This is a genomic window from Acinetobacter sp. ABJ_C1_1 (genome assembly GCF_044684115.1).
GTDB classification, from domain to species: domain Bacteria; phylum Pseudomonadota; class Gammaproteobacteria; order Pseudomonadales; family Moraxellaceae; genus Acinetobacter; species Acinetobacter nosocomialis_A.
This window is the reverse complement of sequence record NZ_JBITPU010000001.1, coordinates 634,387-749,729: the sequence shown is the minus strand read 5'-3', so window position 1 is coordinate 749,729 and position 115,343 is coordinate 634,387. Positions and strand designations below refer to the sequence as shown.

Genomic DNA, 115,343 nt, shown 5'->3' with positions numbered 1-115,343 from the left:
ATCTAAATAGGAGAAGATAAGGGTAATTTGTTGAGCTTATTCATTAAATTGTTCTAATTCGTAGCTAAATGCATGATCAAATTGATCTCATATCTTAAGTAGTAGAAAATAGCGCAGCAATATAATATTAGGATTGTTAAGGATAGGTCAGAACTTACTGATTTTTAAACCTTAATACAGCATCTAACGATATGGCCAAATAAGAAGTGTAGATCACACTTCTCTATTTTCCATCAATCACCTTGGATTTAGAAGGTATGTTTAAACCAATCTCACTGTATATAGGGTTGAGATATACTCGCGCACGACGCAGTAATCATTTTATTTCTTTTATTGCATTGGTTTCGATGGTCGGTTTGACACTTGGTGTCGCTGTACTGATTACGGTACTTTCTGTAATGAACGGTTTTGACCGCGAATTGAAAAATCGTGTTTTGGGAATGGTACCGCAAGCGACAGTCTCATCGACGCAAATTCTTACGGATTGGCCTGAGCTGGTTAAACGAGTTGAAAATCATCCCCATGTGACTGGAGTTGCACCTTTTACCCAATTGCAAGGTATGTTAACTGCTCAAGGGCAAGTGGCTGGTATTATGGTAACGGGTATTGACCCTAAATATGAAAAGAATGTCTCTATCATTCAAAATCATATTGTTGCCGGTAGCCTCGACTCACTTAAAAAGGGTGAATTTGGTATCGTGCTTGGTAAAGACATGGCCGATTCACTTGGTTTACGTCTAAATGACAGCGTGACATTGGTATTACCTGAAGCAACTCCATCTCCAGCAGGTGTTGTACCTCGTTTTAAGCGCTTTAAACTGGTTGGTATTTTCAGCGTAGGTGCTGAAGTGGACTCAATGGTTGGGTACATTGCTTTATATGATGCATCGACTTTATTGCGTTTACCTGATGGTGCTCAAGGCGTCCGTTTGAAAATGGATGATATCTTTGCTGCTCCTCAAGTTGCCGATGATATTGTGAAAAGCTTACCAAGCAATTTCTACGCAACGAACTGGACCTATACACACGGTAATTTGTTTAATGCCATTCAAATGGAAAAAACATTAGTTGGTTTATTACTCGTACTGATTATTGTGGTTGCTGCATTTAACATTGTCTCGTCTTTGGTCATGGTTGTAACCGACAAAAAATCCGACATTGCAATTTTGCGTACCTTAGGCGCGTCACCATCCATGATTACTAAAATCTTTATGGTACAAGGTACTGTGATTGGTGTGATTGGTACAGTTGCGGGTACGGTTTTAGGTGTAGTTTTGGCACTTACGATCAGCGATATTATTTCTTGGTTTAATAATGTGCTCGGACTTAATTTGTTCGATGCCTATTTTGTACATTACTTACCTTCTTACTTAAGATGGCAAGACGTCACAATTATCGTAATTGTTTCTTTACTCTTAAGTTTCTTGGCAACTATTTATCCGGCGCTTCGTGCAGCCAAAGTTCAACCTGCCGAGGCATTGCGTTATGAGTAAAGTCGTTTTAGAAGCAAAAGATATTTATAAGCATTTTGATGATGGTAAATCTAAGGTTGAAGTCATTAAAGGTCTTTCTTTACAGGTTGAAGCAGGGCAGTTTGTATCTATTGTAGGGGCGAGTGGTTCAGGTAAAAGTACTTTGCTACATGTACTTGGTGGCTTAGATCAGCCTACACAAGGACAAGTATTTTTAAATGGTCAACGCTTTGATAACTTAGGTGAAGCGGAACGTGGTTTTCAACGTAACCAGTATTTAGGTTTCGTTTATCAGTTTCACCACTTGTTGCCAGAGTTCAGTGCGCTTGAAAATGTAGCGATGCCTTTAATGCTTCGATCAGACAGCCAATATAAGCCGGTCAAGGCACAAGCTGAATATTTGCTAGATCGCGTTGGGCTATCTCATCGTATGGACCATAAACCAGGTGAGCTTTCAGGTGGTGAACGTCAACGTGTTGCTCTTGCTCGAGCATTGGTGACTAAGCCTGCGGTCGTTCTAGCTGATGAACCAACGGGTAATTTGGACCGTAAAACAGCTGTGGGTATTTTCGAGTTACTTACTGATCTTAAGAAAGAACTAAACATGGCAATGCTGATTGTGACTCATGATGAGCAATTAGCTCAAGCAGCAGACTCTATCTTGCATATGGAAGATGGTTTGTGGGTGAATGGTTCTTAAAAAATTGTCATTAAATCACATTGTTAAAGCCCACTCAGTTGGGCTTTAATTTTGCCCCTAAAATGATAATGACAAGATTTTGAATGTTTAAAATTATTCTATTGGGGTGGATCGGCGGTATTGCATTAATGGGTATTAATTTACCTTTAATTATGCAATATGGAGAAGTAGCTAAAGTTCTACTTTTACTTGCCTTTATTTTTTATCTTTTTAGACGCTCAGTATTCGTTGGCCGACCACTTTTAAAGGCTATTTATTGCCTGCTATGTACAACAAGTCTGTTTATTGTCGGGTATCAATATGCCGAGAATACGCTGATCGAACGCTTACAACAAAGAGAAACGGATTCAAAAAATTTAGATATTATTGTTTATATAAAGCAAATCAGTGAAGAAAAAGACAATAAAGTTCAACAAACTGCACAAGTATTAAACTTATCAAAAGAACCAGTAAATTGGCTATTGTATTTAAAAAATAATAATCAGGGTGTGTTGAAGGGCAGTCAAGAACTTGAATTAGGCCATTACTATCGACTATCTGGAAAAACAAAACCTGCTCATAGTTATGCCACAGCAGGAGCTTTTGATCAGGAAAGGTGGTTTGTTCAGCGAAATATCATGTCTGGTTTTATTGTTCAGCATATTGAGCTTTTAAGCCTTGATGAAATATATCGATTGGGATATCAACAGCATTTAAGAGAACAGCAGTCCTTTTTTAATAGATTTCATTTAAATATAGAAAAGCTTCGCTTAACTTTTAGGCACCTATTACACAATTCTTCATTACAGCAAAAGGGCCTACTTTTAGCTTTGCTGACTGGTGATGAAAGTCTTTTATCAGATGAAACTCAACTACAATTTAAACAATTAGGAATTGCTCACTTATTGGCAATTTCGGGTCCACATGTACTTATTTTTGCCATTATGTTGTCTTGGGTATGTCATCAACTCATTTGTCGTTATTACCCTCAAATTTATTTATGGAAACCGAAACAGGTTTTGATGGCTGTGCCATGCTGCTTCGGTGTTTTAATTTATACAGCTTTTGTGGGGTTTGAAATTCCTGCACTACGGACATTGTTGTCAGTCTTTATATTTATTTCTTTCCTAGTATTAAAACAACCCCTTAAACCATTTGCATTACTGGTATATAGCGCAAGTCTACTGTTGCTAATGGACCCGTTTAGTGTCCTTTCTGCAGGTTTTTGGCTGTCTTATGGGGCATGCTTTATTTTATTAAGAATTTACCAAACTATAGTGCAATTACCTGAGCAACATTTTTTAAGTCTGAGTTCAAAACTGATTTTTATGAGTAAGGTGTTAATTGAGTCTCAAGGCAAAATATTTATTGCATTGAGTCCTTTAACCTTACTGTTCTTTCAACAAATTTCTTGGGTTGCTCCATTAACCAATATTATTGCTGTGCCTATTATTGGTGGTGTTATTGTCCCTTTAAATATCATGGCTGCTTGCGCATGGTTTGTAGTAAAACCATTTGGAAATATGCTTTTTCATTTCAATGATATTTTACTCAGTATCTTACTGAGTTGTTTGGACTTATTAGAAAAACTCTCTTTACCATTACAGGGTATAAGCTTGACGCCACTGGCTCTATTTGCAGTTAGTTTAGGTATTCTTATTTTATTTTTGCCTAAAGGAGCCTTGCCAAAAACGTGGGGATTACTCTGTTGCTTACCTCTCATTATAGTGAATAAAACGAACCAGCAAACTCAGCTTCATATTTTAGATGTTGGACAGGGACAGGCTATTTTCTTACAACATCCTGAACAAAACTGGCTAATTGATACAGGCGGCTCTTACGATGAAAAGATATTTAGTATTGGTCAAAATGTTGTAGTCCCATTTTTACGCCAACAAGGTGTAAAACAGTTAGATCGTGTTGTGTTGTCTCATCTTGACCAAGATCATAGTGGGGCTTTTCCTGCCATTCAGCAGGAGATTCCTGTAAAGCAGGTTCTCTCAAATGAGCAATCTTCAAATACTCTCAAGCAGTCATTTCAATATTGCTATCAAGGTCAACAATGGCAATATCCTGAGTTAGACATTCAAGTTTTATGGCCTAAAGAAAAAGATTTAGTTTTTGTACCTTCTCAACAGAATCAATATTCTTGCGTTGTCTATATCCACTTTAAAGGAGTCAGTGGTTACCAAAATTTTCTGATTATGGGAGACGCGGGATGGGAGGCAGAATACGAATTGTTAAAAGACTATCCAAGCTTAAAAGTAGATGTTTTGGTATTAGGGCATCATGGAAGCAAACACAGTTCGGCTTATGATTTTCTAGCAACCCTAAAACCAAAACTGGCAATTGCATCGGCAGGGTTTGATAACCGTTATGGCCATCCTAGCCAAGAGGTTATCAATCGTTTAAAAGCCCTTCATATCCCACTTAAAAGTACAGTAGAGCAAGGGGAGTTAAGTTTTGTTCTGGAAAACCACAAAATGGTTTTACATGACCGACGTTTTGAGCGGATCTGGTTGCGTAGAGTTCCCTAAAGCTTCAGCTTTGAGTCTATTCACAGTTTTAATCGCTTCCGAAGGGTCAACATTATAAATATTATCTAAAGCTGGGTTTGCTTTAAAGCGTTTATAGCTCCAGTGATAGTGTTCTGGATATTTTTGGATGAGCTGCTCAATTGCTTGATGGATGACATAAGTGCCATCGTCAGCAGAGCCTTCATAGATTTTCTCATCCATAGGTTCAATATGCATGGTAAACCCGTCATTTTCATTACGGATCGCATACAGAAATAAAGCTTTTGCTTTAGTTTTTTGGATGAGCTTGGCACTTAAATTACTTGAAGCAAGTGGAACACCAAAATAATTCACCATATCTCCACCTACATTCGGAGTATGATCCGGCAAAATTACTGTAGTTTCACCTTGTTTAAGTGCTTTAAAAATTTGTCTTACGCCAGTTTCATCGGTCGGGACGAGATTCGCCTGTTCACGGCTGCGAGCTTCTCGTACAAAACGGTCAGCATCGTCATTTTTGACTGGTTTATATAAAATGGTCATTGATGTGAATTGGGCACACCATGCATTCATCACTTCCCATGTACCAAAATGAGGAACAATGAGTACAACACCTTTCTTCGCTGCTAAAGCATCATGAAAGTATTGTTCGCCTTCTATACAATGAATTCGAGCAATATTTTCTTGGTTCGATGAACCCCAAATACTTAAAAACTCAAAATATGAGGTTAATTCATTACGTATAGCCTTTTCTGTAATTGCTATACGTTGTTGTGGTGTTAAGTGAGGTAGGGCAATTCTTAAGTTAAGTTCTATACTTTTTGAGGTTTTAGTAATTTTTAAAGTATTTACAAGACCAGCCAATAGACGAGCAATAGAGCGCCCAAATTGAATAGGTAGTCGGCTAAATGTTTTGAGTAATTGATAGTTCATGCTTTTTGAATCTGGTCTAGTCATCTATAGCAGTAAGGTAAGGAGGGAACAACAAATAAAAAAGACAAAAATATTATAAATGAAATCATATTATTTAGACAGTTTTTATCAAATCAACGTATATAATGACATCATTTCGATTGATTTGGATTGGAATTTTATGTCCGATTGGCCACCAAAACCACAAAATGAACCTATAACCCCTAAACAGAACGGACCAGAATGGCAAATCCTTGAGAAAGCTGTAATGGCTTCTGTAGAAGAACAACGCCGTAGTCGTCGCTGGGGTATATTCTTTAAAACACTTACTTTTATTTATCTATTATTTATTGTTGTGTTAATGGGCAAGGGTTGCTCAACCAGCAAAGAAGGCTCAGCAGCAAGTAGTAGCAGTGCTCATCTGGCTGTAGTTGATATTGTTGGAACCATTGATGCTTCAAGTAATCAAGCAGTAAATAGTGAAGATACGAATAAAGCGCTTAAACGTGCTTTTGAAGCTTCAAATAGTAAAGCAATTGCACTTAATATTAATTCTCCTGGCGGTTCTCCTGTTCAGTCGGATGAAATTTGGCAAGAAATTCGCTATTTGAAAAAAGAACATCCTGACAAGAAAGTCTATGCAGTAATTGGTGATATGGGTGCTTCTGGTGCTTATTATATTGCTTCTGCTGCTGATGAAATTATTGTGAATCCATCAAGTTTGGTCGGTTCAATTGGTGTCATTATGCCGAACTATGGCATTACTGGTTTAGCTCAAAAACTCGGAATTGAAGACCGTACTTTGACAGCGGGCACCAATAAAGACATTTTAAGTATGACAAAACCGATTAATCCTGTACAAAGAGAACATATTCAGTCTGTACTCGATAATGTCCATACTCATTTTATTAATGCAGTTAAAGAAGGACGCGGGAAACGCTTAAAATCGAATGACCCTGCTATTTTCTCTGGTCTTTTCTGGACTGGTGAACAAGCAATTCAGTTAGGTGTTGCTGACCGTTCAGGTAACATTACGAGCTTGATGCGTGAACTGAAGCTTGATAATAAAGTTGACTACACGATTGAACGTAACCCACTACAATCTATTCTCGGTCGAATGGGAGCAGAAATGGGTAAAGGTTTGAGTGAGTCAGTTGCTCAACGTTTAGAAATGAGCCAAGACGCCAAGCTACAATAATTTAAATCAGGATAACGGTATGTCAGTAAAACCGGTTATACACTTTGCGCATGCCAACGGTGTGCCATCTATGGTGTATCAAAAATTGTTTGATCAATTAAAAGATGAGTATGACATCATTTATGTTCCACTCATTGGTCCTGACAAACGTTATCCAATTACCGATCATTGGCCTTTTTTAGTTGATCAGGTGATTGATAGTATTGTACGTCAAGCTAAAGGGAGAAAGGTGATTGGACTTGGGCATTCGCTGGGATCAGTTTTAACCTTAATGGCATCTTTTAAACGCCCTGAGCTTTTTTCACAAGTGATAATGTTAGATCCACCTCTTATTTTGGGTAGATACTCTTTTGCTTTTCATATGGCAAAACTGTTTAAACCCAAGATAGTTGATGACATGACACCTGCAGGTTTATCTGCACGTCGTCGTGAACATTGGGAGTCACGTGAGCAAGCGGCTTCTTTGTTACGTCCAAAAGGTTTTTATAAAGACTTTGATGAAGACTGCTTTCAAGCTTATATTGATTATGCTTTGAAAGAAGATTCGGTACGTGGCGGCGTAACTCTCACTATTTCTCGTGAAGATGAAGTTGCGATTTTCCGTAAAAATCCTTCTTGGTGGTGGCTACCTATGCCAAAACCAAAAATGCCTGTACATTTAGTTGTAGGAAAAGAAAGTGCCTTCTTAAAAAGAGGTTTCCCTCAAATGGCAAAGCGTAAAATGGGAATTCCATTTAGTGTCGTTGAAGGAGGGCATATGTTCCCTCTAGAGCATCCGATTGAGACAGTGAATTATATTAAGAAGCTTATTCATAGCAATTCACACTAATAAGACTTTCATTAAAAAAGGACATGCATGCATGTCCTTTTTTAATTGACGTTGAGCAAAGCTTTTACCAAGATGCAAAACGTATAGGGTGTTCAAGAATTTGATTACGGAAATAGGCTTGTCCATCTTTCCATGTCAGTTGGCCATTACATAACCACTCTGCAACTTGAGGATAAATGAAATGCTCAAGTTTATGTACACGTTCTGCCAAAGAGGCAACATTGTCATGTTCTTTGACTTCAATCGCAGATTGAGCAATTGCTTGACCAGCATCAAGTTCAGAAGTTACAAAGTGAACTGTACAACCATGCAATCGATCACCTGTATTTAATACACGCTGATGTGTATTAACACCTTTATAAGCAGGTAATAATGAAGGGTGGATGTTGAGCATTTTACCTTGCCATTTATCGACAAAGTTTGCAGTTAAAATACGCATGAAGCCAGCTAAGATAACGATGTCAGCTTGCCACGTCATAAGTTGCTGATGCATCGCTTCATCAAAATCGGCACGACTAGGAAAGTCTTTATGCGAGATTACCGCTGTTGCGATATTGGCATTTTGAGCACGCTCTAGAGCATAAGCATCGGCTTTATTGGACAATACACCTACAATTTGCCCTGATAGATTTGCATCTATCAAGGCCTGTAAGTTACTGCCGTTCCCAGAGACTAGAACAGCAATTTTCATCATTCAAAGATCACACGAATTTTTTCGTCTGCACCTTCCACTGATTCAGCATTTTCTTGGATATGTCCGATTTTCCAAGCTTTTTCACCTTGAGCATTAAGCACTTCAATTGCTTTTTCTGCATCATTTGCGTCAACTGCAATCACCATACCTACACCACAGTTAAAGGTGCGGTACATTTCAAAACGTTCTACATTGCCTTCACGTTGTAGAAGTTTGAATAATTCTGGCCATTCCCAAGAAGCTTCATTAATTACAGCTTGAGCACCATTTGGTAATACACGTGGTAAGTTACCTGGTAAACCGCCACCAGTGATGTGTGCCATAGCATGTACATCAACTTGTTTGCAAAGCTCAAGAACTGGTTTTACATAAATACGTGTTGGTTCCATTGCAACATCTGCAAGAGGGCGACCATCAACCACTTGAGTTAAGTCTACATTCTTAACATCTAAGATTTTACGAAGTAATGAATAACCATTTGAGTGAGCACCGCTTGATGCAACACCAATAAGTACATCACCAGATTTTACTTTAGAGCCATCAATAATTTTGCTTTGCTCAACAACACCTACGGCAAAACCAGCAAGATCGTAATCTTCGCCTTCATACATGCCAGGCATTTCAGCTGTTTCACCACCTACAAGTGCACAACCTGCAAGTTCACAACCTTTACCGATACCAGTAACTACATTAGCAGCTACGTCTACGTTTAAGTGACCAGTAGCATAGTAATCGAGGAAGAATAATGGTTCTGCACCACAAACCAAAAGATCGTTAACACACATCGCGACAAGGTCTTGGCCGATTGTGTCATGACGATTAAGGTTAAGAGCTAAACGTAATTTAGTACCTACGCCGTCAGTTCCAGAAACCAAAACAGGTTCTTCGTAACCTTTAGGGATTTTGCATAGTGCACCAAAGCCACCAAGTCCGCCCATTACTTCTGGACGAGTTGTACGTTTAGCGACTGACTTGATACGATCGACCAGTGCGTCGCCCGCTTCAATGTCAACACCCGCATCTTTGTAGCTTAAACCGGTATTTGGGGTAGAAGTTGAGTTGCTCATAAATGAAGTCTCCGCATTGGCGGCAGATTATAACCTGAATATACGAAACTCTTATGTTATTTATGCTCGAAAATGCTATCTTTAATAAAAATATTTTTCCATTTATAACGATTAAATCAAAAAAGGCTATATTTTATGCAAGATCGTATACTGCGCCGTATTTTCTTACTCGCAGGTATTGTATTGCTGGTATGGGTATTATACTTGCTCAAGCCTGTGGTCATTCCATTTCTTGGTGCTTTTTTCCTGGCTTATTTATTTAGTCCACTGGTCGATGTTCTAGTAAAAATTAAGCTACCTCGGTGGTTGGCAATTAGCATTGTTTTTATCGGTATCGGTGTAACTTTAACTGTTGCGTTATGGTATTTGGTTCCACTTATCTGGAAACAACTTGTTTATGCACGAGATAGTATACCGGCGGGAATTCATTGGATTAATGCAGAGCTATTACCGTGGATTTCTTCAACATTCCATGTTCAGCAAATGGAAATTGATACCGATCAAATGTCCAAAGCGGTCATGGATTATGTTCAGACCAATTACAGTGCCGATAGTATTCAAGCTGTTTTATTAAAGCTTGCACAATCAGGTCTGAATTTTATTCAGATTGGTGGAACAATCGTTTTAATTCCGATTATTGCTTTCTATTTCTTGCTCGATTGGGACCGTATGTTACTGAACTTACGTCGTCTCATTCCACGACCATATGAAGAGACTACTTTACAAATCGTTCGTGAGTGCCATAGCGTTTTAGGAGCATTTGTTAAAGGTCAGTTCCTCGTTATGCTTTTGCTCGGCGTAGTCTATGCCGTAGGTTTACAGTTAATTGGGCTAGAGGTCGGGCTTATTATTGGGATGGTGGCTGGCCTTGCCAGTATTATTCCTTATTTAGGATTTGCTGTTGGTATTATTGCAGCTGTTATTGCGAGTTTATTCCAGTTTGGACTGGACTGGACCCACTTACTACTCGTTGGTGTGGTTTTTATGATTGGTCAAGCAGTAGAAGGCTATATTCTACAACCCTTCCTACTCGGTGATAAAATTGGTCTTTCGCCTGTTGCGGTTGTATTTGCTGTATTGGCAGGCGCACAACTTGCTGGTTTCTTAGGAATGCTCATCGCATTACCAGTGGCTGCCGTCATTGTTGTACTCTTAAAACATCTAAGAGATAACTACGAAAAAAGTAGTCTTTATGGCGCGTATTCGGAATTATTTGTACAAGAGGGTAATATTCAGCAAATTCATGTAAAAACTGGAAATACTAAACTTGATCTTGAAGTTAAAACACAGCAAGATACAGATACACCGAATCTTTCAGATCAGAAATAATTTCAAGGCCAATTCATTATATGCGTCAACTCCAACTGGATATAGAACCTCAACTTGATGCCCGAATCAGTGATTTTTCGGGACCAGGTTGGGGGCATGTAGTCGATGCAGTGCGTCAACTACATGCAGGTCTAGTAAATAGATTTTATATCTATGGAGGTGCAGGAACAGGTAAGAGTCATTTGCTTTCGGCAATTTGTGATTCTTATTTGGAAGTGGGTAAGTCTGCAATTAAAGTTTCTTTGCTAGAACTTCTTGATGCTCCCATAGAGGCAATTACCTGTTTAGAGCACTATGACTTAGTTGCTTTAGATGACATTGAATCTATTAGTGGTGTGCCGCACTGGCAAAAAGCGGTGTTTCATTTAATGAATAACCATGAAGGGCAACTTGTATTTTCTTCACGTGTTGCACCGATTGAATTGAAACTGGAGCTGCCAGACTTACAGTCACGTCTTACTCAAGCAGTCAGTGTAAAAGTGCCAAGTGGAAGTTTATATGCGGACCGCTATGCTCTAGTCACTTCTGTTATGGCGCGACGTGGTATCCATTTCGATCAGCAGATTGTAGATTATTTACTTTTACATGGACCTCATCAGGCTTCTGTATTGTTGCAGACCGTAGCTCAACTAGAGAAACTTCTTAAAGGTGAGAAGACTAAGCTTTCAAATGCAACTTTAAGACAGATCTATGCTTTGATTGATGAATACCAACAATAAATACTTTTTATATTTTGTCTTTTTTGTTGGTTAGGCTAAGTTCGATTTTCTAATGTAAAAATAAAATAAGAACTATTAAATACTTATTCTTTAAGCCTTAGAGTGAAATGTTAAATTTTTTCATAAGTAAAATTTCCATATATCAATAGATGTTTAATTGTCCAAATATTTATAAAGCTACTTATCTAAAATGACGCTATAGACCGATCAAAACATCTTGAGAAATTCTGATTCCTGTGACAAAGTACGCACAAAGGATGCGTTTGCAAAAGTGGAAACTTTGCAATATTGACAAAGAAAAATGAAAAAAATAGGTAAGGAGAAGGGTATGCTCAAACGGAGCATTGCTTTTGCATTATTGGCTGCTGCTGGGCACGCTTATTCTGCTGATATTCAAGTCACAAGCTTAGTTGATGAAGATAAAGATGATACGGTATGTACGCTACGAGAAGCTGTACAGTTTCTAAATTATCGTGGTTCATCTAATGCAGCTGATGTAGAAAAATATGCAAATGGTTACCATGGCTGTGGAAATAAAGATGCTTCATCAAATATTATTTTACAGCGTGATAAAGAATATGCATTAAATACCCGAATAACGATTACAGCTCCTCTTACAATTAGTACAGCAAAAAATGATTCTACTTTAGTAGACGATCAACCAGGTTCGCATAACGCGACAATAAAAATGGTGGGTACAGATCAGCTATTTAAGATTGATGATGAGAATGTTGAAAAAGCATCTTTTTCTGTTTCTTTAAGCGATCTTAATTTACAAGGTGCAGGTCCTAACACGACAGCATTAGAAGGCGGGTTGATTTATAACCATGAACAATTAATTATTCGAAATTCACGTTTGATAAATGGTTATGCAACACGAGGTGGTGCAATTTATAACGCAGGTAATTTATCTAATACGACAAATACTGCTGGTGCAGTTACGCTTATCAATAATTTAATTCAGAATAATAAAGCAGCTCAAGGTGGCGTTCTATATAGTGAAATGCCGCTCTATTTTATTACTCAATCTGTAATACGTGATAATGAAGTTACAACGGCAGATAATGCTTTACTTTATACACAAACTAAATTTGCCGATGAAAGTACGGGAGGATATTTAACTTCCAGAGCAATTGGTATAAGTAATAGTACAATTTTTCATAATAAAGGTGGTTTTATTGCGAACATCCGAGACGGAATGTTTGTTAATAACATTACAATGATTAAAAATGATAAAGGGCTATTTCTTGATGCTCCACAAAGTAATGCCTCAGTTTCAAATAGTATATTAGTAGGAAATACTGTTAATTGTCAGGTAAGTACGACTGACAAGGCCGTCATACAAAGTAATTTAGTTACAGCAGAATGTAATCGTAATGCTACTGCAAAGCTCCCTAATATTCTTTATCCCGCGAGTGAGAAGCTGATTGCGGGTGATAGTGATGAAGGTGTATGTGATGTAACCTCTCTGACTGGATTATTATGCCCTTACAATACGCCAAAAGATAGTTTTCTCGGTTTCTTTAGACCACGTTTACTTGAAAGTTATCAAAGTTTATCTGATTCATTAATCATAAATAAAGGACGTCTTTATAGTGATGGTTCTTCAATAGGTTTAGCAAGCTGTGAAAGATATGATCAACGTGGTAAAAATCGTAGTGGTTACGATGAACTTTGTGATTTAGGTGCAATTGAATATATTTTAGATAACCAAATTGCTCCAGTTGGCCAAGATATTAAATATGGTCAAGTTGCAAAATTTAGTATTTTAGGCTCTTTGAGTGAAGCAGATTTGGTCACTCCTGCTACATGTAAACGTTTATTTGGTGACCGTCCTGATGGTAAAGAATGGCAACCTGGATGTCTTAAAGTTATACAAAGTACTGATACACCAATTTCTAAAGGTACTGTTACTTTAGATCAGAATGGAAATGTTGTTTACACACCAAATGGAAATTGGCATGGTGCAGACATTTTTAAAATTCAAGTTGTTACGAGTGTATCAAGATTTAATGATGGTTCAGATTTCCAATATATTACTATTCCTGCAACTGTAGTCCAAGAACCTGTATCTGGCATCGAAGATAAGTCTGTGAGCACAGGTGGAGGGGGAAGTGTTGGTAGTGGATTAATTTTAGGGTTATTTGGATTAATTGCATTACGCCGTTTCAAGTCATAATCAGGGATGAGGACTATGAAGAATTATAAAAAAGCACTAGGTGTGATTGCTGTTATCGCAGCAATGCCTTTAATGGCTCAAACCACAATAAAAGTTACAACATTTGATGATGAAGATAATGAGAACATGAATGCATGTTCTTTACGTGAAGCTATTACAGCAGCAGAAATGCGAAAATCTTATGGAGGATGTGAAGTTCCCGCAATTGATAAGAATTATACAATTCAACTCGAAGCTGGTACTTATACTTTAAATAAAGAGTTAACTCCTAAAGTTGCTTTAAATATCATTGGTAAAGAGGCAACAGATTGGGAGCGAAAAGGGGTCTTAACTAATGACTATCCAGCTCAAAAACCGCTTCAAACCCATATAAATGCTGGTGGAAAATCACGTATCTTTAATACAGCTGTTTCCCAACAACCTTTAGCGTTGACTAATATCATTTTAGAAAATGGCAAAAGTACTGAACAAGGTGGTGCAATTTATGCTGGTGCGGATATAACTCTAAAAAATAGCCAGATTCTAAATTCGCAAGCTCCTAAAGGCGGAGCAATTTATCTTGGAGGAAGTAATTCTAGTTTAACGATGAATCACTCCTTGATCCAAGGCAATGGTAAGTCTTCTATTGAAGGTAGTATTCTTGCAATGAGTTGTATGTTTAATAACACATACAGCGCACGTACTTTATCGCTTGACTCAAATAGCTTTATAGATAATGGGGGAACAGATTCTATAAGTACTTTTGACTTTTGTGGTAGCCCTACAGCGACTTTTACAAATAATACAATTGCGAAAAATATAGCCAGCCTTACTAATGGTAGTATTCTTAAATTTACTGGAGATGCTGATCCATCACAGAATCAAACTAGTAATTTAAGCTCATCTAGTAGTTTAGCATTGCAAAACAATACAATAGTTGAGAACTCTGCAAATACAACTTTCCTATATGATAAATTAGGAAAAAAAGACTTAGATTTTAATATATTAGCATTTAATACTGGTACTTACGCATGTCGATACTTATTAGGAGCGGCGACAGCAGAAAAAGATACTGGATTAAATTTGAAATTTAATGCATTAAACTTAACAGGTAATAGTCCAAAATGTGATGTACCTACAGAATTAATTCCTACAGGCAATACAAATATTGATATAAAAAATGAAGTCTTTAGTACTTTATTAGAGCCTTTAAAAGAAGCTAATGAGAATAATGGTTTTTTACCAATTTATTACCCTAAAAATAATTTCTCAGCAACAGATTTGATCGATGTAGATACGGAAAATAAGGGTACATGTCAAAATCAAGACCAACGTGGATTATCTAGATTAGTAAGTAATACGTATTATTATCAATCGCTAGGAAATATTAAAAATAGTTGTGATATTGGTTCAATTGAATTAATGAAGCTTACAGCAGGTGACTTAGAAGGTTTAGGCAATATCTCATTTACGACTTTATTAGATACTTTTCAGAAAAGTTACGATTTGTATGATGGTTTGCTAAAAGATCCAACTACACCATCAAATTTTATTGTTTATTATAAAGTTCGTTTAGCTGAATTTAAGGATTTACTTGATAAATTTAAGAATGATACTGCTCATGTAAATACAAAATATCGAGCTATCTATATAGATTTAAAAAACTATGGTTTTCCACTGCCAAGTGAAGACGCGAATCATGTATTAAAGTTTTTTAATACGACTGATTATAGTGTTAAAGCAGAACCGCTAGGCGTTGGACAGAAAGTAGAAGATTTAACATCTGATACTGAGACTAAGAAAAATCAGCGGTGTGAGTGGAATCCGACAGTACAGCAAATTCTCTTTTATCGTGTTGATGATGATGTTACTTCAAATACAACATATGAATTTTGTAAATATACAATTACCACTAAGACTGGGGAGGAACTGAGTAGCGGGTTGATTAAAGCGAAATTTGCAAATATTGCCCCTGTTTCAGGAGATGGTACGATAAGCTTTAAATACTTAGCTAATGAAATTATTCCACTAAATTTACTTAAATATGCAAATGATGATGGTGATGGACCCGTTAATACACTTAGTACTAAACCTAATAAACCTTCATTTTGGGTAAATGATCAAGGTGCTGAGCTACCAATTTACTTACCGAGTAAAACATCAAAAGATGGAATTTTTACGGTAATCAAAGCTGATCGGGAAGGTCCATGTCCAGGCAAAGATAGTAAAAATACGTGTTATGGTGGCAACATCTATATTCAAGCAAAAAATGTATTTAATACTTTCAATGATACATTGACTTACTATGTTTATGACGCAGATGGAACCATTTCAGCCAAAGCGGGAACAATTAACTTAGTAAGCACAGCAACTACAACCGATGATTCTAGAAGTGGTGGCGGTGGAGGAAGTATCGGAATCTTCTCTCTTACATCACTGCTAGGTTTGATTGCTTATAGACGTTATCGTAAGTAAAAGCAAAATAAAAAAGCCTCCATCGGAGGCTTTTTTATTTGTTATTAGATGTTTAAATAGCACATTGTTAAAAAGTGATTTTTTAGTGCTCTAAATATTTATTGATATATTCTTCGCGTATAGCAGTTCTTTCATCAGCACTTGCTTTTAACATACGCTGACGTAAATCATTACGCTCTTGTGTACTCATTTTTTGCCAAGCTTCGCGCATTTTTTGCTTTTCTGCATCTGGAAGTTGGTTGAACCAATCCATGCGTTGTTGCAAGTTAGCGCTTTGGTTTGGTGGCAATTCTTTTAAACTTTGATAACGTTTAATTACTGCTCGTTGCTCTTCTTCAGATAGAGCATTCCAAGTATCGTCTACTTGAGTATTGGCATCTTTAGAAAAAATCCAAAAGCGTTCAAAACCCGCAAAACTGGTTTGCAGGAAACTTAATGAACAAAGGATAAGTGCTAACTTTTTAGCTACCATGTTGAACTTTATCCTCACCCAACACCATCAGCATTTCTAAATCTTCCACCATTTGTGGAGATAATTTAGGATTTACAACAACTTGATTTTGTGGCTTATCCATCATATCTACCGAATTTGGTAAAATAACAAAACCAGTAATCGCTGCAGCAAGTGCAAAACCAGTCATTTTCCAGACACTATAAAAAGAGGCTGGTTTTTGTTGGATATGGTCAAGCACATGATTCATCACCACTGTTTTATTTTTATGGTGATGGGCTAAACTATCGAGTTTAGACGTCACCTTTTTAGTGAAATCATCATGATTCATTAGAACCTCCCATGGGATTTAAATGCGCTAAGTACTCTCTAAGTCCCTGAATTGCTCGATGATAATGGGTTTTTACACTACCTTCAGTGCAGTTCATAATTTGTGCTGTAGTATGGGTGTCGAAACCTTCCCACGCACGTAACATGAAAGCTTGTTGTTGACGAACAGGTAGTTTTGCAATCGCTTCCTGAATCTCTTCTATGGTCACTGCTTGATCTAGAAAATCTGCTGGATTGATTGCTTTTTCATCGACAATATCAATGATTTCTTCATCATCATTGTCTAGACTAACTTTTTTGAAGAATGAAAATGGGTTTGCTCGACGTGCTTCTTTGCGGCGCCAATCCTGAAGTTTGTTGTTTAGAATCGTATAAAACAGCGGATACCATTCTTCAGTACTTCGATCGGCGTAAGACTTGTGTAAAGCAATAAATGCTTCTTGAACCAAGTCCATGGCAATGCCTTGTTGACCTTGGGTAGCACTCTCCATCATCACCAAAGCACGACCAGTAACATCTTGCATAAAAACCTTTAGGCGTTGCTCAGCCGTGCTGGCATGAACACTAGATGCTTCCGATCGAGACTTTTTCGGTGCTAAATCCATGGAGATGGAAAATCCTGTCATTGGACGTACCCACCTTATCTTCAATATATCTCTTATATAACGTTGAAAAGAGGTGGGAGGTTGACAACAATCGGCTATTTTTTAGTAGTGTAAATGATTTTTTTCACAAATATGAGCGATGTAAAATAAATTAACGTTTTATTGGCGCTGGCGAACCATCTCAAAAAAACAAATAGATCCTGCAATGGCTACATTTAATGACTCTTGACCACCTGGTTGCGGTATTGTCACGGATTGTGCGTGTTCTAAAGCATAATCACTTGCGCCTTGTCCTTCATTACCTAAAATCCAAACACATGGCTTTGAAAGGTCTTTTGAATAAAGACTGGTCGAGCGATGAGAACTTGTAACGAAAACAGGAATATCGAATTTAGGAAGAATATCGGTCAATTGGAAGTTTTCAAAACAATGTAAGCTGAAATGAGCCCCCATACCTGCTCTTAAAACGCGTGGCGACCAAAGAGAAGCAGAGCCTTGCGTACAAATAATTTGTTTAATATTTGCCGCGGCTGCTGAACGTAATAATGTACCTACGTTACCTGGGTCTTGTACATTCTCTAGAATTAACGTATCTACGTTATAGTCAATCGTTAACGTAGTTTTAGGCAGATCAATAATAGCTAAGCAAGGAAGGGTATTACCTAAAGTACTTAAGTCTTTATATAAAACTTCACTGATAATAAAGACATGACCCTGATGGAGCTCAATTATTTTCTTTAAATCGGGATGTTCTAAGGCTTGTTCAGTTGTAAACAAAGAAAAGAGTTTTTTCTGTTGTTGTAACCAAGCTAGGCAAAGGTGAGTACCTTCAAGAACTGTTTGCTGATGCTTTTTTCGGGCGCTATTGAGTTCAATTAAACCACGCAAATGTTTAATTTTTGCATTGTCTTTTGATTCTAAAAAAATAACCGCCATAAGGATATATCCAAAAGGGCGTCATCATACTATATGACGCCCTCTATAATTTAATTATTAATGATAGCTTGTTACGCGTTCAACTTCGTTTTTAGAACCGATAATTACCGGAACACGTTGGTGAAGCTCTGTTGGTTCAATATCTAAAATACGAACACGGCCTGTAGTTGATGCGCCGCCTGCTTGTTCAATGAGCATACTCATTGGATTAGCTTCATACATTAAACGTAAACGACCAGCTTTTTTCGGGTCTTTTAGATCATATGGATAAAGGAAAATACCACCACGGCATAAAATACGGTGAATATCGCCCACCATACATGCAACCCAACGCATATTGAAATCTTTTTCACGTACAGATGTTTTACCTGCAAGTAACTCTTCAATATATTGTTTTACTGGTTGTTCCCAATGACGCTGGTTAGATGCGTTAATAGCAAACTCTTGAGTATCTGCTGATACTTGAACATTCTCTGTAGTAAGTAAGAATGTTTGAGTTTCTGGGTCTAAAGTAAAGAACGCTACACCATTTCCAACGGTTAAAGCCATCATTGTTGATGGGCCATATAACACATAACCAGCAGCAACCTGTTGAGTACCTGCTTGCATGAAATCTTGTGCTTGTGTTACTGCATTTTTTGCAGGAAGAATCGAGAAGATTGTTCCTACGCACATGTTGATATCAATGTTACTTGAACCATCTAATGGGTCGAATAATACTAAGTATTCGCCGTTTTCTTGCGCAGGTGTAAAGTCATCAAGTTCCTCAGATGCAAGACCACCAACATGAGGATGAACTTTTAACGCATCAATTAAATAATCATTAGAAATCACATCAAGTTTTTTCTGTGTTTCACCTTGAACATTTTCATTACCTGCACTACCTAAAATTCCAGCCAAAGCACCTTTTTGTAGGGCTTGGTCAATGGTTTTACAAGTCGTAGCAATCGTGTCGATGACTTGGGCCAACTCAGGTGTAAGGTTCCCTTTTTCTTGTTGTAAAAATTGGGACAATGTGAGGTTGGACATAAAAAAACGCTCCTGTGCGCAAGCATCAAAATGAGTCAAATAAATACGTGGCATATTCTAGATGAGAATGCCGGAAAATAAAAATTATCTTACTTTATTTGTGTTGCATTTATGCTTACAAGCCTCATTTTACATGGTATGTTGTTTGCATAGCAAAGGAATGTATATTTAGGAGAATCGAAATGACAACTAAGAAGTTTGATGCGACCCCCACGGCAGGCGAACCAATCAATTTAGAAGAAATTTCGAAAGAAAGTGTTCAGGAAGCTTGGAAAGACTATGAAGCAAAACCTGAATATAAAGCTTTTAATAAGCATGATTTGATTGAGTCGATGCAACATTCAGAAGAAGAGGAAAACAAATCCTCTTAAATTAAGAATCAAAAAATAAACGCCCATATGTGGGCGTTTATTTTTTGGAGTGTCTTATTTTAATAGAGGAGGAACCGCTTCATAGTTAATTTCAACACGGCGGTTTTCTTTCCAAGCTGATTCGTCATGGCCTGGGTTAACAGGAGCTTCTTTACCATAACTTACAGCTTCAAGTTGCTGTGGATTTACACCATTTGTGATGAGATAACTTTGAACTGCTTTTGCACGACGTTCACCTAAAGCCATGTTGTACTCACGTGTACCACGTTCATCTGTATGACCTGTCAATGCAACTTTTGAATTTGCATTTGCCATGAGGAACTGAGCATGGGCTTGAAGTGTTTGATAATCTTCAGCAGATAAATCACTACTGTCGTAATCGAAGTGAACAACACGTTTAGCTAAAGCAGCTTTATTTGCTTCAGTTACACCTTTTGATGAAGCACCTGCCAAATTTTGGGCATTTAATGCAGCATCTTCACTTAAACCGGTTGTGTTTACTGTACTTGGGTTTGTAGTACCAGTAGTTGCCGTTGTTGCAGGCTTACGGCTCGCACAACCTGTCATGACAAGCGCTACACTAAGTAGAGGAAGGGCCAAATATTTGATTGATTTCATCATCATCTCCATCAATGGAATAAAAAGTTATTTAGGTGCCCAGGCTGGTTCACGTACTTCACCTTGTTCACTCGGTAAATTCATACGGAAACGACCATCAGTGGACATGATAGACAGTAAACCACGGTTCCCTTCACGAGTTGCGTAAACCACCATTTGCCCATTTGGTGAGAAACTTGGTGATTCATCTAAACTCGTTGGAGTAAGAATATTGACAATGCCTGTATTAATATCTTGGATAGCAACTTTATAGTTACTGCCACTTGGTCGATGCACTAGTGCAATTTTTTTGCCATCTGCACTTAAAGTACCACGAGCATTAAATGACCCTTTAAATGTTAAGCGTTTTACTGAGCCATCTCCAAAATCATAGCGATAAATTTGAGGAGAGCCTCCACGGTCAGATGTAAAAATAAAAGCTTTCCCATCTGGTGTGTAACGTGCTTCTGTATCAATGCCAGAGTCATTTGTCATACGTTTGACTTGGCGAGTTGATAAATCCATTTGATAAATTTCAGGGTTACCATTCATCGATGCTGTAAATAGCATTGATTTGCCATCTGGTGAAAAGCTTGGCGCACCATTTAAGCCTTTAAAGCTGGTAAGTACTTCACGTGTTCCAGTAGATAGATCTTGTAAGTAAATTGCTGGGCGTTTAGTTTCGAAAGAAACATAAGCAATTTTTTTAGCGTCAGGAGTCCATGCTGGAGACAGAATTGGGTCGCGTGAAGAGAGAACAGTTTTGGGTTGCTCACCATCTGTATCGGCAATCTGTAAAGTATAACGTTCCGCAGGAGTTGCCGGGTTACGTAATACATAAGCGATACGACCGCTAAAATCGCCTGCAATACCAGTTAATGCTTGATAAATAGCGTCACTAACCATATGTCCAGCTTGACGGATGCGTGAAGCAGGAACATTCAACAACTCATTGAGAAGATATTGCTGTTTTTGTACATCATAAAGTTGGTAATGGACTTCAAACCCATCAGCTGTTTGCTTAATTTGCCCAGTAACAACATATGGAATACCAGCTGCTTGCCAATCAGATGCTTGAATTTGATTAATGGCAGCATTTGCAGGTAAGTTTTTCGATGAACTTGTAAAACGTCCTGAACGGTTTAAGTCAGTTTCAACAATTGGATAAAGTCCATTGTCATTATTAAAAGGAACAATAGCGATTTTAGGCGCCTGATCAGGTGCTTTTGCAATTTCTAAATGTAGTTGAGCAAAGGCAGCTGTCGGTGCAAGAGGACTTAATGCTGTAAGCAGCGTTAAGGCTAAAAGGTGTTTGCGGCTCGTTTTCATAGGTTTAAAGTCATTGAAGGCATTTTTGTGACTGTGGATTTTGTAACATAGTTACATGCCTTAAACTATTTAAAGCATGTAACAAGATACTTATTTTGCAGTAAATGTTGAACTGAATGATCTTGCTTCGCGTCGAGCATCAGGATCAGATGGCATAGGGTAAGGTGCAGCAGAACGAATCGCTGCTTCGACACTGGCTTTAACATCTGGGTTGCTAGAGCTAACAATAACTGATAATACAGCTCCACTATCGCTAAGAGTGACACGCGCAGTTGCTTTTTGACCTGATGTTCCTGCTGGAATATCCCAAGCATTTCTAATTTTCTGCTCAAAATCACGCTTCGCTGAAGATGCAATTTTTTTGGCTTCACCCTTTTTCTGAGCAGCTTCTTCCTGTGCTTTTTTAGCAGATGCAGCTTTTGCTTCGGCCTCTGCTTCAGCTTTACGTCTTGCATCTTCAGCAGCTTTTTGCTGTTTCGCTTTTGCGTCAGCATCAGCTTTACGCTTAACATCCTCAGCCGCTTTCTGCTTTTGGGCCTTTGCATCAGCTTCAGCTTTACGCTTGGCATCCTCAGCTGCTTTTTGATGTTTGGCTTTTGCATCAGCCTCAGCTTTACGCTTAGCATCCTCAGTCGCTTTCTGCTTTTGAGCCTTTGCATCAGCTTCAGCTTTACGCTTGGTATCTTCAGCTGCTTTTTGATGTTTAGCTTTTGCATCAGCCTCAGCTTTACGCTTAGCATCTTCAGCTGCTTTCAGCTGTTTAACTTTCGCATCCTCAGCAGCTTTGCGTTTAGCATCTTCGTTTGCTTTACGAGCTTCATGTTTGGCTTTTGCTTCAGCTTCAGCTTTACGTTTTGCTTCTTGCTGTGCCTGAAGTTTTGCATTTTCAGCTTCACGTTTCAGTTTTGCATCAGCCTCAGCTTTACGTTTAGCAGCTTCTTCAGCTTTGCGAGCCTCACTTTGTTCATGTTTGTTTTTTGCTTCAGCTTCAACTTTTGCAGCTTTTGCCTCAGCTTGACGCTTAGCCTCAGTCTGTTGTTTTTGAGCTTCCTCCAAACGTTGCTGTTCCGCAGCTTGTTTCGCTTTAGCAGCTTCTTCAGCTTTACGTTTTTCCTCAGCTAATTTTGCTTGCTGTGCCTGCTCAGCTTTTTGCTTTTGGGCAACCAGATGTTGTGCTGTTGGCGGAGGAGGTGATGGTATTGCTGGAAGATTTTGAGGAACATTTTCATCCACAATCGGGCTTAGAACTTCTTCTGCCTGATTTTCTGCAGTAGTTTGTTGCTCAACTTCTTTTGCTAAAGGTGGTGGTAAATCTTCTGGCTTAACTAAAATAGTAGTCAGCTTTTTTGGCTGTTCAGGTGGTTTACTCAAGCCTAAAAAAAGCAAGCCGACAATGGCAATTGCATGAACTCCAAGTGTGAAGCCCAATGCAATCGCATTTTGTTTAAAAGGAGGCTTTTGATTTTTGTTCATAGCTTATTTTAAAGGCTCTGTCAGAAGGCCAACTTGAGTTAAACCTGCTTCTTGTAAACTTGCCATCAATGATACGACTTCACCGTAAGGGCGCGACTTATCACCATTCACTAAAACCGTAAGTTGTTTGTTTTCCTGCTCAGCTTGTTTTTGTGCTTCACTTAAAATAGATTCAAGCTTTTCACGAGAAAGTGGCTCGTTGTCTTTATAATCTTGATATTGAAGATAAATATTGCCATCTTTACCAATCGTTACCATGGCTGGCATATCTTTGGATTCAATTGGACGATTATTTGCCTGAGGTAAATCGACTTTGATACCGCTAGTAATCATGGGCGCAGTCACCATGAAAATAACCAAAAGTACTAGCATTACATCGATATAAGGCACGACGTTCATGTCACTTTTTAATGGTTTTTTTATGCGCTCAAAGCGCCCTGAACGTTGAATGGCCATTATGCATCTTCCTGTGATGAACCCACAGATTGACGTTGCAATAAAGCAATCATCTCTTCGGCAAATAGTGCGCGGTCAGAGTAGACGCTTTCGCTTTTAGCCGTAAAGTGGTTAAAAGCTAATACCGCAGGAATTGCAGCAAATAAACCAATTGCAGTTGCAATAAGTGCTTCAGCAATACCTGGTGCAACCGTCGCTAATGTGACTTGATCAACGGCAGCCAAGCCAATAAAAGCATTCATGATTCCCCAAACAGTACCGAATAAACCGATATATGGGGCAACAGAACCAATACTTGCTAGAGTGCCTAGACCATATTCAAGAGTACCCTGATCACGACTTAAACCGACACGTAAAATACGCTCGGTGCCTTCAATCGTTTGAGAAGTAGATGCTTGACGTTTTTTAAGTTTAAAGAACTCACTCAATCCTTGATAAAAAATATCTTCAAGGCCTGAACGTTTTGAGTTGAGTTGTGCATTGTTATAGAGGGTATTAAGTTCAGCACCAGACCAGAACATTTTTTGGAAATGTTCATCGCCTTGACGTGCTTTTTTATAACCCATATGTAACTTGGCAATGAGGTACCAACTAAAGATTGATGCTAACAATAAAATCAGCATGACCAATTGGACGACTGGACTTGCTTGTAAGATAAGGTCAGAAATATGTAGGGTTGATTCAATGTTTGTTGCCATAGTTACATATGCCGGTTGTTTTTTTAGTCTTGTTCCAATTCTTTACGAATAAGATCACGTATTTCTTCTGGAAGACGACGAGCTACCAGTTCTTTACTTAAACATGCCAACTCAACCTCGCCAGAAGCAAGCAAGATTTCACCACGATAAATATTTTGTTGCAACACAAATGACGCAGCTTTACATGAAACTACACGTGCTGTAACAGTAATTAGGTCATCCATTAAGATAGGGCGCATGTATTTTACGTCGATTTTGTGGACAACAAAGTTGTAGTCTTTTTGATGCCAGTAATGATCAACGCCAGAAGCACGGAGCCATTCTGTACGGGTACGTTCCATATAGCGAATGTGGTTGGCGTGGTAAACGATACCGCCTGCGTCCGTATCTTCGATATAAACACGAATATTGAATTCAAAATGATTCGCCATGAGAGTATTCCGTTTTAGTTCACTATAGAGCTTTATATTTAAAATATGACTGCTGAATAAAACATCAGTTCTAATCAAAGTCATACATCTGCTTTTAAATACGGGGCAGTTTAGCAGATTGCATACTAAGTCCTATGGCACAACCTTTCAATTGCGATTGCTCTATTTATAATCTAAAAACGGTACATCTTATGGCTAGCATGCTTTTGACTTAAGAGGGCTTCCATGAGGTTTGAACTTGTTTTGATATATTCGGATAATCTAATACGAATCTTACATGCAGCTCGGTTCCTGTTTTTAAGGCCTTGTCGTCTACAATAAAATAAGGACTATGATTTGGTGCAGCTTGAGTTAAGTCCTGATTTTCTGGTGTTGTGCCTAAGAAGACAAAGAATGACGGCATTAATTTTCCATAATAGGCAAAATCTTCACTTGCGCTTGCATTATGATCTAAAACATGAAGTTTTGAGTCTCCAACAACCTTGGCTAAAGTTGGCTGAATAAGCTGAGTCAGTGCTTTGTCATTCATGGTCACTGGAGCATAAGGTGCAATTTCAACTTTAGCAGTCACATCATTGGCTTGAGCATCGTGCTCTATCATGACTGGTAAACTTTTTAAAATATTTGCTCGTATTTGTTCGTTATTAGAGCGAATAGTCCCAACCATATTGACCTGTTCAGGGATAACATTTCCTGCTGTACCACCTTGAATATTACCAATACTCACTACGCCCATGCCTTGGGTAAGGTCGGTTCTCCGGCTAATAAGGCTCTGTAAATTATTAATCATTTGTGCCGATGCATAAATCGGATCTCTACCTAACCAAGGGGTAGAACCATGTACCTGCTTGCCGTTGACCTGAATACGTAAGTGGTCTGCACTATTTAAAATAGCGCCATCTTTATAATAAAGGTGGCCACTTTGCATACCAGAGATGACATGTATTCCAAAAATGGCTTCAGGTTTATAGTCTTTAAATGCTCCATCTGCGATCATTTTTCTGGAGCCGATTTGATCACCTTGTGTGAAGTTGTCTATATCTGCTCCACCTTCTTCCGCAGGTTGAAAAACAAAGACAACCGTACCTGATATTTTATCTTTATTGGCAGCTAGAATTTTTGCTGCACCTAATAACATTGCAGTGTGTGCATCATGTCCACATGCATGCATCACATAGGTTTCTTTACCTTGGTAAATTGCTTTTTGTTTACTCGCAAACGGAACACCACTTTTTTCCTCCATAGGTAGCGCATCCATATCTGCTCTAAGTGCAATAATAGGGCCGGGTTTATTACCTTTTAAAATACCTACAACACCTGTTTTTGCATAACCTGTTTTGACTTGAATGCCATAAGACTTTAATTCTTTTTGAACAAGCGCAGATGTCTTAACTTCCATATTGCCCAGTTCAGGATTTTGATGAATATGTTGTCTTAATTGAATGACCTGATTTTCATTTTGTTGTGCGGCATCTTTGACCCAATCTGCTAGGCTCAGTTGACTCATTAAGGCGAGTGGAAAAACTAAAGCGGCTTTCTTATACATGTCCTTATCCTAAAAATATTATTGTTCATAAGATTTAATATCTAGATTTCTTATAATTCAGTTTTTAAAAATATTAAAAAATCAATAAGGTATAAAGAAAGACTTAAAAGGTATGGAGTGGCTAAATTATTGATAAAGCAATTTTTATTTGAGTTGAGAAGAACAGTTAAATTAAAAAAAGGAAGAGAAAATTCTCTTCCTTTGATTAGTTTTTAGGCTCAGGTGGCGTCATGCCAAACTGTAAGTAAGACTGGTTGGTTGCAATGCGACCTCGTGCAGTACGCATAACATAACCTTGCTGAATTAAATAAGGTTCAATCACATCTTCAAGTGTTCCGCTATCTTCAGCCATAGCTGCTGCAAGCGCTTCAACTCCAGCAGGACCGCCATCAAAACGTTCGAGTAACATGCTCAAATAACGACGGTCTAGGGTATCTAAGCCAGCTTTATCAACATTGAGCATATCAAGCGCACGTTGTGCCATTTCATGAGTCACTTCACCTGTACCTTTCACTTGCGCATAGTCACGAACTCGACGTAATAAACGATTGGCAATACGCGGTGTACCACGTGAGCGACGAGCAACTTCCTCTGCACCTTCAACTGTAATCGGTACATCCATAAGGTTTGCAGAGCGCGACACAATATGAGTTAAGTCTTCTACAGAATAGAATTCAAGACGCTGCACAATACCAAAACGGTCACGTAGAGGGGAGGTGAGTAAGCCCGCACGTGTAGTTGCAGCTACAAGTGTAAAAGGTGGCAAATCGAGTTTAATTGAACGAGCAGCAGGGCCTTCACCAATCATGATGTCTAATTGGTAATCTTCCATAGCTGGATACAGAATTTCTTCAATTACTGGTGAAAGACGATGGATTTCATCAATAAATAAAACATCACCTTCTTCAAGGTTGGTGAGCATCGCTGCTAAATCACCAGCACGTTCTAAAACAGGCCCTGAAGTCGATTTGAGGTTACCACCCATTTCACGTGCAATAATGTTAGCAAGTGTGGTTTTACCTAAACCCGGTGGACCAAAAATCAGTGTGTGGTCGAGTGCTTCACCACGGCCACGAGCAGCGCCAATGAAAATTTCCATTTGCTCGCGTACAACTGGCTGCCCAATGTAATCGGCAAGTGAAGTTGGTCGGATAGCCCGATCAAAATGATCTTCAGGCTTTTCTGTTCCACTGATTAGACGGTCTTGCATAGGTGTGTTTACTTCATCATTGATTTAAGAGCAGCACGAATAATATCGACTGATTCAGTGTAGTCGGCTTTAACCGCAGCTACAGCTTTTTGTGCTTCAAGTGGCTTATAACCTAAAGATTGCAGCGCAGCTTCTGCTTCTGCAACAGGAGAGTTTGCAGCAAATTGAATTTGAGGCATGGTAGCCGCAGTTGAAGTGCCTTGAGCCAAGGTTTTAAAACGGTCACGAAGTTCGATCATTAAGCGCTCAGCTGTTTTTTTACCTACACCCGGAACTTTGACCAGCGTATTAATATCATCATGTTCAATAGTGTGAACCAATAACTCAACGCTTAACGTTGATAAAATACCTAATGCCATTTTCGGACCGACACCATTTACTTTTAATAAGGTGCGGAAAATAGTTTTTTCTTGAGCATCGCTAAAACCGTAGAGCTGCTGTGCATCTTCACGCACAACCAAATGCGTCCATAGCGTAACTTTCTGGCCTTTTTGTAATTGGCAAAATGTTGAAAGTGGCGTATCAATTTCATAGCCCACACCATTTACATTGAGTAAGACAGTAGGGGCTTCTAGGGCAAACACTTCGCCAATTAAACATCCGATCATGAAATTATCTTCTCAAATAAAATGAGTTAAAAATTAGGGTGCAATGTTATGCGCAATGCTTTTCATTGTCATAAACAATTTGTTTGGGTATTGGCCTAATGGCTGAAATCCATATTGTTGATAAAATTCTGCGACACCATCTTTTGCGTCAACAAGAACAAGAGGAAATCCTACTGTGGCACTGGCTTGGTATAAACGATGTAAGGCATCTAATAATAAAATTGCCCCTAAACCTTGTTTCTGAAAGTAAAGGTTATGATGTGCCATTGTGGCACATCATAACCAAAAGATAAATTAAGTCGTGAGATGATATATGTAGAGAAACATACTCAAATAAAAGAAAAAGTTTCAGTTTCCCAGCCTAAGAAATCTTCCCAGGTTTTTGTAACTTTATTCTGAGAATTTCCCTGAGTGATGACTTGATAATCGAATTTTTTAGCATTTTCCTGTGCAAAAATAATGATTGAATTTTGAGAACTTGAATCTTTAATTTCAAATTTTCCTGAAATAGGAAAATGAACATCCATTGTAAAAGGCTGTTCTTGATTATTAAAAGTCACTTCATAAGTGCCAATGGGACTATTTTTAACATGAAGTTTTCCTTTAGTCGATAACCACTTTATTTTATTTTCATCCTGATCTAATGTGATGTAATTTGCTGATTCAAAATCAGTTAAGGTATAGACAATAGTTGCAAAGCGATTTTCTCTGGTTTGAGAATAAACCACCAATTGATCTGTTTTATGTACAAATCTAATTTGGCTTGCTTGTTGTGCTGTAATTAAACGTTGACTGGTATGTGGTCGTACTGTAGTGGTGGTTATTCGTCCCATCCATGTTGTCTTATTACCTTCAATATATTCATTACCTTGTAGATATTGGATGCTTAGATTTAACTCAAGAGTTGATAGGCTGATATTTAAATTCTCCCTAATTATTGGTTCTGCTGGAATAATTTTAATATAACCATGTATCATTGCCTCTACTCCACCAAAATGATCCAGTTTACAGTTCTCAAATATAAAGCCATTCTTTTTTTGAGTAAAAGTACCTGATATTGGCGAGTTTTGTTGACAAAATTGAATTGCTCTTTCAGCAGCAGAGCGTGCTTGACCGACTAAAGAATCATCTGAATTGTCGATGGCAAGATTTAATGGTGCAGATAAAATTTCGTGGATAGTTTTATCATTGTTCCAGTTAAGCATTTAGTTGTTCTACCTATATGATATTTAAGATTTTATAGTCAAATATTTTATATTCTTGCCTATTTTTGTACAAGACTCTTAAATTGATTCATTTAAAAAAATCCTATTTTATTACCTTGTAGCTCTTGCGCCAAGCTATAAGCCTGATGATCTGAAAACTTACTAATAATATCGAGTACCTGCATGATATTGTTGTAGTGGTTGTTACTAAAGCGAGCACCGTATAAATGGAGAATAGACATTAAACGTTGCTCTTTAAAGCTTAAAGATTTATGCGGCATGGTTAATGGTACAAATGCGTCAAGAATAGTTTGCAAACTTTGATGAGCAATAATTTCTAAACCAGACTTCTGTGGGTGTTCAAATATTTTTTCACGAGCCAGATTTTTAGCTGTTTCAATCCCTTTAGCAATATCTGGCGAGCAGTATTGTAAAAGGCTTCCTTGAAGCTGACCTGTAATAATTTCATACTGATGCTTGGCAAAAGCTGTTGTGACTTCATCGACCAAACGTTTCATAACACGGCCACGTAATGCCGAGATTTTTTGTTGCCATGTACTGCTCGGCTGTGACAACTCTTCAGGTTGACCATAATCTGCAATTAAATTGAGAAAAATCGGCTCAACCTCTTGATAGTTCAGCATATTTAAAATAATGCCATCTTCTAAATCAATGAGGGCATAACAAATATCATCTGCTGCTTCTAATAAATAGGTGAGTGGATGGCGGCAGTAATGATATTCACCTAATTGAATGAGACCAAGCTGCTCAGCAATTTGCTTTAAAATTTCTTTTTCAGACTGATAACAACCAAATTTCGCCCGTTGGTGAGAGGGACGATCGCCTTGGGCAGCAATTGTTTTTGAAAGCCAAGGATACTTTAAATATGCGCCTAAGGTCGCATAAGTTAAACGCATACCACCATCGTCTGGATGGTAGTCAATACGAGTTAATAGGCGTAAACCTTGAGCATTGCCTTCAAACTGCCGAACATCGGCTTCTTCTTCGGGCGTTAATTTTTTTAGAAAATCATTATGTGATGCATCGTCAAACCATTCACGAATCGCATATTCACCAGCATGACCGAAGGGTGGGTTACCAATATCATGCGCAAGGCAGGCTGCTTGAATGATTGCGCCGACATCGGCAGGTGAAATCCAAACGGGCAATTCATCTTTTATTTTTTCGGCTGCAAGCATACCCATGGAACGGCCAATACAGGAAACCTCAAGGGAGTGAGTTAAACGGGTATGGATACCGTCATGCTGTGCTAGAGGGTGAACTTGAGTTTTACGGTTTAACTGACGAAAACTTTGAGAGAATATAATGCGGTCATAATCTTTATGAAATGGGCTACGAGCCAACTCTGTACTGCTTTTTTTACTGCCTAAACGAACCGCAGAAAGCAGTTCTAACCAACGCATTTGTTCCATTTATCATTATTCAAAACTATAAAGCCTGATCATGCCAAAAAAAACTTAAAAGCACTAGCGTGGTGCGACATAGTTTGTCTTAGTTCAGGTTTTATTATGTTATTGAATAAACATGAAACAATTTATTTTTACCTATAATGCTTAAAAAAATGATTTTGAACAAAAAACACATCACTTCTTGCAGAATTAGGTTACAGAATACTGATTCTACATCTAGCTGATTTTAGTAAGACGCAGTAGAATATGCGCTCTCTCTAAAGTCACATTGCGGTAAGGTTCACAAGACCTGCCCGTGGAGCCAAAATCAACATGTTTATCGTGGCCGGTGCAGCAGCACATTCTTCTTTTAAGAAAGCTCAACTATTAACACGTTTATCGTCAATTAGTTCTGTTCAATCTTTTGACAGCCAATGGGTCTATTTGTTTGATCAAGCGCTCAACGAGCAGCAACATCAATCTGCTTTGCAATTATTAAATGACGGTGAGTCTTTTGAACTTCGTCAACCTGCAAGTGATGAGATTCAGATTTTAGTAACACCACGTGTGGGTACTATTTCACCTTGGTCTTCTAAAGCAACTGATATTTTCAAGAACTGTAATACGCCAGTTCACCGTTTAGAACGTGGTCTTTTATTTACGTTAAAAGGTGTTTCTGAAATTTCTAATGAAGTAAAACAAGTACTTCATGACCGTATGACAGAAACTGTTTTTGCTCAAATTGATGATGCAAAAGCGCTCTTTTCAGAAACAGCTCCAAAACCTTTAAACTCAATTGATATCTTGGGTGAAGGTAAAGAAGCATTAGTAAAAGCTAACAACGAATTTGGTTTTGCTTTATCTGAACAAGAAATTGATTATTTAACCGAAGCGTTCACTCGACTTGGCCGTAACCCAAATGACATCGAGTTAATGATGTTTGCACAAGCAAACTCTGAACACTGTCGTCATAAAATCTTCGGTTCTGAATGGACAATTGATGGTGAAAAACAACCATTATCATTGTTCCAAATGATTAAAAATACTTATAAAGAATCACCAACTGATGTCTTATCAGCATATAAAGATAACGCTTCTGTAATTGTTGGTTATGACACCATGCGTTTTTATCCAAAAGCAGATGAAAATGGTCACTTTGTTTATAAATATAAGAGCCAAGCTGCTCATATTTTAATGAAGGTTGAAACTCACAACCACCCAACAGCAATTTCTCCATTTGCTGGTGCTGCAACTGGTTCAGGGGGTGAAATCCGTGATGAAGGTGCAACTGGTCGTGGTGGTAAACCAAAAGCTGGTTTAACAGGCTTTACAGTTTCTAACTTAAATATTCCTGGTTTTGAACAACCTTGGGAAGAAAACTACGGTAAACCTTCACGTATGGCATCGCCATTACAAATTATGATTGAAGGTCCATTAGGTGGCGCGGCATTTAACAATGAATTTGGTCGTCCTGCTTTAAATGGTTATTTCCGTACTTTCGAACAAAACGTAAATGGTGAAGTGAAGGGCTTCCATAAGCCAATCATGATCGCTGGTGGTTACGGTAACATTCGTCCTGACCATGTAGAAAAAGATGCGATTCAACCAGGTGACTTGCTCATTGTATTGGGTGGCCCTGCAATGTTAATCGGCCTTGGTGGCGGTGCAGCATCTTCTGTAGACAGCGGTACAATGGGTGAAAGCCTTGATTTCGCTTCTGTACAACGTGAAAACCCAGAAATGGAACGCCGTTGTCAAGAAGTGATCGATACATGCTGGCGCTTAGAAGACTTCAACCCAATCGTTTCTGTACACGACGTTGGGGCGGGTGGTCTATCAAATGCAATGCCTGAACTTGTAAATGACCACGAGTTAGGTGCAGTTCTTAATCTTCGTAAGATTCCTTCATTAGAGCCGGGCATGAGCCCAATGGAAATCTGGTCAAATGAAGCACAAGAGCGTTATGTTCTTGCAATTCGTCCGGAGTCTTTAGAACAGTTCGAAGCAATCTGTGCACGTGAACGTTGTCCATTTGCTGTTTTGGGTGAAGCAACAGAAACACGTCATTTAACTGTTGAAGATCCATTGTTCCAAAACAATGCAGTTGATATCCCAATGCAAGTGATGCTTGGTGGTACACCGCGTATGCAACGTTCTTATGAAACAATTGAGCGTAAAGGTAACGAATTTGACGCTTCAAAAGTTGATTTGAAAGATGCGATTTTCCGTGTATTGAAAAATCCTACAGTTGCGTCTAAGTCATTCTTGATCACCATTGGTGACCGTTCAATTACTGGTATGGTTGCACGTGACCAAATGGTTGGTCGTTGGCAGATTCCTGTTGCAGATGCAGCAGTAACAACTACAAGCCTACAAGGCTTCACTGGTGAAGCAATGGCAATGGGTGAGCGTCCACCAGTTGCATTGTTAAATCCAGCAGCGTCTGCTCGTTTGGCAGTTGCTGAAGCAATTACCAATATTGCATGTGCAAACATTGAACAAATTAGCGATATCAAACTTTCTGCAAACTGGATGGCTGCTGCTGGTCAAAAAGGTGAAGACCAAGCATTGTTTGAAGGTGTAAAAGCGATTGGTATGGAAATGTGTCCTGCTTTAGGAATTGCGATTCCTGTAGGTAAAGATTCACTTTCAATGCGTACCACTTGGAACGACAACGGCGAAGATAAAGCTGTAACATCTCCAATGACTGGTGTAATTACTGCATTTGCTCCTGTAGCTGATGTTCGTAAGACTTTAACACCTGAACTTAAGAATTTAGAAGATTCAGTACTTGTACGTATTGATTTATCTAAAGGACAATTCCGTTTGGGCGGTTCGATTCTTGCTCAAGTATATAAAGCAATTGGTTCAATCACTCCTGATGTTGATAGTTTTGATGATTTCAAAGCGTTCTTTGCTTTAATTCAAGACTGGAATAACCGTGGCTTGATTCAAGCTTACCATGACATCGGTGATGGTGGTTTACTCGCAACTGTAGCTGAAATGATGTTTGCTTCACGTTTAGGTGTGGCATTAGAAAACCAAACTACTGCGGGCTTATTTGCAGAAGAAATTGGTGCAGTAGTTCAAATCAAAGCAGCTGATTGGGAAGCTTTACAAGCAGAAGTTGCTGCTTCTAGCTTGAAAGACGCAATTGCTGTAGTTGGTCGCGTAAATAATACTGATCAATTATCTGTAAATGGCTTAACTTTAGAGCGTGCAGATTTACAACAGGCTTGGTCTGAAGTATCTCATCAGATCCAACGTTTACGTGATAACGTTGAAACTGCTGACCAAGAATTTGCTTTAATTACTGATAAATCACATCAGGGTTTAATTGCAAAACCTACATTTGACTTAAATGAACCTATCGAAGCACCGTTTATTAATAGCCGTCGTCCGAATATGGCAATCTTGCGTGAGCAGGGTGTAAATGGTCATATTGAAATGGCAGCAGCTTTCGATAAAGTTGGCTTTAACACAATTGACGTACACATGAGCGACTTACTTGCTGGTCGTGTGAGCCTAAGTGATTTCGAAGGTTTAGTGACTTGTGGCGGTTTCTCTTACGGTGACGTAATGGGTGCAGGCGGTGGCTGGGCAAAATCAGTTCTGTTCAATGCGAAGTTACGTGATCAGTTTGAGCAATTCTTCCAGCGTGAAGGTACGTTTAGCTTAGGTATCTGTAATGGTTGCCAAATGTTGTCACAGTTAGCACCGCTTATTCCGGGTGCTGAACACTGGCCACGTTTCCACCGCAATATGTCAGAAGTTTTTGAAGCGCGTAGCGTAAACGTTCGTGTTGAAAAATCTGTTTCTGTATTACTTGATGGTATGGAAGGTTCGATTTTACCAATTGCTGTTGCACATGGTGAAGGTCGTGCAGTTGCGAGTGAAGCTGATATTGCAAGCTTGAATGCAGCGAACCAAGTTGCGTTACGTTATGTTGACAGTCATGGTAACCCGACTCAACATTATCCATTGAACCCGAACGGCTCGCCAGAAGCGATTACGGGCGTAACATCTAAAGATGGTCGTGCAACGATTATGATGCCGCACCCAGAGCGTACTTTCCGTGCCATTCAACACTCTTGGAGTCCAGAAGAGTGGACTGAAGACGGTGCATGGTTACGTATGTTCCGTAACGCACGTAAGTTTATCGGTTAATATAAAAATTGAAATAAGCCACCGAAAGGTGGCTTATTTGTATGTAGTACAATGTGAGTAGAATAAATAGTAGAGAAGAAAAATGAAATCAAAAATCCATTTCCGTGAGTTTGCACTTCTGATGGCATTGCTCATGTCGATTGTTTCTTTTTCAATAGATGCTGTCTTGCCGGCTTTAGGCGAGATTGGACGAGTTTTTGACTTAAAGAATAATAATCAGACACAGTGGGTCATTATTGGCATTTTTTCCGGTATGACGATAGGGCAACTCATTGCGGGACCACTATCTGATGCGATTGGTCGTAAACGCATTTTATTTGCTGGGATCATCATTTACTTTTTGGGAAGTTTATTGTGCTTTACCACACAAAGTTTTGAATGGTTTTTAGTAGGGCGCTTTATTCAAGGTATTGGCGTTTCAGGGCCTTACGTCGCATCTATTTCGATTGTACGAGATAAATACAGCGGCGCTCAAATGGCCCGTATTATGTCCTTAATCATGATGGTATTTATGGTCGCTCCAGCGATTGCACCAAGTCTGGGACAGCTTATTATTCATTTCTTTGGTTGGCGTGACATTTTCGTTTTATATATGGTCTATGCCACAGTCGTTGGGGCATGGGTCGCTTTACGATTAGAAGAGACGCTACTTCCTGAAAACCGTTTACCTATGCGTTTACAAGCATTTCAAGAGGGCTTTAAAGAAGTCGTAAGTAATAAGACCACCATGAGTTATTTGCTATGTGCAGGTTTTTGCTTTGGTGGATTTATCGGCTATTTGGGAACTTCTCAACAAATTTTTATGCAGCAGTTTGGTAAAACAGGACAAGAATTTAGTGCTTACTTTGCTGTGCTTGCGGGTGTGATGGGAATTGCTTCATTTACCAACTCTAAAATTGTGATGAAGTTTGGTATGCGTCCAATTTGTATTTATGGCTTTCTAGGTTTGTGCTTAATTTCTTTGGTTTTCTTAGGAATTCAACTTTTAGGCGTGGCTGTATCATTCTGGATGTTTATGCTTTATGCCTGCATTTTATTTTTATTATTTGGAACTTTATTTGGTAATTTAAACGCGATTGCAATGGAACCAATGGGACATGTTGCCGGCATGGCATCGGCTATTATTGGTGCAGCCTCGTCTGTATTGTCACTTATTCTAGCCTCTATTATTGGGCAGTTATATAACGGTACATTGATTCCAATGACTTGCGGCTTCGTCATTTTATGTGGTTTAGCCTTTATGATGACTGTATATGAGAATAGATATTTAAAGAAATCTAATGCCTAAAAGAGTTAAGAAATAATGATAGCTCACTGAATTTTAAAAGTTCTTTGAGCTTAAGGTCAGTGATTATAGTTCTATAAAATTTAAGAAAATTTGTAAGAGTATAGACATATGTGTATTTAACCCCTTATGCTTGGTTCGAGGTTGGTTCAATTTTTGCTTTCTCTGTAACAACGATAAAAATCGGAGATCAAAATGATGAAAAACAAAAATCACATAAGAACGATGTACACAAGAGATAAAGGTTGGCGCTTATTTGGCTTGGCGCTTGCCCTACAAATACTTTTTATTGGAGCAAATTATTTGGTAATGATGAGCTGACTTTGATTTAGAAGCTTTTTTAACGGTATGATTTAAAGCAAGTTTACTAGTTTTGAGTCATTCTACTTATGTTAAAGCTGATTTATTACGTGCCTGATTCACATCTTGAGTCGACTAAACAGTCCATATTTACTGCTGGAGCAGGTGGTATCGGTAATTATGAACACTGTGCATGGCAAGTGAAAGGAATAGGGCAGTTTAAACCAGTCAAAGGCGCTGATCCTTATATTGGAGAGTTGGGAGAACTCGAACAAGTTGAAGAATGGCGTGTTGAAACAATTGTACTTGAAGAAAAAGCAAGTGAGGTTGCGAAAGCATTAAAGGCAAGCCATCCTTACGAAGAGCCTGCCTTTGAGTTTATTCAAATCATAGAAGTTGATTTTTAATTAAACTGTGAAAAGTCCGGTTTACGTTTTTGCATAAATGCCTGCACAGCTTCTAGCATTTCTGGTGATTGAACGCGTTGCATAAAGATTTCTGCTTCATGGTCAATACATTCAATAATCTGATCTAAATCATGTTTCATTAATGCTTTGGTTTGTTTTAATGAAGCAAGCGGTAAAGCTGTTAAGTGTTGGGCAGTTGCCTGAGCAGTGGCATAAGCATCTTCAACGATTTCATTAACTAAACCAGCTTGTACAGCAGTTTCTGCATTAAACTTTTTGGCAGTAAACAGTAGTTCAGCTGCTTTGTGATAACCTGCTTGCTTAACCAATAATTGACTTGCACCACCTTCAGGAGAAAGCCCAAGGCTAACAAAAGGAATTTGAAAGAGGGCCGTATTGTCGGCAAAAACGAGGTCTGCCTGTAATAAAATCGTAACACCAATACCAATTGCCACGCCTTTTACTGCAATAATAAGCGGCTTCGATAATCTGGCAGCAGATTTAAGGAGTACAAATGGAGGAACTTGACCTGCTGGACCAGCATTCGGATTTTGTACAAAACCCATAAAATCTTTCATGTCATTACCAGCGGTAAAGTCATGTTCGGCACCACGTAGAACAATTACTCGTATATCTTTATTTTGGTCGGCTTCATCAAGTGCTTTGGCAATCCATAAGTAAAGTTCGCCATATAATGCATTTTTTGCTTCTGGGCGATTTATGGCTAAGGTGAGTACGCCACCTTCTAAATTTGCTTGTAAATGTTGATGAGGTTGTTGAATACAGCTAAGTGTCATCGTACTATCCTTGCTTTAAACCACGTTGTTGATTTTTAGGTTCTCATTATGGCGCATATTTTTTGTAATGAGCGTAACTGGTGAGTTCATAAAAAGTGAAAAACTAATTATGTATACATTTGACTATCTCGTTTTTATAGGTCGTTTTCAGCCATTTCATTTGGCACATATGCAAACGATTGAAATTGCACTGCAACAAAGTCGCTATGTGATTTTGGCTTTAGGTTCTGCCCAAATGGAACGTAATATAAAAAATCCGTTTCTTGCAATTGAACGAGAACAAATGATTTTATCTAATTTTTCATTAGATGAGCAAAAGCGCATTCGTTTTGTACATGTCGTCGATGTTTACAATGATGAGAAGTGGGTAAAACAAGTCAAATCATTAGTAAATGGTGTAATAGAACCGAACTCAAAAGTTGGTTTGATTGGCCACTTCAAAGATGAGTCATCTTATTATTTACGACTATTTCCAGAATGGGTGATGGTCGAACTTGATAGCTTAAAAGATTCAATTTCTGCAACTCCAATGCGTGAAGCTTATTATCGTGGTGAAATCCAAACGGAATTTTTTCCTGTAGGAACGATTAAATTTTTAGATGAATTTAAAGAGACGGAAGTTTATGCTGAATTACAACGCAAATATCTCATAGATGATAAAAGTAATTTAAATTAAATCAGTTTGTGGCCTTAATTCTTGAATCAGAAAATCAATAAAAACACGAATATGAAAAGATTCGTGTTTTTTATGTGGGTAGAGGAGAGAAAAAGGACGCGAAGTTCCTGAAAATTTTGTAAGAACCTCAAGCAATTCTCCATTTTTAAGCTCTTTTTCTACTATAAAACGGTAGGTTTGTAATAATCCTGCACTATGTTTTGCTAAGGTGACAGTACCTAAAATATCATCTAAACAACGAATCTTACCTATGCTTTGATATTCAATAGTTTGATTTGAATTGAATAACCAAGGTACATTTTTTCCTGTACTAGGTAACACAAATTGAATGCATTGATGATGCTGTAAATCGTCAAGGGTCTGCGGTGTGCCGAAATTTTTTAAATATTCTGGCGAAGCCACCACAATTAGCTCAGCTTGTTCAAGTTGACGTGCAATCAAATTCGAATCAGCAAATTGTCGTCCACGAATTGCTAAGTCATATCCTTCCGCAATAAAGTCCACATTTTTATTGGTTAGTTGAACATCAACTTCGATGGCAGGATATTGTCGTGAGAATTTTGCTAATAATGGCAATATTCGGTAATGCCCATAAGGTGTTGGTACGCTGATTCGAATCAAACCTGAGGGTTGTTGCTTTTGGTTTTTAAGTTGTTGCTCAGCTTCTAAAATTTGATTTAATGCTTGTTTACATTCCTCAAAATACATTTTTCCTTGTGGTGTCAAACGTACTTGTCGAGTCGTTCTCATAAAAAGTGGTGTTGCTAAATGTTTTTCTAATCGGGCAATTGAACGGCTTACCGCTGCTGGACTAACACCTGCATGAAGTGCTGCTTTGGAAAAGCTTTCGTTTTCTGCGACTAAGCAAAATAGCTCTACGCTACTAAACATCATTCTTTTTAGCTGTTGAGCCATTTATTACACCATGTAAAAAATGATTTGAGTTCTGGGCTATTTAAGCACATATAAGTAAACAATAAGATGATTTTCATACCTTATATGGAGTTATTTTATGAAACTATTTTATTCACCAAATGCCTGTTCTTTAGCGCCACATATTGTTTTAAGAGAGTTAGGATTTCCATTTGAATTAACCAAGGTTGATTTACACCAGCATTTAACAGAAAAGGGTGAAGACTTTTATCAACTTAATAAAAAAGGACAAGTCCCTTTATTACAGCTTGATGATGGTTCATTGTTAACGGAAGGAGCTGTAATTAGCCAATTTCTTGTTGATCAATCGTCACGAAAAGATTTATTAGCTGAAATAAATACCGCCGATCGTTACAAGACTCTCTCATGGATGAATTTTATTGCTTCTGAAATTCATAAAGCGTATTCACCATTTTTTAATGAATCTTACAGTGAAAAAAGTAAAAACATATATAGCAGAACCCTCAATAAGCACTATGCATGGGTCGATCAACAATTAAATGGGCAAAATTACTTAACAGGAACCAACTTTACGATTGCTGATATTTATCTTTTTGTTGTCACACGCTGGGCTGATTTTATTGGCCTTGATTTAGCACACTTTAGCCATTTAGCCAGTTTTATGAACAGAATTTCTGAGCGCCAAACAGTTCAAGATGCAATTGCAGCCGAAGCAGCCTAATTCTTTTGTTATTAAATAAAATTATAAAAGGAGGTCTATATGCCTTATATTTTAATTCAAATTACCAAAGAAAATGTCTCAATACAGCAAAAACAGCAATTAATTCAAGAAGCAACAGAGCTTATGGTTCGTGTACTTGATAAAGATCCTGCAACTACATTTGTAGTCATTGATGAGGTTGAAACTGATAACTGGGGTGTTGCAGGTGAAACTGTTTCTGCGATACGAAAAAGACAAAGTTTGAGTACTTAAAATGCAAAATAATCCGATTACTGAGATTCAGAAACAACTAGAACAATATTTTGATGGTTTGTATTTTTGTGATGTGCAACTTCTAAATAATGTTTTTCATCCTGATGCCATATATATCAATGTAACCGAGCAACCCGTACTACGACTTAGCATGGCTGAATATTTTCCAATTGTTGCGAGTCGGATTTCTCCAGCTTCAAAGCAACAAACACGACAGGATAAAATCAGTTCAATCAATTTGATTCATGAACGGTTGGCGCTAGTCCATGTTGAATGCGTTATCCACCCTAAATATTTTTATGATGCAATTACATTGGTGTTTGAAGATGATCAATGGAGAATTATATCGAAAGTATTCCATTATCAAATTTTAGCTGACTGAATGATTAAGCATCTGCCCAAAAGATAATTCGGTTGGAAAAAGGATCGGTGATGCTGAGTTCAAGTGTTTCCCAATCTGTTTTTTCAACCTGAGGCTTAGAAAATTTATAATCTTTTTGACTGAGTTCACTATGTAACTCATAAATATGTTCCCAATAAATACGGATTGCGCTATGCGGACTCGCATCTCCAAAATGCTCAGAGAGATGGATGATGCAATCTTCTTTAGAAATTTGTAAATATAACGGGAAGTTATCTTCAAATTGATGTTGCCAATCAAGCTGAAAACCTAAGAACTCAAGATAAAATGATTGAGCTAAATCAACATCAAAAATTCTTAAAATTGGAGTGATTGAACCAGTTTGCATCATTTTTCCTTTTAACGCGTACCAAATTGTTGAGTCCAATAACTCTTTTGCTTTACAGACTGATCAGAAGCACACGCGATTGCGTAAGTGGTGAATTTTGGATTCATTAGATTACTACAATGCAAGGGACTTGTTAGCCATTTAGACATAACTTGCCCTAAAGTTTTTTGGCCACTAGCGACATTTTCACCATTGGCTTTACCGAGTGTATTGTAAATTTTTAAACGTGATTTTAAGTCCAGCCCCGTTGAGCCAACATGCCCGAGAAAGTTGTGTGCAGCCATATCTTCACTATGAGAAAGTGCGCCTTTATATAAATTATTACTCCAGCTCAACGGTTTAGTTGCGGGGAAATACTGTTGACCACATTGACGTGATTGCTGACGGATCTGATTAATTGTGTTAAGTACAGCTTGTTGATAGCCTGGGTTTTGTAAATCTTGGCAGCTTATTTCATTGGAATTGTTTTGAATTTGAGCAATTGATGTGGTGCTATCAGTGGGTATTGCTAATGTATTTGCACTACATGCACCGATAAAAAGAGTAATAGGCAGCAAAGAGCAGGTTTTGAGTAGACTCATATCATTGCCTTAAAATAATTATTCTAATGTTTTTATGATACGCCAAAGTCAAAGTATTGGGTAATGCTTTGCAAACAAAAAGCGAGTATTCAACTCGCTTTTTATTACTTAAGTTTATTAAGCTGATTGCAATGCTTTTAAGTCTTCTAGAACTTGTTCTGCATGGCCAGCAGCTTTTACTTTACGGTAGCTTTTAACTAAAGTTTTGTTATGAAAAATGAAAGTAGAGCGCTCAATACCCATTACTTTTTTTCCATACATATTCTTTTCTTTAATCACATCAAAGTGATTGCAAAGTACTTCTTCTTTATCACTAATGAGATCAATGGTCAGTGCTTGCTTTTCTGTAAAGTTTTGGTGGGCTTTCACTGAGTCGCGCGAAACACCGTAAATACGAGCACCTAAAGTATCAAACTGGTCTTTTAAACAAGAAAAACCGACAGCTTGTGTAGTACAGCCTGGAGTTGAATCTTTAGGGTAGAAGTAAATAATCAGCCATTCATTGTCGACTTCAGTTAAATTAACTTCGCCGTGTGTCGTTGGGAAAACCTGATTTGGCAGTTGAATATTTTCAGACATTTCTTATCCTTTAAAAGTTAAATTTGATCTAATTCAAGTGGTAGAAAAGCATATTCTTCATGATAAACAATATCGAGTTTTCTTACAGGAATAGCTTTGTTAAAAATTGGACCATCAATGACAGTGGTATGAAATTCACCGCCTTCACCGCATGGATCAATACCACGGTTCTCAAGCTCTTGGATATATTCTAAAGATAAAACTTGACCTAAATCTTCTACTTTCATTCCTAGTTTGAGATTAACAGTGACAATTACACTTTTAAATCCAAGTTGAATAAACTCTTCAACAACTTCACGGTGCGGACGCAGCCAGAGTGGCATGCCTAATTTAAGCCCCACTGTTTGAGTGACACGGTCATGCCAACAACCATGTTCAGGCATATCTAAATCACCTGTAACCAGTACCTCTGCACCTTTTTGTTTGGCTTCATTCAGTAAGCTAATGAATTTAGTTTCATAGTCATTCCAACTAGACGAAGCCATAAATACAGGTAAGCCAATTGCTTGTGCTTGCGCCTGAATAATATCAAGTGGCATTGCATGTGAACGAGAGCGTTGACCATGCTCTTCTAACATAACGATTAAACCAATTACCTTGCCAGTTTTCACAGCATGGTAGAGTGCAAGAGAACTGTCTTTGCCTCCACTAAATGAGACAATAGATCGTTTATCTGTTGCGTTGGTTTTCCATTGTTCTTGCATGGTTTATTTCGAATGGCGAGATCGGTGTCATTTTAACAGAGCTATAAAAAAAGCCTGCATAAATGCAGGCTTAATTTGGAGCAACAAAAGCTTATTTTTTAGGAGCTTGTTGTTGAGCCGCTTTCATTGCTTCTTCAGTTAATTTCTCAAGCTTAGTTGTTAACTGAGGACCGAAACATGCTTTAAGATCACGGTTTTGTTGTTGTACAAAAGCTAAAGAGCTTGGGCTTTTCTTCGCATTGATTGCGCTTTGGATTTCCCATTTTTGTGCTTCAGTCACTTTACCTTGAGCATCAACTTGGCAGCTACAGAATTTGCTAACTTCAGCTGAACTTAATTTACCGCCTTTTGCAGTTTGGTCTTTACAAACGTTGATTAATGCACCTTTAACGTTAGTGCTTTTATATGCTGCTTGAACTGGGTTTTCAGCTGCTTGAGCAGAACCAGCCATAAGTGCAGCTGCTGAGAATAAAGATGAAAGAATAAGATTTGATTTTAACAACTTCATAAATTTTACCTACTTATTGCGGTATATAGCGTGTTGGATCGGTAACGCCGGCATCGATAAAGCCTTCTTTACGCAAACGGCAACTGTCACACTTGCCACACGCACGTCCTTGAGCATCTGCTTGGTAGCAAGATACCGTTTGGCTATAGTCTACGCCATGTTCAATCCCTAAACGTATAATATTCGCTTTGGATAAATGTAACAGGGGTGTTTCAAATTTAAGTGGTTTTCCTTCAACACCAGCTTTGGTTGCTAAACGAGCCATATTGGCAAAAGCATCAATAAATTCTGGGCGACAATCAGGATATCCTGAATAATCAACAGCATTGATACCAATCACAATCGCTTCAGCATTGAATACTTCAGCCGCAGCTAAGGCATATGAAAGGAAAATTGTGTTACGTGCTGGTACATAAGTTACAGGAATGCCTTCTTGTAATTGTTCTGGTACAGCAATGTTATGGTCTGTAAGTGCAGATCCACCTAAATTGGCTAAATCGATATTAATTACGCGATGTTCAACACCTGCACGCTGAGCTAATGCTTTGGCTGCATCAAGTTCAGTGGTTGAGCGTTGACCATACATAAAGCTAATAGCGATACATTCATAGCGCGCTTGTGCCCAAGCTAGGCAAGTGGTTGAGTCTAAGCCGCCTGAAAGTAAAACAATGGCACGAGGGCGCATATTTTTCTCCATATTCGGAATGATTTATTTTATTGAGCGATTAACGACCTGATTCATCATTCCAGAGCAGTTTATGTAACTGTAGCTGGAAACGTACAGGCAGTTTATCGTCCAGTATCCACTGTGCCAGATCACGTGCTAAACGTGGCAGGCCAACAGCACCTTTTTCAACTGCAAAGGCAGGGGAGAACCAAACAGTACTGACTTTGGTCTGCAGTTGATATTGTTCAACTTGTTGTTTTGACCATTCATAGTCTTCACGATTACAAATCACAAATTTGATTTGGTCATGTGAAGTTAAGTAGTCAAGATTACTGATGAGATTACGGTGTTCTTCACCAGAAGTTGGAGTCTTTAAATCGAGAACTTTAGAAACACGTGGGTCCACTTTTGATACATCAAGAGCGCCACTCGTTTCTAAAGAAACGTCAAAGCCAGCATCACATAAACGTTGTAATAAAATTAAGCAATTTGGCTGTGCTAGGGGTTCACCACCAGTCACACAAATATAAGGCGTTTGATATTTTCCAGCCGTTTCAATAATGTGCTCGAGTGATAAACGCTCGCCACCTTCAAAAGAATAGGTGGTATCACAATATGTACAACGTAAAGGACAGCCTGTGAGACGAATAAATACAGTCGGTAAACCAGAGGCATTTGCTTCACCCTGCAACGAGTAAAAAATCTCGGTAATGCGTAAACCAGACGCAGGGTCAGAGACAGGAATTGCAGAGGAACGTAAGGAAGCCATTCTAGAAATACCACACTATATAAAAAATAAAATCTCTACGATCAGTGTTGACCGTAGAGATGCTTGATCAAACTGAAATTAGTCAGCGCGTAACAAATCGTTCAAACTTGTTTTTGCACGTGTTTGCGCATCAACTTTTTTCACGATAATTGCAGCGTATAAGCTGTATTTACCGTCAGCAGATGGGATGTTACCTGGTACAACAACTGAACCAGCAGGAACACGACCATAATGGATTTCGCCAGTTTCACGGTCATAAATTTTGGTTGATTGACCAATGAAGACACCCATTGAAATGACTGAACCTTCTTCAACAATAACGCCTTCAACGATTTCAGAACGCGCACCGATAAAGCAGTTGTCTTCAATAATAGTTGGGTTAGCTTGTAATGGCTCTAAAACACCACCGATACCAACACCACCAGACAAGTGAACGTTTTTACCGATTTGAGCACATGAACCTACAGTTGCCCATGTATCAACCATTGTGCCTTCATCTACATAAGCACCAATGTTGACATAAGATGGCATTAACACCACATTTTTAGCTTGGAAACTACCACGACGAGCCACAGCAGGAGGAACAACACGAACACCTGCAGCTTTAAATTGCTCTTCAGTCCAACCAGAGAATTTAGTTTCAACTTTGTCGTAGAAACGAAGATCACATGACTCGATTGGTTTATTGTCATTGAGTTTAAATGATAATAAAACAGCTTTTTTTAACCATTGATGAACAACCCATTCACCATTGATTTTTTCTGCAACACGAAGTGTACCGTTATCTAATCCAGCAATTGCTTCTTCAACAGCTTGGCGAATTTCGCTTGAGCAATCTGCTGCAGTAAAGTTTGCGCGGTCTTCAAATGCTTGCTCAATGATCGTAGAAAGCTGAGACATGATCTTCCTTCCATAAAAAATTTTAAAGATTTTACACTAATTTGTGACAAGAATCTTTGAAAAAACGTGTTACGTTTAAAGCGAGAGTTAAAGTGGAAAAGCTTATTAGATAATCAAGTGTTTTTTACACAAAAATGATTTGAAAATAAAAATTTAACTCAATTTGTATCAAAAAATAACAGAAATCTAGCAGTTTTTGTATAAAAAAGAATCTATGCTCTTGAATATAATTTTTGTCACAAGCTGAATAAATTAAAAACAGAGCCTTTTCTTGAGGAGAAAACGATGAAAGTATTACGTGTTTTAGTGACAACTACAGCTTTACTTGCTGCTGGTGCTGCAATGGCAGATGAAGCTGTTGTTCATGACAGTTATGCATTCGATAAAAACCAATTAATTCCAGTAGGTGTTCGTGCTGAGGCTGGTACTACAGGTTACGGTGGTGCTTTATTATGGCAAGCAAACCCATATGTTGGTTTAGCATTGGGTTATAACGGTGGTGATGTTTCTTGGCGTGATGATGTGTCAGTAAATGGCACTAAGTACGACTTAGATATGGACAATAACAACGTTTATTTAAATGCTGAAATTCGTCCATGGGGTGCAAGTACTAACCGTTGGGCTCAAGGCGTATATGTAGCTGCAGGTGCTGCTTACATAGACAATGATTATGACTTAACTAAACGTTCACAGGACGGTACTATTAAAGTAAATGGTAATAATTATAACTTTAATGGTTCAGTGGATGGTAAATTAAGTTATAAAAATGATATCGCTCCTTATGTAGGTGTAGGTTTCTCACCTAAAATCAATAAAAACTGGGGCGTATTCGGTGAAGTAGGTGCTTACTATACTGGTAACCCAACAGTAAATCTTAAATCAAATGGTACTTTTGTTAATGTTAACGGTGCTGACTTTGATAAAGATTTACGTGCCGAAGAAAACAAAATCCGTAACGATGACAAATACAAATGGTTACCAGTGGGTAAAGTTGGTGTGAACTTCTTCTGGTAAGATCCTAAAGAAAAAACGAGCTTCGGCTCGTTTTTTTGTATTTAATAAAATAAATAAAAGAGCTAATTAGCTCTTTTATTTTGTTCTTAATTTTTATTCATCTGGATAAGCAATTTTTTTCAATGCTTTAATGTCGGCATCAGGTGAGCATAAAGAAATAAACTCGTAACCGTAACCACGTAAGAGATGGCCTTTACGAACAGCAATCCATGTGGTGTTAACACCAAAGATATCAGTTTTAATTTGCTTTAAACGATAGTCACGTTCTGCATCGTAAGCAACATCGTTGACAATTCCGACGCCCATACCAAGTTCTACATAGGTTTTAATAACATCGGCATCAAGAGCGGACATTACAATATCAGCATCGATTTGAGCATCTTCAAATGCTTTATCGATTTTAGAGCGACCTGTAAAACCACCATGATAAGTAATCAGTGGATATTCAGATAAAGCATCAAGATCAATCTTATCGAGTTTGGCAAGAGGGTGCTCTTGCGGTGTAATAATACTATGCTGCCATTGATAGTATGGAATACTTGCTAAATTTTCTTCAGTTGTTAAAGATTCTGTCGCAATACCAATATCGGCTTCACCTTGTAAAAGCATCTCTGCAATTTCGACAGGACTGGCTTGTTGCAAAATCAAATGTACTTTAGGGAACAGCTTTTTAAATTGATTGACGATTGGTGGTAGTACATAACGTGCTTGAGTATGCGTTGTCGCAATTGTTAACGTACCTTCATCCACTTTATTAAAGTCATCGGCAAGACGTTTAATATTTTCCGCATCTACAAGCATACGCTCTACAATGCTAAGTAGTGATTGGCCCGGTTCAGTTAAACCAAGTAAACGTTTACCTTTACGAACGAAAAGTTGTACACCTAATTCATCTTCTAAATCTTTAATATGTTTACTTACACCTGATTGAGAGGTGTATAGCGCGGCAGATGCTTCCGTTAAATTAAAGTTTTGGCGTACTGTTTCTCGGATAATTCTTAATTGTTGAAAGTTCATTTACACTTTTCCTCGAAAGAGGTGAGGACCGGCTTTAAATTCCGCGAGATGGCTCCTCACCAAATAATTCCTTAAGCAACTTGATCTGCAAATAGGTGAAGTTGAGATGCACTCACCCAAACAGTTTGATTTGGTTTAAATGCATGTTGTTTTGCAGCTTCACTGCTCAGAGCAATCTCAATTAAACGTCCATTACGATCTTGTAATTCCGCCACTACTTTTCCAGCAATCCAGACTTCACGTACAAAAGTTGCTTCAATTGTATTTGCCTGTGGTTGCGAATGAATATGTAACTCATCCGGACGGGCAAAAGCAATCACTTTTCCTTGCGGTGCCTGAACTGTAGTCGGTAATTCGATACGATCATTGCCAATACGGATAATACCGCCGGCATGTTCACCTTCAAAACGATTTGCTTGACCCAAGAAATCAAATACAAATGGCGTTGCAGGTTTTTCGTAGACTTCACGTGGTGAACCAATTTGTTCAACGTTACCTTTATTCATCACAATAATCTGGTCAGCCACTTCAAGAGCTTCTTCTTGGTCATGGGTTACGAAAATTGAAGTGATATGCAATTCGTCATGCAAGTTACGTAACCAGCGACGTAATTCTTTACGGACTTTGGCATCAAGTGCGCCAAATGGTTCATCGAGCAATAGCACACGAGGCTCTACAGCGAGTGCTCGAGCTAAAGCAATACGTTGACGTTGACCACCAGAAAGCTGAGCAGGGTAGCGGTCTGCTAAAAAGCCTAGTTGAACTAGGTCAAGCAGACGAGTAACACGTTTTTTAATCTCAGCTTCAGAGGGGCGTGTAGCACGAGGGCGGACACGTAAACCAAAGGCAATATTGTCAAATACAGTCATATGACGGAATAAAGCATAGTGCTGAAATACAAAGCCGACTTGACGTTCGCGAACATGTACATTAGTTGCATCTTCGCCTTCAAGTAACACTTGACCGCCATCGGCTGACTCTAAGCCAGCAATAATACGAAGTAGAGTCGTTTTACCGCAGCCAGATGGTCCGAGTAGCGCAACCAGCTCACCCTCTGGAAAGTCTAGGGAAATATTTTTAAGCGCATGGAATGCACCAAAGTGTTTCTCAATATTCTTAACTTGAATACTCATGATTTCATTCCTTACGAATCAGTTGAATGCGGTTCTGGTTTGTCTTGATGCAGTTCTAACCAAGTTTTCAATACCAGTGTTAATAAGGCTAAGAAAGCAAGTAATGAGGACACGGCAAAGGCTGCACTAAAGGTGTACTCGTTATATAAAATTTCAACATGAAGTGGCAGGGTATTGGTTTCACCACGGATGTGACCAGAAACTACCGATACTGCACCGAACTCACCCATTGCACGGGCATTACACAAAATCACGCCGTAAATCAGGCCCCACTTAATGTTAGGCAGAGTGACTTTCCAAAAGGTTTGCCAGCCTGAGGCACCAAGTACAATCGCGGCTTCTTCTTCCTCTGTTCCTTGCGCTTCCATGAGTGGAATTAATTCACGTGCAACAAAAGGAACGGTAATAAAGATGGTCGCTAAAACAATTCCGGGCACCGCATATAAAATCTTAATGTCGTGATCCATTAACCAGCCGCCTAACCAACCTTGAGCACCAAAAATCAGTACAATCATTAAACCTGCAATAACAGGTGAAACTGAAAAAGGCATATCAATAATAGTGGTTAAAATCGCTTTGCCTTTAAACTGGAACTTGGAAACAGCCCATGCAGCGGCAACACCAAATATCACGTTAATCGGTACGGCAATCGCTGCGGTGAGTAATGTTAATTTCACCGCTGACAACGTATCTGGATCAATTAAAGCCTGAACATAGACTTCAAGGCCTTGTTTAAACGCTTCAACAAAAACCAGAATAAGTGGCAGCATTAAGCAACTAAGAAAGAAAATCAGTGCAACTGTAATCAGCGTATAACGTACCCAAGTCGGTTCACGAGTTGCATCACGAGACTGTAGTTTCAAAGCAAGTGCATTGCTGTCGGTATGTAGGTTCATGTGATATTTCTCCCTGTACGACGGTTTGCCCATGCTTGAAGTAAGTTAATGACAAATAAAATAATGAAAGAGAGAACTAACATAACCGCAGCAATAGTGGTTGCACCTGCATAGTCATACTCTTCAAGGCGAGAAATGATCATGAGCGGGGCAATTTCTGTTTTAAATGGCTGGTTACCTGCGATGAAAATTACAGAACCATATTCACCCACGCCACGGGCAAATGCTAAAGCAAAGCCTGTAAATAGCGCAGGTAGTAATATTGGCAAAATAATTTTAGTAATGGTCTGCCAGCGATTTGCCCCAAGTGCAGAAGCAGCCTCTTCAAGCTCGGTTTCGATATCGCTTAACACGGGTTGAACAGTTCGAACAATAAAAGGAATACCAATAAATACTAAAGCTAGCGTAATCCCGATAGGTGTATAAGCAACATGAATACCGAGTGGTTCTAAATATTGACCAATCCAGCCAGTAGGGGCATAAAGCGAAGTAAGCGCAATACCTGCAACTGCTGTTGGAAGTGCAAAAGGTAAGTCTACTAAGGCATCAACCAGACGTTTTCCGGGAAAGTTATAACGGACAAGGCACCAAGCTAAAAGTAGTCCGAAAACAACATTAATAAACGCCGCAATTAAAGCTGAACTAAAGCTGAGTTGAAGCGATTTTAAAATACGTTCAGAGGTTAAAATTTCCCATAGTCCGTCCCATCCGATTCCAAATGATTTGATAAAGACTGCGGCTAATGGAATAAGCACAATAAAAGAAACGTAGGCGAGGGTGAAGCCCAATGATAGACCAAACCCAGGCAGCACTCGGGATCGCTGCGACATGATATTTCCTCAAAGAGAAAAGCCTGCTGAAACCAGTAAGCGAATAAATAAAGATAAACGGCGCGGTATAAAGCTGGGTATTAAGCAAATTTCAAAGAGAAATGTGTCTTTACCGGATCAATAGATGAGTGGCTACACATCGAGTCTTCAGGAAGTAGATAGTTCAGTAAGTCAGGGAATGGGCCAAAACCAGAAGCAACATTGATATGACCGACTTGCCCAAGATTAATTGGGTTTAATTGCCAAGCTTTAGCAAGTTGTAAAGCATCAAAAAAATCTAACCAAGGATCATTTTCACTAATCAGTAGTGTTGTAGGCACATTAATTTTTAACTGATGAAAATAATCTTTGTAGTCAGTCAAGCTATGGCGGGCAAAGCCTGCTTCACCAAAACGTGCCGGATTTGCAGGAGCAACCAAAATTAGTTTTTTAACTTGAACTTGTAACTCAGGATGCTCAGCTAAAGCAGCAACACTTGTTAAGCAACCGAAACTATGCGCAACAATTTGTACTGGTGCTTGTACTGCTTGAACTGTTTTAACGAATTGCTCAATCCATTCACTTAATACGGGTCTATCCCAGTTTTTTTGCTCAACACGAGAACTAGACACGAGTTGACGCTGCAACCAAGATTGCCAATGTTGATGTTCACTTCCACCTACACCTGGAACAATTACAGAGTGAGTCATGTCTGTTCTCCTTATCGTTAGTACAAAGAATTACTTCTCTGCACTATTAATTTTCACGATTTGATCGAAAACACCACCATTATCAAAGTGTTGTTTTTGCACTTTTGTCCAACCGCCAAACTCTTTATCAATTGTTACGAGTTTCAATGGCTTAAATACATTGCTGTATTTTTTTAGTACGGCTGCATTACGTGGACGGTAGAAATTACGTGCTGCAATTTCTTGGCCAGCAGGTGAGTACAAGTAGTTGAGGTAACCTTTAGCGATGGTGAGGTTGCCTTTTTTGGCAGCGTTTTTCTCAACAACAGCAACTGGTGGTTCAGCTAAAATCGAAAGAGATGGGGTAATAATTTCAAATTTGCCCGGTTGTTCGCGAACAGCTAAATGAGCTTCATTTTCCCAAGCAAGTAACACATCACCAATACCACGTTCAGCAAAAGTCGTGGTTGCACCGCGTGCACCCGAATCTAGAACTTTAGTATGTTTATAAATTTGGCGGACATATTCTTGTGCTTTAGCATCGTTACCACCTGGTTGATGTTTCGCCCAAGCCCAAGCTGCAAGGTAGTTCCAGCGAGCGCCGCCAGATGTTTTCGGGTTTGGTGTAATAATTTCTACACCTGGTTTGATTAAGTCACCCCAGTCTTTAATTTGTTTAGGGTTACCCTTACGTACCAAAAACACGATTGTTGATGTATATGGAGTAGAGTTTTGTGGCAATTTCTTTTGCCAATCAGTAGGAAGCAATTTTGCTTTTTCTGCAATTTCATCGATATCAGCTGCAAGAGCTAATGTCACAACGTCAGCATTTAAGCCATCAATCACGGCGCGGGCCTGTTTACCAGAACCACCGTGTGATTGTTTAAACTGAATATCTTGTCCAGTACGCTGTTTCCAGTAAGTACCAAACTGTTTATTAAAGTCTGTATATAACTCGCGAGTTGGATCATAAGAAACGTTTAAGAATTCTTGAGCTGCAAATGATGAAACAGAAAGAAGAGCAGCAATAACCCCGACTTTTAATTGAGAAAAACGCATGAGATAACCCCTCAAAAATACGAAATGTTCAAAACATGAACGCAGAATAGCGCTAGTCTTTATTCTAAAAAAATAATAAAAAACGAATTTAATATGAAAAATATAGAAATATAAAAAATGGATAAGCTATTCTTAAATCTTGATATATAACAAGTTTCAAAAGTGCTGATTAAATCGGTATAATTTTTTAAAATCAGTCATTTATTAATTAAATGAAAGGTGTTGTATTGTTGGGCGGTTTTTTAAGAAAGGACGGATTAAGCATGTGGTGTTTTAAAAATGGGCAACCTGTTGAAACCATTCCGTTACTAGACCGAGCATTTCATTATGGAGATGGATGCTTTACCACAATTCGTGTTTTTCAAAATAAGATTGAGCTTAAAGCACGGCACTCGGAACGTCTAAAACTTGCCTGCCAAAAACTAGCATTAACTGCAAACTTTGAATTAATTGAACAGAGTTTGCAGCAGCTATATAAACAAAACCTTGTGCTCAATGGCACTTTAAAAATTGTGATTAGCCGCGGTGAAGGTGACCGTGGTTATAGTTTGCCAAAGCATGAAGCAGATATTTATGTCTGGTTCTATCCAAAAGCATTGGAGCAGTTCCGACCAGATTTTATTGAGTGTGGGGTTTTAAATCAGGCCTTAGGTTTAACCATGCCGAGTTTAGTTGGACTTAAATCTTTAAACCGTCTTGAACAGGTACTGCTAAAAAAAGAAGCAGATCAACAAGGCTGGGCAGAAGCATTAGTAACTGATGTACAAGGTTATATTGTTGAAGGGGTAAGCAGTAATTGTTTTATTCGTTTAAATGATAGATGGATTACACCGGAACTTCGCTATAATGGCGTCCACGGTGTGATGCGTGCAGAAATTTTGGCACGTATGCAGCACCATGGAATTGCCTGCGAAATCAGAATAATTGAGCTAGATGAAGTACCACAAATACAGAGTCTATTCTTTTGTAATGCTTTACATCCAATGCGAGTGGTTACTCAAATCGGTGAACAAACTCTAGATTCACAGGCGTGCCTAAATTTATTTCATACTCTTAACTTGAATCAGATTCATTAATATGCCGAAGCCACCTGTGAACGCGAAAGCAAAAAATGCTAAAAAAAAGGGCAAGAAAACAGCATCTCATTTTCCTAAAAAGTTGGTGCTCATTGGCTGTTTTATCGTTTTAATTTCTATTTTTGCTATTTTATGGTCAAGTTTATTTAAAGCTTATCCTATTGAAGGGAAAAAGCAGATGCTATCGATCACTTCAGGTGAGACCTACTCTGGTTTTATCGATCACTTAGCAAAAGAAAACAAAATCCATTTTCCTATTGTACTTAAGCTCTATCAAAGATTTATGATTCATGACAGCATGAAAGCTGGTGTATATGAAGTTGAGCAGGGAATGAGCGTAAGACAAGTATTAGAGATGTTGTCTAATGCTGATAATGCTCAAATGAACCGTATTTTGGTGATTGAAGGTACGACTTTTAAACAGCTTATTACTGCACTCAAAAATGATAAAAATGTAAAAAATACAATACTCGACTTACCTGATGATCAGCTCATGAAGGCGCTAGGAATTCCTTATCATCATCCAGAAGGCTTGTTTGCGCCTAACACTTATTTCTTTGCAAAAGGTGAGACTGATAAAAAAATCCTGACGGATTTATATCATCACCAAATGAAAGCTTTGGATGCAGCTTGGGCGAACCGTGCACCAAACTTACCTTATAAAGATAAGTATGAAGCTTTAATTATGGCTTCAATTGTTGAAAAAGAAACAAGTTTAGATAGTGAGCTTGAGCAAGTATCTGGTGTATTTGTACGCCGTCTGAAAATTGGTATGCGTCTACAAACTGACCCAACCGTAATTTATGGCATGGGTGCAAACTATAAGGGTAACATTACTCGCGAAGATTTACGTACATCAACTCCATATAATACTTATACAATTAATGGCTTACCGCCAACACCAATTGCCTTACCAAGTCAAAAAGCAATTGAAGCTGCATTACATCCAGATGACTCAAATAATATTTATTTTGTGGCAACTGGTAATGGTGGTCATAAATTTACTGCAGATTTGCAGGCTCATAACCAAGCGGTGCAGCAGTATTTATCCGTGTTGAGATCGAAGAAATAAGGAAAAGAGATGTTTATTAGCTTTGAAGGCACGGAAGGGGTAGGTAAAACTACACTCATTCGAAAAATTCATCAGCATTTTGAAGAGCAAGGTAAACAAGTTGTCTTAACCCGTGAACCGGGTGGTACGCCGTTAGCAGAACAAATACGTTCTATGCTTTTGGCGGTGAATCATGATGAAAATATGAGCCATGATACCGAACTACTCTTAATCTATGCGGCACGTGCTCAACACTTACAACAAGTCATTTTGCCGGCTTTAGAGTCTAATAAAATTGTTTTAAGTGATCGCTTTACCGATGCAAGCTTTGCTTACCAATGTTCTGGTCGTGGTTTAAGCCAAGATAAGTTACAGCTTTTAAATCAGAACTTTGTTTCACGTATGCCAGAAGTGACTTTCTGGTTAGATGCACCAATTGAACTCGGTATGAACCGTGCACGTGAGCGTGGAGCTTTAGACCGTTTTGAACAGGAAAAGTTAAGTTTCTTCGCAAAAGTTCGCGAAGGTTATGAGACCTTATGGAAAGCCGAACCTGAACGTATTAAACGTTTAGATGCTACCCAAAGCCCAGATCAGGTGTTTGAGCAAGCTTTGCAATATTTAGGATAAGTAATAATAAAAGCCGCTCTCATATTTTGTGGGAGTGGTTAAAAATAATAATAAATCTGGTTTAAAAGGTCATAGAAAATATGAGTCAGTATTCTATGCTATTTTGAATACTGTTCTGAAATCGAAGAAAAACAAGGATGAAAAGTTCAAAAGAAGAAATTGTAGCGTTTCTTGAAAAGGAATTTCCCCCAAGTCTTGAACATTGCACGATTGAATCAGTCACGCCTAAAGCTGCTGTCGTTTATTATCACGTCGATCAAAGACATCAACGTCCGGGCGGTACCATATCTGGGCCTACCATGATGACTTTGGCAGACTTTGCTTTGTATATCGCAATACTCGGTGAAATCGGAATTGTTGGTTTAGCAGTAACCACTAATTTTAATATTAATTTTTTAAGAAAACCCGCAGGTGATAAAGACTTACGTAGCGAATGTAAGCTCATGAAAGTAGGGAAGAGTCTTGTCGTGGGTGAGGTATGGATTTATTCAGTAGGACAAGAGGAACCGGTGGCACATGTGACCGCGACTTATTCAATTCCACCCCGATCATAAATATTAACCTAAATAAAAAGCACAGCCAGAGCTGTGCTTTTTTGTAGAAAACAGTTTAAATTTCGGTATTAACCAATGGTTGTTCTACTGCAAAATTTGGAGGAGTTAAAACAGTTTTACGAATCTCGTTCGAAGTTTCCGGATAATCGAGGGTGTAATGTAGACCACGTGATTCTTTGCGGTGCATGGCACAGCGCACAATCATCTCAGAAACGAGCACAAGATTACGCAGTTCAATCAGGTTTTTGCTAACACGGTAGTCTTGATAATATTCAGTGATTTCACGCTTCAACATTTCGATACGGTGTAAAGCGCGTTCTAAACGTTTTGTGGTTCTTACAATACCGACATAGTTCCACATGGTCGAACGTAACTCATCCCAGTTTTGTAAAATCACCACATCTTCATCTGGGTTGGTTACTTGAGAGTCATCCCAAGTGGGTACTTTCGGTAGTTTGAAATTCTCATCAAACTTATTTTCGATGTCTTTTGCTGCACTCATACCATAAACGAAGCACTCAAGTAATGAGTTACTCGCCATACGGTTAGCACCATGTAAACCTGTATAAGAGGTTTCACCAATTGCATAGAGACCTTCAATATCAGTCTGGCTATTTGAATCAACCACAACACCACCACATGTATAGTGTGCTGCTGGCACTACTGGAATCATGTCTTTAGTAATGTCGATACCTAACTCAAGCAAACGTGCATAAAGTGTAGGGAAGTGCTCTTTAATAAACTCAGGTGATTTGTGTGTAATGTCTAACCACACATGGCGAATACCGAGACGTTTAATTTCATGGTCAATGGTACGTGCCACAATATCGCGAGGAGCCAATTCAGCACGATCATCAAAACGAAGCATGAAACGTTCGCCATCAGGCAAGCGTAAGTAAGCACCTTCACCACGCATCGCTTCAGTAATTAAGAAAGAACGTGCTTGTGGATGGTATAGGCAAGTTGGGTGGAACTGGTTAAATTCCATATTGGCTACGCGGCAACCTGCACGGTAAGCCATGGCAATGCCATCGCCTGTGGCAATATCTGGATTAGATGTGTAAAGGTAAGCTTTCATCGCACCGCCGCAAGCAAGTGCGGTAAATGGGGCAAGGAAAGTATGAACTTTTTCAGTGTTTTCATCTAAGGCATACAAACCAACAGCGCGATTCGCTTGATCTGTATGACCCAATTTATGCGACGTGATTAAATCAATCGCAATGTAGTTTTCAAAAATAGTAATATTCTTGCGTTCTTTCGCACGTTCAACCAATGTAGTTGAAATGGCTTTGCCTGTAGCATCAGCAGAATGGATAATGCGGCGCTGTGAGTGGCCACCTTCGCGAGTTAAGTGAAGCTGCTCATCTTCATCTAGGGTGAACTGAACACCTTGCTTTAAAAGAAAATCAACAGAAGGGCGACCACCTTCGACAGTATGCTGAACTGCATCCATTTCACATAAATGAGCACCTGCAATCATAGTGTCATTAATATGTTGTTGAATAGAGTCAGTTTCATCAAGAACAGCAGCAACACCGCCTTGTGCATAGAAGGTACTTGCTTCAGTTAAAGCAGCTTTGGCTAAAACTGCAATATTAAAATGACTTGGTAACGATAAAGCCAGACTTAAACCAGCACCGCCACTGCCCACAATAATCACGTCAAAGTGGTGAATTGTCTGTTGATTAGGCATGTCCATTCGCATCAATTTAAAACGTCCGCTAATGACACCCCTTTTTACCTAAAAAGGCAAGAGCTTAAGCGCTCTAAGTCACAGAAAAATTGCAATTAGCTTAAAAAATTGCAATGCGTAAAATAAACGTGATGATGATGTCTTACAAATAAACATATTGTTACGCACAATTCCAAAGCATTGTGATACAAAAGTTTTATTCTTATTCTCGTAGACCAATTGTGGGTGAGCACCGAATGAAATCTCGCTATTTACAACAAGGAATGTATGCAGCGGTATTTACAGTTGCCGCTGTTCAAGCAAATGCTGCTGTTGATTTTTCAAACCTCGTTGAACAAGTTAGTCCGGCTGTGGTGAGCGTAAACGTCGTAAAAAAAATGACTCAGGATGAACTGTTACAACAGCAAGTTCCTGAAATTTTAAAACGTTTCTTTGGTAATCAGGTCATCATTCCACAGCAACAAGGTCCTCAAGAAAAAACAGCATACGGTAGTGCATTCTTTATTAGTAAAGATGGTTACTTACTCACAAACCATCATGTGATTGAAAATGCTTCCCGCATTAGTATTACTTTAAATGACCGTCGTGAAATTGATGCAACTGTTGTTGGTAGTGATGAACGTACCGATGTTGCATTATTAAAAGTCAATGGAAGTAATTATCCTGCTTTAAAAGTTGGTAATGTTGACCGTTTACGTGTAGGTGAGCCAGTATTAGCAATTGGTTCTCCATTTGGTTTTGACTACTCCGCCTCAGCAGGTATTGTCAGTGCCAAGTCACGAAACATGAGTGGTGAAACTTCTGTACCATTTATTCAAACTGACGTTGCACTAAACCCAGGTAACTCAGGCGGTCCATTGTTTAATCAAAATGGCGAAGTTGTTGGGGTAAACTCACGTATCTTTAGTGGTACTGGCGGTTATATGGGCTTGTCTTTCTCTATTCCAATCGATGTTGCGATGGATGTAGCTGAACAGCTTAAAACAAAAGGTAAAGTTACTCGTTCATACCTAGGCGTCATGATGCAAGATATTGATCGTAACCTTGCCGATGCTTACAAACTGCCTAAACCAGAAGGTGCCCTCATCACACAAGTAACGCCAAATTCACCTGCTCAAAAAGCAGGGCTTAGAGCTGGTGATGTGATTTTAAAACTTAATGGTGCTTCTGTGCTGCGTACAAGTGATTTACTCTATGCATTAAATAAAGTTCAGCCAAACCAAACCGTTCAGTTTGAAGTGTTACGTGATGATAAAACTCGTAATATCACTGCAACTTTAGCAACAGCACCAGATGAAACACCAGCTACAGGTACTCAGATCTCTGCTTCTAAAGGTCCAGTGTTAGGCATGAGTATTCGTGATTTAGCTGAACCAGAGAAAAATACGTTAGGTGTAAAAGGCGGTATTTATGTTCAAGATGTCCGCCGTGGTGGGTTGGCATCATTGTCAAATATCATTCCGGGTGACGTGATTGTTCAGGTTAATAATACTCAAATTTTAAATAGCCAAGATTTTGCGAAAGTTGTTTCTAACCTACAAAAAAATACGGTTGCACGTGTTGGAATCATTCGTCAAGGACAACGAGCAATGCTTGGTTTACGCATTCAGTAAAATGATATAAAACTAAACCACCCTGAAAATGGGTGGTTTTTTATTATTTGTATTCGGCATAATGTTCGATCTAGCTAATCTAAATATAGCTTTGGATTTAATGATTAAGGTGAGTGTTTTGTGAGCAGTATTTTCGATTTACATATTCAGGTTCAGCCACAGCATATTGATGCTTTAGGTCATGTTAACAATGTAATGTATGTCCAATGGATGCAAGATGTTGCTGCTGCTCATGTTGAAACATTAGGGGTAGGCGTAACCAAATACCTTGAGCTTAAGCATGCAATGGTTGCTGTTGAGCATCATGTGCAATATCGTAAGGCTGCGTTTGAAGGCGAAGAAATTATATTGCGGACATGGCTAGACGATATCAATGCGCTTTATTCATTTCGCCAGTATGTTTTTTTCCGTCCGTCTGATCAAGCAGTCTTATTTGTTGGGAATACCAAGTGGGCATGTATTGAAATTGCATCGGGTCGACCAAAACGAATGTCGCCAACTTTTACACAAGCTTATAAGCCCCTTGATTCAAGCATAAATCCTTTAGATTTTACTATTTCATATGCTCGATAGTCGGAAGTATTACATGTGCTTTGAATTGTCATTTTTTAGAACATAAGTACAAAGCTCATGATTATTTTGGATACTTTAAAATATCCATCTGCTATAATCTCTCGCAATTTGTTAAACCGCTTTGGCTATGTATTAAAACAAGCTACATAGCACTTTATATTTTCTCAAGGTAGCCCATGGCGCAAGCTAAAAAATCAGTTGATATCAAAAATATCCGAAATTTCTCGATTATCGCTCATATCGATCATGGTAAGTCTACTTTGGCTGACCGTTTTATTCAGATGTGTGGTGGCTTACAAGATCGTGAGATGCAAGCTCAGGTCTTGGACTCAATGGAGCTTGAGCGCGAACGTGGGATTACCATTAAAGCAGCCTCAGTGACATTGTATTACACCCATCCAAATGGACAAGAATATCAGCTTAACTTTATTGATACTCCGGGGCACGTTGACTTCTCGTATGAAGTATCTCGCTCATTAGCTGCATGTGAAGGTGCATTGTTGGTTGTCGATGCTGCGCAAGGCGTAGAAGCACAATCAGTTGCAAACTGTTATACCGCGATTGAACAAGGTCTCGAAGTTCTTCCTATTTTAAATAAAATTGATTTACCGCAGGCTGAACCTGAACGTGTAATTCATGAAATTGAAGAAATTATCGGGATTGAAGCGACAGATGCACCGACTTGTTCAGCAAAAACAGGTTTAGGTGTTGAAGGTGTATTAGAGCGTTTAGTTGACGTTATTCCGGCACCAGAAGGTGATCGTGAAGCTCCATTACAAGCTTTAATTATCGATTCATGGTTTGATAACTACTTAGGTGTAGTGTCTCTTGTTCGTATTAAACAAGGTCGTATCCGTAAGGGCGACAAAATGTTGGTTAAATCGACTGGACAAACTCATCCGGTAACTTCTGTAGGTGTATTTAATCCTAAGCATACTGAAACAGATATTCTTGAAGCTGGTGAAGTAGGTTTTGTTATTGCGGGTATTAAAGACATTTTTGGTGCGCCAGTAGGTGATACCATTACACTTGCAACAACACCAGACGTTGCAACTTTACCTGGTTTTAAAAAGGTTAAACCGCAGGTTTATGCAGGTCTTTTCCCAATCGATTCAAGCGACTTTGAGCCATTCCGCGAAGCATTACAGAAATTACAAATTAACGATTCTGCGTTGTTCTTTGAACCTGAAAGTTCGGATGCACTTGGTTTCGGGTTCCGCTGTGGTTTCTTGGGCATGTTACATATGGAAATCGTACAAGAGCGTTTAGAACGTGAGTACGATCTCGATTTAATTAGTTCGGCACCAACAGTAGTTTATGAAGCTGTTACCAAAAAAGGTGAGACGATCTATATCGACAGTCCGTCTAAAATGCCAGATGGTTCAGTTGTTGAAGATTTACGTGAGCCAATTGCTGAATGTCATATTCTTGTGCCGCAAGAATACTTAGGTAATGTCATGACCTTATGTATTGAGCGTCGTGGTGTCCAAAAAGACATGAAGTTCTTAGGTAATCAAGTTTCAATTACTTTTGAAATTCCAATGGCTGAAGTCGTAATGGATTTCTTTGACAAGCTTAAATCATGTTCACGTGGTTTTGCATCGCTAGACTATAACTTCGTACGTTTCGAAAGTTCATCTTTAGTTAAGGTTGATGTATTAATTAATAGTGAAAAGGTTGATGCCTTGGCTATGATTTGTCACCGTAATGATGCTCGCCATCGTGGTATTGCTTTAGTTGAAAAAATGAAAGACTTGATTCCACGTCAAATGTTTGATGTTGCAATTCAGGCTGCCATTGGTGCTCAAATTATTGCTCGTTCGACCGTTAAGGCGATGCGTAAAAACGTTCTAGCAAAATGTTATGGCGGTGACGTGTCTCGTAAGAAGAAATTACTTTCTAAACAAAAAGAAGGTAAGAAACGTATGAAACAAGTGGGTAGTGTAGAAATTCCACAAGAAGCGTTCTTAGCTGTTTTGAAAGTAGAAAGATAAAAGAAAGGGCTGGGATGAACTTATATTCTCCCAGCCATAAAGCAAGCAGCTAGGCTGCGAGTGAGGTCATGTGGATTTTGATTTTAATTTAATTCTTGTTCCAGTTACGCTGATTTTATTTGCAGTGTGGTTGTTAGATAAACTTGTTTTTAAACAGCGTGCGAATAAAGGCCGAGAGAACGAAAATTTTGTTATTACATGGGCCTATGACTTTTGGCCAGTTTTAGCTGTTGTACTTGTACTTCGCTCATTTCTTTATGAACCATTTAACATTCCATCAGACTCTATGGTTCCAACTTTAGAGACTGGCGATTTTATTTTAGTTAATAAATTTGACTATGGTGTGCGTTTACCTATCGTAAATAAAAAAGTGATTGATGTAGGTGAACCAAAACGTGGTGATGTCATCGTATTCCGTTACCCACCTCAACCAACCATCAGCTATATTAAGCGTGTAATTGGTTTGCCGGGTGACCATATTGTTTATGATCATGGACAATTGATTATTAATGGTCAAAAAGTTCCTAAAGTAGCAACACAGTTTAGTCGTGAAAAAGATGCTTTAGATACACCAACGTCTATTTATCATAAAGAAACTATTGGTGATCACACCTTTACGATGCGTGAGCTTGAAGGCGTAAACGTTGCGCGTCAGGCACCATTTATCAACTATGTTGATAATGGCAAATATTCAAACCAAGACGGTTTATATTGGGAAGTAACCGTTCCGAAAGGACATTACTTTGCAATGGGGGACAACCGCGATCAAAGTGCTGATAGTCGTTTCTGGGGCTTTGTTCCTGAAGAAAACTTAACAGGCCGAGCTTTCTATGTCTGGATGCATAAAGAACCTGGTTTCCACCTGCCAAGCTTTAACCGAAATGGGAAAATAGATTAAAAACAACCATTAGGAAAACAAAAATGCGTAAGGCACAACAGGGTACTTCGTATTTAGCAATTTTATTTGGGGTGGTCATATTTGCAATTGCAGTGAAAGCTATACTTGCAGTTTGGCCAGCGTATTGGGATGATCGTGTGATTAATAATCAGATTACCGAGCTTATGCAACAAAGCTCAGCTGATACGACACCCCAAAAATTTATGGCACAGATGGATCAAAGACTGGAAATGAATAATATTCGTGATCTCCATTTTAAAGAGATTGCCGAAGTGTTTAACCAGTCTGGTCTAACGGTCAAAAAGAAATATGAGGTAAGAAAGCCTTTCTTACTAAATATTGATTTAGTTTTAACATTTGAGAAGAGTTTTGACAAAACATCAGTTCAAACTAAGTGATCCTCGCTTACTTAGTCGAATCGGTTATCAATTTAAACAGCCTGAATTGCTACAGTTAGCTTTGACTCACCGTTCGGTGAGTCATAAGTATAACTATGAGCGTCTGGAGTTTTTAGGCGATTCGCTGTTGGGGATGATCATTGCCAACTATTTATACCATGCTTACCCACATGAAAATGAGGGTCGCTTAACGCGTATGCGTGCAACTTTGGTTCGCCAAGAAGCATTAGGTAAAATTGCAACCGATTTGCAACTTAGTCGGTGTTTAATATTAAGCACGGGCGAGTTGAAATCTGGCGGTCATCATCGTGAGTCAATATTAGCAGATACGGTAGAAGCGATTATTGGTGCAATTTATCTTGATAGTAGTGATCTGAACCTACTCAAAGATATTGTGTTAAAATGGTACGTACCTTATTTAGATCATATTGAGCCAACAGATCAACTCAAAGATCCAAAATCACGTTTACAAGAGTATCTACAAGCACGTAAAAAACCTCTCCCTGTTTACGAGGTTGTAGATATTCAGGGTGATGCACCTCATCAACACTTTAAAGTCGAATGTTTGGTAGATGGTTTACCAAAGATTTATGGTGAGGGGTCAAGTCGTCGTTTTGCCGAGCAGGCAGCAGCGGCGGAAATTTTAAAGTTATTGGAGCAATAACCTGCATGTCGATGCATTCTGATCAAATCAATCCAGATTCAAATGAAAACCAAGATCCAAACAATCTGATTGATCAATTTTTTAGTTCCAAAGGCGTTACAATTCCTTCGGATTTTAAGAGCGGATTTGTGGCGATTGTGGGACGTCCAAATGTGGGTAAATCTACCCTCATGAATCATTTATTGGGTCAAAAACTCTCAATTACTTCACGTAAACCTCAAACGACACGCCATAAAATTATTGGCATTGATTCACGTGAAAAAATGCAAGCGGTTTATGTAGATACACCGGGAATGCATAAGAAAGAAGTACGCGCGATCAATAAAATGATGAACCGTGCTGCACATTCTGCATTACGTGACGTTAACTTAGTTTTATTTGTTATCGATGCTTATAAGTGGACTCAAAATGACGACTTAGTGCTTGAGAAACTCAAGAACGCTGAAATGCCAGTTATTTTGGTAATTAACAAAGCTGATACTTTTGAAGATAAAAGAGAGATTCTTCCTTTGATTCAAGAGCGTACCAAGCTTATGAATTTTGCTGAGATTGTTCCTGTTTCGGCCCTTCGTGGAGCAAACTTGGAACATTTAAGTGAAACGATTGAAAAATATCTTCCTTATCAGCCACCGCTGTATTCATTCGATCAAATTACGGACCGTTCTGAACGCTTCTTGGCAAGTGAAATCATCCGTGAAAAAATCATGCGTCAGTTGGGTGAAGAGCTACCATACGATTTAACAGTGCAAATTGAATCTTTCAAAACGGAAGAGGCAACTGTTAATGAGAAAACTGGTCGATTAAAGCCAGCTTGTACCTATATTGATGCAACTATTTTTGTAGATCGTCCTGGCCAAAAAGCAATTGTGATTGGTGAAAAAGGTGCCAAGCTTAAAACGATTGGTATGGATGCTCGTAAAGACATGGAAAAAATGTTCGAACAAAAGATCATGCTTACCTTATGGGTTAAGGTTAAAGGTGGTTGGTCTGATGATGAACGTGCTTTAAAAAGTTTAGGATATAGTGATATCTAATAAGCAGGGAATACTGGTATGAAAGCAATTACATCAATATTGGCTATTGTTGGGTGTACATTGATGTTACAAGGTTGTGTATATAAGCTTGTAACCGTACCAGTAGGTATTGCTTATAAAACAACTAAAGGTGTAGTGAAGGGTACAGCTGCTGTTGTGGGAGCTGTAATTCCTGATGGTGATGATGACGATAAGAAAGAAAAAGAATCTAAGGAATAGTTTCTTTTTATGATGCGCAATGAAGTCCTCCATGGATATATGATTCACCATCGTAAATATCGTGAAAAAAGCCATATTGTGCATCTCTTCACTCAGGAATACGGGCGGGTCGATGGCATTTTAAGACAGACTCCGCCTCCTCAATATCAACCAATTCGGTTGCAAGCCACAGGTAAAAGTGAACTTAAAAATTTTATGAAGCTGGAAATATTAAATCAGCCAGTTTTCTTTTTTGGTGATGCTTTTTTTGCTGGTTTTTATTTAAATGAAATTGTTTTACGACTTTGCCCATTAGAAGAGGCAATGCCACAAACTTTTGAACAATATCAGTTAACGTTACTTCAATTACAAGAATTATCTTCCCACGAAAATCCTGACCTTTTTCTTCGGCAGATTTTGCGCCAGTTTGAACATGTCTTACTTCCAGAGCTAGGCTATGCGATTGATTTCTCAGTTGATAGCGCACAAAAAGAAATTTTGCCTCATCAGTTTTATCAGTTCCAAGTGACTGAAGGTTTTGCTCCAGTGGTTCAGGCAGGCCGTTCATCTTTGTCGGGAAAAGCGATTTTATCTATGCTGGACTATGAGCAAGGGCAGGATTTTTCTCTCGAACAATTGCAATTATTAGGTAAACTATACCGTCAAATGATTACATCGCTTTTAGGTGATCGTCCCCTAAAAAGTCGACAATTGTGGATTCAAAACACTCAAACTCAATCGTAATTAGGATTTATTTATGGCTGCATTGCTTGGTGTAAACATAGACCATGTTGCTACTTTAAGACAGGCGCGCGGTACTACTTACCCAGATCCTGTAGAAGCTGCTCTTATTTGTGAACAAGCCGGTGCAGAGGGCATTACTTTGCATTTGCGTGAAGACCGTCGCCATATTCAAGATGATGACGTACGCCGTATGCGTCCATTATTAAAAACACGTATGAATCTGGAGTTGGCTGTTACTGATGAAATGGTCGAGTTTGCAAAAGAAATTAAGCCACAACATGTATGCTTCGTTCCTGAAAAGCGCCAAGAAGTAACAACTGAAGGTGGCTTAGATGTAGTCACTAACTTTGAAAAAGTTAAGGCTGCAACTCAAGCCTTAGCTGCTCTGGGGTGTGACGTATCATTATTTATTGATGCGGATTTTGCTCAAATTGATGCGGCAGTGGCATGTGGTGCACCTACAATTGAGTTGCACACAGGGGCATATGCCGATGCAGCAACAGAGCAAGAACAACAAGAAGAGCTTGCTCGTATTGTAAAAGGTGTTGAGTATGCAGCTTCAAAAGGTTTAGTTGTAAATGCAGGTCATGGACTTAACCTAAAAAATATTGCACCAATCGCAGCAATTCCACAAATTCATGAATTAAACATTGGTCATTCAATTATTGCAGATAGTGTTTTTGTAGGTCTGGCACAGGCTGTTAAAGATATGAAAACAGCGATTCAGGCAGCAGGATAATTAGTAATGTCGAGTATCAATTACGATGAATTAATGCAGCCAGTGTTAGCATTTTTGGGATGTGAAACTCCAAATGAATGGTTAGATGAGGCCGTTAATAATTTAGATATCTTGATGCAAGATCATGCCAATTGCGAAAAAAAAGCAGCTGGTACGGCAATGAACTTAATGTTCCGCTATAGTTTTTTTACAGATCTACAAGTTAAACTTGCTCAACTTGTACGTGAAGAAATGCTTCATTATGAACAAGTCCTCGAATTTATGACGAAACGTGGGCAAGAGTGGAAAGGTTTAAGTGCAGGTCGCTATGCGGGTGGTTTACGAAAAGAGATACGTACATATGAGCCAGAAGCTTTAATTGACGTACTGGTTATCGGAGCTTTTGTAGAAGCACGTTCATGCGAACGTTTTTATGCACTTGCTCCGCGTGTAGATGACGAACTGGGACGCTATTATCGTTACCTGCTTAAGTCTGAATCTCGTCATTTTGAAGACTATTTAGCACTAGCGCTTGATGTCGCAAAAACTGCAAAAATGAAAGATCCTGAAGAGGATATTCAGCAGCGTATTGAACACATCCGTGAGGTTGAAAAGAATCTGATTTTGACTCCAGATGATACTTTCCGTTTTCATAGTGGTATTCCTGCATAGTCTTAAATGCCTCAGTTAAAGAAGTTTACCTTTCACGGTAAACTTTTTTATTAGGTGAGCGTTATCTTTTTGGCTATAGACATGTTCTGCTTTTAGTTTTTAAATGCATATAATTATTTAATAAATATATTTTTTATAGATTTTAATTTCTCTTAAAATTTTTAAAAAAACTTTTATTTTTTTAGGCTAATAATCAATATTGTGTAAATATAAAGGCTGATATGTTCATCATGAGTTCAACTGAAATAGTTGATCATTTCTAAGGATATAAGAATGTTAGCATTAGTTACAGGCGCATCGGCAGGTTTTGGTTATAGCATTTCAAAAAAGCTGATTGAGTTAGGCTATAAAGTTATTGGTTGCGGAAGACGGGCAGAAAAACTAGAAGAACTAAAACAAGAACTTGGTGAAAAATTCTACCCATTAGTATTTGATATGACGGATACAGCAGAAAATATAAATAAAATATTCAAAGAATTACCAAATGAATTTCAAATCGATCAAATTGATTTGCTCGTAAATAATGCAGGTTTGGCATTAGGTTTAGAATCGGCAGACAAGGCAGAATTAGATGATTGGTACACGATGATTGATACCAATGTTAAGGGGCTTGTTACTGTTACCCGACTAATTTTGCCAAGCATGGTAAAGAAAAAATCTGGCTTAATCATTAATATGGGCTCAATTGCAGGTACATATCCATATCCTGGTGGTAATGTGTATGGTGCAACAAAAGCTTTTGTGGAGCAATTTAGTCTAAATCTTCGTGCTGATTTGGCTGGTACTGGTGTGCGTATAACTAACGTTGAACCAGGGTTGTGTGGGGGAACTGAATTTTCTCTTGTGCGTTTTAAAGGGGATCAGGAGAAAGTGAGTAGTCTCTATGATAAGAAAAACCCAATTTTGCCTGAAGATATTGCAAATACGGTCGCGTGGATTGCATCGCAACCAGCTCATATTAATATTAACCGTATAGAAATGATGCCAACAACGCAGTCTTTTAACCCATTAAAAGTTATAGAAGCAGAATAATAGAATTTTAAAAATGATCTAAAGATGGGGAAGATATTCTTTAAATTTAGATCTGATGATTAAATCTAGTGAATATTCAAATCATGAAAAGCAAATCCTCTACAGATAGGTAGGGGATTTTTTATAGGCATTAAAAATAAATGGCAATAAAAAAAGCCCGCTTTAATGCTGCGGGCTTTTTAGTATTTGGCTCTCCCACCTGGGCTCGAACCAGGGACCTGCGGATTAACAGTCCGTCGCTCTACCGACTGAGCTATGGGAGAATCTGCATGCGATTATAAGGAGATTTTGACAAGGGTCAAGTGAAAATCGTCATGTTTCCTTCATTTTTGTATTGTATGCTTTTTATTTGATCAAGTTGGGTGGTAAGTTCATAAATGACTTGCACTTTAAAAACTCAATTGCTAGATTCAAAAAAGAACAAGCGTTTGGAGTAATCCAAACAGTGTGGATTTAAACCAACTTGCCAGCACTAAAATGGCTAAATCGGAGATAAGTATGAAAACGCTTACGATCGCTTCTATTTTTTCTAATTTTGATTTTTATCAACAAAATTATCTTAATGTCTTAACTCAATCAGAATCTTATTACACACCTGTAGAAGATGCATGGATCAATGCTTTTCCATTTAAAAAGCAGGACTTGTACTTAGGTGACTTATTACAACTCTGGTTTAGTTCAAAATGGGATGTGCATACTTCACTGAAAGTTTTAAAGTGTTCTAAGTTACTAGATCAATCGAAACCTCTCTATATTTTTCAACTCGAAGGTGAATTATTACTAGGTAAAAATAAAGTTTTAGCTTGGTCTACTCAGTGTCATAAAGTGATAGAGCTTCAACTTAAGAATATTTGGGCACCTTATGTGGTTGCACAAACTTGTGATCGTCCAGATCTTCCTGACTTAATAAAAAAGGCAGCCGTTTAAAGCTGCCTTAGTTTTTATGGTCGAATGATCATGCAGGTTGCTGTTGCATACGCATAAAGTTTACCTTCTTCATCAATAATTTTGCCTTCGGAAATACCTAAGTTTTTACTTAAATTAATGACTTTACCAGTGGCAATTAAAGCCTGATTTTGAGGAATAGGGCGGCACATTTTTACATTAAGGTCGATGGTGCCATAACCTACACCAGCAGGTAACATTGTATGGACAGCACAGCCAGTCACCGAGTCTAAGACAGTTGCTGCAAAGCCACCATGTACGCCACCTAATGGGTTTAAATGATTATGATCTGCTTGTGCTTTAAAGGTCACAGATCCTTCAGAAATTTCAGTAGGTTGCATTGGAATAGTTTTGCTTATACTGGCAGGTGGAATGTGACCTTCAATCATGGCTTGTAAAAATTCGAGACCTGTCATTTCCATAGGATTTTTCATTTTGGAGTCCTTCAGTAATTAAAGTTCTAAAATGGAACTTGATGTTAAATTAGGCGTTAAAATGCATATTGTCAAGTTAGCAAGTATAAGAAATATGGCTATTTTATAGTTTATAAACTTGTAAAATGTGGTTCAGTAGAATATTTTATAACCCTAAAAATATAAACTTCTTGTGGAAAATAATAATGAACGGTCAGTGTTTATGCGGTAAAACAACTTTTGAAGTTGAATTAAAAAATCATGATGTACATGCTTGCCATTGTTCGATGTGTCGTAGACAAACTAGTGGTGTCAATATGACAGTTGATGTGGTCAAAGGCAGTTTAAAGTTTATTCAGCAAAAGCATCTTAGTGTATTTAACTCTTCTGACTGGGGAGAACGAGGCTTTTGTAATGCTTGTGGAACGATAATTTTTTGGAGAACGAAAGATCAAAGCTACTGTAATATCAATGTATTTTCTTTAAATGAGCCAGTAGAAGACTTGAATTTGGATATGGAAATTTTTATTGATTCAAAACCCGATTTTTATACTTTTCAAAATGATACGAAGAAATTGACTGAGGCACAGGTCGCTGCGTTATTTAACCTATAATAATTTTAATTATAAAAAAGGCCTCAATTTTGAGGCCTTTTTAATTTTACAAATTATTTAGCAGCTTTTTCAGCTTCGATAGATGCAATTGCAGCATCCACACCTTCGATTGATTCAGCAGCTTTTTTGATACGTGCTAACGCATCAACAAGTACTTCATCAGCTGTTGCATATGAAATACGCATGAAGCCGCCTAAACCAAATGCATCACCAGGAACAACTGCTACGCCAGTTTCTTCTAGTAACCATTCAGAGAATTCTGTGCAAGACTTTAAGCCTTTTGCACGAATAAGAGGGCGAATGTTTGCATATGCATAGAATGCACCATCAGCAGGTAAACAAGAGATCCCTTTGATGTCGTTTAAGCCATTAACCACTAAGTCATGACGACGTTTAAACGCTTCAATCATTGGCTCTAAAACATCTTGTGGACCATTCAATGCAGCTTCAGCAGCAACTTGTGAAATTGAAGTTGGGTTAGAAGTTGATTGAGACTGGATTTTTTTCATTGCACCAATGATTTTTGCTGGGCCGGCTGCATAGCCAATACGCCAACCAGTCATCGCATATGCTTTAGATACACCATTTAAAACAATTGTGCGGTCATATAAATCTGGAGCAACAGTTGCAATGTTGTAGAACTCATCTTCCCAACGAATTGGTTCATACATGTCATCAGAAGCAACAAATACTTGTGGATGACGACGCAAAACTTCTGCTAAAGCTTCTAATTCAGCTTTGCTATAAATCATACCTGTTGGGTTAGATGGGCTGTTTAATACCACTAAACGAGTGTTTGGCGTAATTGCAGCTTCTAATTGTTCAGGTGTAATTTTGAAACGTTGGTCTTCACCACATTTCACAATAACTGGTGTACCTTCAGCAATAATCACCATATCTGGATAGCTTACCCAGAATGGAGCAGGGATGATCACTTCATCACCTTTGTTTAATAGCGCAAGTGCCAAGTTAAAGAAGCTTTGCTTACCACCACATGAAACCAAAATCTGGTTTGGTTGATAATCAAGATTATTATCACGCTTAAACTTAGCAATAATTGCTTTTTTTAACCCAGGAGTACCATCTACAGCCGTATATTTGGTGAAACCATTATTAATTGCTTCAATTGCAGCATCTTTAATGTGTTGAGGGGTATCAAAATCTGGCTCGCCAGCACCTAAACCAATCACATTCTTGCCAGCAGCTTTAAGCTCAGCAGCTTTATTAGTTACAGCAAGTGTAGGGGACGGTTTGATAGCATTGACACGATCAGAAAGACGTACGTCCACGGCAATATTCCTCTTATGGGATTAAAAAATAAAAAGCATACTATCTTATCGCAAAAATTAGGCAATTTGCGGATGTGGGTATTTTTAGATGTAAAAAAGTTTAATTTAAGAAAGATCTTGTTGTGGTTTTACTCAATTGAAGCTTTTTTCGAAAGAAATGAGAAAAATCCTTTATAATAAGTCGCAATCGAAATATCGAGACTGAATTATGACTGAGCAACAGCCAAAACAGAAAAAGGCTTTGGTGAAATTGCCATTCCCAATGCCGAATGAAAGCAATCAAGCAGATGATGCTGTACACAACCAAGTGCGTCCGAAGCCAGAGCAATATGCAGATAGAACTTGGATGCCACCTCGTGGTACGCGCCGTTCTATGGGTAAGCGTTAATTTAAAAAACAGGCAATATGCCTGTTTTTTTATTGTTGTGGCACTTCTTGATAATAACTTTTTTTCTTTTGATACATGCTGTGATCTGCGCGTTTTAGCATATCTTCCACTTGTTCATTTTCTTTTGTGGTTGCATGTCCAATAGCAATACTAATTGGATGGCTTGAGTAATATTGATTATCTATATTGAAAAGCTCCTGAATAGTTTGCAGCATCATTAAAACATTCGCTTCATCAGCACCAGGCATTAAAATCACAAACTCGTCGCCACCGATTCGAGAAGCTGTATATGCAGTATTTGTGATTGCCTGATTTAAAATATTACCTACACGCCGCAATAAACCATCGCCAATATCGTGACCAAGTTGATCATTGGTTTCTTTTAAACCATTCATGTCTAAAAAAATTGAAGAAACAGGACGAATAATGCTGCGATTTAAGCGATTAAGCTCTTCTGTAAAAAAAGCACGATTATAAAGTTTAGTCAGTACATCATGCTGGCCCAAATATTCTAAATAATTTTCAGCTTTCTTTCGTGCAGTAATATCTGTAAGTGCAACTTGTACCAATCCCCAAGTCTCTTCATAGCCGGGGAATACGGTAAATTGCAGTAAGACATTTCTAATTTGTCCGTCTAAGGCATAATTAACAGCTTCACGCTTGTGGTGAATATTTCCTTGCCAGAGTTCAATCAGCTGTTCTCTAAAAGTTTCCACCATCTCTTCAGCAAAAATTTTATGGGTATTTTTTAAGAGAGTCGTTTTGTCAGGTGCTTTAAATAAATCGAGAGTCGACTGGTTAACATCTAAAATTAGAATATCTTCTATACATTGACGCACAAACTCAGGGTGTACATCTAGAAAAGTTCTAAAGTCTTCAATACCTAATAGCCTAAGCTGATCAATTCTATTTTTAATACGGCTAAAATCTTCAACCCAAAGCGAAGTCGGGGAGTAGATAAACATTGACTCTGCTAGGCGTCGATTTTTCTCTTCCTGACGAAGTGCATTTTGATACGGCGTAATGTCTTCGGTGGTAATTAAAATACGGTCAAATGTAGTTTCAGAACCCGGTAAAATTGCTCCACGCAGTTGTACATCAATACGTTTACCAGAGAGCGTGTAATTTATAGTGGTACTTGAGAAATGAGTTTTGCCATTCCATAACGCTTCGAGTTCATGAATATGGGCTTCAAACATTTCTTTTTTAAAAATAAGATTTAAGTTGGCACATAATTCTTCTTGGTTTTTTGCTTCAAAAAGTTCTAATACTTTTTGGTTGACTTTAATAATTTTAATTTTATGGGCACATTCAACAATCAAATTTTCATTTTGACTTAGAAATTCATATAGGTCTTCGACCCCTTGATTTCTCCATAGGTCAAATAACTGCTTAACTTCACTGAAGTCCTCAATCCACATTGGAATTGGGGTTAAGTCAAAAATTGAAGAATCTAAAGTTTCCATTTGTTTCTTTAAGTATTCAGTTCGTCTTAAAGTATAATGAGAAAAATTAAGATTTGGGAAAATAATCAGTTTAAATCTTTAGAATAATTAAAATAATGAGAAAGCAGAATTTATCTGCTTTACTCATAAAATATCAAAATAAATTAACGGTTAATTGGGTGGTCGATATTTTTCTCGCCGCGCCATAATTTAATGAAGTCTTGTTCATCGAAATCGTAAAGTTCCATCAGTGCCACAATGACACTGACAAAAATCATTGCGCCTTCTGAGTTACCATGAATATTGAAAATCTTGCCATTGAGCTTACCTAAAATATCACTCAATTCATGGTCTCGGCCTCTGCCATAGCGGTCACGAGGATATAACTCTTCATTTAAAACAATCAGTGCTATCGCTTTTTCAGCATTTGATAAATCAGTTTTATCTAAAGCGTCTTCAAAAGAGTCACTGCCATGATTAAAGTAAAAAATAACTTCATCGTTAATGAAACTTTGAACCATTTTTTGAGTGAGTGTCGGAAACTGTGAAACAGCATTATCTTCAACATACGGTTTAAATGATTCTGGAAAAATCACGTTGTGATATATGCCTTTAAAAAGCGGAGCAATTTCGGAAACTTTATAACCTGCGATCCCACATCCTAAAGCAGTCACAAAGTATTTCATTTTAGGATGATTTTTTGCATAAATTTTAAAGTCTTCAACATAATGCTCGATTTGGGAGAGTGGCATTTGTTGAATATGTTCATTTAAAGTTGGAATTGCAAAGCTTTGTCCAGCCCAGCCACGTCCCACGCCTTCTACAGCCCCGAAATGCTGACTGGCAACACGTGCGGCTCCACTACCATGTTGCCCAGCCATATTACTACCGAAGACAAACACTGTATCTTCAGGGAGTTCAGTTACAATACTTTCATCATGATATTGATAGGTCATGGTTATGCTTTTTATCTAATGGATAAGTCCATGTTGCAACCGTTTAAAGCATTGGTCAAGAGAGGAAAAGAGAAATTAATCTCTGTTTAGAATTTTAGATTAATTTTCTTTCTTTGAACTTTTCTTTACTTCTAATTAGTGCATCTGAAAGTTTTATCTGAATCGGAGTAAATATTTTTTCCTGAAGATACAGACTAAGAGGTATAAGTAAAGTAATAAATATAAATATTGAAAATGTACTTAGATGTTCAATATTTTTTGCATTAACTATAAGTTCATGAATTGTATTTGATTCAGAACTTGCAATAATCAAACGATAAATTATGAAATATATCGAAATTAGTGGTAAATGTAACATATAGATAGAAAGAGATGCTTTACCCAGTCTTTCAACTAATGAACGTAAAGTGGCATTGTTAAATTTGATTTGTAGGAAACTATAAATTAGAGCAAGTTGTGTAAATAAAAAAAGGCCATTATGTGATAAGTAAGCCCATTGTTTTAGATCCATTTTTACTAAAATATTCATTAAAATAAAACCTAAAAATGCAACTAAAAAACAGAATAGCTGAAATATTTGGGATGTTAAATTTGTTCTTAAGCATATGAAATAGAAAATAATCCCAGCAATAAAATCAGGAAGTCTTAACAATGGATTTCTATGCATTATTCCAATAACATCAGAACTAAAGTTTTGTGCTACAGTAAAGTAAAATGCTGGAAACATTGCTGCTAGCCAACAGCAAATCAGAAGAATTTTTAAATTTTTTTGATATTGTATTTTTTTTACAAAAAAATGAAAAGTTAAATAAAAAAAGAATAAAGCTGATACAGACCAAGAAGCTCCATTCAAAAAAAGAAATCGATAGTCCCACGCTTGGATTAGGATAATACTTTCAGTAATATATTGTAATAAATCAAAAAAATATAATTCAAAAGTTTTAGAAGAAGAGGTGTAATCTGCAAGTGACTGATATGGTATTTCAATTGGGAAAGTTCTCTTTGCAATCAATTGCAATAAGAAAAAAATAAAAATAGCTAAACACATTGTAAATATATGTAGAGGGTAGAGAGCAGAAAATCTTTTAATTAGAAAAGTGGAATTAGAAAACTTATTTTCTTGAATTTTCTTGTGATATACATGTGTTAAGATAAAACCTGAAAGTATAAAAAAAGTACTAGTTGCAAAAAAACCATTGTAGATTAGTCTATTAAGTATAGAATCTTTTACTAAAGATTGTATATGAAATAATACCATAATCAAAGACATACTAAACCTTAGTAAATCTAATCCAATGATCTTTCTAGACAAAATCATAAATTTAATTGTCATAAAATTGAAATATTCATTTTTACATATATTAAGGCGGTATGTAGTATATTTGTTTTTATTTGTATATTTTGTAAGCTAAATTCAAGTTTTTTTGACTCAAGTGTTTGTATTTTGTTCTTTTTGTTAAGTTTTTCTTAAGTAGCCTTTTGTGCCTATATACTGCCAATTCTTTGAAGTACTAATATAGATATATTAGTACTTCAAAGGTGGTCTTTAAAATATATTGGATATTAAACTGATCAGCTTGGTGCTGATAGCAACGTTTGTTTTTTCATTTACATGTATTGAGTCCTTAGATAAACTTAAAGGTATTGATTGATTTTTTTGACTTTTTATGTCATTTGATGTAGGCAAGATACCTGTATCTGTCCAGATTTCATCACTTTCTATATATCCTTTTAAATCAAAATAGTGATTTGAATATGTTTTTAATAATGAATTATTTACAAGTGTGACTTTTTCTAAAAGGTTTTGAGATGGTTGTGTCGATGTAAAGAAACCAACCACTAAAATATTATGTGTAAGATTCTCATCAATCCAATTAATACATTGATTGGACTTGTCAATTACATACTGAGAGGTTCCTATTACCTGATCTTCACTTAGTAAATTATTTTTACCTAGGTTAACAATAAAAATAGAGTCTTTTTTAACCTTAGGAAATGAACTATACACAGGATAATTTGTATTCTTATCAATATTTTTTTGAATAAGTTGTTGAGAAATAAAATAATATCCATTTTCATCAACACCGATTTGTCCTTGGTTCTCATTAATTTTTACATCAAATGTTTTTAATGAATGATCCATTGGCCAATCTGCATCAAAATAGTTTTTAGAATTTAGTGATAGTTGTGAGTCTTTGAACTTAACGGTGCCAGGAAAAGCTCCGATTCTTAAGCACATGCTATATAAATATTCACCTCCTCTAGCATAATTAATTAAATTATAATTATTTTGAGATGCTACAGTGCTCAATGCACTATTCATATTATCAAAAGTACTACTGCCAAGTATATATATGTCTCTTTTTTCATGTGGTAGGGGAGAAGTACCTTGATCAGCAGAAGAGCTTTCATTACCACAAGCTTGTAATGTTATGGTGAGAGATAGTAGTACAATAATTTTATTCAATTTACTCATAAGCATTCCAGCTGTGGTTTAAAATTTTTATTTAAAAGTGTAGAGAAAATATAAACGATTCACTAGAATTTTCAATATCTTATATATGAAAACTAAATTTTTCTTAAATAAGAGATAATATTTTGATAAAAATTAAATTTTGGCTTGAATTGAATATACTTGTTGATAAGTATGATCAGTTTCATTCAATAAAAAGTATGTGAACTGCAGTTTTTAGAAATAATTTTTTGAAATTTATTTTACTTTATTTTTTTAATATATTTAATTTATTCAAGTGAATAAGTTGAAATAAATTTGATTTCTAAATTTGCTTTAGCCTTATAGAGGAGATGATTTGCACGATGCAAAGTATGTTCAATATCTTGTAAGTTTTTATAGAAGTGAGTCCGTGGCTTGTTGTAACTTTAATTTTATTATTCGTAAATACAGTTTGTAATCTGACTAAAGTTCAGAAAAATGATTGTAAATTTGGCTTATTGACTCCATTAATACCAAATTATCTATATTTATAAAGAGAGAGAACTGTGAACGAAAATCAACCTTTCGATTTGGTCACTCATTACCAGCCAGCGGGTGATCAGCCACAGGCAATTGAAAAGCTGGTGAATGGTGTCGAAAAAGGTTTTCGTAATCAGTTACTGTTGGGTGTGACTGGTTCAGGTAAGACCTATACCATGGCAAATGTAATTGCTCAAACCCAACGACCAACCATTGTGATGGCGCATAATAAGACTTTGGCAGCCCAGCTGTATGGTGAGTTTAAAGCCTTCTTCCCAAATAATGCGGTTGAGTACTTCGTAAGTTATTACGATTATTATCAACCTGAGGCTTATGTTCCGTCTTCAGATACGTTTATTGAAAAAGACGCAGCAATTAATGACCATATTGACCAGATGCGTTTATCGGCAACACGTGCTTTGTTAGAACGCCGTGATGCAATTATTGTTGCTTCTGTATCTGCTATTTATGGTTTGGGTGACCCAAATGCTTATATGCAAATGTTATTGCATGTGGTGCAGGGTGACCGAGTGAGTCGAGACGAAATTATTCGTCGTTTGGTTGAAATGCAATATACACGTAATGAGCTTGAATTCTTACGTGGTACCTACCGAATTCGTGGTGAAATTATTGACATTTTCCCAGCTGAATCTGACCAACATGCGATTCGTATTGAGCTTTTTGATGACGAAGTAGATTCAATTCGCTGGTTTGATCCACTCACCGGTAAGATGGTGCGCAAAGTACCACGTGTTACGATTTATCCAAAAAGTCATTATGTAACGCCAAAAGACAACTTAACACGTGCTATTGATACCATTAAGGATGAACTTCAAGACCAGCTTAAGTTCTTCCGTGAACATGACAAGTTACTTGAAGCTCAGCGTATCGAGCAACGTACTCGCTATGATTTGGAAATGATGCAGCAGTTAGGCTATACCAATGGTATTGAAAACTACTCTCGTCATTTATCGGGCCGTCCTGCAGGCGAAGCCCCACCAACATTATTTGATTATGTACCGGATGATGCTTTACTGATTATTGATGAGTCGCATGTAACGGTTCCTCAAATTGGCGCAATGTATAAAGGTGACCGTTCACGTAAAGAAAACTTAGTGAATTATGGTTTCCGTTTACCAAGTGCGCTTGATAACCGCCCTATGAAATTTGAAGAGTGGGAGCGTATTGTTCCGACCACTATATTTGTGAGCGCAACGCCCGCTAAATACGAATTGGAAAAGTCAGAACAAGTGGTTGAGCAAGTTGTTCGTCCAACAGGTTTGATTGATCCAGAAATTGAAGTTCGCCCAGTACTTACACAAGTCGATGATGTACTTTCTGAAATTAATATTCGTAAGAATTTAAATGAACGTGTGTTGGTGACCACTTTAACTAAACGTATGGCGGAAGATTTAACGTCTTACTTGAAAGAATATGGCGTTAAGGTTGCTTATTTGCACTCAGATATCGATACAGTTGAGCGTGTCAAAATTATTCATGAGTTACGTACAGGTGTATTCGACGTTTTAGTCGGTATTAACTTGCTTCGTGAAGGTTTGGATATGCCTGAGGTTTCTTTAGTTGCTATTTTAGATGCAGATAAAGAGGGCTTTTTACGTTCTGAGCGTTCGCTTATTCAGACCATTGGTCGTGCTGCGCGAAATGTGAAAGGTAAGGCAATTTTATATGCAGATAGAATTACTGATTCTATGCAAAAAGCAATTGATGAGACTGAGCGCCGTAGAGCCAAACAAATTGAGTTCAACGAACTACATGGTATTACACCTCGTAGTGCTGTTCGTCAGGTCATCAAAGAAATTGATGCAGGTGAAGTGCTTTCAGATGATCAAATTGATGAGAAGGTATTAGAGCAGGCACAAGCACTGAGTGCCGATGATCGACATATTCTTTCTGATCCTAAATTGTTTAGTAAGCATATTACTAAGCTTGAGAAAGAAATGTTAAAAGCATCTAAAGACTTACAATTTGAGCAAGCGGCACGTATTCGTGATGAAATTGTTCGTTTAAAAGCGCAAATGTTGCAATAAATGGATACATAACACTACATGATTTGTTTAAAAAACAAGCTAGTGTAGATATTTAAGTTATTTTGTATTCACAACTAAAAGTTGAGGGCAACAATGGCATTTCGAAATAATGTTCCGCAAGCCAGTTGGCGCTTGGCAAAAATTGCATTGGGCGGTATTGTTCTGACTGGTTTGGCTGTCGGAACATATGCCTACGCTCAGCAGAAGCCTTTACCAACTGTCGATAAAGTTGAATTAGACCGTTATTTAGGTGTGTGGTATGAAGTCGCGCGTAAACCTGCTTTTTTCCAAAAAAAATGTGCTTACAACGTATCTGCAACTTACACCTTGAATGAAAATGGAAATATCGTTGTAGATAACCGTTGTTATGATAATCGCAAGCAATTACAGCAATCTATTGGTGAGGCTTTCGTAGTCAATCCACCGTATAACACAAAATTAAAAGTGAGTTTTTTACCTGAGGCTGTAAGGTGGATTCCGGTTATTCGTGGGGATTACTGGATTTTAAAATTAGATGAAGACTATCAAACAGTTTTAGTCGGGGAGCCTTCCCGTAAGTATCTTTGGGTATTATCTCGAACGCCACACCCGCATAAAGAAGTGATTGACGAATATCTGAATTATGCAAAAACATTAGGATTTGATATTCGTGATGTTATTCATACTGAGCACAAAGAATAAATAAATTCTGCTTAATAAAAAACCATGTCTTCGCATGGTTTTTTCTTTTGTATAGTGGATAAATCAAGTATTGTATCGCTTTATTTTTATTAAAGTATAAAGAGGTTCGTGATGTTAAAAGGCGTGATTTTCTCTGTCATGGCATCATTAACTTTCGGTGTTCTTTATTTCTATACTCAACTACTTGGTCAACTCGATAGTGAGCAGACGTTTGGGTGGCGTATTATTGCGACTTTGCCATTCTTAACTATATTTATGTGGTGGAGTGGTGACTTAAGCCATATTAAAAATATTTATCATCGTATTTTGGCAAAACCTTCTTTTCTTTTATTACTCATCACAACCTCCGTTTTGACGTCGGTACAGTTATGGCTCTTTTTATGGGGACCAATGCACGGCCGTGGTCTACAAGTGTCTTTAGGATATTTCCTTCTACCGCTTGTTTTAGTGTTAGCTGGCAGTGTCTTATATGGCGAAAAAATATCAAAATTTCAGTGGGTCGCTATTGTTCTGGCCATAGTTGGTGTAGGTCATGAGATTTTTCGTCTAGGAAGCATTGCTTGGGAAACTGCTTTGGTAGCCATTGGTTATTCAGCTTATTTCTTGTTACGTAAGAAAATTAAAACGGATAATTTAGGGGGCTTTTGGTGGGATCTTCTGATTATTATGCCAGTTGCAATCTATCTGACACATACAGGGTTATTGCCATATAGTAAGTTCTTCGATCAGCCGACCCTCGGGTTGGTTATTGCAGGATTAGGTGTGCTTAGTGCTATAGGCTTGGGATGTTATATATTAGCAAGCCGTTATTTGCCTTTAGTTGTGTTTGGTCTGCTTGGATATCTTGAACCAGTGCTACTTGCTTTAGCATCGTTAGTTTTAGGCGAAAGCATTGGTCACGAGGAGTGGTTTACTTACATTCCAATCTGGTGTGCTGTTTTTGTACTTGTTTTAGAAGGTGCATTCCACCTATATCAACAGCAGCAAAAAGCCAAAAATTTGCAGTTAAATATCGAAAAATATCAAAAAAGATTAAAAAATGATGCTCGCGATTAGAGCATCAGAATCTAAAAAGTAAGAAAAAGCAAAAATTTAGCTGCTTTAAACAATAAGATAATAAAAAATAATTATAGGTATTTTATGAATTTATGATGAATTTTAGGAAAATCTAGCCACTAACGTCAGCTTTTGATTCATTCTTGCTAATAATTCCATTACAATTACGGGGTTTTAAAAATCACGCCTAGATATAATTAATTAGAGGACGTATCTGTGAGCAAAGACACTATCATCGCCCTGCACGCTGAACACCAAGGCCGTTGGAAAAACCGTGAAGAAATCGCGGAACGTATGATTGCAGTAATCGGTCAATTATACCGTGAAAAAAATATTGTCGTATCTGTTTACGGTCGCTCTTTAATTAACCGTTCTGTTATTCAAATTTTGAAAACTCACCGTCGTACACGTGTTGTAGATGTTGAGCTTTCTGTTGTAAATACATTCCCAATTTTAGAAGCTTTAGCAAAAGTTGAAAACATTGGTTCTGCAGAAGTTGATATCGGTAAACTTGCAGTTGAATATAAAGAAAAAGGCGGTGATGTTGACGCGTTTGTTGCTCAAGCTGTTGAGTCAATTAAAGGTAGCGCAACTTCTGAACAACCTAAAGACGTAGTTCTTTACGGTTTTGGTCGTATCGGTCGTATCTTAGCTCGTTTAATCATTAGCCAATCAGGTTTAGGTCGTGGTTTAAGCCTTAAAGCGATTGTAGTTCGTAAGTCTTCTGACGGTGACTTGGCAAAACGTGCTTCTTTACTTCGTCGTGACTCAATTCACGGTACTTTCGCTGGTACAATCTCTGTTGATGAAGAAAACGAAGCAATCATTGCGAATGGTAACTTCATTAAAGTGATCTATGCATCTAGCCCAAGCGAAGTAGACTATACACAATATGGTATTGAAAACGCGCTTTTAATCGACAACACTGGTAAATGGCGTGATGCTGAAGGCTTAAGCCAACACTTGAAATGCCCAGGCGTTGCACGTGTTGTATTAACTGCACCAAGTAAAGGCGAAATGAAAAACGTTGTATTTGGTGTAAACAACACTGACATCTTAGATGAAGACAAAATCATCTCTGCTGCAAGCTGTACAACAAATGCAATCACTCCAATTCTTAAAGTATTGGATGACAAATATAAAGTTCTTAACGGTCACGTTGAGACAGTTCACTCATTTACAAATGACCAGAACTTAATCGATAACTACCACAAAGCTGATCGTCGTGGTCGTGCAGCTACATTGAATATGGTTATTACTGAAACTGGTGCTGCTAAAGCTGTTGCTAAAGCATTACCTGCATTAAAAGGTAAGTTAACTGGTAACTCTGTACGTGTTCCTACACCAAACGTATCTCTTGCGATTTTAAACTTAACGCTTGATAAAGAAGTTGATCGTGAAGAAGTGAACGAATACATTCGTCAAATCTCGATTAACTCTAACCTTCAAGGTCAAATCGGTTATACAAACTCTACAGAAGTGGTATCAAGCGACTTTATCGGTTCTCGTACAGCTGGTGTATATGATGCTCAAGCAACGATTACTTCTGGTAACCGCTTAACTGCTTATGTTTGGTACGATAACGAAGTAGGTTATAGCTGCCAAGTATTACGTATCGCTGAACAAATGTGTGGCGTAAGCTATACAAAAATTCCTGCAGAAACTAACGCTTAATTCCATTTAACGTTAGATAAAAGTATGTGACAAAAAGACCCAGTTTAGACTGGGTTTTTTTACAACCGTACAAAATATATGCTGATTATTTTTTAGAAATCAATGAGAATAGGACTTAAGGAACAAAAAGAAATAGTAAAGGGATTGGAATTGCAGCAGTTTAAAAGATTATTAATCGTCTTCTTTTTTATCATCATCGCGAATATATGTGGTGTACTCATCGCCATTTGGGTTTTCAAGCATTTTAATATTTATATTCCGCTGAAAAACCAAGCTGTAGCGATTGATTTACAAGAGCCATTGCAGGTGCAAGTTAAAGTAAAAGATGCTTTAAATGTCGATGTAAAAGGCCGAGTAAATGCGAATATTCCTATTAATGAAAAGTTAACGATTCCTCTCACACAGACGTTAACTCCACGTGTCTATTTCGATAATATGGTGCCAATTAGTACCGTTATCCCAGTTAAAGAAACGTTAAAAGTTGATCAAAGCCTACCAATAGATACAAAAGTTCAAGTCAGAGTATTAGGTAGGGATATTACTTTGCCATTAAAAGGTAATATTCCATTAAAGCTTGATGTACCTATTGATATTCAAGTCCCACTTGATCAAAAAGTTCATTTGAAATTTGATGCTCCAGTTAAAACTGTTTTAAAAGAAGATCTTCATATTCCATTAAATGCTCAGTTAAAAACAAACATTCCAATTCAGGGGAGTTTGAACGTACCTGTAAAAACTGCTTTAAATGCTTCGGTAGATGTGAAGAATACGTTGCCAGTTAGAATTGAGCATGGTGAGTTAAAAATACCTCTATCGAGCATGAGCCTTAATCGAGTTAAAGATGATAATGCTACATCTTTACCTGCTCAGAACCAGAAAAAGTAGGTGGATGGCTTATGTTGGGTTCAATAAAAAGTATGCTCATCAGTTTCTTTCTGATTATGGTACTCACGGCAATTTTATTTTGGCTCTATTTAAACATACAGGCTTCAGTGGTTGTTTCTGCACACGAGTCAGATATTCGATTACCGGAGTCATTAGAAACTAAAATCCATGTTGGTAATAACTTACAGGTACAATCTATAGGTAAACTAGATACATCAATTGATATTGACCGTCAGATTTCGGTGCCATTAAAGGGAAGATATTTGGCTGATTTAGAGTTTGAAGTTGAGACTCCAATTACAGTAAGTGTTGATTATGCGACAACACTGAAAGTCGATCAGGTTATGCCTTTAGAAACAACCACCGATTTAATTTACCAAAATAAACTACTTCCTAGATTTCCATTAAAATTAAATATTCCCATCAATCTTGATATTCCATTTCAGTTAAAACGTAGTTATACCATTCCGGTTAAAATTGCTTTTAATGGTCCGGTTTATTTTGAGTTTGATGAATCGGTAAATTTACCAATTAAGCATCAGTTTAATCCAAGTTTAAAAATTAACGATGCAATGGAAATGGGTAATATCTCAAGCTTTAATGCGATTATGTATAACTCGGTACAGCACACAAAAGCTAATTTAGATATGAAGATGGATTTGCCTTTACGTAATGTTCATCCTTAAGTGATAAACACATAAAGAGAGGCAATGATCTGCTGTAAATTTTTATCAATATCAAAAGAAATAAAATAAGACCTATGAAAGTAGAATTCTCTCGATTTTCTATTCGAGAATTTTATGAAAATATGGCAGAATAGGCGGTTTTAGAGTTTTTAGAGGATTGGCAAATGCGCTTTGTTGATGAAGCAGTCATTACCGTAGAGGCTGGCGACGGTGGCAATGGCGTAGCCAGTTTTCGCCGTGAAAAATTTGTACCATTTGGTGGCCCAGATGGTGGTGATGGCGGACGTGGTGGAAGTATCTATATTCAAGCTGATGATGATACAAGTACGCTAGTCGATTACCGTTACACCCGTAAATTCCGCGCTGAGCGTGGTAAAAACGGTGCAGGTGCTAACTGTACCGGACGCGGTGGTGAAGATGTGGTTTTAAAAGTACCTGTTGGTACAACAATTGTTGATACAGATTCTGGCGATATTATTGGCGACTTGGTTGAAGACGGCCAAAGAATTCTGGTTGCAGGTGGTGGTGAAGGTGGTTTGGGGAATACTCACTTTAAATCATCAACTAACCGTGCTCCGCGTAAATGTACTACGGGTACTAAAGGTGAATTTCGTGAAATTCGTCTTGAGTTGAAAGTATTGGCAGATGTTGGCTTATTAGGTATGCCAAATGCGGGTAAATCTACTTTCATTCGTGCTGTAAGTGCTGCAAAGCCAAAAGTGGCAGACTATCCATTTACAACCATGGTTCCAAACTTGGGTGTTGTAGATGCTGACCGTCATCGTTCATTTGTAATGGCCGATATTCCGGGCCTTATTGAAGGTGCGGCAGAAGGTGCAGGTCTAGGAATTCGCTTCCTTAAACATTTGGCCCGTACTCGTATTCTTTTACACATCATTGATGTACAACCAATTGATGGTTCAGATCCAGCACATAATGCAAAAGCTATTATGAACGAGCTGGCTAAGTTTTCACCTACTTTGGCGAAACTACCGGTTGTTTTGGTGCTGAATAAACTGGATCAAATTGCTGAAGAAAGCCGTGAAGAGTGGTGTCAGCACATTCTAGATGAATTAGAGTGGACTGGTCCTGTCTTTAAGACATCAGGCTTATTAAGCGAAGGAACAAAAGAAGTTGTGTATTACTTGATGGATCAGATTGAACAACAACGTGAACGCGAAGTTGAAGATCCTGAGTACGCAGCAGAAGTAAGAGCTTTCCGTGAACAACTAGAAGTTGAAACACGTGAACAAACCATTGCGGCAAAAGAAGCATATCGTGCGATGCGTCGAGCACAACGTCTCGAAAGTATGATGGGCGATGATGACGATTTTGACGATGATGAAGACGACAATGATGTAGAAAGCATCTACGTTCGTGACTAAAAAACCGAGGAAAACATGATAGAAGTGGTCGATGGGCAACGTAAGCTCAGTGAGTGTAAACGAATCGTTGTTAAAATCGGATCATCTTTACTCACAGCAAATGGGCAGGGGCTAGATCTGGAAGCTATTTCGCATTGGGCGAAACAGATTGCAGATTTACACAATGCTGGACACGAAATTATTTTAGTGTCTTCAGGAGCTGTAGCAGAAGGTATGGTTCGTATGAAGCTTGCGAGTCGACCCACCGATCTACCCAGTTTACAAGCATGTGCCGCAATTGGGCAGATGGGCCTAATTCATACATGGTCTAGCGTGCTTGAAAATCATAGTATTCGAACAGCGCAAGTGTTATTAACACATGACGATTTGGCAGATCGCCGTCGTTATTTGAACTCATGCGATGCGTTGCAGAACTTGATTGACTGGCGTGTTATTCCGGTTATCAATGAAAACGATACAGTCTCTACTGACGAAATCCGTTTTGGTGATAACGACACCTTAGCAGCAATGGTTGCTGGTCAAGTACATGCTGATTTACTGATCATTTTAACAGATCAGCAAGGCATGTTTGACTCAGACCCACGCCATAACCCTGATGCAAAGTTGTTATCAACTGTGCGTGCTATGGACGATGTCTTATTTGAAATGGCTGGTGGTGGCGGACTTCTTGGACGAGGTGGCATGGTCACTAAAGTTCGTGCTGCACGTTTAGCTGCCAAGTCAGGTTGTCCAACACTGATTGCTAGTGGTGAAAGTGACAATGTGTTGTCACGAGTAATGGCTGGTGAAATGTTAGGTACATTATTCACAACAGATAAAGACCGTATGACAGCACATCAACAGTGGCTTGCTGCACATTTACAAACAGCAGGTCGCTTGGTAATTGATGATGGTGCGGTTGACGCGATTAAATCAAAACATCGCAGTTTACTCCCTGTTGGGGTCAAAACTGTTGAAGGACATTTTGATCGTGGTGATGTGGTTGAATGTGTGGATAAACAAGGCAAACGTATTGCGGTTGGACGAGTAAACTTTAGTTCTCGTTCAGCTGAAATTATTAAAGGTCTTTCTTCAGACAAGGTTTACCAAGTACTTGGAGAAGCCCGTTCGCTTGAAATGATCCATCGTGACCATATGGCAATTTATTAAGTTGTGTTCAATTAAAAAGCTCGCTTTATGCGAGCTTTTTTTGTGGTGTTAATGAAGGCAAGATTCGATCTTCACCGACCATAAAAGGGTGGGTAGCAAGGCTTAGCATGTCTAAATCTTCTGAAGTATTCCCATAAGCATAAATTTGATAATAATCCTGCAAAGAATATTGTTCATGTATTCTTAACTTCTTTTGTTCATTACTACAATCTGGAGTTGAATAGTAGCCCGTCATCATGCCATTTTTAATTTGAGTTTCAGTACAAATTAATTCGATATCAAGTAATTTGCAAAGTGGAGCAAGATAGATATCAATTGAAGCCGAAACTAATACTACTTGGTCACCAAGTAACTGATGTTGTTGTAACTGTGCAAAGATTTCAGGTGAAAGTGTTGAGACGAGCTCTTGTGCATATTCTTCACCTAACCTTTGTAGCTCAATTGCCGGGGTATTGCGGAACATGCTTCGGAACAGCTTAGCTCGCATTGCATGGGCGGGATAAAAATTAAGGTAATAGGCTTGAATCCATGGCAGGATTTTCAAGCCTTGCTTAACGATGTGGCGCTTAGATAACGCATAAAAGATGAACCCTGTAAAACTATCTTTACTGCACAAGGTCCCATCAAAATCGAACAGGGCGAGATTTTTTATTGTCTTATTCGTTTCGCTCGTTGCATACATGATTCATATCGTCCGTTTACGCGGGTTGCATACCAGTTAGTATTATAGTCACGACTTAATTTAGGCCCAGAAATTACCACTTGAGGCATCATGGCATAGATCGGTTCTTTGCCAGTTTTCGCCTTATAGAGTTTAGTTAATGCAATATAAGTTGTTGTACTTTCAAATTTTTTCTCTTTTTCCAACTTCAGGTCATCGCGAAGTTGTCTTGGAGTAATTAAAACATTATTTGCAGTAAATAGTTTCATTAACTCTTTTTCTGACTGACTCTGAACTGCGAGTGGATCACCAGATTTATTGTAAAGTAATAAATCACCATCTAAGGTAAGTTTAGTATCAGTAAGGGCATCAAGCATGCTTTGAAAAGCAGCATTACGGCTAGAGTACATTCCTGAGTTATAATCGGCAAAACGGTAAATCGCCTTATCATAGTCTGCTGGATATACCATCAAGCGGTGAATACCATAATATAGACCGCCATATTGCGTATAAAGGTCATTTCTAAGGTCTGCAATATTCATGCTAGAACGCTTATGGGCTTTGGCATAATTAATGTGAACTTGCATTGAACCCAAAGTCGTAATAGGGTTCATTTTCTCGCCAATATCTTGTCCGACCAATTTAGCCGCACCCGTTAAAGCACTGACATGATAATGTTGAGTCATAAAATCAAAAATTTGACGATAAAGTAAGTCGAGATCTTTTTCAGTTTTGACTTTACGCATCTGACTCATGTAGTTGTTATCAGGGGAAGGCTGGGTTTTTAATACTTCCTCGAAGTAGCCTGCGACAGTACCGCCAACTTTCTCACCAAGTTTGTCTTCAAACTTTTCATTTAAACGGGTACTGACTTCATCAACCGCTTTTTTACCAAGACCCGGTACTACTGGATTGGCAACAAAGTTAGATTCCTGATCTACAATCGCAACAATACTGCAGACATTTTGCTTGGTTTTAGGAATTTTTAATTCCTGCATAATATCTTCAATATCTTTGGCCCATGACTCACGATCATGCACGCGCGATGGAATTAACTTTTTAATTTGCTGGCTTTCTAAATCGGGCTCATCATTTTTTGACCACCAGGCTTTATCTCCACAAGCAGCTAAACTCATGCATACGGTGACTACACCGAATGATTTTAATAAAAAACGGGAAGACAGCGGTTTGTTCATGGAGAGGAAAGCACCTGCAAAAAAGATGAGCTGATCAAGCGGATGAAGTATACTATGTTGATCATCAATTGTATGAATATATATGTATATTGGTCCCTATCAACTGTCAAATAATTTAATTGTTGCCCCTATGGCCGGCGTCACAGACCGTCCATTTAGAACACTGTGTAAGTATTTTGGTGCGGGTCATGCGGTGAGCGAAATGATGACTGCTGACAAAACTTTGCGGATGACTAAAAAAAGTCTTTATCGTGCGAATTTTGATGGAGAGCTCGCTCCTATTTCTGCACAAATTGCAGGTTCTGATCCTGAGCAGTTGGCTGAGGCTGCCCGTTATCAAGTGGCAAATGGGGCGCAAATTGTTGACATCAATATGGGATGTCCTGCAAAAAAAGTATGTAATAAATTAGCAGGTTCAGCATTATTACAAGATGAGGACTTGGTTGCCCGAATACTAGATGCTGTTGTTGAAGCAGTTGATGTTCCTGTGACGTTAAAAACCCGTTTGGGATTTTTAAATGGCCAAGAAAATATTTTACGGGTAGCAAAACGTGCTGAAGAGGCTGGGATTGCTGCGTTAGCATTGCATGGCCGTACACGTGAAGACATGTATTTAAATACAGCACGTTATGAATTAATCAAACATGTTAAAGAGTTAATCAATATTCCAGTAATTGCCAATGGTGACATTGATAGTCCTGAGAAAGCAAAATATGTACTGGACTATACCGGCGCTGATGCAATTATGATTGGGCGGGCCGCGCAAGGTCGTCCATGGATTTTCCGTGAAATTGCCCATTATTTAAAAACTGGTGAGCATTTGGCTGCTCCCAATATTGAAGAAGTCAAAGATGTACTTTTAGGACATTTGTCTGAGTTATATCAATTTTATGGTGAATATTCAGGATGCCGTATTGCTCGTAAGCATATTGCTTGGTACACCAAAGGCTTACGTTCAAGTAACGAGTTCCGACAAAATATGTATAAAGTTGAAACCACTGCTGAACAAGCATTAGTGGTCGAGAGTTATTTTAATCAATTACTTGCAGAAGGTAGTTTGATGAGCGATGTTCAGGTTGAACAAGTTAATTTATTAGCTACTCACTAAAATAAAGCAACCAGTACACGGGCTGGTTGCTTAAAATCTTTATCTATTCATTATCTAGCATTTCAACCACGAGTTGATTGACCAGATCAGATGCGCCTAATTCGCGTATTTGTGCAACATTACTTCCTGCCCAAAATGCACCAAAACCATAGTCATGGTGTTTACTTGCAAGAGCATTGAGTTGCTTTGCTAAATCGTAAGCGTATGGATATTCTGGTTGGACAGGTCGAGTAGGTGAATCGATTTTGGTATGCCAATGGTTGAATAAACCGCGAGCGGGGCGCCCAGAAAGACTCGCGCTAATTTGCGTTACAGGTTCAGTAAATAATGCTTTGCGATATTCAGCAGAAGCATTTGAAGTTTGGCATTGGACAAATGCTGTACCTAACTGGACTGCGGTTGCTCCTAAGCCCAGCATATGTTTGGCTTGTAAGCCAGTCATGATGCCACCTGCAGCTACAACAGGAAGCTTGCAATGCTTCACAATCAATTGGACCAAGTCACTGGTTTTAATCGCTGCATCAAAAGTCTGGTTAAAAATTCCTCGATGTCCACCAGCTTCAATACCTTGAGCAACAATAATATCGATACCTGCTGCCTCAATCGTTTGGGCTTCAATCAGATTGGTAGCCGAAACCATAGTCAAAATACCAGCTTCTTTCAAAGCTTCAATTTGATGCGGATGCGGAATACCAAAATGGAAGCTCACCGCTTTAGGTTTAGTTTCTAAAACAACATTTAAAAAGTCATCATTGTCTAAAAAACTTGGATAAATACAGTGCAATTCTTGAGGTGGTTGAACACCAAATTTTTCGAAATGAGGACGTAGATATTCAATCCATTGTTTTGCTTTTTCTAGATTAAGTTCTGTAGATTGATGACAGAAAAAATTAACCTGAAATGAGTTTTCAGTGAGTGCTTGAGTTCTTAAAATTTGTTCACGTGCACTTTGTGGAGTATTTGCTCCCAAGCCTAATGATCCAAGGCCTCCTTGATTTGAAACCTCGGCCGCTAGTTCTGGTGTAGAAACCCCTGCCATGGGAGCCAGAAAAATTGGATGTTTAATTGCAAGTTGTTGTAATAGGCTCATTTTATTCACCTCACTTCTTTCACTTCACCATAACGTGAAAATAGAATGAAGAGCAAATAATATTGGCTATTTAATTTTTAAATATTCTAGAGGACTATTTTAAAAATCTTTTTATAAAGGCGTGACATTAAATAAAGAACCGATCCAGCTTGAAAAAGCCATTGCTAAAATTCCCCATAACGTAATACGTAAACTACCTTTAAGTTTTGATGTACCTGCAAAATAACTAGAAAGTGCACCTAAAATTGCTAATGAAAGAATACCGGTAGCCAAAACTACAGGCATAATCCATTGATTCGGGCTCAGTAATATAGCGAGCATGGGGAAAAAAGCCCCAAAAGAAAATGATGCAGCAGATGATAATGCAGCTTGTATAGGATTGGCTGCCGTATTTTCATGAATACCTATTTCATCACGGGCATGTGCACCCAATGCATCATGAGTGGTTAGCTGCAAAGCAACTTCTTGAGCCAATTCTTTAGACAAGCCTCTAGAAATATAAATTTGAGTTAATTCATCTAATTCTTTTTGCGGGTGCTTCGAGAGTTCTTTTGCTTCAATAGCTAGATCAGCTTTTTCAATATCTTCTTGAGATTTTACGGAAATATATTCTCCGGCAGCCATTGATGTAGCCCCGGAAATTAGTCCAGCAATGCATGTAATTAATAGAGTATGTGAGTTGGCTCCACTTGCTGCCATGCCCATAATTAAGCTAGTGACAGAAATAATTCCATCATTGGCTCCTAATACCGAAGCTCTTAACCAACCTGAACGGTGAATTGCATGATGCTCTGTATGATGTGGAAAAGCCATATGTTTTGCCTTATAAATGTTTTATAGATGCTATGAAATTTTACAATTTATTGATCAAAAAATATGTCATCATTATAGGAAATTTAGGGATACTAAAGAATAGATCAATAATAAGAATGGAGACTAAATTATTTATATTAAACCATCCTTAACCTAACTTAACGATGTAAATCATTATTTTTAATTATGATATTTATTGATTATTCCAAAAATTGCCCCCTAATAACTCTAATTTACTGTAGAGGTGAAAATGAAAAATAGCAAAACAATAAATTCTATAACGCATTCAATATTACTTATGGGAGCAGTGATCTCTTCTTTAACGGTAGTGAGTATGGGCTCTGTTTATGCACAGGACCAAATAGCTTCAGACTATAAACCTGGAAACCTCATTTATGATAAATGGGACAGATTTTATAAAATAGAGCAGTCTCAACCTCAAGAAGCAGAAAAAATATTAGTTGAGCTGAGTAAGTTGACCCCTACAGATATTAAAGTCTGGAAAAGCCTTACTTATTTACAAATTCGGCTCGAAAAAAGAGATGAGGCTTTACAAAGCTTAAGACAAGCAAGAGCTTTAGCTCCTCAAGACGACACTTTAAAATTACAAGAAGCATATTTGCTGAATCAGCAGAAAAAAGATCTTGATGCATTGGTTTTATTTAAAGAATTAACTTCATCTTCAGATCCAGCAATTGCAGCAAAGGCAACTCAAGCGGTTAAAAATTTAAGTGGGGGGGAGGTTAAACCATATTTTGGTGATATTTATTTTGCTCCCTCTTATGAGTCACGTTATGACGATGTTATTTTTCCCTTAAAAGTTCGGTACGGTAAAAACATCGATAACGGACGAGCTCAAGTATATGGCTTTCTTAATTTAAACCGTGATACTAAATCTCAAGGTGGAGTACGACCTGAAATTATTGATGAAAATGCGGTTACTCTTGGGGTAGGTGCAAATTATCAACCATGGACTTCAATTCCTGTTCGAGCTTATGTCGAAGTTGGTGGAAGTTATGACTTGATTGATCGAAATAGAAAAAAATTTCGTGAAAGTGTTGTAGGCGGTGTAACGGGTTATCAGGAATGGTATTCGCAGTCTAAATGTAATCATACACTTTGTTTAGATAATTACTTTACGGATCTCTATGGTAATGTCGCGACTTATTCAAGAGAAGACTATAACGTTATTGGAGATTTACGCTTACGCACAGGTTTAAATTTATATAAAGGAGACGAGGGAACTGTGCAGGCTTATGTGAAATTGCATGGCTTAGCAGACAGTAAAAATGAATATTACAATAATTTATTTGAATATGGCCCAGGGGTTTCATGGCAGCCTTTTAACTATCAACCAATAAAACTACGTGTTGAACGTCTATATGGCAACTATTTTAAAGACGTGCCTGTTAATACAAAAGATCATTACAACAATACCCGAGTAGAACTTGTTTTTTATAAGGATTTCTAATAATGAAAAAAATTTTTATTTCGATTGTTTTTGGTACCCGTCCAGAGCTTATAAAGTTGGCTCCAGTAATTCTATTAGCAAAACAAGACTCACGATTTCAGGTAGAAGTTATTTTCACGGGGCAGCATGATGAATTAGTGCGAGATGCCATAGATTTCTTTGGGGTCGAAATTGACCACCGACTTAAAATTATGAATGCAGGACAAAGCCTAAATCAGCTGTTAATTCATGGTTTGACACAACTTGAACATGTCTACACCGATGGTCAAAAAAGAGATGCGATTGTCATTCAGGGTGATACTACGACTGTGTTAGCTGCTGGGTTAGTCGCATTTTCAATGAAGATACCTGTTGCCCATGTCGAAGCAGGTTTACGTTCTTATGATTTAGATCATCCGTTTCCTGAAGAAGGTAACCGCCAGTTAGTTTCTCGTATTACCAAATGGCATTTTGCCCCTACAGAACAATCAAAGCGTAACTTGTTAAATGAGCAGATTCCACCTTCGTTGATTACAGTGACAGGCAATACTGTAGTTGATGCTGTGTATTTAGGCAGAAAATTAATTGCTGAAAAAACTGGTTTACAAAATCAGCTTGAACCTTACGGAATTGAATTAAAACCCAACGATAAGGTTGTACTTATAACTGCTCACCGCCGTGAGAATTTCGGTGAAGGAATTCAAAATATTTGTAATGCAGTTGAGCATTTAGCTAATCATCATCCTGATTTATATTTTATTTGGCCTGTGCATTTAAACCCAGCTGTACATGATGTAGTACATGATAAGTTTAAAAATCATGCTCAAATTCACTTGGTTAAGCCACTTGATTATCCAAGTTTATTGGCCGTTATAGACCGTTCAAGTTTTATTTTGACGGATTCTGGTGGTTTACAAGAGGAAAGCCCATCATTTAATAAGCCTGTATTAATTTTACGAGATACGACTGAGCGCCCAGAAGTAGTAGAGGTGGGAGCTGGAGTACTAGTTGGTACAAATCAGCAAAAAATTATAGATGAAGCTGAGAAACTTTTAACGGATTCACAGCATTATCAAAAAATGGCAAATGTTGAAAATCCGTTTGGTGATGGGCGTGCTGCTCAGCGAATATTAAATGAAATTGCTAAAACTTATGAATAGAAGTCATTTATTTTGAAATTTCCGATTCGTTTATGGCGGTAGATGTGCCGCCATAAGCGAGACGATACCACAAACCGACGATGTAAACCGACCAACGTCCCATGTAATGTGGACCATCAAAAATATAAATTTTCTTGCCTTCATAAGCTTTAATCTGAGAAATAATTTCCCAAGGGTATGCTGCTCGAAATTGTCCATTTTTCTTGGTTCGAAAGGCTTCTAGCACAATCACCGTTTTATCTTTTCCAAGAGTTTGCTCAAGTTGATCTAAAATACGTCGAGCTTGTTGGGGAGTCCTTACTCCCACACCTACGCCGTCTTGAAAAAAGATACCCGCTTGTTGAGGCAACCAACTTTTAACCCACAAATCATAGTTTTCAGGTTCGCTTTCACCACTGTAAATACTAACCCAGATGGGTGAGGGTAGCTTTTCTAAAACATGACCTAATGTACTGACTCTTAGCCATGTTGGATCGGCTTCTACTGGAAAATAATAACCTTTTAATGGTGCATCTTTTTGTTCTTGAATAATTTGCGCAGATTTTTCTCCTAAAGCAACGACATTTGCACGTGCTTCACGTTCATTATATTCACCTGCTAAGCCTAATATGAGATTTTTAGCCCAAGGTTGTTGTTTAATTTTTTGTATATCAATGGCATTTTCCCATTGAGGAAGATTAGAGTTTTTCCACCAAGATTTAGATTCGACGACTGACCATTGGGGAACAAAAGTGTTCACTCCTAAGTAATGCCAGTTTCCTTTAGGAGGAGTGGTATTATTATCGGGTTGCCAGAAAATACCTTCAATAATTGGAGGTTGTCCATGATTTTTGAACAACCCCGCATACGCCACTACACTACATATAATTAAAATAATAAAAGCAGTTATTTTAATTGGTATCTGTTTTCTCATTATTTCGTCGTAACCAATACCACAAGAAGATCACTATTATCATAATTGCAGAGATAATCACAACTAGTAAAAAGAATGATGATTGCTGAACTAGTGGTGCTTTTTGGTTGCCTACAATTAATTTTTGGAGAACATAAATATTGCCATTTTCAGAAACCAGCATTTTAGTGACATTGTTTGGAATTTTATGTTGTATTTTTCCCCATAAGTGCATAAAGCTGAGCGCACCATTTTCAGAGTCAGTAATCACATCAAAGCGGTTATTGTTATAACTCACAATAAAACCATTTGCTGCTGCTGGTGCATAAATAATGTTTTGATGCATTGATACTTGTTGCTGATAAATCTCTTTATTGACTCTCACATTAACTGCTTGTGGAGCGTTTGGTGAAAACCGTACTAAGTTTAATGGCATAGGTGCTTGTGTAAGCAACATATTTTTAGCAACTTGCCCTAAAATAATAGCCATATTTAGTGCCCCTGATTGGTCATCAATTGCAATCGTTGGCTTAGTTGCTAACGTCATTGAAAGTGCTGCCACACCATTTTTGAGCTTATGTGGAAGTTTTACCGTTGATTTGGCAGTATCAACCCAAAGTGAACCATGAGCATTTGGTAAACACTGTGAGTTGGCAATGACCGAGTTTTCAAGTTTTAAGCTAAAGTTTGTTGTATTTGAAATTTCCTTGGCAAAGATGTTGAACTGTCGGTTCACGGGGTCAGAAGCAAGATCCGCCGTTTTCATACTACCAGCAAGGCCGCCATCCAGCCATGCAGTGATACTCGAGCCTTGTAATAAGCCACTTTGAATACGAAGTGCGATTTGTCCCTGTAAGATATCAGTTGGTTGCCATACTGCTGGAAAATCAAGAAAGAGGTTCTTTTCAGCATGGTTGAGTCTGAAGTCACTAATACCCAAATCTGCAAGCGTATCAATTTTTCTAAATTGCGCCCACGCTGGTGTTGAAATTGTGGTTGGGAAAATAGCACTGCCTGTATCAAGCTGCTGTACATAAGACGGGTTAATTAGTCCATTAATTGCGGCTGTAAGCTCTTGAGGTGTGTGGTAAGTAATTGATAATGTCGGAACACCTTCTGCTGGTTTTGCAATTTGTACTAAAGCACCGCCTTTAAGTGGGCTAGCCGAATGAATTACTTCAATAATAAAGTTTGTTTCAGGATTTAAATTAGTTTGTCCTGAATCGACCCACTCAATTGGTGTTACAGAACTCCACGAACTTACCAAACGAGCTAGCATGGATGCTTCGGTAATTTCCTTACGGTTATATTTTAAAATTCCAACAAATGGGGTAGGACGTCTAGCTTGTGGGTTAAATAGGGCATCTGGTAAATCTTTTAAACGGTATATATTTCGGACAGGGGTAAAGTCGAGTTGGGAATTACTCAAATAAGTTAAATGATCGATATCTTCGGTACAGAAGGTCTCTTTTGTTTGATTTAGAGTTGTCGGTTTAGCATATTGTTGAATAATAAAATCTAAACGGTGAAAACCACTTGGGCTGGCCGGAATATTAAATTTAAATTGGCCATCACCATTTAAGGTCGTGTTATAGATGAGTTTATCGTCATATTTCACCAGTAATGTTGTGTCATTTTCAGTTGAGTAGTCACTAGAAAACTGGACATTTTGCCATTCAGCACCTTTCCCAACATAGAAAAAATGAGGCTCGACAGTATATTTAGTCGAGGTACTAATATCATCCAGTTTCCATGTATATGCATGAGCAGACATGGCGAGTAAAAAACTGGTGCTGGCAAGGAACACTTGAGCTGTTTGGTAAAGATCGAAAGTCTTTTTCATTTATTTTTTCTCCTTGCTACGTTCCGTTTTGTACCATTGAAGGGAGTTGCCCTGTATTTTATTTTTTAGCATGTCAAATGCGGCTTTAAATACAATAAATAAGAAGATTTGTGAGTAACTTACGTAAGATAAAACAGAGTAAAAATAGAGTTCTGGTTTAACTTTTTCTAAAGATAGCGTAAACCACATTTGTGCCACATATAGGCAAAATGAAAGACCCCACAGTAACGTAAATGGTCCCGGAACTGAAATACCTGCGATATCAAGTAAGCCAAGCGTTAAAGTGATATGACTCCAAAACAGAGCTGGTACGAAAAGGATGTAGCACATAATGTTATTCAGAATTTCAATTCCGATGGGAAATGGCGTTCTCAGTGCTACAGGTAAATATTTACGTGTCACATAAAAATTACCTTGAGTCCAGCGTGAGCGCTGTTTAACGAATACGCTTAATGAAGGAGGATCCTGCTGCCAACCAATTGCATAGGGAACCCATTTAATTCGTTTTTGTCCGATAAAAATTCGGAAACTCATTTCTGTATCATCGACTAGCGACTTTTCATCAAAACCACCTAAAGTTTCTAAGGCATCGCGCCAGATAACGTAGTTAGTCCCCATCAATGTTGAGAGTTCAAAACGTTGCCAGCGGCCACCCTGAAAAATCCACTGGAAAAAGATGAATTCAATCGCAATAAAGCGAGTCAAAATACTATCTTGCCAGTTACGGGTTCTTACTTTGCCATTTACAGCGACTAACTTTTTATCTGCCAGTAAAGTTTGTGCGAGTAATCGGACGCAATCAGGTTCAGGAGTACTATCGGCATCGTAAACAACAATTAACTCACCTTTAGCATGAGGAAGGCCATTATTGAGTGTTCTTGATTTACCTTTACCACCCATACCTTTGGGGACATTAACAATCTTTATGCACGGATAAATTTTTGCGAGGTTTTCTGCAATTTCAAGGGTGTTATCCTTGGAGCCGTCATTGATCAGTAAGACTTCATAAGACTCTGCTGGATAATCTTGTTGAGCAATGGCATGCAAAGTGTCCTCAATCACTACGCCTTCATTATAAGCAGGGATTAAAACACTTAAGACTGGCCATCTTTCTGGTATTGGCAGATTTTGTAGTTCCTTTTCAGCCGTTTTGGAATACTTCCACGCTTGATAGCTTAACCATGCCCAAAATGCCTGTGGAATCCAAATACCTAGAAAGCCAAATAAAAACAGAATATCAATTGGAGCCATTTTTACGGACCCTCCTAATAATAGAAGAGATGAGTAGTAATAATAGAATTAATCCCACTACTAAGGAGATCCATGAAATGTAGCTACCAAATGTACCGAGTAGATCTGGATAGGTTGTTGTTAAAATCAGATCAAGAGGGACAACAACTATACTTAAACCAATAAATATATAACCAATTAGATTGGTACTGACATGTTCAGGGGTGCTTACATAATCAATATTATTAAATTTCCACGAAATACCGAGTTGCGGATAGCGAATATTGGAGAGGGGTAAATCGGCAGGAGGATTGATAATAATTTCATAACCTGAAACATGACCGTTAAAACCTTTGGCCGAATAAAATAAATGTTTACCTTGTTTAACCTCTCTTGAGGGTATGGGTAAGTTTGCCGAATTTAACTGGATAATATAACTACCCGCTGGTTGTGAAATTAAATTTTCATCCCACCCTGTATTCACAAATGCAGCCATTGGCCGTAAACCAATAGCTGTTGAAAATGTTGCCTTAGCAGCAAAATATTGAGGCTGTTCAGTTTTAAAAAGTACGATCGGAATAGCGCCTTGGCTTACTGCTTCTTTTAATAAAAAATAGTGGGGGAAACCAAAGACTTCATCTGGCAAGATAATGCCGGGTCGAATTCCATTATGAACAAACTTTTGAAAGCTTTCTGAACTAATCTGATCAATGGTAAAGACTGGCCACCATGTATCTTGATAAGGAAAAAACATGGAAAGATCATTAGAACTTTGTACTTCGGCTTTTGTTTGTTCAGCTTTAATTTCACAATGATAATATTGCCGATAGAACTGCTGTAGAGTAGCGTCTGGATATTGGCTAGAAGCAATCACAATTCCACAAATATTAAGAAGATTAGACATTAGCTCATCTCCTCAGGTGGAATTGGAATAATTTTATATTCCACCTCAAGGCGTAATGTCATAATTTCTCTTAATTTTTTAATAAAATCAGGTTCTTGTTCAGTTTTTTGATGGCGAATGACAATACTGTATATATTTTCCAAGTCATCATCTGCAAACTGGAAAATAATCTCATTAGGTTCATGTTGGCTCAAAATTTTAATCATTTCATTTTGAGTGGTTTTCCAAACATCATCACCGAGCATTTCTTTTATTAAACTACGATTAAGAATCTTGATCGCAAAGACTTCATAGTCTTGTACATTATGGCGATCAAGAAGTTTAAAAAAGCTGCGCTGGAAATATTTTAAAGCACTGATCGGGAAAATATCACGGCGATAATTTCGGTCATAGCTTTGAATATCTCGATATTTTTGAACATTAATTTCAATATTATGGCGTACAGCACTTAAAAAGAGCGGAATAAGAGGAATAATAAAAAGTAAAAGAAGTTGCCGTTCAATGTGCGTTTGAGCCCCTAAGTCGAGTAGAAAATATACGGCAACTCCAATAAACGCGAGTAAACCGACAATTAAAGACAAGCCGACTTCTAAAAAAGCTCCAGAAATTAAAAGAAGAAGAATAAAAATCCAGCTTCCTCTAAAACTCACAGGCAACCACTCATATGCAACCATTCCCATAAATAGGTGAGCTGCGATAATCCATAAGACGAGTGTTCTACCTGGGTTTTTTTGTTGCATGCGGATTATGCTACCTTTTGTAATGTTAATTTTTTTATACTTTTATAATGAAAGGTGTGGATTTGCGAAGTTGTTGTTGTTTATGTCCTTTTTAAGTATCTAATATATTTATTTGTAGTTGAAAGTCCCTTTATAGTCAAATCCTGTTGTTAATTGTTAATCAAAAATAAACAGATAAGACTCAATTCTTATCTAAATACTCTTGAATGTTTCAATTGCTTTAATACGTGATTCTTTTAAGTCTACAATTGGTTTTGGATAATTTAAGCGAAGACTCGTTTTGGTTGAGTAAGGTTCATGAATGGATTTATTGTCCAGATGAGCTAATTCTTTCACCCACTTGCGAATATAGTCTCCATTCGGATCAAATTTTTGTGATTGGCTAACGGGGTTAAAAATCCGAAAATAAGGTACAGCATCGGTTCCAGTTGAGGCACACCATTGCCATCCACCATTGTTCGCCGCTAAGTCCCCATCAATTAAATGATGCATAAACCATTGCTCACCAATGCGCCAATCAATCAGTAAGTTTTTGCATAAAAACATGGCGGTAATCATTCGTACTCGGTTATGCATCCAGCCTGTCTCTAAAAGTTGACGCATGCCGGCATCAACGATAGGGATACCCGTTTGGCCAGTTTGCCATGCTGTTAGGTGTTCTGGGTTATGATTCCATTGAATTTTTTGAGTATCTTTTTTAAATGGGATGTGTTTAGACACATACGGAAAATCAAATAAAATATGCTGATAGAACTCTCGCCAAAGAAGTTCATCCAACCATGTTTGTTGGCCTTCATCGACTAAGTGAAAGTTGCCGTGTTGAGCACGAAAGAGCGCTTGTAGACACTGTCGAATAGATAAAATGCCAATATTTAAATAAGGCGAAAGTTTGCTTGTACCTTCTACGTGAGGAAAATCTCGCTCGACTTTATAGTGAGACACCGAGTCTTTAATAAATTCATCTAACTGTTCTAATGCATATGATTCGCCAACAGGCCATAAATCATGCTGTTCTTTAGAAATAGATGAACAAAATAGTTCTTCAATTTCAGCTAAGTCTGCATTTTCCACATTTAAGAAATCAGTTGGAACTTTAGTTTGTTTATTGGGTAAAGGGTAGCATTGAGGTAAACCACTGGTATCTAGTTTTGCATAACATGCTTTTTTGAATGCACTAAACACTTGATACGGTTGTTCTGATTTGTTGCGAATTGAACGCAGAGGAAAAATCGTGCGGTCATGAAATAAAAAAAGTTCTTTACTGCCTTTATTTAAAGAGTCTTGTACTGTTTTATCTCTTTTTAATTCATTTACACCCATTTCAATATTTGCATAAACATTTTCAATATTATATTTCTGGCTGAAATCAGGAATAAACTTGGTGATATCTTTCCAATTGGGAATGACTTGGATAACAAGTGGAATATGAAGTGATGCTAATTCTTTTTGAAGCTCTTTGAGTTGTCGTAAATAAAAATTAATTTTTATTGGAGCATCGTCGTGTTGTTTCCATTGCTCTGGCGATAAGATGACTAATCCAATTGAAGGTCCTTGCTGGCAGGCATGCCATAAAGCTGCATGATCGCGTACTCGTAAATCTTGTCGAAACCAAATCAACTGATAAGTATTTGACATGCATCGTCCAATAATAAATTAACTCTCTGAATATTATATAAAATAAAGGCATAAAAAAAGCAAAGCCGAAGCTTTGCTTTTTATCATCTTGTGAAAGATGAATTAGTGGTGGTGACCACCTGCACCGTGTACGTGACCGTGATCTAATTCTTCTTGAGAAGCTTCACGGATCTCTACGATTTCAACTTCAAAAGTTAAATCTTGACCAGCAAGTGGGAAGTTAGCATCAACTACAACGTTGTCGCCTTCAACCGCTTTAACAGTAACGATTTGAACGCCGTCATCTGTTTGAGCTTGGAATTGCATACCAGGTTGAATGTTATCAACACCTTGGAACATTTGAGCTGGAACTTCTTGTACTAGGTCTGGGTTGTATTCGCCATAACCTTCAGCAGCTGGTACATTTACAGTGAATTTATCACCAACAGTCTTACCAGTTAATGCATTTTCTAAACCTGGAATGATATTGCCTGCGCCATGCAAATAGGCAAGTGGTTCACCTTGAGATTGATCAAGTGTTTCACCCTCAGCGTTTGTTAATTTATAGTGGAATGAAACCACGTGGTTATTTGCAATTGCAGTCATGTTTTTGATCCATTCAATCAATTAAAGCGTACATCATAAAGTGAAAAATAAATTTTGTAGACTACAAAATCTCAATCTTTAACACTTTTTCTAATGCGTTTTTGTCTATATAGGGATGAACTTAAAAAATTCAACTCAATACAGCTTAATTTTTGGACGTACTCGTCTTGTAAGTAAATCTTTCACTGTGAGTAGTCCAGCTTGAGTGTATCCATGAATTGTTGCTTGATGTAAACGGTATAAAGATACATACATCGTTTTAGCAATATATCCTTGTACACTAACATCCCCAAGCAATTCTCCAACGGCTTTATTACGACTTAAAGACACAAGTGAACCTTTGTCATTAAAAGTGAACATCGGCTGTGAACGGCCATTAAGTCTGGCAGCCATCGCATCAACTAAAAAGCTTGCTTGTTGGCTAGCAACTTGAGCACGTGGTCCAAGAGGAGGGTTTCGTGCATCAAGCTGGCAATGTGCACAGTCACCGAAAGCAAATACATTTGGGTCAGAATAAGTTTGCAGGGTTGCATAGACCATTAAACGGTTAATGTTGTCACGTTCGAAATCGGTAAAACTTTCAAGAACTTTGGGGGCTTTTACCCCAGCTGCCCATACCGTAATATCACTTTTGAGCTGATTACCGTTATTGAAATAGATGCAATGCTTATCAACTTTTTCAACACGGTGTTGAGTTAAAATTTCGATACCCATTTTTTGGAGCTGTTTTGCACTATGCTCAGCCGTTTTTTCATTTAGTGCAGGAAGAATTCGTTCTGATGCTTCAATCAGTGTAATTTTGACTTGTTTAGGATGGATTTTTTTCAAACCATAGCGATAAAAGTTTTTGGTTGTTTCAATAAGTTCAGCTGCAAGTTCGACACCAGTTGCACCCGCGCCAATGATTCCAATATTTAAGGTACGTTGATCTGGTTGATTTTGCGCTTCAATGTACAAATGCAAAAGGTCTTGTTGGAAAATATCAGCTTGTTTTCGACTATCGAGAAAATGACAGTTTTCACGTACCCCCGGTGTATTAAAGTCGTTTGATACAGAACCAAGCGCCAAAATAAGCGTGTCATAACTCAGTTGTTGAACATGATTGTTTTGTTCTTTAGACACTTGAGGGGGCACTAAATCTATTATTTTTTTCTCTTTATCAATTGCAACAAGCGTTCCTAATACAAATTCGTAATGATGTTTCTCTGCATGGGCAAAATAATTGGTTTGTTCTTCGTGAGGATTTAAAGAACCTGCAGCAATTTCATGAAGTAGCGGCTTCCAGATATGAGTCAAATTTTGGTCGACTAATGTAATTTTAGCTTTACCGCTTTTCCCAAAAGTTTCACCGAGTTGTGTGGCAAGTTCTAAACCACCCGCACCACCACCGACAATAACAATATGATGTAAACTTTGGGCCATTTTTATCACCTAATTATTTTTCTATAAAAAAAGATGGCTAAATTATGCCATCTTTTATTTATAAAATTTATTGTGCCTCTGTGCACAATTTGATGTTTTTAGTGCGAATCTACAGGGTAGAGTTTTGCTGCACTATGGTTACTCGATGAAAAAATAGAGAAAAGATTAGAGAACCACATCATGATTCTTTGGAAAATGTTCGCTTCTTCAATATGCACATCATTTTCAATTTGTAGGCTGCGAATCAATTGATTATTTTGATAAATTGAAACAGTTGCCAAATTCATCGCTTTCATTAACGGTGCAGTTAACTTTTGTTCATTTAACTCAATGTTTACACGTGTTTGAGTGGTTTCAAGTGGAGCAATAGTTTTAGGCTGCTTGTTACTATCAAGAACTTGAATACGCTGCGTAGCATAATCAAACGTATTTAAATCGATTGCAGCTGGCTCAGCATATAAAGAAGTCGTAACAATGGTCGGCTGCTTAGTTTCTACTTTAAACATTTTTAAAGTTGATTTAATCACAGGTAGCTCAGCAATTAGTTTTTGCTCTGGAATAACCACTTCATCACGTGTATACGCATAAGCAAGATTCATTAACTTATCGGCAATTTCAGCGCGTTTCACGGCACTTGGTGTACCTAAAACAATAACCAGTAAACGTCTTTGCGGTAAGTTTGGTGAAAATGAAGGACGCGAAGCTGTGAGAGCCAAGTTATAACCCGCTGCTTTGGTATAGCCAGTTTTTAAACCATCTACAGATGGATCATATTTCAAAGCAAGGTTGGTCGCATGGTGAAAACGTTGATTGTAGCTAAAGCTTGGCATTTTTGAATAACGTAAATATTCAGGTGTTTGGTGAATCACTGCCTGACTTAATAAGCTCAAATCATGAGCTGTAGTGTAATGGTCTGGCATTGTAATCCCGGCAGGGTTACTAAAATGCGTGTCTTTCATACCTAATGCTTGAGCTTCTTGATTCATACGTTGTACGAAATGAGGCACATCACCAGAAATTTTTTCTGCCAAAGTCACAGCTGCATCATTTGCTGACATCACAATTAAACCAGCCAAAAGCTGATCAACTGAAATTTGTTCACCCGCTTTGAGGTACATTTGTGATTCGTCCCACTGAACCACACCTACGACAGGGGTTGCAGTAATGACTTGATCTAGCTTTAATTTTCCAGCCTTAATCTCTTTTAATGCAATGTAGGCAACCATCATTTTGGTTAGGGATGCTGGTGCACGTTGTACATGACTATTATGCTCAGCAATGATTTGTCCAGATTGAGTGTCTACAATTGTCCATGCAGCGGCTTCAACACTTTCAGGAGCAATATTAAGTAGAGCAGCATTGGTAAGAGTAGTACAGAAAATACTAAACAGCGTAAAAAGAGATAGGAAGAATTTCACTAGGTGACCTTGACGTTTACTGGCAAATACGGAACACAGATGCCCAGCATGCTATGCCTTTTTTTTGTAGAAGGCTAGTCTGAATTGTTGCCAAAAAATACATCTACGCAAGTCGATACAAAAAAGTGATAATCTAAGGTGAAACCGTTCTTATTTTAAATTGAAGAATTTATGTTGCATTATCAAATAGAGTTCGATGATTACAAACAGCACCTTGTTCACGTAACAATTCGTTTTTTAGCGAATCCAAATCAGGAACTATGGTTACCAACGTGGATTCCAGGCAGTTATTTAATTCGTGAGTTTTCTAAGCATATTGAAGCTGTAAAAGCTTACGATGAAGCTGGACGCATGCTCAATATTAAAAAAACTGAAAAAAATCGCTGGCGTTTATTTAACACCGACCATGAGTTAATTACTGTTGAATACGATGTCTATGCATACGATTTATCAGTACGTGGTGCTTATGTAGATCAAACACGTCTATATATTAACCCAGCCTGTGTATGCTTAGGTTTAGATGGACAAGAGCAATCTGCTTGTGAATTAGAAATCTTTTTGCCTGATGAATTAAAACACTTTCAATTAGCAACTGGCTTAGCTTCAAAAAGCTTAGTTAAGGGACGTTTTACCTTAAAAGCTGATCATTATGATCAACTGATTGATAGTCCATTTGAACTGGCTGATCAAACACGTTTTAGTTTCGAAGCGCACGGAATTGCACATGAATTTGCAATTTCAGGACAGCACAGTACCAATGTGGACCGTTTAAAAGCGGACATTGAAAAAATCTGTGCAGCTGAAATTGAAATGTTTGGTTCAGCGCCATTTAAAAACTATACCTTTATGACGATGGCAACAGGGAATAGTTATGGTGGCTTAGAGCATTGCAACAGCACAAGTTTGATTACACCACGTGATGATTTACCAAAATCGAATGAACCAACTGAACCTTCGAAAGACTATCAACGTTTCTTAGGTTTGTGTAGCCACGAGTATTTTCATTCTTGGTTGGTGAAGTTTATCCGCCCAGAAAATTTTGCAAACTATAATCTTCATAAAGAAGGCTATACCTCGCTACTGTGGATTTTTGAAGGTTTCACTTCATATTATGATGACCTCATTTTATTACGTAGTGGTGTGATCTCTCAAAAGTCTTATCTAGATTTGTTGAAGTCACAGCTTGATCGTTATTTACAAAATCCGGGTCGCTTTGTTCAAACAGTAGCTGAATCAAGTTTTGATGCATGGATTAAGTTTTATCGTCCAGATGAAAACACGAATAATGCGGGCACCAGCTATTACAACAAAGGCGCATTAGTTGCCCTATGTTTAGATTTAGGCTTGCGTTTACGTGGTTCTAGTCTTGATGCCTTAATGCGTCGTTTGTATGAAAACACCCAAAACGGTATTCAGGTTAATGAACGTACTGTTTTTGATTTGTGTGAAGAGTTAACAGGTGATAGTTGGGTTGAGCAAATCAATCATTTGATTAACACGACTGAAGAGTTACCGCTAGATCAGTTATTCCCTGAGTTTGGTTTAAGTTATACGTTTAAAAATGATAAGACATTGGCTTATGGTTTAAAGCTGACTGATAAACCTGAAGGTGTGTTAGTACAAAATGCTCACCGTGAGGGAGCTGGTGCAAAAGCTGGTATTTCTGCCAATGATGTCATTATTGCAATTGATGGATTAAAAGCGACCACAAAACTTATTGAGAAATATGCTAAACAAAAGGGTAGTTACCAAGTTTTGGCTTTCCGCCGTGATGAGTTATTGTCGTTTGAAGTGACAGGCGACAACATCAACTTAACTGAAGTTGAACTTATTATTGAAGATCAAAGTAAAGCTGATAAATGGTTAAAAGCCTAAATAACAGTGAATTAATTTATAAAAAACCGATGTTTCGTACATCGGTTTTTTACTTTTTAGTAGATTTTGAAAATTGAAATAGGTGTTATCTTTGAGTTTATTTTGAATGAAAAGTATAATATTTGTCAGAACTCTGAAAGATATCTCATGTAATTTAACAATGTCCTATACCTAAAAAGTTGGTAAACGTACATGTATTACCATAAGTTAGGTATAAGATTATTATCAATAGATTTAAATTATGTATTATTTCGCTGCGAAATGTCGTTATCACTGGATATTTCGTTGACTGAAAGCCAATGAGAGCCGATACTCTCAGGGTTTTATTTAAGCATATCGGTTCGTAGGCACTGGGCCAAAAGCTCGGTCCTCAAAACTCAATTCAACGGAAGGGGCTATATATGGCTGGTGAAAAGTCAACTATCATTTACACACTGACTGACGAGGCGCCATTATTGGCGACTTATTCGCTACTGCCGATCATTGAGACCTTTACTAAGCCAGCAGGTATCGAGATTGTTAAAAGTGACATCTCTGTAGCTGCACGTGTGCTCGCAGAATTCGCTGACTACCTAAGTGAAGAGCAAAAGGTATCCGACAACCTTGCTGAGCTAGGTCGTCTTACACAAGATCCAGATACTAACATTATCAAACTCCCAAATATTAGTGCCTCTGTTGCGCAATTGACAGCATGTATTAAAGAACTTCAATCTAAAGGTTTTGCAATTCCTGACTATCCGGAAAACCCAGCGACTGAAGAAGAAAAAACTATTAAAGCTCGTTATGGCAAATGCCTAGGTTCAGCAGTAAACCCAGTTCTTCGTGAGGGTAACTCTGACCGTCGTGCTCCTGCTGCCGTTAAAAATTACGCTAAGAAACACCCTCACTCAATGAGCGAGTGGAAACAGTGGTCACAAACTCACGTTTCACACATGGAAGAAGGCGACTTCTACCACGGTGAAAAGTCAATGACACTTGACCGTGCACGCAATGTAAAAATGGAACTTATCACAAACAGTGGTAAGAGCATTGTTCTTAAGCCAAAGGTTGCGCTTCAAGAAGGCGAAATCATCGACTCAATGTTCATGAGCAAGAAAGCACTTTGTGACTTCTACGAAAAAGAACTTGATGATTGTAAAGAAGCTGGAATTTTATTCTCTTTACACGTAAAAGCGACAATGATGAAAGTTTCACACCCGATCGTTTTCGGTCACTGTGTGAAAATCTACTACAAAGAAGCTTTCGAAAAACACGGTAAGTTATTTGACGAATTAGGTATTAACGTTAATAACGGTATGGCTGGGTTATACGAGAAAATCGAAACTCTTCCTACTTCATTACGTGAAGAAATCATTGAAGACTTACATGCTTGCCAAGAACACCGTCCTGCTCTTGCAATGGTTGACTCGGCAAAAGGCATCACTAACTTCCATTCACCTAACGACATCATCGTAGATGCTTCTATGCCTGCAATGATCCGTGCTGGTGGTAAAATGTGGGGTGCTGATGGTAAGCAATACGATGCTAAAGCAGTAATGCCAGAATCAACATTTGCCCGTATTTACCAAGAAATGATCAATTTCTGTAAATGGCATGGTAACTTCGATCCGAAGACTATGGGTACAGTACCAAACGTTGGTTTGATGGCTCAAAAAGCTGAAGAATACGGTTCTCACGACAAGACTTTTGAGATTTCAGAAGCTGGTATTGCAAACATTACCGATCTTGACACTGGTGAAGTGTTATTGACTCAAAATGTAGAAGAAGGCGATATCTGGCGTATGTGTCAGGTGAAAGATGCTCCGATTCGTGACTGGGTAAAACTTGCAGTAACTCGTGCACGTAACTCAGGCATGCCTGCGATCTTCTGGCTTGACCCATACCGTCCACACGAAAACGAATTGATCAAGAAAGTACAGAAGTACTTGAAAGATCACGACACGACTGGTCTTGACATCCAAATCATGTCTCAAGTACGTGCAATGCGTTACACACTTGAGCGCGTAGTTCGTGGCCTAGACACGATTTCTGTGACTGGTAATATTTTACGTGACTACTTAACAGACTTGTTCCCAATTATGGAACTTGGTACTTCTGCGAAGATGTTGTCTATCGTTCCGCTTATGGCGGGTGGTGGCATGTACGAAACTGGTGCGGGCGGTTCAGCACCTAAACACGTACAACAACTTGTTGAAGAAAACCACTTACGTTGGGATTCGCTTGGTGAGTTCCTTGCACTTGCAGTTTCTCTAGAAGAAATGGGCATTAAAGAAAACAATGCTCGTGCGAAGTTACTTGCGAAGACACTTGACGAAGCGACTGGTAAATTGCTTGACAATGACAAGTCTCCATCACGTCGTACAGGCGAGCTTGATAACCGTGGTAGCCATTTCTACTTGTCACTTTACTGGGCTGAAGCACTTGCTGCTCAAGACGAAGATGCTGAGTTGAAAGCGAAGTTTGCTCCACTTGCGAAAGCTTTAGCTGAAAACGAAGAGAAGATTGTTGCTGAACTTGCTCAAGTACAAGGTAAAGCTGCTGACATCGGTGGTTACTATGCAGTTGACCCTGCAAAAGTAAACGCTGTAATGCGTCCAAGTGCTACATTTAATGCAGCACTTTCAAGTGTTCAAGCTTAATTACTGATTCGTTAGTAAATAGCTTAAAACCGGTGCGTATGCACCGGTTTTTTTATTTTCTAAAAAATAAAAGTCATTAAAAAAGCCCACTGACGTGAGCTTTAAAACTTAAATGTTTTTATCGACCATTGCGGCCACGACCACGTGGTGCCTTGGTATTTGGACGAGTTGTACCATTGGTCTTACGACGTGGTTTTTCACTTTCATCCATTTGCCAAATACGTTTTGTACCAGACTTTTTAACAGAACCATCTTTATTCTTACGAACCATTGGTTTGCCACCTGTACCACCCGGTTTTTTTACATAAGAACGTGAACGATAAGGTTGCTCGGCTGGAACATCTTTAAAGTCTGGGTAGAGTAGAGGTTCGATTTCTTTGGTGTCGCCCGGCTGTAATCCTAATTGAACTAAATCAATTGAACCAATTTTAGTACGAATGAGACGTAAAGTCGGGAAACCTACCGCAGAGGTCATGCGACGAACTTGACGGTTACGACCTTCACAAATAGAGATTTCAATCCAAGACGTTGGAATGTTGGCACGGTAACGTACAGGAGGGTCACGGTCCCATAACCATGCAGGTTCACTTACCTTAATCGCTTTAGCTGGTAAAGTCATACCATCATTAAGCTCTACACCTTTACGAAGTTGCTCAAGCGCTTCTTCGGTTACATCGCCATCAACTTGAACTAAATACGTTTTGTATTTTTTATTCGCAGGGTTGGTAATGAACTGATTCAAACCACCATGATCAGTTAAGAAAACTAAACCCTCAGAGTCCATATCAAGACGGCCTGCTATGCGTAAAGTCGGGTCATCTACAAAGTCAGAGACCGTCATGTGTGCTTCGTCTTTACGAAACTGGGAGAGGACGTCATATGGTTTGTTGAGAATGACAATTTTCATAAAAAATGGCTTCTTCTTTCAAATAAGCGGTAAAAACATTGAGCTATATTTAAGTGTGAAATTTGCTTATTTCCCACATAAATCTCAAAAAGGATTAAATTCGATTAAGCTATTATGCGTTAATAAAAGTTGAAAGTATTGTTTATCGATAATTATTTTTGTTTGGTTAGTTAAATATTATAAAAGGGAGAATCTACACAATGGGTTATCAGAAGATCGTGGTTCCTGCCGACGGTGATAAAATTAAAGTTAAAGCAGACCTGTCGCTGAATGTACCAAATCATCCAATTATTCCTTTTATTGAGGGTGATGGTATTGGTGTAGATATTACACCAACAATGAAAACAGTCGTCGATGCAGCTATTTTAAAAGCTTATGGCGGCAAACGTTCCATTGAATGGATGGAAGTCTATTGCGGTGAAAAAGCCAATAAAATTTATGGCACCTATATGCCAGAAGAAACTTTTGAAGCCCTGCGTGAGTTTGTTGTTTCAATTAAAGGCCCTTTAACCACTCCAGTCGGTGGTGGTATTCGCTCACTTAATGTGGCATTACGTCAAGAATTAGATTTGTATGTATGCGTGCGTCCAGTACGTTGGTTTAAAGGCGTTCCATCACCTGTTCAGCATCCTGAACTAACCGACATGGTGATTTTCCGTGAAAACTCGGAAGATATTTATGCAGGTATTGAATGGAAAGCAGACTCTGAAGAAGCGAAGAAGGTAATTAAATTCCTTCAAGAAGAAATGGGCGTTACAAAAATTCGCTTTCCAGAAGGATGTGGTATTGGAATCAAACCTGTATCTAAAGAAGGATCGCAACGTTTAGTTCGTAAAGCCATTCAATTTGCGATAGATAATGACAAACCATCGGTAACCCTCGTTCATAAGGGAAATATTATGAAATATACCGAAGGTGCATTTAAAGAATGGGGATATGAGTTAGCGCTAGATCGTTTTGGTGGTGAACTCATAGATGGTGGCCCTTGGGTTAAAATTAAGAACCCTAAAAATGGTAAAGACATCATTATTAAAGATGTGATTGCAGATGCTTTCTTACAGCAAATTTTAATGCGTCCTGCCGATTATTCAGTGATTGCAACCCTTAATTTAAATGGTGATTATATTTCTGATGCATTAGCAGCAGAAGTAGGGGGCATTGGTATTGCGCCTGGTGCAAATATTGGTGGTGCAATCGCAGTTTATGAAGCAACGCATGGTACGGCACCTAAATATGCCGGACAAGATAAAGTAAACCCCGGATCAATTATTCTATCTGCTGAAATGATGCTTCGAGACATGGGATGGACTGAAGCGGCTGACCTGATCATTAAAGGAATTTCAGGAGCGATTGCAGCTAAAACGGTAACTTACGATTTTGAGCGTTTAATGCCGGGCGCAACCTTATTGCGTTGCTCTGAATTTGGTGATGCCATTATTAAACATATGGAAGATTAATGTTTCATAGAAAAGCCCTCAATTGAGGGCTTTTTAATTACTTTAAAGAATTATTATTTATAGATTTTTTATAGTATAGAAATGAATAAAAATAAGTTTATGGAATATTGGAATTTAAGCTAAGAGTGGGCGGTAAATGCCCATAGCATACAAGCCAATATTGTTAAACTTAATAAGATTCCTCCCTGACCATGCTGAGTTGCATACAGTGGAATATTGCCCATGGTATGCGTCATTTTGTAGTTCAGAATGGGTCTGATACAAAAGAAAAAAAGAGGTAATGATAAGATCACCGTATTACTAATTTTAATGGTATAGCGAAAATAGTAACTGAATAGACCTATTGTGGCTGCATATAGCAACGTTTTGAAAAGCACTTCTCCACTGGTATATATATCTATGCCAAGATAAAAATTAAACTTCCATATAAGAAGGCTAACTGTAGCAATTATTGTGATAATACCTACAACAACGGCATTTGCTGGGTTTGATATATTCAACATTTTTAAAAGTTTTTAATTGGTATAAAGTAATTTGTTTAAAATATATATTATAAAAACATAGAGTACAGTGACTATTTTTAACTTTATAAAACTCCCAAAAAAAACCTATTTAGACATTTTGAGACTCAGGCGAATTTGAGCTTGTTTCTTTAAATACCCATAGGGCAAAACAGAATATAATGACAATCAATAGCCCTAAACTTTGACCATGACCTGACAGATAAAACGGAACATCTGGTATAGTTTGAATGGCCTTGTAGTCAAGAACTGGCTCTAGCCAAAAGTATGCGAATGGAACAGCAATTAAAAATTGTGTTGTAAACTCAATATGATCGCGTGTTAAAAAACCAAGAATAGCCGCCGTGCCAATATAAATAACAATCTTTACAGAGACCTCATATGATGTAGTCATATCAAGTGCGAACACAGTCCGACATTTAAATGCCAATAATGAAACACAGATAAAAGCGAACATCGCCAAGAGCTTTAAAAGCTCATCAATATAATTGTTATTGCTCATGTCTTACTCTATTTTAAGTATTAAAAATTATAAATTTTTATTGAATATAGATCAGAAAATTACACTCTACATTGACATAATGTGACATTTTTTGTCAGCTAGGCATTCTTGATAAGACTTAAAATTATAGTTGCTATATGATTTTGACTGTTGATGTATTCATCAATTTCTATTTCGGAAATATTTGAGTGCTCATCGAAAAAGCCCCTGATATATCGGGGCATTTTTTATTGCATAAATTCAGGATGTTTAGCAGTTTTTGATAGCCCGATTTTCTTTTGATAGCTTTGATCTAAGGTTTGAATAACAAGTACGAAAGCAACTAAAAATAGAGCAAAGAACAACGGTTTCACGGTTCGGTTTCTCCGAGAGTGGTAGATATAGAAGAACGGGTGCGAACTAAAAGGATTAAAGCGAATAGCAAAACAATGCCACCCATTAAGAACAGGTGTGCATAAGACCAATGCAAGTGATGCAAGGTACTAATTACCACGCCACCTAGCAGTTGGGTACTGGCAAAGCCAATGGTGGCAAGGCTCCAGATTTTTTGATAACGCTGCTCATAAATGTGTAGCAGGCTATAAGAACTAATGAATACTGTGGCCGGTGTGAGTAGACCTGTAAGAAATGAAGATAAAGCGAGCAAAGCAGTAGCATGGGAAAAGAACGGTAGGGCAACTGCCAAGCAGTAGAACCCATATAGCCATTTAATGGCTTGTAAGTATCCAGTAAGGCGGCTTAAACAATACGCCACAAAAGCCCCTATACAGCTTCCGACTCCGTAAAGTACCCAAAATAAATTTCGTTGCTCTAATGGAAAATGTAAGGTTCCCGATAAGTAGTCCATCCAAAACAAAGAGTGTGGAATATATGCAAAAGCACTGCACATATAGGCAATAATAATGACCAGCCCCAAGCGTGAATGTTTGCTATTTTGAGGTGCTTGATTGGCCGTTTGAACGGACTCGCTAGGTTGGTGCCTTAATAACTGAAAAAGTACCAAACTGCCCACAATAGACAGTGCTGCAAAAATGCCCCAGACATATTGGACGGGCATGTTTTTGAGTGCAGGAATAATAATAGTGGCAGACAGCACCCCCACACCAATACCGCTAAACCCTAAAAAGTTGACTTTAAGCCTTTGGGTTATTGCAATTCTTTTCATAGCAAAGCTGGGTGCCAAAATCATGAGTAGACCACCTGCAATACCAGAGATGGTCCGCCAAAACACAAACCAAGCCAAAGGCATGTGTAGAAAGGCGCAGCAGAGTAGGCTTAAGCTGCCTGCAAGTGCAGAACTTATAATAAGAGTTGGAATAGATTTTTCTTTAATACTAAACAGTGCCAATAGAGCGCCAAGCAAGTAGCCCAATAAATTTGCACTGCCTAAGAAACTTGCAAAGTCGTGAGTCCATCCATATTGCACAATCATGATGGGCATAAGCGCAGTGTAAGAAAATCTAAAAATACCAATTCCTAAGCAAGTTGCTAAAAAGACAAGCAGGCTCATTCGATAAAGCTTAGTCATGAGGAGTGTCTCAATTTTTTTATTATTAAAAGCGAGTTTTATAATCTTTAAAAATGATTTAATATGATATCAATTATCTTGTTTTGAGATAGTGGTATGTTGCTTAAGTCTCTAGAGTTTTTTTTAGCGGTTGCAGAGAGTGGAAGTTTTTCATTGGCTGCACAAAAAATGTATACGGTTCAATCGAATATCACCAGCCATGTGAAAAAGCTTGAAGAAGAGTTAGGTGTGATTTTATTAAATCGCCATAACCCCGTGACATTAACCAATGCCGGGCAACAGCTACATAGCTATGCTGTTCAAATGATTGCACTGCACAATAAAGCTAAAAAGATCTTTCAAGAAGGTGATATTGATCCGAATGAAACTATTCGTTTGGGCAGTATGGAAACGACTGCAGCGATAAGACTGCCTCAATTGCTTAATGAATGTATGCAGCAATATCCGAATTTGCCGCTTGAACTTCAAACTCACCCGACAGGATATTTGTTAAATGCTGTGCAACAAGGCGAGGTCGATTGTGCTTTTGTTGCTTCTAAATATGTGATTCCAGAGCTATATAGCTTGCCCGTGTGGCAAGAACAATTGGTTTTGGTTTGCCCAAAACAACAAATTGAATTCCCCGACATTGCTACGCTTGCAAAGACCCGATTTATTGCGTTCCGACAAGGGTGTTCATATCGCCATGCAATTGAGCTGTTTTTAAATGATAACAGTGTGCCGCCTTCGCAAATTATGGAAATGGGCAGCCTAGATGGGATTGTAAGCTGTGTGGAATTAGGTGTTGGTTTTGCTTTATTGCCAAAGTCATATTTGACTAAAGTGGCCGATAAAGTGGCGTTAAGTTGTTTTGAAATTAACACTGAATCTGCACATTTCACCACCTATTTAGTTGCCCAGCCTGCTGACACATGGGGTAGTAATTTAAAGCAATTTATTTGTTTTATTGAGCAACAATTTATACAGAAATGCGCTTAATTTTTATACATAAATATCCTACTTAACTTATGTTTTAAAAGTGATATATATGTATTTAAAAGTCATTTTATATTCTCATTCAGATCGGTAATGATCTGCATGCTAGAAAATTGTTGAAAAGGGTAGTTTATATAGACCGGCTATGGTCAAATATGCCCCCTTAAAAGATGACACAAGCAATAATTTGGAGTTTGGGAATGAATATACCCTTAATCATCAATATTGTGGTTTTTGTCGGGTTAATATTTTTACTCGCCCAAACACGTAAAACAGATTGGAGCTTATCTAAAAAAGTTCTAGCTGGCTTAATTTTAGGTGTAGTGTTTGGTTTAGGACTACATTTGATTTATGGCG

The 115,343-nt window shown here is 38.0% G+C and carries 115 protein-coding genes, 1 tRNA gene and 2 pseudogenes (2 of these 118 only partly in view); 56 read left to right on the top strand and 62 right to left on the bottom strand.

Features of this window, described 5'->3' with window-relative positions; translation table 11 throughout:
• Window positions 1–10, top strand: partial view of a DMT family transporter gene (locus ACG59Z_RS03650; protein ID WP_400197962.1) — the 3' end only. It extends 899 nt beyond the left edge of the window; the window shows 10 of its 909 coding nt (coding positions 900–909); the start codon falls outside the window, past its left edge; its stop codon occupies window positions 8–10.
• A 29-nt stretch (window positions 11–39) separates the two neighbouring features.
• Here the strand turns inward: ACG59Z_RS03650 and ACG59Z_RS03645 are convergent.
• Window positions 40–120 (bottom strand): annotated as a pseudogene (locus ACG59Z_RS03645) (PilZ domain-containing protein); the annotation flags it as partial.
• A gap of 137 nt (window positions 121–257) precedes the next feature.
• On the opposite strand from ACG59Z_RS03645, the gene ACG59Z_RS03640 reads away from it, so the two are divergent.
• The 3 genes from ACG59Z_RS03640 to ACG59Z_RS03630 all read left to right on the top strand — a co-directional run bounded on the left by ACG59Z_RS03640 (window position 258) and on the right by ACG59Z_RS03630 (window position 4,688).
• Entirely contained in the window at window positions 258–1,493 is a 1,236-nt protein-coding gene (locus tag ACG59Z_RS03640; RefSeq protein ID WP_263614392.1) for a lipoprotein-releasing ABC transporter permease subunit, read from the top strand.
• The gene (gene lolD, locus ACG59Z_RS03635) at window positions 1,486–2,172 is read left to right on the top strand and encodes a lipoprotein-releasing ABC transporter ATP-binding protein LolD (RefSeq protein ID WP_400197961.1); all 687 of its coding nucleotides are present in this window, start codon (window positions 1,486–1,488) and stop codon (window positions 2,170–2,172) included. Before ACG59Z_RS03640 ends, lolD begins: the two co-directional genes overlap by 8 nt.
• A gap of 83 nt (window positions 2,173–2,255) precedes the next feature.
• A complete protein-coding gene (locus ACG59Z_RS03630) occupies window positions 2,256–4,688 on the top strand; it encodes a DNA internalization-related competence protein ComEC/Rec2 (RefSeq protein WP_400197960.1) in 2,433 nt (810 codons plus the stop codon).
• Here the strand turns inward: ACG59Z_RS03630 and ACG59Z_RS03625 are convergent.
• Window positions 4,641–5,624, bottom strand: a complete 984-nt coding sequence (locus ACG59Z_RS03625; protein WP_400197959.1) for a lysophospholipid acyltransferase family protein — start codon at window positions 5,622–5,624, stop codon at window positions 4,641–4,643. The two genes, ACG59Z_RS03630 and ACG59Z_RS03625, sit on opposite strands and share 48 nt — an antisense overlap.
• A 136-nt stretch (window positions 5,625–5,760) precedes the next feature.
• On the opposite strand from ACG59Z_RS03625, the gene sppA reads away from it, so the two are divergent.
• Together sppA and ACG59Z_RS03615 are read left to right on the top strand one after the other, a co-directional pair.
• Window positions 5,761–6,777: a signal peptide peptidase SppA gene (sppA, locus tag ACG59Z_RS03620; RefSeq protein WP_284118850.1), complete on the top strand. Its 1,017-nt coding sequence runs from the start codon at window positions 5,761–5,763 to the stop codon at window positions 6,775–6,777.
• A 19-nt stretch (window positions 6,778–6,796) separates the two neighbouring features.
• On the top strand, window positions 6,797–7,606 hold the full coding sequence (locus ACG59Z_RS03615; RefSeq protein ID WP_311069444.1) for an alpha/beta hydrolase: 810 nt from the start codon (window positions 6,797–6,799) through the stop codon (window positions 7,604–7,606).
• Between the two features lie 64 nt (window positions 7,607–7,670).
• Here ACG59Z_RS03615 and purN read toward each other — a convergent pair whose 3' ends face one another.
• On the bottom strand, window positions 7,671–8,300 hold the full coding sequence (purN, locus tag ACG59Z_RS03610; RefSeq protein ID WP_400197958.1) for a phosphoribosylglycinamide formyltransferase: 630 nt from the start codon (window positions 8,298–8,300) through the stop codon (window positions 7,671–7,673).
• A complete protein-coding gene (purM, locus tag ACG59Z_RS03605) occupies window positions 8,297–9,367 on the bottom strand; it encodes a phosphoribosylformylglycinamidine cyclo-ligase (protein WP_191001246.1) in 1,071 nt (356 codons plus the stop codon). Before purM ends, purN begins: the two co-directional genes overlap by 4 nt.
• A gap of 135 nt (window positions 9,368–9,502) precedes the next feature.
• Here purM and cxpE point away from each other — a divergent pair, with 135 nt between their 5' ends.
• The 4 genes from cxpE (at window position 9,503) to ACG59Z_RS03585 (ending at window position 16,048) form a co-directional block, all read left to right on the top strand.
• Window positions 9,503–10,696: a chloramphenicol efflux transporter CxpE gene (gene cxpE, locus ACG59Z_RS03600; RefSeq protein WP_400197957.1), complete on the top strand. Its 1,194-nt coding sequence runs from the start codon at window positions 9,503–9,505 to the stop codon at window positions 10,694–10,696.
• 20 nt (window positions 10,697–10,716) lie between these two features.
• Window positions 10,717–11,415, top strand: coding sequence for a DnaA regulatory inactivator Hda (hda, locus tag ACG59Z_RS03595; protein WP_001249536.1), 699 nt, complete (start codon window positions 10,717–10,719; stop codon window positions 11,413–11,415).
• 328 nt (window positions 11,416–11,743) lie between these two features.
• Complete coding sequence (gene rbtA, locus ACG59Z_RS03590) at window positions 11,744–13,594, top strand: rhombotarget A (protein ID WP_400197956.1); 1,851 nt, start codon at window positions 11,744–11,746, stop codon at window positions 13,592–13,594.
• Window positions 13,595–13,609: 15 nt separating this feature from the next.
• Complete coding sequence (locus ACG59Z_RS03585; RefSeq protein WP_400197955.1) at window positions 13,610–16,048, top strand: CSLREA domain-containing protein; 2,439 nt, start codon at window positions 13,610–13,612, stop codon at window positions 16,046–16,048.
• A gap of 82 nt (window positions 16,049–16,130) precedes the next feature.
• Here ACG59Z_RS03585 and ACG59Z_RS03580 read toward each other — a convergent pair whose 3' ends face one another.
• The 5 genes from ACG59Z_RS03580 to ACG59Z_RS03560 all read right to left on the bottom strand — a co-directional run bounded on the left by ACG59Z_RS03580 (window position 16,131) and on the right by ACG59Z_RS03560 (window position 19,399).
• Entirely contained in the window at window positions 16,131–16,520 is a 390-nt protein-coding gene (locus ACG59Z_RS03580; RefSeq protein WP_022575263.1) for a DUF3106 domain-containing protein, read from the bottom strand.
• On the bottom strand, window positions 16,510–16,830 hold the full coding sequence (locus ACG59Z_RS03575) for a hypothetical protein (protein WP_002052599.1): 321 nt from the start codon (window positions 16,828–16,830) through the stop codon (window positions 16,510–16,512). The genes ACG59Z_RS03580 and ACG59Z_RS03575 overlap by 11 nt, the downstream gene beginning before the upstream one ends.
• Window positions 16,820–17,434: an RNA polymerase sigma factor gene (locus tag ACG59Z_RS03570; RefSeq protein WP_000362317.1), complete on the bottom strand. Its 615-nt coding sequence runs from the start codon at window positions 17,432–17,434 to the stop codon at window positions 16,820–16,822. The genes ACG59Z_RS03575 and ACG59Z_RS03570 overlap by 11 nt, the downstream gene beginning before the upstream one ends.
• A 159-nt stretch (window positions 17,435–17,593) precedes the next feature.
• Window positions 17,594–18,370 (bottom strand): TrmH family RNA methyltransferase, encoded by a 777-nt coding sequence (locus ACG59Z_RS03565; protein ID WP_396462412.1) that lies wholly within the window; start codon window positions 18,368–18,370, stop codon window positions 17,594–17,596.
• Window positions 18,371–18,427: 57 nt separating this feature from the next.
• Window positions 18,428–19,399 carry a class 1 fructose-bisphosphatase gene (locus tag ACG59Z_RS03560; protein WP_263614382.1) on the bottom strand — a complete coding sequence of 324 codons (972 nt, stop codon included), beginning with the start codon at window positions 19,397–19,399 and terminating at the stop codon, window positions 18,428–18,430.
• A gap of 182 nt (window positions 19,400–19,581) precedes the next feature.
• Here ACG59Z_RS03560 and ACG59Z_RS03555 point away from each other — a divergent pair, with 182 nt between their 5' ends.
• Window positions 19,582–19,770 (top strand): NF038105 family protein, encoded by a 189-nt coding sequence (locus ACG59Z_RS03555; RefSeq protein WP_002052586.1) that lies wholly within the window; start codon window positions 19,582–19,584, stop codon window positions 19,768–19,770.
• Window positions 19,771–19,824: 54 nt separating this feature from the next.
• Here the strand turns inward: ACG59Z_RS03555 and pal are convergent, their stop codons facing one another.
• From pal to ACG59Z_RS03495, 12 genes are all read right to left on the bottom strand, one after another.
• Window positions 19,825–20,388: a peptidoglycan-associated lipoprotein Pal gene (pal, locus tag ACG59Z_RS03550; protein ID WP_263614381.1), complete on the bottom strand. Its 564-nt coding sequence runs from the start codon at window positions 20,386–20,388 to the stop codon at window positions 19,825–19,827.
• Window positions 20,389–20,415: 27 nt separating this feature from the next.
• A complete protein-coding gene (gene tolB / locus ACG59Z_RS03545) occupies window positions 20,416–21,696 on the bottom strand; it encodes a Tol-Pal system beta propeller repeat protein TolB (RefSeq protein ID WP_263614380.1) in 1,281 nt (426 codons plus the stop codon).
• Between the two features lie 90 nt (window positions 21,697–21,786).
• A complete protein-coding gene (tolA, locus tag ACG59Z_RS03540; RefSeq protein ID WP_400197954.1) occupies window positions 21,787–23,169 on the bottom strand; it encodes a cell envelope integrity protein TolA in 1,383 nt (460 codons plus the stop codon).
• A gap of 3 nt (window positions 23,170–23,172) precedes the next feature.
• Entirely contained in the window at window positions 23,173–23,625 is a 453-nt protein-coding gene (tolR, locus tag ACG59Z_RS03535) for a protein TolR (protein ID WP_400197953.1), read from the bottom strand.
• Window positions 23,625–24,323, bottom strand: coding sequence for a protein TolQ (gene tolQ / locus ACG59Z_RS03530; RefSeq protein WP_311069436.1), 699 nt, complete (start codon window positions 24,321–24,323; stop codon window positions 23,625–23,627). The genes tolR and tolQ overlap by 1 nt, the downstream gene beginning before the upstream one ends.
• 23 nt (window positions 24,324–24,346) lie before the next feature.
• On the bottom strand, window positions 24,347–24,754 hold the full coding sequence (ybgC, locus tag ACG59Z_RS03525; protein ID WP_004699892.1) for a tol-pal system-associated acyl-CoA thioesterase: 408 nt from the start codon (window positions 24,752–24,754) through the stop codon (window positions 24,347–24,349).
• A 211-nt stretch (window positions 24,755–24,965) separates the two neighbouring features.
• Window positions 24,966–26,300 (bottom strand): M20 family metallopeptidase, encoded by a 1,335-nt coding sequence (locus ACG59Z_RS03520; RefSeq protein WP_400197952.1) that lies wholly within the window; start codon window positions 26,298–26,300, stop codon window positions 24,966–24,968.
• A 205-nt stretch (window positions 26,301–26,505) separates the two neighbouring features.
• A complete protein-coding gene (ruvB, locus tag ACG59Z_RS03515) occupies window positions 26,506–27,510 on the bottom strand; it encodes a Holliday junction branch migration DNA helicase RuvB (protein WP_002052424.1) in 1,005 nt (334 codons plus the stop codon).
• Window positions 27,511–27,518: 8 nt separating this feature from the next.
• On the bottom strand, window positions 27,519–28,118 hold the full coding sequence (gene ruvA, locus ACG59Z_RS03510) for a Holliday junction branch migration protein RuvA (protein WP_400197951.1): 600 nt from the start codon (window positions 28,116–28,118) through the stop codon (window positions 27,519–27,521).
• A gap of 33 nt (window positions 28,119–28,151) precedes the next feature.
• Window positions 28,152–28,385, bottom strand: a complete 234-nt coding sequence (locus ACG59Z_RS03505; RefSeq protein WP_400197950.1) for a hypothetical protein — start codon at window positions 28,383–28,385, stop codon at window positions 28,152–28,154.
• A 62-nt stretch (window positions 28,386–28,447) separates the two neighbouring features.
• On the bottom strand, window positions 28,448–29,323 hold the full coding sequence (locus ACG59Z_RS03500; protein ID WP_191012007.1) for a hypothetical protein: 876 nt from the start codon (window positions 29,321–29,323) through the stop codon (window positions 28,448–28,450).
• A 92-nt stretch (window positions 29,324–29,415) separates the two neighbouring features.
• Window positions 29,416–30,756 (bottom strand): deoxyguanosinetriphosphate triphosphohydrolase, encoded by a 1,341-nt coding sequence (locus ACG59Z_RS03495; RefSeq protein WP_400197949.1) that lies wholly within the window; start codon window positions 30,754–30,756, stop codon window positions 29,416–29,418.
• Window positions 30,757–31,065: 309 nt separating this feature from the next.
• On the opposite strand from ACG59Z_RS03495, the gene purL reads away from it, so the two are divergent.
• The 4 genes from purL (at window position 31,066) to ACG59Z_RS03475 (ending at window position 36,891) form a co-directional block, all read left to right on the top strand.
• On the top strand, window positions 31,066–34,899 hold the full coding sequence (gene purL / locus ACG59Z_RS03490) for a phosphoribosylformylglycinamidine synthase (protein WP_400197948.1): 3,834 nt from the start codon (window positions 31,066–31,068) through the stop codon (window positions 34,897–34,899).
• Window positions 34,900–34,981: 82 nt separating this feature from the next.
• Window positions 34,982–36,187 carry a multidrug effflux MFS transporter gene (locus ACG59Z_RS03485; RefSeq protein WP_400197947.1) on the top strand — a complete coding sequence of 402 codons (1,206 nt, stop codon included), beginning with the start codon at window positions 34,982–34,984 and terminating at the stop codon, window positions 36,185–36,187.
• A 192-nt stretch (window positions 36,188–36,379) separates the two neighbouring features.
• On the top strand, window positions 36,380–36,505 hold the full coding sequence (locus tag ACG59Z_RS03480; protein WP_400197946.1) for a KGW motif small protein: 126 nt from the start codon (window positions 36,380–36,382) through the stop codon (window positions 36,503–36,505).
• Between the two features lie 68 nt (window positions 36,506–36,573).
• Window positions 36,574–36,891, top strand: coding sequence for an NGG1p interacting factor NIF3 (locus ACG59Z_RS03475; protein WP_400197945.1), 318 nt, complete (start codon window positions 36,574–36,576; stop codon window positions 36,889–36,891).
• Here ACG59Z_RS03475 and ACG59Z_RS03470 read toward each other — a convergent pair.
• The gene (locus tag ACG59Z_RS03470; protein ID WP_400197944.1) at window positions 36,888–37,688 is read right to left on the bottom strand and encodes an enoyl-CoA hydratase-related protein; all 801 of its coding nucleotides are present in this window, start codon (window positions 37,686–37,688) and stop codon (window positions 36,888–36,890) included. The genes ACG59Z_RS03475 and ACG59Z_RS03470 overlap by 4 nt on opposite strands.
• 109 nt (window positions 37,689–37,797) lie before the next feature.
• Between ACG59Z_RS03470 and ACG59Z_RS03465 the strand changes: the two genes are divergently transcribed.
• A complete protein-coding gene (locus tag ACG59Z_RS03465; protein WP_400197943.1) occupies window positions 37,798–38,364 on the top strand; it encodes a nicotinate-nicotinamide nucleotide adenylyltransferase in 567 nt (188 codons plus the stop codon).
• Here ACG59Z_RS03465 and ACG59Z_RS03460 read toward each other — a convergent pair.
• Entirely contained in the window at window positions 38,356–39,279 is a 924-nt protein-coding gene (locus tag ACG59Z_RS03460) for a LysR family transcriptional regulator (protein ID WP_400197942.1), read from the bottom strand. The two genes, ACG59Z_RS03465 and ACG59Z_RS03460, sit on opposite strands and share 9 nt — an antisense overlap.
• Before the next feature lie 97 nt (window positions 39,280–39,376).
• Between ACG59Z_RS03460 and gstA the strand changes: the two genes are divergently transcribed.
• Genes gstA through ACG59Z_RS03445 form a run of 3 tightly spaced genes read left to right on the top strand, consistent with a single transcriptional unit; the run spans window position 39,377 to window position 40,613 of the window.
• A complete protein-coding gene (gene gstA, locus ACG59Z_RS03455) occupies window positions 39,377–39,979 on the top strand; it encodes a glutathione transferase GstA (RefSeq protein ID WP_400197941.1) in 603 nt (200 codons plus the stop codon).
• A 39-nt stretch (window positions 39,980–40,018) separates the two neighbouring features.
• Complete coding sequence (locus tag ACG59Z_RS03450; RefSeq protein ID WP_400197940.1) at window positions 40,019–40,231, top strand: 2-hydroxymuconate tautomerase family protein; 213 nt, start codon at window positions 40,019–40,021, stop codon at window positions 40,229–40,231.
• Between the two features lies 1 nt (window position 40,232).
• Complete coding sequence (locus tag ACG59Z_RS03445; protein ID WP_400197939.1) at window positions 40,233–40,613, top strand: nuclear transport factor 2 family protein; 381 nt, start codon at window positions 40,233–40,235, stop codon at window positions 40,611–40,613.
• Between the two features lie 4 nt (window positions 40,614–40,617).
• On the opposite strand, the gene ACG59Z_RS03440 is transcribed toward ACG59Z_RS03445, so the two are convergent.
• The 8 genes from ACG59Z_RS03440 to dapD all read right to left on the bottom strand — a co-directional run bounded on the left by ACG59Z_RS03440 (window position 40,618) and on the right by dapD (window position 45,688).
• Window positions 40,618–40,980 (bottom strand): glyoxalase superfamily protein, encoded by a 363-nt coding sequence (locus tag ACG59Z_RS03440; RefSeq protein WP_400197938.1) that lies wholly within the window; start codon window positions 40,978–40,980, stop codon window positions 40,618–40,620.
• Between the two features lie 11 nt (window positions 40,981–40,991).
• Window positions 40,992–41,561: a CAP domain-containing protein gene (locus tag ACG59Z_RS03435; RefSeq protein WP_400197937.1), complete on the bottom strand. Its 570-nt coding sequence runs from the start codon at window positions 41,559–41,561 to the stop codon at window positions 40,992–40,994.
• Window positions 41,562–41,678: 117 nt separating this feature from the next.
• Entirely contained in the window at window positions 41,679–42,140 is a 462-nt protein-coding gene (locus tag ACG59Z_RS03430) for a peroxiredoxin (RefSeq protein WP_400197936.1), read from the bottom strand.
• Window positions 42,141–42,157: 17 nt separating this feature from the next.
• Complete coding sequence (locus tag ACG59Z_RS03425; protein WP_311086794.1) at window positions 42,158–42,844, bottom strand: diphthine--ammonia ligase; 687 nt, start codon at window positions 42,842–42,844, stop codon at window positions 42,158–42,160.
• Between the two features lie 91 nt (window positions 42,845–42,935).
• Window positions 42,936–43,352: a hypothetical protein gene (locus ACG59Z_RS03420; protein WP_263614363.1), complete on the bottom strand. Its 417-nt coding sequence runs from the start codon at window positions 43,350–43,352 to the stop codon at window positions 42,936–42,938.
• A 13-nt stretch (window positions 43,353–43,365) separates the two neighbouring features.
• Window positions 43,366–44,037 (bottom strand): 7-cyano-7-deazaguanine synthase QueC, encoded by a 672-nt coding sequence (queC, locus tag ACG59Z_RS03415; RefSeq protein ID WP_001247780.1) that lies wholly within the window; start codon window positions 44,035–44,037, stop codon window positions 43,366–43,368.
• 40 nt (window positions 44,038–44,077) lie between these two features.
• Window positions 44,078–44,788: a 7-carboxy-7-deazaguanine synthase QueE gene (queE, locus tag ACG59Z_RS03410; protein WP_400197935.1), complete on the bottom strand. Its 711-nt coding sequence runs from the start codon at window positions 44,786–44,788 to the stop codon at window positions 44,078–44,080.
• A 78-nt stretch (window positions 44,789–44,866) separates the two neighbouring features.
• The gene (gene dapD / locus ACG59Z_RS03405; RefSeq protein WP_002052807.1) at window positions 44,867–45,688 is read right to left on the bottom strand and encodes a 2,3,4,5-tetrahydropyridine-2,6-dicarboxylate N-succinyltransferase; all 822 of its coding nucleotides are present in this window, start codon (window positions 45,686–45,688) and stop codon (window positions 44,867–44,869) included.
• A 285-nt stretch (window positions 45,689–45,973) separates the two neighbouring features.
• Here dapD and carO point away from each other — a divergent pair, with 285 nt between their 5' ends.
• Window positions 45,974–46,702, top strand: coding sequence for an ornithine uptake porin CarO type 4 (gene carO, locus ACG59Z_RS03400; RefSeq protein ID WP_396462431.1), 729 nt, complete (start codon window positions 45,974–45,976; stop codon window positions 46,700–46,702).
• 93 nt (window positions 46,703–46,795) lie between these two features.
• On the opposite strand, the gene ACG59Z_RS03395 is transcribed toward carO, so the two are convergent.
• From ACG59Z_RS03395 to ACG59Z_RS03370, 6 genes are all read right to left on the bottom strand, one after another.
• On the bottom strand, window positions 46,796–47,719 hold the full coding sequence (locus ACG59Z_RS03395; protein WP_263614360.1) for a CysB family HTH-type transcriptional regulator: 924 nt from the start codon (window positions 47,717–47,719) through the stop codon (window positions 46,796–46,798).
• 71 nt (window positions 47,720–47,790) lie between these two features.
• Complete coding sequence (locus tag ACG59Z_RS03390; RefSeq protein ID WP_002052588.1) at window positions 47,791–48,852, bottom strand: sulfate/molybdate ABC transporter ATP-binding protein; 1,062 nt, start codon at window positions 48,850–48,852, stop codon at window positions 47,791–47,793.
• A gap of 11 nt (window positions 48,853–48,863) precedes the next feature.
• A complete protein-coding gene (cysW, locus tag ACG59Z_RS03385) occupies window positions 48,864–49,748 on the bottom strand; it encodes a sulfate ABC transporter permease subunit CysW (RefSeq protein WP_002052783.1) in 885 nt (294 codons plus the stop codon).
• Window positions 49,745–50,578, bottom strand: coding sequence for a sulfate ABC transporter permease subunit CysT (gene cysT / locus ACG59Z_RS03380; RefSeq protein ID WP_004707527.1), 834 nt, complete (start codon window positions 50,576–50,578; stop codon window positions 49,745–49,747). The genes cysW and cysT overlap by 4 nt, the downstream gene beginning before the upstream one ends.
• Before the next feature lie 80 nt (window positions 50,579–50,658).
• Window positions 50,659–51,267 carry an alpha/beta hydrolase gene (locus ACG59Z_RS03375; protein ID WP_016804963.1) on the bottom strand — a complete coding sequence of 203 codons (609 nt, stop codon included), beginning with the start codon at window positions 51,265–51,267 and terminating at the stop codon, window positions 50,659–50,661.
• Window positions 51,268–51,297: 30 nt separating this feature from the next.
• Window positions 51,298–52,305, bottom strand: coding sequence for a sulfate ABC transporter substrate-binding protein (locus ACG59Z_RS03370; protein ID WP_002052521.1), 1,008 nt, complete (start codon window positions 52,303–52,305; stop codon window positions 51,298–51,300).
• A gap of 263 nt (window positions 52,306–52,568) precedes the next feature.
• Here ACG59Z_RS03370 and pabC point away from each other — a divergent pair, with 263 nt between their 5' ends.
• The 4 genes from pabC (at window position 52,569) to ACG59Z_RS03350 (ending at window position 55,616) form a co-directional block, all read left to right on the top strand.
• A complete protein-coding gene (gene pabC / locus ACG59Z_RS03365) occupies window positions 52,569–53,381 on the top strand; it encodes an aminodeoxychorismate lyase (protein WP_400197934.1) in 813 nt (270 codons plus the stop codon).
• 1 nt (window position 53,382) lies between these two features.
• On the top strand, window positions 53,383–54,453 hold the full coding sequence (mltG, locus tag ACG59Z_RS03360; protein WP_400197933.1) for an endolytic transglycosylase MltG: 1,071 nt from the start codon (window positions 53,383–53,385) through the stop codon (window positions 54,451–54,453).
• Window positions 54,454–54,462: 9 nt separating this feature from the next.
• Window positions 54,463–55,062 carry a dTMP kinase gene (gene tmk, locus ACG59Z_RS03355; RefSeq protein ID WP_134261984.1) on the top strand — a complete coding sequence of 200 codons (600 nt, stop codon included), beginning with the start codon at window positions 54,463–54,465 and terminating at the stop codon, window positions 55,060–55,062.
• 137 nt (window positions 55,063–55,199) lie between these two features.
• The gene (locus tag ACG59Z_RS03350; protein ID WP_396462435.1) at window positions 55,200–55,616 is read left to right on the top strand and encodes a PaaI family thioesterase; all 417 of its coding nucleotides are present in this window, start codon (window positions 55,200–55,202) and stop codon (window positions 55,614–55,616) included.
• A gap of 55 nt (window positions 55,617–55,671) precedes the next feature.
• Here the strand turns inward: ACG59Z_RS03350 and nadB are convergent, their stop codons facing one another.
• On the bottom strand, window positions 55,672–57,315 hold the full coding sequence (gene nadB, locus ACG59Z_RS03345; protein ID WP_263614354.1) for an L-aspartate oxidase: 1,644 nt from the start codon (window positions 57,313–57,315) through the stop codon (window positions 55,672–55,674).
• Between the two features lie 230 nt (window positions 57,316–57,545).
• Here nadB and ACG59Z_RS03340 point away from each other — a divergent pair, with 230 nt between their 5' ends.
• The 12 genes from ACG59Z_RS03340 (at window position 57,546) to ACG59Z_RS03285 (ending at window position 67,847) form a co-directional block, all read left to right on the top strand.
• Complete coding sequence (locus tag ACG59Z_RS03340) at window positions 57,546–58,922, top strand: Do family serine endopeptidase (RefSeq protein ID WP_400197932.1); 1,377 nt, start codon at window positions 57,546–57,548, stop codon at window positions 58,920–58,922.
• 120 nt (window positions 58,923–59,042) lie between these two features.
• Window positions 59,043–59,495: a thioesterase family protein gene (locus ACG59Z_RS03335; protein WP_016804958.1), complete on the top strand. Its 453-nt coding sequence runs from the start codon at window positions 59,043–59,045 to the stop codon at window positions 59,493–59,495.
• A gap of 176 nt (window positions 59,496–59,671) precedes the next feature.
• Window positions 59,672–61,489, top strand: a complete 1,818-nt coding sequence (lepA, locus tag ACG59Z_RS03330; protein WP_004699962.1) for a translation elongation factor 4 — start codon at window positions 59,672–59,674, stop codon at window positions 61,487–61,489.
• 70 nt (window positions 61,490–61,559) lie between these two features.
• Window positions 61,560–62,387: a signal peptidase I gene (gene lepB, locus ACG59Z_RS03325; protein WP_016804957.1), complete on the top strand. Its 828-nt coding sequence runs from the start codon at window positions 61,560–61,562 to the stop codon at window positions 62,385–62,387.
• A gap of 23 nt (window positions 62,388–62,410) precedes the next feature.
• A complete protein-coding gene (locus tag ACG59Z_RS03320; RefSeq protein WP_400197931.1) occupies window positions 62,411–62,785 on the top strand; it encodes a DUF4845 domain-containing protein in 375 nt (124 codons plus the stop codon).
• Complete coding sequence (rnc, locus tag ACG59Z_RS03315; protein WP_004707545.1) at window positions 62,757–63,449, top strand: ribonuclease III; 693 nt, start codon at window positions 62,757–62,759, stop codon at window positions 63,447–63,449. Before ACG59Z_RS03320 ends, rnc begins: the two co-directional genes overlap by 29 nt.
• 11 nt (window positions 63,450–63,460) lie before the next feature.
• Entirely contained in the window at window positions 63,461–64,483 is a 1,023-nt protein-coding gene (gene era / locus ACG59Z_RS03310; RefSeq protein ID WP_080593587.1) for a GTPase Era, read from the top strand.
• 18 nt (window positions 64,484–64,501) lie between these two features.
• A complete protein-coding gene (locus ACG59Z_RS03305; protein ID WP_016804953.1) occupies window positions 64,502–64,702 on the top strand; it encodes an NF038104 family lipoprotein in 201 nt (66 codons plus the stop codon).
• Between the two features lie 9 nt (window positions 64,703–64,711).
• The gene (locus ACG59Z_RS03300) at window positions 64,712–65,425 is read left to right on the top strand and encodes a DNA repair protein RecO (RefSeq protein ID WP_400197930.1); all 714 of its coding nucleotides are present in this window, start codon (window positions 64,712–64,714) and stop codon (window positions 65,423–65,425) included.
• 13 nt (window positions 65,426–65,438) lie between these two features.
• Window positions 65,439–66,164, top strand: coding sequence for a pyridoxine 5'-phosphate synthase (gene pdxJ, locus ACG59Z_RS03295; protein ID WP_016804931.1), 726 nt, complete (start codon window positions 65,439–65,441; stop codon window positions 66,162–66,164).
• 6 nt (window positions 66,165–66,170) lie between these two features.
• A complete protein-coding gene (locus ACG59Z_RS03290) occupies window positions 66,171–66,815 on the top strand; it encodes a tRNA-(ms[2]io[6]A)-hydroxylase (RefSeq protein ID WP_400197929.1) in 645 nt (214 codons plus the stop codon).
• A gap of 273 nt (window positions 66,816–67,088) precedes the next feature.
• Window positions 67,089–67,847: an SDR family NAD(P)-dependent oxidoreductase gene (locus ACG59Z_RS03285; RefSeq protein ID WP_400197928.1), complete on the top strand. Its 759-nt coding sequence runs from the start codon at window positions 67,089–67,091 to the stop codon at window positions 67,845–67,847.
• Between the two features lie 187 nt (window positions 67,848–68,034).
• On the opposite strand, the gene ACG59Z_RS03280 is transcribed toward ACG59Z_RS03285, so the two are convergent.
• Window positions 68,035–68,110, bottom strand: a tRNA-Asn gene (locus ACG59Z_RS03280).
• Window positions 68,111–68,180: 70 nt separating this feature from the next.
• Here ACG59Z_RS03280 and ACG59Z_RS03275 point away from each other — a divergent pair.
• Window positions 68,181–68,304, top strand: a pseudogene (locus ACG59Z_RS03275) (hypothetical protein).
• A gap of 41 nt (window positions 68,305–68,345) precedes the next feature.
• On the top strand, window positions 68,346–68,774 hold the full coding sequence (locus ACG59Z_RS03270) for a hypothetical protein (protein WP_400197927.1): 429 nt from the start codon (window positions 68,346–68,348) through the stop codon (window positions 68,772–68,774).
• Between the two features lie 14 nt (window positions 68,775–68,788).
• Here ACG59Z_RS03270 and ACG59Z_RS03265 read toward each other — a convergent pair whose 3' ends face one another.
• A complete protein-coding gene (locus ACG59Z_RS03265; protein WP_002119022.1) occupies window positions 68,789–69,226 on the bottom strand; it encodes a PaaI family thioesterase in 438 nt (145 codons plus the stop codon).
• 185 nt (window positions 69,227–69,411) lie between these two features.
• On the opposite strand from ACG59Z_RS03265, the gene ACG59Z_RS03260 reads away from it, so the two are divergent.
• A complete protein-coding gene (locus ACG59Z_RS03260) occupies window positions 69,412–69,819 on the top strand; it encodes a GFA family protein (protein WP_263614349.1) in 408 nt (135 codons plus the stop codon).
• A 53-nt stretch (window positions 69,820–69,872) separates the two neighbouring features.
• Here ACG59Z_RS03260 and ACG59Z_RS03255 read toward each other — a convergent pair whose 3' ends face one another.
• The gene (locus tag ACG59Z_RS03255; protein WP_279970084.1) at window positions 69,873–71,108 is read right to left on the bottom strand and encodes a pyridoxal phosphate-dependent aminotransferase; all 1,236 of its coding nucleotides are present in this window, start codon (window positions 71,106–71,108) and stop codon (window positions 69,873–69,875) included.
• A gap of 208 nt (window positions 71,109–71,316) precedes the next feature.
• Here ACG59Z_RS03255 and ACG59Z_RS03250 point away from each other — a divergent pair, with 208 nt between their 5' ends.
• Entirely contained in the window at window positions 71,317–71,496 is a 180-nt protein-coding gene (locus ACG59Z_RS03250; protein WP_002118942.1) for a hypothetical protein, read from the top strand.
• Between the two features lie 29 nt (window positions 71,497–71,525).
• Here ACG59Z_RS03250 and ACG59Z_RS03245 read toward each other — a convergent pair whose 3' ends face one another.
• From ACG59Z_RS03245 to ACG59Z_RS03230, 4 genes are all read right to left on the bottom strand, one after another.
• A complete protein-coding gene (locus ACG59Z_RS03245) occupies window positions 71,526–72,962 on the bottom strand; it encodes a diguanylate cyclase domain-containing protein (protein ID WP_396462442.1) in 1,437 nt (478 codons plus the stop codon).
• A 143-nt stretch (window positions 72,963–73,105) separates the two neighbouring features.
• Window positions 73,106–73,897 carry a hypothetical protein gene (locus ACG59Z_RS03240; protein ID WP_016804923.1) on the bottom strand — a complete coding sequence of 264 codons (792 nt, stop codon included), beginning with the start codon at window positions 73,895–73,897 and terminating at the stop codon, window positions 73,106–73,108.
• Window positions 73,898–73,991: 94 nt separating this feature from the next.
• Entirely contained in the window at window positions 73,992–75,215 is a 1,224-nt protein-coding gene (locus ACG59Z_RS03235) for an acyltransferase family protein (protein ID WP_400198020.1), read from the bottom strand.
• Between the two features lie 228 nt (window positions 75,216–75,443).
• Complete coding sequence (locus ACG59Z_RS03230) at window positions 75,444–76,373, bottom strand: hypothetical protein (protein WP_400197926.1); 930 nt, start codon at window positions 76,371–76,373, stop codon at window positions 75,444–75,446.
• A gap of 524 nt (window positions 76,374–76,897) precedes the next feature.
• On the opposite strand from ACG59Z_RS03230, the gene uvrB reads away from it, so the two are divergent.
• The 8 genes from uvrB (at window position 76,898) to proB (ending at window position 86,435) form a co-directional block, all read left to right on the top strand.
• A complete protein-coding gene (gene uvrB, locus ACG59Z_RS03225) occupies window positions 76,898–78,919 on the top strand; it encodes an excinuclease ABC subunit UvrB (protein WP_016804922.1) in 2,022 nt (673 codons plus the stop codon).
• Window positions 78,920–79,012: 93 nt separating this feature from the next.
• Entirely contained in the window at window positions 79,013–79,600 is a 588-nt protein-coding gene (locus tag ACG59Z_RS03220) for a lipocalin family protein (RefSeq protein ID WP_311069413.1), read from the top strand.
• 108 nt (window positions 79,601–79,708) lie between these two features.
• Window positions 79,709–80,656 carry an EamA family transporter RarD gene (rarD, locus tag ACG59Z_RS03215; protein WP_400197925.1) on the top strand — a complete coding sequence of 316 codons (948 nt, stop codon included), beginning with the start codon at window positions 79,709–79,711 and terminating at the stop codon, window positions 80,654–80,656.
• A 216-nt stretch (window positions 80,657–80,872) separates the two neighbouring features.
• Entirely contained in the window at window positions 80,873–82,330 is a 1,458-nt protein-coding gene (locus tag ACG59Z_RS03210; protein ID WP_263614343.1) for a glyceraldehyde-3-phosphate dehydrogenase, read from the top strand.
• A gap of 150 nt (window positions 82,331–82,480) precedes the next feature.
• Window positions 82,481–83,215: an MFS transporter gene (locus ACG59Z_RS03205; protein WP_396478272.1), complete on the top strand. Its 735-nt coding sequence runs from the start codon at window positions 82,481–82,483 to the stop codon at window positions 83,213–83,215.
• A gap of 11 nt (window positions 83,216–83,226) precedes the next feature.
• Window positions 83,227–83,901 carry a hypothetical protein gene (locus ACG59Z_RS03200; RefSeq protein ID WP_311069411.1) on the top strand — a complete coding sequence of 225 codons (675 nt, stop codon included), beginning with the start codon at window positions 83,227–83,229 and terminating at the stop codon, window positions 83,899–83,901.
• A gap of 164 nt (window positions 83,902–84,065) precedes the next feature.
• On the top strand, window positions 84,066–85,286 hold the full coding sequence (cgtA, locus tag ACG59Z_RS03195; RefSeq protein ID WP_400197924.1) for an Obg family GTPase CgtA: 1,221 nt from the start codon (window positions 84,066–84,068) through the stop codon (window positions 85,284–85,286).
• 15 nt (window positions 85,287–85,301) lie between these two features.
• Window positions 85,302–86,435 carry a glutamate 5-kinase gene (gene proB, locus ACG59Z_RS03190; RefSeq protein WP_022575289.1) on the top strand — a complete coding sequence of 378 codons (1,134 nt, stop codon included), beginning with the start codon at window positions 85,302–85,304 and terminating at the stop codon, window positions 86,433–86,435.
• A gap of 25 nt (window positions 86,436–86,460) precedes the next feature.
• On the opposite strand, the gene ACG59Z_RS03185 is transcribed toward proB, so the two are convergent.
• Entirely contained in the window at window positions 86,461–87,117 is a 657-nt protein-coding gene (locus tag ACG59Z_RS03185; RefSeq protein ID WP_400197923.1) for an HAD-IB family hydrolase, read from the bottom strand.
• Entirely contained in the window at window positions 87,084–88,292 is a 1,209-nt protein-coding gene (locus tag ACG59Z_RS03180) for a DUF1615 domain-containing protein (RefSeq protein ID WP_396478276.1), read from the bottom strand. The genes ACG59Z_RS03185 and ACG59Z_RS03180 overlap by 34 nt, the downstream gene beginning before the upstream one ends.
• An 82-nt stretch (window positions 88,293–88,374) precedes the next feature.
• On the opposite strand from ACG59Z_RS03180, the gene dusB reads away from it, so the two are divergent.
• Window positions 88,375–89,400: a tRNA dihydrouridine synthase DusB gene (gene dusB / locus ACG59Z_RS03175; protein ID WP_400197922.1), complete on the top strand. Its 1,026-nt coding sequence runs from the start codon at window positions 88,375–88,377 to the stop codon at window positions 89,398–89,400.
• A 43-nt stretch (window positions 89,401–89,443) separates the two neighbouring features.
• Here dusB and ACG59Z_RS03170 read toward each other — a convergent pair whose 3' ends face one another.
• Both ACG59Z_RS03170 and ACG59Z_RS03165 read right to left on the bottom strand, forming a co-directional pair.
• A complete protein-coding gene (locus ACG59Z_RS03170) occupies window positions 89,444–90,490 on the bottom strand; it encodes an NAD(P)H-dependent flavin oxidoreductase (protein WP_400197921.1) in 1,047 nt (348 codons plus the stop codon).
• A 111-nt stretch (window positions 90,491–90,601) separates the two neighbouring features.
• On the bottom strand, window positions 90,602–91,303 hold the full coding sequence (locus ACG59Z_RS03165) for a VIT family protein (RefSeq protein WP_400197920.1): 702 nt from the start codon (window positions 91,301–91,303) through the stop codon (window positions 90,602–90,604).
• A gap of 250 nt (window positions 91,304–91,553) precedes the next feature.
• Here ACG59Z_RS03165 and ACG59Z_RS03160 point away from each other — a divergent pair, with 250 nt between their 5' ends.
• Window positions 91,554–92,774 (top strand): tetratricopeptide repeat protein, encoded by a 1,221-nt coding sequence (locus tag ACG59Z_RS03160; RefSeq protein WP_400197919.1) that lies wholly within the window; start codon window positions 91,554–91,556, stop codon window positions 92,772–92,774.
• Window positions 92,775–92,776: 2 nt separating this feature from the next.
• On the top strand, window positions 92,777–93,913 hold the full coding sequence (gene wecB, locus ACG59Z_RS03155; protein ID WP_400197918.1) for a non-hydrolyzing UDP-N-acetylglucosamine 2-epimerase: 1,137 nt from the start codon (window positions 92,777–92,779) through the stop codon (window positions 93,911–93,913).
• Window positions 93,914–93,920: 7 nt separating this feature from the next.
• Here the strand turns inward: wecB and ACG59Z_RS03150 are convergent, their stop codons facing one another.
• The 9 genes from ACG59Z_RS03150 to ACG59Z_RS03110 form a co-directional block, all read right to left on the bottom strand.
• A complete protein-coding gene (locus ACG59Z_RS03150) occupies window positions 93,921–94,826 on the bottom strand; it encodes a hypothetical protein (protein ID WP_263614334.1) in 906 nt (301 codons plus the stop codon).
• Entirely contained in the window at window positions 94,804–96,648 is a 1,845-nt protein-coding gene (locus ACG59Z_RS03145) for a hypothetical protein (RefSeq protein WP_400197917.1), read from the bottom strand. Before ACG59Z_RS03145 ends, ACG59Z_RS03150 begins: the two co-directional genes overlap by 23 nt.
• On the bottom strand, window positions 96,649–97,899 hold the full coding sequence (locus ACG59Z_RS03140) for a glycosyltransferase (RefSeq protein WP_000035257.1): 1,251 nt from the start codon (window positions 97,897–97,899) through the stop codon (window positions 96,649–96,651). It abuts the gene before it with no gap.
• Window positions 97,886–98,782 (bottom strand): hypothetical protein, encoded by an 897-nt coding sequence (locus tag ACG59Z_RS03135; RefSeq protein WP_400197916.1) that lies wholly within the window; start codon window positions 98,780–98,782, stop codon window positions 97,886–97,888. The genes ACG59Z_RS03140 and ACG59Z_RS03135 overlap by 14 nt, the downstream gene beginning before the upstream one ends.
• The gene (locus ACG59Z_RS03130) at window positions 98,782–99,528 is read right to left on the bottom strand and encodes a hypothetical protein (RefSeq protein ID WP_400198019.1); all 747 of its coding nucleotides are present in this window, start codon (window positions 99,526–99,528) and stop codon (window positions 98,782–98,784) included. Before ACG59Z_RS03130 ends, ACG59Z_RS03135 begins: the two co-directional genes overlap by 1 nt.
• A 186-nt stretch (window positions 99,529–99,714) precedes the next feature.
• Window positions 99,715–101,157 carry a deoxyribodipyrimidine photo-lyase gene (gene phrB, locus ACG59Z_RS03125; protein WP_400197915.1) on the bottom strand — a complete coding sequence of 481 codons (1,443 nt, stop codon included), beginning with the start codon at window positions 101,155–101,157 and terminating at the stop codon, window positions 99,715–99,717.
• Window positions 101,158–101,259: 102 nt separating this feature from the next.
• A complete protein-coding gene (gene slyD, locus ACG59Z_RS03120) occupies window positions 101,260–101,742 on the bottom strand; it encodes a peptidylprolyl isomerase (RefSeq protein WP_002052512.1) in 483 nt (160 codons plus the stop codon).
• A 135-nt stretch (window positions 101,743–101,877) separates the two neighbouring features.
• Window positions 101,878–103,164 (bottom strand): NAD(P)/FAD-dependent oxidoreductase, encoded by a 1,287-nt coding sequence (locus tag ACG59Z_RS03115; protein ID WP_400197914.1) that lies wholly within the window; start codon window positions 103,162–103,164, stop codon window positions 101,878–101,880.
• Window positions 103,165–103,262: 98 nt separating this feature from the next.
• Window positions 103,263–104,582, bottom strand: coding sequence for a D-alanyl-D-alanine carboxypeptidase PBP6B (locus ACG59Z_RS03110; RefSeq protein ID WP_343569153.1), 1,320 nt, complete (start codon window positions 104,580–104,582; stop codon window positions 103,263–103,265).
• 171 nt (window positions 104,583–104,753) lie between these two features.
• Here ACG59Z_RS03110 and ACG59Z_RS03105 point away from each other — a divergent pair, with 171 nt between their 5' ends.
• Both ACG59Z_RS03105 and ACG59Z_RS03100 read left to right on the top strand, forming a co-directional pair.
• Complete coding sequence (locus tag ACG59Z_RS03105; RefSeq protein WP_240287274.1) at window positions 104,754–106,457, top strand: M61 family metallopeptidase; 1,704 nt, start codon at window positions 104,754–104,756, stop codon at window positions 106,455–106,457.
• A gap of 401 nt (window positions 106,458–106,858) precedes the next feature.
• Window positions 106,859–109,096, top strand: a complete 2,238-nt coding sequence (locus ACG59Z_RS03100) for an NADP-dependent isocitrate dehydrogenase (RefSeq protein WP_263614325.1) — start codon at window positions 106,859–106,861, stop codon at window positions 109,094–109,096.
• A 118-nt stretch (window positions 109,097–109,214) separates the two neighbouring features.
• Here ACG59Z_RS03100 and ACG59Z_RS03095 read toward each other — a convergent pair whose 3' ends face one another.
• Window positions 109,215–110,003, bottom strand: a complete 789-nt coding sequence (locus tag ACG59Z_RS03095) for an rRNA large subunit pseudouridine synthase E (RefSeq protein ID WP_191028931.1) — start codon at window positions 110,001–110,003, stop codon at window positions 109,215–109,217.
• Window positions 110,004–110,203: 200 nt separating this feature from the next.
• Here ACG59Z_RS03095 and icd point away from each other — a divergent pair, with 200 nt between their 5' ends.
• Window positions 110,204–111,460, top strand: coding sequence for an NADP-dependent isocitrate dehydrogenase (gene icd, locus ACG59Z_RS03090; RefSeq protein WP_343569155.1), 1,257 nt, complete (start codon window positions 110,204–110,206; stop codon window positions 111,458–111,460).
• 612 nt (window positions 111,461–112,072) lie between these two features.
• Here icd and ACG59Z_RS03085 read toward each other — a convergent pair.
• The 3 genes from ACG59Z_RS03085 to ACG59Z_RS03075 all read right to left on the bottom strand — a co-directional run bounded on the left by ACG59Z_RS03085 (window position 112,073) and on the right by ACG59Z_RS03075 (window position 114,011).
• Window positions 112,073–112,483 (bottom strand): hypothetical protein, encoded by a 411-nt coding sequence (locus tag ACG59Z_RS03085; protein ID WP_311069396.1) that lies wholly within the window; start codon window positions 112,481–112,483, stop codon window positions 112,073–112,075.
• Between the two features lie 227 nt (window positions 112,484–112,710).
• Window positions 112,711–112,836: a hypothetical protein gene (locus tag ACG59Z_RS03080; protein ID WP_396478310.1), complete on the bottom strand. Its 126-nt coding sequence runs from the start codon at window positions 112,834–112,836 to the stop codon at window positions 112,711–112,713.
• A complete protein-coding gene (locus tag ACG59Z_RS03075) occupies window positions 112,833–114,011 on the bottom strand; it encodes a YbfB/YjiJ family MFS transporter (protein ID WP_400197913.1) in 1,179 nt (392 codons plus the stop codon). Before ACG59Z_RS03075 ends, ACG59Z_RS03080 begins: the two co-directional genes overlap by 4 nt.
• Window positions 114,012–114,107: 96 nt before the next feature.
• Here ACG59Z_RS03075 and ACG59Z_RS03070 point away from each other — a divergent pair, with 96 nt between their 5' ends.
• A complete protein-coding gene (locus ACG59Z_RS03070; RefSeq protein WP_400197912.1) occupies window positions 114,108–114,989 on the top strand; it encodes a LysR family transcriptional regulator in 882 nt (293 codons plus the stop codon).
• A 197-nt stretch (window positions 114,990–115,186) separates the two neighbouring features.
• Window positions 115,187–115,343, top strand: the 5' end (the start) of a protein-coding gene (locus tag ACG59Z_RS03065; RefSeq protein ID WP_400197911.1) for an L-cystine transporter. 1,238 nt of this gene lie beyond the right edge of the window; 157 of the gene's 1,395 nt are visible here — the first part of the coding sequence; it begins with the start codon at window positions 115,187–115,189; its stop codon lies off the right edge, out of view.

What these genes read in the sequence shown, in the direction of transcription:
- ACG59Z_RS03140 (WP_000035257.1), bottom strand. Translation starts at nt 97,899, where the DNA reads ATGGCTCCAATTGATATTCTGTTTTTATTTGGCTTTCTAGGTATTTGG.
- ACG59Z_RS03425 (WP_311086794.1), bottom strand. Translation starts at nt 42,844, where the DNA reads ATGCAAGAACAATGGAAAACCAACGCAACAGATAAACGATCTATTGTC.
- ACG59Z_RS03085 (WP_311069396.1), bottom strand. Translation starts at nt 112,483, where the DNA reads ATGAGCAATAACAATTATATTGATGAGCTTTTAAAGCTCTTGGCGATG.
- ACG59Z_RS03320 (WP_400197931.1), top strand. Translation starts at nt 62,411, where the DNA reads ATGCGTAAGGCACAACAGGGTACTTCGTATTTAGCAATTTTATTTGGG.
- ACG59Z_RS03440 (WP_400197938.1), bottom strand. Translation starts at nt 40,980, where the DNA reads ATGCAAACTGGTTCAATCACTCCAATTTTAAGAATTTTTGATGTTGAT.
- slyD (WP_002052512.1), bottom strand. Translation starts at nt 101,742, where the DNA reads ATGACTGCAATTGCAAATAACCACGTGGTTTCATTCCACTATAAATTA.
- ACG59Z_RS03485 (WP_400197947.1), top strand. Translation starts at nt 34,982, where the DNA reads ATGAAATCAAAAATCCATTTCCGTGAGTTTGCACTTCTGATGGCATTG.
- ACG59Z_RS03445 (WP_400197939.1), top strand. Translation starts at nt 40,233, where the DNA reads ATGCAAAATAATCCGATTACTGAGATTCAGAAACAACTAGAACAATAT.
- ACG59Z_RS03285 (WP_400197928.1), top strand. Translation starts at nt 67,089, where the DNA reads ATGTTAGCATTAGTTACAGGCGCATCGGCAGGTTTTGGTTATAGCATT.
- tolQ (WP_311069436.1), bottom strand. Translation starts at nt 24,323, where the DNA reads ATGGCAACAAACATTGAATCAACCCTACATATTTCTGACCTTATCTTA.
- ACG59Z_RS03560 (WP_263614382.1), bottom strand. Translation starts at nt 19,399, where the DNA reads ATGTCCAACCTCACATTGTCCCAATTTTTACAACAAGAAAAAGGGAAC.
- ACG59Z_RS03240 (WP_016804923.1), bottom strand. Translation starts at nt 73,897, where the DNA reads ATGACCTATCAATATCATGATGAAAGTATTGTAACTGAACTCCCTGAA.
- ybgC (WP_004699892.1), bottom strand. Translation starts at nt 24,754, where the DNA reads ATGGCGAATCATTTTGAATTCAATATTCGTGTTTATATCGAAGATACG.
- pal (WP_263614381.1), bottom strand. Translation starts at nt 20,388, where the DNA reads ATGAAATCAATCAAATATTTGGCCCTTCCTCTACTTAGTGTAGCGCTT.
- ACG59Z_RS03420 (WP_263614363.1), bottom strand. Translation starts at nt 43,352, where the DNA reads ATGAAGTTGTTAAAATCAAATCTTATTCTTTCATCTTTATTCTCAGCA.
- ACG59Z_RS03235 (WP_400198020.1), bottom strand. Translation starts at nt 75,215, where the DNA reads ATGATTTTGTCTAGAAAGATCATTGGATTAGATTTACTAAGGTTTAGT.
- ACG59Z_RS03505 (WP_400197950.1), bottom strand. Translation starts at nt 28,385, where the DNA reads ATGGCACATCATAACCTTTACTTTCAGAAACAAGGTTTAGGGGCAATT.
- ACG59Z_RS03500 (WP_191012007.1), bottom strand. Translation starts at nt 29,323, where the DNA reads ATGCTTAACTGGAACAATGATAAAACTATCCACGAAATTTTATCTGCA.
- sppA (WP_284118850.1), top strand. Translation starts at nt 5,761, where the DNA reads ATGTCCGATTGGCCACCAAAACCACAAAATGAACCTATAACCCCTAAA.
- pdxJ (WP_016804931.1), top strand. Translation starts at nt 65,439, where the DNA reads ATGGCTGCATTGCTTGGTGTAAACATAGACCATGTTGCTACTTTAAGA.
- ACG59Z_RS03350 (WP_396462435.1), top strand. Translation starts at nt 55,200, where the DNA reads ATGAAAAGTTCAAAAGAAGAAATTGTAGCGTTTCTTGAAAAGGAATTT.
- tolB (WP_263614380.1), bottom strand. Translation starts at nt 21,696, where the DNA reads ATGAAAACGAGCCGCAAACACCTTTTAGCCTTAACGCTGCTTACAGCA.
- gstA (WP_400197941.1), top strand. Translation starts at nt 39,377, where the DNA reads ATGAAACTATTTTATTCACCAAATGCCTGTTCTTTAGCGCCACATATT.
- rbtA (WP_400197956.1), top strand. Translation starts at nt 11,744, where the DNA reads ATGCTCAAACGGAGCATTGCTTTTGCATTATTGGCTGCTGCTGGGCAC.
- tmk (WP_134261984.1), top strand. Translation starts at nt 54,463, where the DNA reads ATGTTTATTAGCTTTGAAGGCACGGAAGGGGTAGGTAAAACTACACTC.
- lepA (WP_004699962.1), top strand. Translation starts at nt 59,672, where the DNA reads ATGGCGCAAGCTAAAAAATCAGTTGATATCAAAAATATCCGAAATTTC.
- ACG59Z_RS03095 (WP_191028931.1), bottom strand. Translation starts at nt 110,003, where the DNA reads ATGAAAATTGTCATTCTCAACAAACCATATGACGTCCTCTCCCAGTTT.
- ACG59Z_RS03630 (WP_400197960.1), top strand. Translation starts at nt 2,256, where the DNA reads ATGTTTAAAATTATTCTATTGGGGTGGATCGGCGGTATTGCATTAATG.
- ACG59Z_RS03220 (WP_311069413.1), top strand. Translation starts at nt 79,013, where the DNA reads ATGGCATTTCGAAATAATGTTCCGCAAGCCAGTTGGCGCTTGGCAAAA.
- ACG59Z_RS03430 (WP_400197936.1), bottom strand. Translation starts at nt 42,140, where the DNA reads ATGTCTGAAAATATTCAACTGCCAAATCAGGTTTTCCCAACGACACAC.
- tolR (WP_400197953.1), bottom strand. Translation starts at nt 23,625, where the DNA reads ATGGCCATTCAACGTTCAGGGCGCTTTGAGCGCATAAAAAAACCATTA.
- purM (WP_191001246.1), bottom strand. Translation starts at nt 9,367, where the DNA reads ATGAGCAACTCAACTTCTACCCCAAATACCGGTTTAAGCTACAAAGAT.
- ACG59Z_RS03565 (WP_396462412.1), bottom strand. Translation starts at nt 18,370, where the DNA reads ATGGCGGTTATTTTTTTAGAATCAAAAGACAATGCAAAAATTAAACAT.
- ACG59Z_RS03615 (WP_311069444.1), top strand. Translation starts at nt 6,797, where the DNA reads ATGTCAGTAAAACCGGTTATACACTTTGCGCATGCCAACGGTGTGCCA.
- ACG59Z_RS03260 (WP_263614349.1), top strand. Translation starts at nt 69,412, where the DNA reads ATGAACGGTCAGTGTTTATGCGGTAAAACAACTTTTGAAGTTGAATTA.
- mltG (WP_400197933.1), top strand. Translation starts at nt 53,383, where the DNA reads ATGCCGAAGCCACCTGTGAACGCGAAAGCAAAAAATGCTAAAAAAAAG.
- ACG59Z_RS03200 (WP_311069411.1), top strand. Translation starts at nt 83,227, where the DNA reads ATGTTGGGTTCAATAAAAAGTATGCTCATCAGTTTCTTTCTGATTATG.
- lolD (WP_400197961.1), top strand. Translation starts at nt 1,486, where the DNA reads ATGAGTAAAGTCGTTTTAGAAGCAAAAGATATTTATAAGCATTTTGAT.
- icd (WP_343569155.1), top strand. Translation starts at nt 110,204, where the DNA reads ATGGGTTATCAGAAGATCGTGGTTCCTGCCGACGGTGATAAAATTAAA.
- ACG59Z_RS03165 (WP_400197920.1), bottom strand. Translation starts at nt 91,303, where the DNA reads ATGGCTTTTCCACATCATACAGAGCATCATGCAATTCACCGTTCAGGT.
- ruvA (WP_400197951.1), bottom strand. Translation starts at nt 28,118, where the DNA reads ATGATCGGATGTTTAATTGGCGAAGTGTTTGCCCTAGAAGCCCCTACT.
- ACG59Z_RS03480 (WP_400197946.1), top strand. Translation starts at nt 36,380, where the DNA reads ATGATGAAAAACAAAAATCACATAAGAACGATGTACACAAGAGATAAA.
- ACG59Z_RS03395 (WP_263614360.1), bottom strand. Translation starts at nt 47,719, where the DNA reads ATGAACTTTCAACAATTAAGAATTATCCGAGAAACAGTACGCCAAAAC.
- ACG59Z_RS03435 (WP_400197937.1), bottom strand. Translation starts at nt 41,561, where the DNA reads ATGAGTCTACTCAAAACCTGCTCTTTGCTGCCTATTACTCTTTTTATC.
- ACG59Z_RS03340 (WP_400197932.1), top strand. Translation starts at nt 57,546, where the DNA reads ATGAAATCTCGCTATTTACAACAAGGAATGTATGCAGCGGTATTTACA.
- queC (WP_001247780.1), bottom strand. Translation starts at nt 44,037, where the DNA reads ATGCGCCCTCGTGCCATTGTTTTACTTTCAGGCGGCTTAGACTCAACC.
- cysT (WP_004707527.1), bottom strand. Translation starts at nt 50,578, where the DNA reads ATGTCGCAGCGATCCCGAGTGCTGCCTGGGTTTGGTCTATCATTGGGC.
- purL (WP_400197948.1), top strand. Translation starts at nt 31,066, where the DNA reads ATGTTTATCGTGGCCGGTGCAGCAGCACATTCTTCTTTTAAGAAAGCT.
- cgtA (WP_400197924.1), top strand. Translation starts at nt 84,066, where the DNA reads ATGCGCTTTGTTGATGAAGCAGTCATTACCGTAGAGGCTGGCGACGGT.
- ACG59Z_RS03305 (WP_016804953.1), top strand. Translation starts at nt 64,502, where the DNA reads ATGAAAGCAATTACATCAATATTGGCTATTGTTGGGTGTACATTGATG.
- ACG59Z_RS03470 (WP_400197944.1), bottom strand. Translation starts at nt 37,688, where the DNA reads ATGACACTTAGCTGTATTCAACAACCTCATCAACATTTACAAGCAAAT.
- ACG59Z_RS03640 (WP_263614392.1), top strand. Translation starts at nt 258, where the DNA reads ATGTTTAAACCAATCTCACTGTATATAGGGTTGAGATATACTCGCGCA.
- carO (WP_396462431.1), top strand. Translation starts at nt 45,974, where the DNA reads ATGAAAGTATTACGTGTTTTAGTGACAACTACAGCTTTACTTGCTGCT.
- hda (WP_001249536.1), top strand. Translation starts at nt 10,717, where the DNA reads ATGCGTCAACTCCAACTGGATATAGAACCTCAACTTGATGCCCGAATC.
- proB (WP_022575289.1), top strand. Translation starts at nt 85,302, where the DNA reads ATGATAGAAGTGGTCGATGGGCAACGTAAGCTCAGTGAGTGTAAACGA.
- nadB (WP_263614354.1), bottom strand. Translation starts at nt 57,315, where the DNA reads ATGGACATGCCTAATCAACAGACAATTCACCACTTTGACGTGATTATT.
- ACG59Z_RS03575 (WP_002052599.1), bottom strand. Translation starts at nt 16,830, where the DNA reads ATGAATCATGATGATTTCACTAAAAAGGTGACGTCTAAACTCGATAGT.
- ACG59Z_RS03250 (WP_002118942.1), top strand. Translation starts at nt 71,317, where the DNA reads ATGACTGAGCAACAGCCAAAACAGAAAAAGGCTTTGGTGAAATTGCCA.
- ACG59Z_RS03450 (WP_400197940.1), top strand. Translation starts at nt 40,019, where the DNA reads ATGCCTTATATTTTAATTCAAATTACCAAAGAAAATGTCTCAATACAG.
- ACG59Z_RS03460 (WP_400197942.1), bottom strand. Translation starts at nt 39,279, where the DNA reads ATGGCTCAACAGCTAAAAAGAATGATGTTTAGTAGCGTAGAGCTATTT.
- ACG59Z_RS03390 (WP_002052588.1), bottom strand. Translation starts at nt 48,852, where the DNA reads ATGAGTATTCAAGTTAAGAATATTGAGAAACACTTTGGTGCATTCCAT.
- dapD (WP_002052807.1), bottom strand. Translation starts at nt 45,688, where the DNA reads ATGTCTCAGCTTTCTACGATCATTGAGCAAGCATTTGAAGACCGCGCA.
- ACG59Z_RS03520 (WP_400197952.1), bottom strand. Translation starts at nt 26,300, where the DNA reads ATGTATAAGAAAGCCGCTTTAGTTTTTCCACTCGCCTTAATGAGTCAA.
- ACG59Z_RS03075 (WP_400197913.1), bottom strand. Translation starts at nt 114,011, where the DNA reads ATGACTAAGCTTTATCGAATGAGCCTGCTTGTCTTTTTAGCAACTTGC.
- ACG59Z_RS03495 (WP_400197949.1), bottom strand. Translation starts at nt 30,756, where the DNA reads ATGGAACAAATGCGTTGGTTAGAACTGCTTTCTGCGGTTCGTTTAGGC.
- ACG59Z_RS03115 (WP_400197914.1), bottom strand. Translation starts at nt 103,164, where the DNA reads ATGGCCCAAAGTTTACATCATATTGTTATTGTCGGTGGTGGTGCGGGT.
- ACG59Z_RS03170 (WP_400197921.1), bottom strand. Translation starts at nt 90,490, where the DNA reads ATGAGCCTATTACAACAACTTGCAATTAAACATCCAATTTTTCTGGCT.
- ACG59Z_RS03555 (WP_002052586.1), top strand. Translation starts at nt 19,582, where the DNA reads ATGACAACTAAGAAGTTTGATGCGACCCCCACGGCAGGCGAACCAATC.
- ACG59Z_RS03070 (WP_400197912.1), top strand. Translation starts at nt 114,108, where the DNA reads ATGTTGCTTAAGTCTCTAGAGTTTTTTTTAGCGGTTGCAGAGAGTGGA.
- ACG59Z_RS03145 (WP_400197917.1), bottom strand. Translation starts at nt 96,648, where the DNA reads ATGAAAAAGACTTTCGATCTTTACCAAACAGCTCAAGTGTTCCTTGCC.
- cxpE (WP_400197957.1), top strand. Translation starts at nt 9,503, where the DNA reads ATGCAAGATCGTATACTGCGCCGTATTTTCTTACTCGCAGGTATTGTA.
- ACG59Z_RS03475 (WP_400197945.1), top strand. Translation starts at nt 36,574, where the DNA reads ATGTTAAAGCTGATTTATTACGTGCCTGATTCACATCTTGAGTCGACT.
- ACG59Z_RS03265 (WP_002119022.1), bottom strand. Translation starts at nt 69,226, where the DNA reads ATGAAAAATCCTATGGAAATGACAGGTCTCGAATTTTTACAAGCCATG.
- ACG59Z_RS03180 (WP_396478276.1), bottom strand. Translation starts at nt 88,292, where the DNA reads ATGAACAAACCGCTGTCTTCCCGTTTTTTATTAAAATCATTCGGTGTA.
- ACG59Z_RS03585 (WP_400197955.1), top strand. Translation starts at nt 13,610, where the DNA reads ATGAAGAATTATAAAAAAGCACTAGGTGTGATTGCTGTTATCGCAGCA.
- ACG59Z_RS03185 (WP_400197923.1), bottom strand. Translation starts at nt 87,117, where the DNA reads ATGTATGCAACGAGCGAAACGAATAAGACAATAAAAAATCTCGCCCTG.
- era (WP_080593587.1), top strand. Translation starts at nt 63,461, where the DNA reads ATGCATTCTGATCAAATCAATCCAGATTCAAATGAAAACCAAGATCCA.
- ACG59Z_RS03160 (WP_400197919.1), top strand. Translation starts at nt 91,554, where the DNA reads ATGAAAAATAGCAAAACAATAAATTCTATAACGCATTCAATATTACTT.
- ACG59Z_RS03135 (WP_400197916.1), bottom strand. Translation starts at nt 98,782, where the DNA reads ATGTCTAATCTTCTTAATATTTGTGGAATTGTGATTGCTTCTAGCCAA.
- ACG59Z_RS03270 (WP_400197927.1), top strand. Translation starts at nt 68,346, where the DNA reads ATGAAAACGCTTACGATCGCTTCTATTTTTTCTAATTTTGATTTTTAT.
- tolA (WP_400197954.1), bottom strand. Translation starts at nt 23,169, where the DNA reads ATGAACAAAAATCAAAAGCCTCCTTTTAAACAAAATGCGATTGCATTG.
- queE (WP_400197935.1), bottom strand. Translation starts at nt 44,788, where the DNA reads ATGGCTTCCTTACGTTCCTCTGCAATTCCTGTCTCTGACCCTGCGTCT.
- cysW (WP_002052783.1), bottom strand. Translation starts at nt 49,748, where the DNA reads ATGAACCTACATACCGACAGCAATGCACTTGCTTTGAAACTACAGTCT.
- ACG59Z_RS03370 (WP_002052521.1), bottom strand. Translation starts at nt 52,305, where the DNA reads ATGCGTTTTTCTCAATTAAAAGTCGGGGTTATTGCTGCTCTTCTTTCT.
- ACG59Z_RS03300 (WP_400197930.1), top strand. Translation starts at nt 64,712, where the DNA reads ATGATGCGCAATGAAGTCCTCCATGGATATATGATTCACCATCGTAAA.
- ACG59Z_RS03375 (WP_016804963.1), bottom strand. Translation starts at nt 51,267, where the DNA reads ATGACTCACTCTGTAATTGTTCCAGGTGTAGGTGGAAGTGAACATCAA.
- purN (WP_400197958.1), bottom strand. Translation starts at nt 8,300, where the DNA reads ATGATGAAAATTGCTGTTCTAGTCTCTGGGAACGGCAGTAACTTACAG.
- dusB (WP_400197922.1), top strand. Translation starts at nt 88,375, where the DNA reads ATGTATATTGGTCCCTATCAACTGTCAAATAATTTAATTGTTGCCCCT.
- phrB (WP_400197915.1), bottom strand. Translation starts at nt 101,157, where the DNA reads ATGTCAAATACTTATCAGTTGATTTGGTTTCGACAAGATTTACGAGTA.
- ACG59Z_RS03580 (WP_022575263.1), bottom strand. Translation starts at nt 16,520, where the DNA reads ATGGTAGCTAAAAAGTTAGCACTTATCCTTTGTTCATTAAGTTTCCTG.
- ACG59Z_RS03105 (WP_240287274.1), top strand. Translation starts at nt 104,754, where the DNA reads ATGTTGCATTATCAAATAGAGTTCGATGATTACAAACAGCACCTTGTT.
- ruvB (WP_002052424.1), bottom strand. Translation starts at nt 27,510, where the DNA reads ATGCAAGACCGTCTAATCAGTGGAACAGAAAAGCCTGAAGATCATTTT.
- ACG59Z_RS03150 (WP_263614334.1), bottom strand. Translation starts at nt 94,826, where the DNA reads ATGAGAAAACAGATACCAATTAAAATAACTGCTTTTATTATTTTAATT.
- ACG59Z_RS03245 (WP_396462442.1), bottom strand. Translation starts at nt 72,962, where the DNA reads ATGGAAACTTTAGATTCTTCAATTTTTGACTTAACCCCAATTCCAATG.
- wecB (WP_400197918.1), top strand. Translation starts at nt 92,777, where the DNA reads ATGAAAAAAATTTTTATTTCGATTGTTTTTGGTACCCGTCCAGAGCTT.
- ACG59Z_RS03290 (WP_400197929.1), top strand. Translation starts at nt 66,171, where the DNA reads ATGTCGAGTATCAATTACGATGAATTAATGCAGCCAGTGTTAGCATTT.
- pabC (WP_400197934.1), top strand. Translation starts at nt 52,569, where the DNA reads ATGTGGTGTTTTAAAAATGGGCAACCTGTTGAAACCATTCCGTTACTA.
- ACG59Z_RS03100 (WP_263614325.1), top strand. Translation starts at nt 106,859, where the DNA reads ATGGCTGGTGAAAAGTCAACTATCATTTACACACTGACTGACGAGGCG.
- ACG59Z_RS03230 (WP_400197926.1), bottom strand. Translation starts at nt 76,373, where the DNA reads ATGAGTAAATTGAATAAAATTATTGTACTACTATCTCTCACCATAACA.
- ACG59Z_RS03465 (WP_400197943.1), top strand. Translation starts at nt 37,798, where the DNA reads ATGTATACATTTGACTATCTCGTTTTTATAGGTCGTTTTCAGCCATTT.
- ACG59Z_RS03625 (WP_400197959.1), bottom strand. Translation starts at nt 5,624, where the DNA reads ATGACTAGACCAGATTCAAAAAGCATGAACTATCAATTACTCAAAACA.
- ACG59Z_RS03570 (WP_000362317.1), bottom strand. Translation starts at nt 17,434, where the DNA reads ATGGATTTAGCACCGAAAAAGTCTCGATCGGAAGCATCTAGTGTTCAT.